Source organism: Enterococcus sp. DIV2371 (assembly GCF_050498525.1).
Lineage (GTDB): Bacteria > Bacillota > Bacilli > Lactobacillales > Enterococcaceae > Enterococcus_B > Enterococcus_B mangumiae.
On sequence record NZ_JBIPAJ010000001.1, the window covers coordinates 3,013,161 to 3,128,503 of the forward strand.

Genomic DNA, 115,343 nt, shown 5'->3' on the forward strand with positions numbered 1-115,343 from the left:
TCAGGAAAAGTTTCTAACGGAACCACATACGTTGGCATCCCATACTGCATCTTCAAAACAAATCCCTCTGGTATATTTTTTTCTATGACCTTAGCTAATTCAAAATAGGCCTGCTGCCATTTACTTTCAATACTTTGGCTGTATTCTTCAAGTTCATCCATACGATTCTCCTTATCTAACTATTTTTTTGCTAGTCAGTTGGAACACTTTCTTATATTAAATCCAAATAAATAGCGGAAACAAAAGAGCCTCTTTAGAAAAAAGCTGGTAGCCACAAAAATCGGAAACCTAATTTCGTGGATACCAGCTTTAAAATCGAGGCTACATACTTCTATCTTGCCCCTGCTTGATTGTTTTAGTGAAACTTTGACTTACTCAAATACAAACTGATTATGATACAACTCCGCATAGAAGCCCTCTTCGGCTAATAATTGATGGTGGTTGCCTTCTTCGATCACTTTACCGTCTCGTAAAACAACGATACGATCGGCGTTCAGGATCGTCTTCAAGCGATGGGCGATCACAAAGCTTGTACGCCCTTTGATGGCTTCATCCATTGCTTTTTGGATTCTTGCCTCAGTCACTGTGTCCACGTTACTTGTTGCTTCATCTAAGATCAATAAGTCTGGATTCGTGATGATCGTGCGCGCAATACTGATCAATTGTTTTTGCCCTGTACTGAACAAGTTGTTTTCCTCTGAGACATGTGTTTCGTAGCCTTGTTCTAATGTTTGGATAAAGTCATGGATATTTGCTTGTTTGGCTGCATTGATGACTTCCTCGTCGGTCGCATCTGGTTTACCAAACACAATATTGTCTCGGATCGTACCTGAGAAGAGAACCGATTCTTGTAGCACGATGCCAACATGTCGACGCAATTCGTCCAAGTCATACTCACGAATATCTGTCCCATCAATGCTCACAGAACCACCGTTCACATCGTAGAAACGATTCAATAAGTTCATGATCGTCGTTTTACCTGAACCAGTTGGTCCAACTAAGGCAACCATCTCACCTTTATTGACGTCGATAGAGACATCATTTAACACTAGTTTTTCTGGACTATAACCAAAGTCAACGTTCGTCAATGATAAGCCTTTTTCAATACCTGTGAAGTTTTTACCATTCTGCGGTTTCACTTCATCTTTTTCATCAAACATTTCATTCAATCTTCGTGCTCCAGTGATCGCTAATTGGATCATGCTGTAACCTGAAGAAATCTGCATCAATGGTTGATAATATTGTTGTGAATATTGAACGAATGTAACCACTAGCCCTAATGCGACAGAACGTTCCAAGTCGCCGTTCAAGGCTAACCAACCACCAAAGAAAATCACGATGGCTGTGTTGACTAAAGACATGCCTTGCATCATTGGAAAGAGCAAGCCTGAATACGCTTGTCCTTTAAACGTTGCTTCACGAACGGTTTTATTGTGCGCTAAGAAACCTTCGATCGTTTCGTCTTGAAGTCCGTTTGTGATGATCACACGTTGCCCACTGATTTTTTCATCCATATAACCATTCAATTTACCGACTTCATCTTGTTGGATGTCGACATATTTACGGGCTTTTTGGATAACAAGTACAGCAATCAAAATCGCTACTGGTGTCGAAGCAATCGTTGCCCAAGCGAGTTGGACATTTTGTCTGAACATCATGATCAAGATCCCCACTAATAAAACAGCATTTGTGATCACTTGAAGAAGTGCTTGGTTCAAACTGTTTTGGATATTATCCAAGTCACTCGTAAAACGGCTAAGAATCTCACCATCTTGATGCGAATCAAAAAAGCGGATCGTTAATTTTTCTAGTTTATTGAATAATCCAACACGCATACGGTTCGTCGATTTTCCGACGACTTGTGTAAATAAGATACTATAAATAAAGTTCGCTGCACTGGCTAAGACATAGAACATCAAGAGTTTCCAAATAATTGAAAGGAAACTACTTTTATCATCTACGCCTTGCATCAAGGCACCGATGTAATTCGCTAATTCCTGGAAGGCTTCCCCAATATATTGAGGTGCTTTCACTTGTAAGTACGTTGCTGCAATCACCGTAAGAAAGATAAAGAAGAAGGAAACCTTGTACCGCTTCAAATAATGATAGAAAAACTTACTTGCTTTGATCAAATCAGTCATGGCTACTCCTCCGTTCCTTTTTGTGTTTCAAAAATCTCTTGATATACTTGATTGTTGGCAACGAGTTCTTCGTGTGTTCCTTCACCCACTAATTTTCCTTCATCTAAGACTAAGATGCGGTCTGCTTTGACAACAGAAGCAATTTTTTGGGCGATAACAATCGTTGTCGTTTCTTTCAACTCACGATCAAGCGCTTCTCGAACTAGTTTTTCAGAACGAGCATCCAATGCACTGGTACTGTCATCAAGAATCAAAATCTTAGGCTGCCCAATGACACCACGTGTAATCGATAAACGTTGTTTTTGTCCACCAGAAAAGTTGCTGCTTCGCTCTTCGACTGGTGCTTCATAACGATCTGCTAACTTTTCGATAAACTCTTTCGCTTGCGCAATCGAAGAAGCATTCTCCATATCTTTTTCTGTCGCATTCTTATTGCCTTGTCGTAAATTCTGCGCAATCGTTCCTGAGAAAAGAATGGCTTTTTGTAAAACAAACGAAACAGTTTTTCTTAAACTATGTTCGTTCACTTGGCGTAGATCGACACCACCAACTTCTACTTTCCCTTCCGTTGGATCGAACAATCGTGGAATCAATTGTGCTAAGGTTGATTTTCCAGCACCTGTGGCACCAACGATACCAACCATTTCACCAGGTTCGATCGAAAAAGTGATATTTTTGAGTGTATCTGCATCATCTCCAGGGTAACGGAAAGATACATTTTCAAAACGAACAGAACCAGTTAATTCTTGTTCAGGTACATCTAAATAAGTTAAGTCGGGTTCAGTATCTAAGATCTCTTTGATCCGTTTTAATGAAACCGCAGCTCTGGAAGTCATCATCATCATCATTCCACCAATGATGATCGCCATCATGATCTGCATCAAATAGTTCATAAATGAAGCAATACCGCCAATCAAAGTCGGATCATCTTTTGCAAGATCACTCACGAAAAAGATTGCCCCTACTACCGCTAAGTTCGCGGCTAACATGAAAGATGGAATCATTACTGAAAATAATGTACCAACAATGATGTTATGCTTCGTTAAATCTTCACTGACTTTGCTAAATTCTTTTAATTGATTTTCTTCTTGGACAAACGATTTGACGACACGAATGCCCATTAGGTTTTCTTTTGCGATGCTATTTACTTTATCGATCAATTTTTGGATGATCATAAAGTGCTTGCCCATACGTGTAAAGGATAGCGCTGTGATCAACAAGACCGCAACGATCAAAAGAACGATGATCCACCACAATTGAGGCATCGTTGTCATCGCAAGAATAAATGCGCCAATAAACAGAAATGGGATACGGAACAATGATTGTAAGGAAATCATGACTAAGTTTTGGATCTGAGTAATATCATTCGTCAAACGTACTACTAGATTTCCAGCAGAAAACTGTTCGATATTCCCAAACGAAAATGTTTGGATCTTACGGAATGCTTCCTCTCTGATATCTGCACTGACACCTTGAGCGACCTTAGCAGAAAATATCGTATTCGTGACCCCAGCTGCTAAACCTAGGAGTGCTAAACTAATCAAAGAAATGCCGATTGATCGCATTTCGTCGCTGTCTTCGGTGATGATTGCTTCTAGTACTTGTTGTAACAACTTAGGTTGCCATAATGCGGCTGTCACCATCAGTGCGACAGAAAGCAAAGAAACAAAAACAGCCAATCGATAGTTTTTTGCATGTTTTAAAATAAGCTTCATATTTGTGACTTACACCTCTCTTTTATTAGAATAAACCGACCTATTTTATAATGAGTAAAAATTAGACCGACTAACAATTTACCATGTTTAAAAAAAGAAATCAACCTGTAATTTTAAAACGCTGGAACTACTTTTATGATAGACAGAAAGTTTGAAGCACCTGTTTTTAAATCTCCTTTACTCCCTTCCTGATTTTTCTCTCTGACACCATAAAAGGTACGTTATCGAATTTCTCTTTATTATCCATATGTCCAATAAATTTAGCACCAATTTTGCTCGAATCCACAAAAAAAGAAGTGACCATTTTTGGTCACTTCGATAATCTTTTTCCTATTCTTTATTGAACAACCATGCGAGTGCTCGTTGAATCCATTGATCCCAGAAAATCCAATCGTGGTCACCGGGCCCATGTTCGAATGTCACATCGATGTTGTTTTCTTTTAATGTCTCGGCCATCTCTTGATTCGCTTGATAAAGAAAATCTGATTCTCCACAAGCGAGATAGATGCGTGGCGCTTCTTTGCCGCTACTTGCTAATGTTTCGACAAGATAGGTTGGATCATTGACTGAACCTTGAATACGATCTAATGGTCCAAAGATCCCTTCCCAGAATTTCGCTTGACGGATCATTAGTAGATCTTCCATTCGATTGCCTACCGACACAGCACCAGATAGAGAAATGATCGCTGCAAACTGTTCCGCTTTCGCTAAACCGAGTTTCAATGCGCCGTAGCCACCCATAGAAAGCCCAGCTGCATATGTTTTTTCGCGCTTCGTCGTTAACTGCGGGAATAACTCATGACAGATCTCTGGTAGTTCTTCTGAAATGAAGGTCCAGTAGTTCATGTCGTAAGTCGTGTCCGTGTACCAGCCTAAATCAGTCGATGGCATGATGACAGCCAATCCATAATCTGCCGCATATCGCTCAATCGAAGTTCGACGTTCCCATACGCTATGGTTGCCCCCCATCCCATGTAACAAATAAAGCACAGGAACGTCTGTCGTATTTGCTAACGAGCTTGTTCCAATCACTTTTTTCGTTGTCTGAGGTAAGATCACATTTAGATTTACTTCCATCTCTAACACATTTGAATAAACATTTGCTTGGATAAATGCCATATGAATGTCGCCTTCTTTACTTTATTCAGATCATTTTTCTGATTACGATCTGTCAATTTACTTGTATTCTCTTATTGTAGCATTTTTTTGTCGGATTAAAAATGTCAAGCCTAGCGCAAGAACGACTAACAGTAAGCCCACTAGATAGACTTGGTGTAGCCCATGATACAAAATCTCTCGTAATGGCGTTAATATTTCTGTATCGATCAATTTTGCTGTTTGCGGATTGACTAGTTTGTTCATGATATCCGGATCGTCGGTCAATTGGCTGGCAGCTAGTTCGGCTTGTGTGACTCGATTGATCAACAACCCAAAAACAGCAACCATCACTGTTTGACCGATCGTACGCACTAGCGTATTGAATGAGGTAGCGACTCCTAGTTGTTCTGAAGGCACACTGTTTTGCGCACTGACAGTAGATGTCGTCATCGTAATCCCTAATCCAACACCAATAACGGTTGAAATCAAGAAAAACCATAAGAAGTTACTTTGAAAAGGCATCAACCAAAGTCCTGCGCCGCCGATGATCGTAATGAGCAACCCGATGCGTAATACTTTGTAAGTCGTCATCTGAGTCATCCACTTACTTGCTAAGAATGAACCGACCATCCACACCAGTGAAAGTGGTGCTAAGACTAACCCACCGATTGCCGCATTTAGCCCTAATACCCCTTGCATCCACATTGGGATATAAACATCGATCCCCATTAAAAAGCCACTAGCTAAAGCAGCCGCTGCATTCACGACGACAAATAGCGGATTTCGGAATAGATCGAGCATAATGACCGGATCTTTTGCCTTTTTCTCCACAGATAAGAATAGGAAAAAGCAAAGAACACTACCAACTAATAACGCCAACACAAATGGAGTCAGCCCCTGATCACCGAGTAATTGAAACCCTAATAAAAGTAACACCAACATGAACATCAAGCTAAAGCTGCCTTTCAGATCCATTGGTTTTGCTTCACGCGTTGTTTTTGGTTCATTGAGGTAGAACCAGATCAACGCCATTAGTAACAAACCAATCGGCACATTGATAAAGAAAATCCAATGCCAGCTCAACGCTTCAACAATAAAGCCACCAGCTAAAGGACCAAACACGCTGGCAATGCCCCATGCTGAACTATTTAGCCCTAATACTTTTGCCCTTTTTTCAATCGTATAAAGATCGCCAATGATCGTCAATGCGACTGGCATCATTGCGCCTGCGCCCATTCCTTGGATTGCACGGGAAATGATCAAACCGATCATCGATTGGGAAAGTCCACAAAAGAGCGAACCAATAATAAATAATAGCGTACCAAAAATAAAAATTGGTTTTCTGCCAACTTTATCTGCAAGTTTCCCATAGATCGGTGTCAACATCGCATTCGTTAATAGATAAATCGAGAATACCCAGTTCATCATTTCCATTCCGTGCAGTGATCCAACGATCGTTGGCATCGCAGTCGTTACGATCGTTCCTTCAATGGCGGTCATAAACGTAGCGATAAACACACAGATCGTTACGACTGTCACGTTTGTTTTTCTTTCCATTTTTACGCTCACTCCCTTTTAGTCCCTAAAATCATTCAAAACGTAGCATCCGCCTCGAAAGCTTCGGCTCGAATAAAAAAGCCAACATATCCTGAAAGTAGCATCAGCTACTTTCGAATATCCCGGCTTACTGGTCTACATTTGATGCTTCTCACACTCAGCGAGTGCGTTCAATTCAAATATAAATTATTTAGCTAAACTAGCTTTTAGTGCATCTACTTTATCTGTTTTTTCCCATGGTAAGTCAACATCTGTACGACCAAAGTGTCCATATGCAGCTGTTTGCTTGTAGATTGGACGACGCAAATCGAGCATTTCAATGATGCCCGCAGGACGTAGATCGAAGTTTTCTCTTACCGCAGCAATCAATGCTTCTTCTGGCACTTCTGAAGTTCCAAATGTATTGATCGAGATGGAAACAGGTTGCGCCACACCGATAGCATAGGCTAATTGGACTTCTACTTTGCGAGCAAGTCCTGCTGCTACGATATTTTTTGCAATGTAGCGTGCCGCATAACTTGCTGAACGGTCCACTTTTGTTGCATCCTTACCAGAAAACGCACCGCCACCATGACGAGCATAGCCGCCATATGTGTCAACGATGATTTTTCGTCCAGTCAATCCAGCATCCCCTTGAGGTCCGCCGATCACAAAACGTCCAGTAGGATTGATATAATATTTTGTTTGCTCATCAAGAAGCTCTGAAGGAATAACTTCTTTGATCACTTTTTCAATGACGTCCTGACGAATCGTATCGTTATCAACCGCATCATCATGCTGTGTCGAAATGACGATCGTATCAACTCGTTCTGGTTCCCCTTGATTGTTGTATTCAACTGTTACTTGTGACTTCGCATCTGGACGTAAATAAGTTAACTCTTTTGATTTACGCAGTTCAGCTAAACGACGTACTAAACGATGACTTAATGCAATTGGTAAAGGCATTAATTCCGGTGTTTCGTCTACCGCAAAACCAAACATCAAACCTTGGTCACCCGCACCGATCTCATCGAGTAAATCTCTTTCTTTTTCGTCACGAATCTCAAGTGCTTCATCGACTCCTTGAGCGATATCTGGTGACTGCTCGTCAATTGCTGCCAATACTGCCACAGTATCACCGTCAAAGCCAAATTTTGCACGAGTATAGCCGATTTCTTTTACTGTTTCACGTACTACTTTTTGGATATCTACGTAAGCTGTCGTAGAGATTTCTCCAAATACTAAGACAAGTCCTGTCGTTACAGAAGTCTCGCAAGCTACTCTTGCATTTGGATCTTGTTCTAAAATCGCATCTAAAATCGCATCACTGATTTGATCAGCGACCTTATCCGGATGTCCTTCTGAAACAGATTCTGATGTAAATAAATGTCTTTCTACCATAATATGATTCCCCCTAGTTAAATTCGGTTACAAGGCATCTCCGTTCGTACGGATCCTCTCGGGAACTTGCAACGAGTCAAGTATAGCAGATAAACCGATTTTACGCTCGTTTTTTTGTTACTTTTTAGAAAAAAGAGAAAGTTTTGTATATGTAAAAAATAAGCGATCGCCTACTTCAGAAACAGGAAGCATAAGAAGTGCTTACCTTTGATTTTCTATTGTCTTTTCAGTTCATAGACTGCTGGCTTTCTCGCTAAATCTTTGCTGATTACTTGTGCATGCTGTTTGACATGAGCAAGCACCGAAGAGAGTTTATTTTTTTGTGATGAACAAACCGCTAGTTGTTCAGAATTAGCTGGAAGTGGGTGCGCGGTTTGCGTACTCCTGTGATGATAAGAAAATGGAACCCATTGTTGATTGATCTGAGTTGATTTCTCAGAAAATATATCAAGCTGTTTCTTTTTATCGCGGTACTTGATTTCCTCCTGGATGTCCTTTCTTTTTTCTTGGAGACCTATAATCAAAGAACTTGTGATCTTTTCAGCTATCGGGATCTGGATGTATGCTTTTCGCTCTCTTGTCAATTGTATTTCTTGTCTGATTCTTTCATGCGCATCATGTAAATCTGCTAACTCAACTTGTCTTAGCTTCCCTTGATATAATTGCCCTAGCGGATCAACTACTTCTAAAATCACCTCTTTAATATGCGAATTTAACACACTCGGAATATATCCGCCATTGTTCAGGATCACCTTGATATACGGGTCATTTGCATGTAATAGATAGACATTTTGGTACCATTCATCTTTTTGGTTAGCGAAAACCTCATGTTTGATTTTGCTATAGGAATATTTCCTATATAGATAAAAGCTCAAAACATAATCATACTGTTGATTCCAGTCGGGATTATCACCTTTGAGTGCATGAACAAACATTCTCTTCATCTCTAACGTTGGATACGGGTGCTGACTATTCCATTTTGGTGTGATTTTAGGTCGATGGGGCAATTCAAACAGCGAGTGATTGCAATTGAACAGGATGATTCTTAAAGTCGTTTCGATTTGACTGACCACATGATTATCAGACATTGGTCGTGCTAATTGGATCGCAGGGATCTTTTGGAACGGATGAGAAAGAGCTTCGATTTTTATGAGTGTCTCATATGGACGAAAATTAAGTAAATCTCGTGTCGAAAAGAGTACATTACTTAACTCTTCTACTTTCATTGCTGAGAGCTGAACATAAGACACAGAACCAGCACCAATCACTTTTTCTTTGTCCACTTGCATCACGACAAATTGCCCGCCTCTTTTATAGACCGTTAGACCACAGACGTACCCAAGTTCATCAGGATCTGGGAAAAAATAACTCGTCGGAAAAAGCAGAAAATCTGTTGGATCATTATTTCTCAGATTCTCTAAAACAAACTTTAAATCATTCGGCTGATCCAAACGATACAAGTCAATTGTCCGCTCCAAAGAACGAATGATTTTCGCTTGTCTTTTTTTATCGATGAAAAAGCTATCTTGGTCATTTTTGATCATTTTGATATAAGTTGAAACCAACAGTTCGTAATTTTCTGGTGACACACAAAAGTTGTTAGATGATTTTAGTGATAAAGCCAAAGCTAACATGTCGATTCTTCTTGCAAACTCAACGATTTGGTTTTCTTCAATCTGCACTGGTTGTAAAAAATGAGCGTTGCTTGTCGGTAACCACTGCTCTGTAAATTGAGCGAATCCTTTCGCTTCATGTGAGATTTTAAATTCATTCTTTCTTACCTCAGCACGTCTTTTTAATTCGTCGAAGTTTTCTTCAAAACGGTCTTCCAGTCCTGAAAGTAGCCACTGATTCATTTTTTTTGCCACTGGGATCTCAGTTAGAACTAATCGCTCTTCGATAATCGAAAGCAAACAGCCATCAAATTTAAGCATCCGTATCAGTTCCTCCTCATCCACATCTTCAAGCGCCACCTGATACAATTCACTTAATGGTTCAACTGCCTTTTCGAGTTTTTTTACTAATTCTGTTTCATCTAAAATCGGCGGATTTCCATTACTATTCTGCAGTTCGTTGATATACGGGTCCATTTCAAAAACTGTCTGAATGAGGTTATACCACTGATAGGTCGATCGATTGATATGTAAGAGTGAGTTTTGTGTAGAATGCCCTTTTCGGTATAAATAATAATCGAAGATATAATCAAACTGGACATTCCATTCTGGATTCGCTACTTTGAGTACTTCCAAAAATCTTAGACGCATTTCTAACGTCGAATCGGCATGGAACAAGTTCCATTTTGGTATCACTACTTCATCTACTTCAAACGAGAATAAATCTACTTTACAGTTGAACAAGGCGACTTTCAAAGCTGCTTCGATTTCGCTAACTACACAGTTACCTATCATTTGTCCTTTCATTTCGATCATCGGAAGACGTTGAAATTCTCCAGCAATCGTTTCGATTTTTTTCAGTACACTAAAAGCACCAGATTCGATACGATCCCGGGAAAAAAGGAGGAGTTCACTTAATAGCTCCATGTTCGTCATAGGTATCTCCACATAAGAAACAGTAGATTCTTTAAAGTATTTTTCTTTATCGACATGAATCATAAGCAAATGATCATTTTTTTTGTAGAAAATCAAAGTAGCTAAATGACGAGGCGGTCGTTCCTCTTCATTCACACAAAAACAAACGGGGAAAAGAAGAAAATCTGTTGGTTCGTCCGCCTTCAAATCGATGAATAATTCTTGTATTTCCTCGGCTTTATCCAGTTGATAGATTTGCTCCGAGCGCTCTAATGATGCAACAATATCCGGTTGCCGTTTACTATCAATAAAAAAATCATCTTGATCATTTTGGATCATTTTTTTAAACAGCGAAAAAATCAATTCAAAGTCTGCATGGTTGATTTCACGATCATTTGCTTTTAAGGATAGGATCATAGAAAGTATGTCTAGTCTTTGTTTGAAATCATTCTCCCCTGTGGTGCTTTCTTCTGAATTTTCTTCGTTAACCATGTTTCCCTCCAAAATAGCTATTTTATAATCATAAATGAACTTTCTATTGCGCTTACTTTACAAGACAATCCTTTTTATTTAATCTTACATTGTTTTCTGCATCTTGCCTTTCAGATGCAGCTAATCGTTTCACCCGCTCACACGCTAAAGAAAAATGACTTTTCGCTCCCTCTCTTGCTGGCTTCTGTATGTTCTCTTTAGCTAGTGATTGATTGTGTAGTTGCTGACTAGATCTCTTTTGTTCGAGGTTGATACGTCGACGGATCTCACTTTCGATTTCAACATTCTTTGCTTTTATGCAAGCCATATAATAATCTCCAATTGCGATTGCGATAGGGATTTTGAGATACGGATGTCTCGCTTGTAACAATTCCACTTCAAGTGTATTAGCAGCCAATACTCGATACAATTCAAATAACTCGACTGTACTGATTTCTCTGTTCAACAAGATACCTGTTGGTCCTATTAGTTTGTTGATTTTTTCTTTTAAACGCTGATCAAACTCAGCTGGAATCTTTCCACCATTATTCCATATTTCTAAAATGTAAAAATCGTTACGAAACAAATGACGTATGTTTGTATACCAAGGATTTTTGTTTATCAGCGCTTCTGCTTCTCCCCAGTGTCTCGATTTTTGTTTTCGAAGAAGATAATAAGCAAACACATGATCAAGATTTTTATTCCAATCTTGGTTTGGCCCTTTCATTGCAGCAAGGAATCGTTTCTTCATCTCTAACGCTGCTATTTCCTGCATCCTCATATTCCATTTAGGCGTAACTATTTCAGAGGGGTCCAAACGAAAGATATCTTGCTTACAATTGAATAGGATCATCTTCAAAGTACTTTCGATTTCAATAATCGTACAATTACCAGTTGTTTGACGCGCTAGTTTTATTGAGGGAATTGCTTTGAAGTTATGAGAAATTGCTTCGATATTTTTTAATATGCCATATGGCTTTAAATCATAATAATTTTTTTTAGAGAGCAGTATTTGACTCAGATCCTTGATTTTTCTCTCTAGGACCTTTACATAAGAGACCGCACCACGACCAAAAAACTGCTCTTTATCTACTTGTAGAACAACAAACTCATTATCTCTTTTATAAACTACCAAACCAATCGCATGACCACTTTTTTTGGGGTCTAATAGTTGAAATCTAGTTGGTAAAAGCACAAAGTCTGTAGGATCATTATTGCGCAGTTTTTCAAACATGTTTTGTAAATATTTTACCTTCTTTAGTTCGTAAACCTCTGTCGTCCGTTTTAATGATTGAACAATATTTGATTTTCTTTTTTTATCAATAAAAAAACTATCTTGATCATTTTCTAGCATTTTAATATAGGTCGGAATCAATAATTTATACATTCCCGGAAAAAAATGACCATTATTATTTGGTTTGAGCGACAAAACTAAAGCCAACATATCTAGCCTTTTTTTTAAATCATATATTTCACTTTGATTTATACTCTCTTTTTTGAAGAGTTTATTGATACTTGTTGGCGCAATATTCGATACCCGCTTCATTAGCCAATGACTATTACTTCCCAGATTAATTTTTTTTCTTTCACGGAAGACACGTTGCTTTATCTCTCTATTTACCTCTTGGTACCGTTCTTCCAATCGTAAAAGGCTTCGTTGATTCATTTCTTTTACTTGAGGATTCTTGATCATCGCCAAGCGATCTTCATACATTGTGATCAATATCCCATCAAGATAGAGGCTATCTTTCAGTTCATGACTATCAACTTGTTTAAGCTTTTTTCCATACAGTACTTCCATTGGCTTGACAGCCCACTCAACCGTTTTTTGGAGTTGCTCTTCATCCATCGCATTGATTTGTCCATTACTACTCTCCAATACATGAATGTAAGGATCATTTGCGAAAGCATGCTGAATCGTCCTGTCCCACCATTCACGATTACTAAGATCAGGTAAAAATTCATTGATTTTACTCTTTCCTGTACGATATAAATAGAAGTCAAAAATGTAATCAAACGGTTCATTCCACACTTTATTCTCACTTTTCACAGCTTCAAGAAACCTCTTACGCATTTCTATAAATGCATCAGTAACTTTATTGTTCCATAAAGGTATGATCTTTTCATTAGTATCTAACGAAAACATATCTGAACCACAGTGGAATAATGCCACCTTTAAAGCATCCTCTACTGCACTGATTTTACCATCTATCCCTTGCATCGGCATATTCAAAGGAGGAATTCCTTTAAATCCAGTTGACATCAATTCGATATCTTTGAATAGAGAGAATGCGCCCGGATTTAATACATTCCACTCATGAGAAATCAACTTGCTTAAGTCTGCTATTTTTGTTTCCGGAATCCTAGCATAAGATACCTGTCCTATCTCAAACTGATCTTTACGATCTACGTAGACCACAAATAAATCATTTTCTTTTTTATAGAGAAGCAATCCACAATAGTAAGGTGACATTTCCCCCTGTTGATCTAGCCTGTTCAAATTTGGGATAAGCATGAAATCTGTTGGGTCATTATTTGTCATTTTATCAAAAGCTTTCTGTAAAAAGGTTGAATCATTGGTGTTATAAAAAGCCATCGATCGTTTGAGCGACTCAATCACTTTTCCTTGCTTTTCTTTGGCAATAAAGAACTGGTCTTTATCATTCTCAAACATTTTTATATAAGTTGAATACAATGCCTTATAAAACTCTGGCGAAGCAACCCGTTGGTTACTTTCTTTTAGCGAGAGTGCTAAAGTTAATATCTCCAGTTTTTGGTTAAATTCATTTTTACTATTATCTTTCAGCGTTTCTTCTATCTCCATTATTTTTCTCCTATAATCAATATTTTTACTATTCTCAAAGCCACATATGCATATGATCCAACACCTAAATTGGAAAGATGATTGTTAGCTTTGCCGGGCTACGCTCGGTCAAAACGTCTATTTCTAGTATAGTGATTACTACCATAAAACTTACCCATTTATTTTGAAATCACGAAAAAATTACTCATTTATAACATTAAAAATAGGGATAGTAAAAATTTACAGTAGAGAAATAAGGGAAAGAGATTCAATAGAAAAACAAAATAAAAAATTCCCTGCTTGAAAAAATATGATGGGAACGTAACTTCCGCATTTCAAGTTTATGTTTACTGAAATATTCTGATAGAAAAACAAAAAATTCCTTCTAGCTAAGTGTTTTATTTAGTTTTATATATCCGCTGATTTGGAAAAGCTAAAAAAGCATACATCTAAGAACTGCCTTAGCTGTATGCTTTGTGAACATGTCTTTGCAATTTTTAGCACAAAAAAAAGATACTTACTTGAAGTATCTTCGATGACCCGTACGGGATTCGAACCCGTGTTACCGCCGTGAAAGGGCGGTGTCTTAACCGCTTGACCAACGGGCCAGTGAATAATATGAAACTAATGGGCCTAAATGGACTCGAACCATCGACCTCACGCTTATCAGGCGTGCGCTCTAACCAGCTGAGCTATAGGCCCCTAAAAACTAAAGCGGGTGACGAGAATCGAACTCGCGACAACAGCTTGGAAGGCTGTGGTTTTACCACTAAACTACACCCGCAGTATGGCGCGGGACAGAATCGAACTGCCGACACATGGAGCTTCAATCCATTGCTCTACCAACTGAGCTACCGAGCCAAACGGTTCCGACGGGAATCGAACCCGCGATCTCCTGCGTGACAGGCAGGCATGTTAACCCCTACACCACGGAACCAATGTTTTTAGTTTTTAATTGCGGGAGCAGGATTTGAACCTACGACCTTCGGGTTATGAGCCCGACGAGCTACCAGACTGCTCCATCCCGCGATAATATGAAAAAGGAGGATAAGGGATTCGAACCCTTGCACGGTTTTACCCGCCTGACGGTTTTCAAGACCGTTCCCTTCAGCCGGACTTGGGTAATCCTCCAATATAAAGCTAATGACCCGTACGGGATTCGAACCCGTGTTACCGCCGTGAAAGGGCGGTGTCTTAACCGCTTGACCAACGGGCCAGATAAAAATGAAACGGAGAAGGAGGGATTTGAACCCTCGCGCCGGTTTCCCGACCTACACCCTTAGCAGGGGCGCCTCTTCAGCCACTTGAGTACTTCCCCAAAACCATTAAGATTTTGAATAAATGGGCCTAAATGGACTCGAACCATCGACCTCACGCTTATCAGGCGTGCGCTCTAACCAGCTGAGCTATAGGCCCATAAAAACTAAAAGCGGGTGACGAGAATCGAACTCGCGACAACAGCTTGGAAGGCTGTGGTTTTACCACTAAACTACACCCGCGTGGCGGTCCCGACGGGAATCGAACCCGCGATCTCCTGCGTGACAGGCAGGCATGTTAACCCCTACACCACGGAACCAATGTTTTTAGTTTTTAATTGCGGGAGCAGGATTTGAACCTACGACCTTCGGGTTATGAGCCCGACGAGCTACCAGACTGCTCCATCCCGCGATAATATGAAAAAGGAGGATAAGGGATTCGAACCCTTGCACGGTTTTACCCGCCTGACGGTTTTCAAGACCGTTCCCTTCAGCCGGACTTGGGTAATCCTCCAGTATGAAAATACAACGTCGCTATGGACCTTGTAGGACTCGAACCTACGACCGGACGGTTATGAGCCGTCTGCTCTAACCAACTGAGCTAAAGGTCCAGGCTCTTAAATAATCGCGGCGGAGGGGATCGAACCCCCGACCTCCCGGGTATGAACCGGACGCTCTAGCCAGCTGAGCTACACCGCGAAGAAAAAGTATTCATTATTTAAATGAAATGGAGCCTAGCGGGATCGAACCGCTGACCTCCTGCGTGCAAAGCAGGCGCTCTCCCAGCTGAGCTAAGGCCCCTTAAAACTATTTACTAATCGGGAAGACAGGATTCGAACCTGCGACCCCTTGGTCCCAAACCAAGTGCTCTACCAAGCTGAGCTACTTCCCGTAAAACTAACGCGCCCAAGAGGAGTCGAACCCCTAACCTTTTGATCCGTAGTCAAACACTCTATCCAATTGAGCTATGGGCGCATATTTGTAATGCCGAGGACCGGAATCGAACCGGTACGGTGATCACTCACCGCAGGATTTTAAGTCCTGTGCGTCTGCCAGTTCCGCCACCCCGGCGCGTAGTACGTAGTACTTTGGCAAAGCGGAAAACGGGGTTCGAACCCGCGACCCCCACCTTGGCAAGGTGGTGCTCTACCACTGAGCTATTTCCGCGTATTTACGATGCCGGCTAAAGGACTTGAACCCTCGACCCTCTGATTACAAATCAGATGCTCTACCAACTGAGCTAAGCCGGCGTAAAAAAATAGAAACAATCATATAATGCGGGTGAAGGGACTTGAACCCCCACGCCGTAAGGCGCTAGATCCTAAATCTAGTGCGTCTGCCAATTCCGCCACACCCGCAAAAATATGAGCCGTACAGGGCTCGAACCTGTGACCCTCTGATTAAAAGTCAGATGCTCTACCAACTGAGCTAACGGCTCATATGGAGGTTAACGGGATCGAACCGCTGACCCTCTGCTTGTAAGGCAGATGCTCTCCCAGCTGAGCTAAACCTCCAAAGATAACAAAGCGCGGCGGCGTCCTACTCTCACAAGGGGCAACCCCTCACTACAATCGGCGCTAAGAAGCTTAACTTCTGTGTTCGGCATGGTTACAGGTGTATCCTTCTCGCCATCGCCACCACACTTGGTGTTATCTATTTCTGAGTAAATCTTGTTCACTCAAAACTGGATTTGAAGTATTTGTAAGAAACTCTCCGAGTTTTTAATTTTATTTGGTTAAGTCCTCGATCGATTAGTATCAGTCCGCTCCATACATCACTGTACTTCCACTTCTGACCTATCTACCTGATCATCTCTCAGGGATCTTACTTTCTTAAAGAAATGGGAAATCTCATCTTGAGGTGGGCTTCACACTTAGATGCTTTCAGCGTTTATCCCTTCCCTACATAGCTACCCAGCAATGCTCTTGGCAGAACAACTGGTACACCAGCGGTAAGTCCATCCCGGTCCTCTCGTACTAAGGACAGCTCCTCTCAAATTTCCAACGCCCGCGACGGATAGGGACCGAACTGTCTCACGACGTTCTGAACCCAGCTCGCGTGCCGCTTTAATGGGCGAACAGCCCAACCCTTGGGACCGACTACAGCCCCAGGATGCGACGAGCCGACATCGAGGTGCCAAACCTCCCCGTCGATGTGGACTCTTGGGGGAGATAAGCCTGTTATCCCCAGGGTAGCTTTTATCCGTTGAGCGATGGCCCTTCCATGCGGAACCACCGGATCACTAAGCCCGACTTTCGTCCCTGCTCGACTTGTAGGTCTCGCAGTCAAGCTCCCTTCTGCCTTTACACTCTTCGAATGATTTCCAACCATTCTGAGGGAACCTTTGGGCGCCTCCGTTACTCTTTAGGAGGCGACCGCCCCAGTCAAACTGCCCATCTGACACTGTCTCCCACCACGATCAGTGGTGCGGGTTAGAGTGGCCATAACGCAGGGGTAGTATCCCACCAGCGCCTCCATCGAAACTAGCGTTCCGATTTCTACGGCTCCTACCTATCCTGTACATGCGGTACAGACACTCAATATCAAACTACAGTAAAGCTCCATGGGGTCTTTCCGTCCTGTCGCGGGTAACCTGCATCTTCACAGGTACTAAAATTTCACCGAGTCTCTCGTTGAGACAGTGCCCAAATCGTTACGCCTTTCGTGCGGGTCGGAACTTACCCGACAAGGAATTTCGCTACCTTAGGACCGTTATAGTTACGGCCGCCGTTTACTGGGGCTTCAATTCGTACCTTCGCTTACGCTAAGCACTCCTCTTAACCTTCCAGCACCGGGCAGGCGTCAGCCCCTATACTTCATCTTACGATTTTGCAGAGACCTGTGTTTTTGATAAACAGTCGCTTGGGCCTATTCACTGCGGCTGATCTGACGATCAGCACCCCTTCTCCCGAAGTTACGGGGTCATTTTGCCGAGTTCCTTAACGAGAGTTCTCTCGCTCACCTTAGGATTCTCTCCTCGACTACCTGTGTCGGTTTGCGGTACGGGTCATTGTTTTCTCACTAGAAGCTTTTCTCGGCAGTGTGACGTCAGGAACTTCGGTACTATTATTTCCCTCCCCATCACAGCTTGTCCTTAAAGTTAGAAGCATTTGACTCCTATCAAGACTTACTGCTTGGACAGACATTTCCGATCGTCTGCATTCCTTAGCCTCCTGCGTCCCTCCATTGCTCAAACAAAAACAACGAGTACAGGAATATCAACCTGTTGTCCATCGCCTACGCCTGTCGGCCTCGGCTTAGGTCCCGACTAACCCTGGGCGGACGAGCCTTCCCCAGGAAACCTTAGTCATTCGGTGGACAGGATTCTCACCTGTCTTTCGCTACTCATACCGGCATTCTCACTTCTAAGCGCTCCAGCAGTCCTCACGATCTACCTTCAACGCCCTTAGAACGCTCTCCTACCAATACACCTAAAGGTGTACTCCACAGCTTCGGTAATATGTTTAGCCCCGGTACATTTTCGGCGCAGGGTCACTCGACTAGTGAGCTATTACGCACTCTTTAAATGGTGGCTGCTTCTAAGCCAACATCCTAGTTGTCTGTGCAACCCCACATCCTTTTCCACTTAACATATATTTTGGGACCTTAGCTGGTGGTCTGGGCTGTTTCCCTTTCGACTATGGATCTTATCACTCACAGTCTGACTCCCGGATATGAATGAATGGCATTCGGAGTTTATCTGAATTCGGTAACCCGAGATGGGCCCCTAGTCCAAACAGTGCTCTACCTCCATCATTCTCAATTCCGAGGCTAGCCCTAAAGCTATTTCGGAGAGAACCAGCTATCTCCAAGTTCGTTTGGAATTTCTCCGCTACCCACACCTCATCCCCGCACTTTTCAACGTACGTGGGTTCGGTCCTCCAGTGCGTTTTACCGCACCTTCAACCTGGACATGGGTAGATCACATGGTTTCGGGTCTACGACTACATACTCAAACGCCCTATTCAGACTCGCTTTCGCTGCGGCTCCGTCTCTTCAACTTAACCTCGCATGCAATCGTAACTCGCCGGTTCATTCTACAAAAGGCACGCCATCACCCATTAACGGGCTTTGACTTGTTGTAGGCACACGGTTTCAGGTTCTATTTCACTCCCCTTCCGGGGTGCTTTTCACCTTTCCCTCACGGTACTGGTTCACTATCGGTCACTAGGGAGTATTTAGCCTTGGGAGATGGTCCTCCCGGATTCCGACGGAATTCCTCGTGTTCCGCCGTACTCAGGATCCTCCTAGGTGCCTTCCAAATTTCGTCTACGGGGCTTTCACCCTCTTTGACTGACTTTTCCAAGTCATTCGACTATCTGAAAGAACTACCAGATCGGAGTCCTACAACCCCAATGAGCAAGCTCATTGGTTTGGGCTTTTCCCGTTTCGCTCGCCGCTACTCAGGGAATCGAATTTTCTTTCTCTTCCTGCAGGTACTTAGATGTTTCAGTTCTCTGCGTCTACCTCGTATACGCTATGTATTCACGTATACGTAACATCCTATAAAAGATGCTGGGTTCCCCCATTCGGAAATCTCTGGATCATAGCTTACGTACAGCTCCCCAAAGCATATCGGTGTTAGTCCCGTCCTTCATCGGCTCCTAGTGCCAAGGCATCCACCGTGCGCCCTTATTCACTTAACCTTATCAACCTTACGGTTGGGTTTTGATCTTTCTTCTAGCGATAGAAGTCCAATCAAGAAAAATAAGCAATTGAACTTATTAAAAAACTCATTCAACGCGGTGTTCTCGGTTTGTATTGCTTACATTTTTACTTCAATATCCAGTTTTCAATGAACAAAAGTTTTGAGAGTAGACCTCTCAAAACTGAACAAAGTATCGACAAACGTGTGTAGTCTCCGTAATATTCCTTAGAAAGGAGGTGATCCAGCCGCACCTTCCGATACGGCTACCTTGTTACGACTTCACCCCAATCATCTATCCCACCTTAGGCGGCTGGCTCCAAAAGGTTACCTCACCGACTTCGGGTGTTACAAACTCTCGTGGTGTGACGGGCGGTGTGTACAAGGCCCGGGAACGTATTCACCGCGGCGTGCTGATCCGCGATTACTAGCGATTCCGGCTTCATGTAGGCGAGTTGCAGCCTACAATCCGAACTGAGAGAAGCTTTAAGAGATTAGCTTAGCCTCGCGACTTCGCGACTCGTTGTACTTCCCATTGTAGCACGTGTGTAGCCCAGGTCATAAGGGGCATGATGATTTGACGTCATCCCCACCTTCCTCCGGTTTGTCACCGGCAGTCTTGCTAGAGTGCCCAACTAAATGATGGCAACTAACAATAAGGGTTGCGCTCGTTGCGGGACTTAACCCAACATCTCACGACACGAGCTGACGACAACCATGCACCACCTGTCACTTTGCCCCCGAAGGGGAAGCTCTATCTCTAGAGTGGTCAAAGGATGTCAAGACCTGGTAAGGTTCTTCGCGTTGCTTCGAATTAAACCACATGCTCCACCGCTTGTGCGGGCCCCCGTCAATTCCTTTGAGTTTCAACCTTGCGGTCGTACTCCCCAGGCGGAGTGCTTAATGCGTTAGCTGCAGCACTGAAGGGCGGAAACCCTCCAACACTTAGCACTCATCGTTTACGGCGTGGACTACCAGGGTATCTAATCCTGTTTGCTCCCCACGCTTTCGAGCCTCAGCGTCAGTTACAGACCAGAGAGCCGCCTTCGCCACTGGTGTTCCTCCATATATCTACGCATTTCACCGCTACACATGGAATTCCACTCTCCTCTTCTGCACTCAAGTCTCCCAGTTTCCAATGACCCTCCCCGGTTGAGCCGGGGGCTTTCACATCAGACTTAAGAAACCGCCTGCGCTCGCTTTACGCCCAATAAATCCGGACAACGCTTGCCACCTACGTATTACCGCGGCTGCTGGCACGTAGTTAGCCGTGGCTTTCTGGTTAGATACCGTCAAGGGGTGAACAGTTACTCTCACCCTTGTTCTTCTCTAACAACAGAGTTTTACGATCCGAAAACCTTCTTCACTCACGCGGCGTTGCTCGGTCAGACTTTCGTCCATTGCCGAAGATTCCCTACTGCTGCCTCCCGTAGGAGTTTGGGCCGTGTCTCAGTCCCAATGTGGCCGATCACCCTCTCAGGTCGGCTATGCATCGTGGCCTTGGTGAGCCGTTACCTCACCAACTAGCTAATGCACCGCGGGTCCATCCATCAGCGGCACCGTAAAGCGCCTTTCAAACCGAAACCATGCGGTTTCGATTGTTATACGGTATTAGCACCTGTTTCCAAGTGTTATCCCCTTCTGATGGGCAGGTTACCCACGTGTTACTCACCCGTTCGCCACTCCTCTTTTTCCGGTGGAGCAAGCTCCGGTGGAAAAAGAAGCGTTCGACTTGCATGTATTAGGCACGCCGCCAGCGTTCGTCCTGAGCCAGGATCAAACTCTCATAATAAAAGTTAGAACAATCTTTCGATTGTTAAGCTCAATTTGTTTGCTAGCATATTGCTTGCTTGTTAAAAATGTTTGTTGTCTTGAATTGATCAAGACGCCCTACACATTTGGTTTGTCTTACTTTGTTCAGTTTTCAAAGGTCTACATGATAAATGAAACACAACTGTTTCGTTTATCGTTTGTGATTGCCGTAGCAACTTTTATATCTTAGCAAACTCTCGATTGATTGTCAACTATTTTTTAAAAGTTTTTCGCACTCGTTATCCACGAGACCGTTTCAGCAACTCACTTATCATAACTTATCGTTTGTTATTTGTCAACAACTTTTTTTGTTTTTTCCTTTATGAAATCAACGTTTAGCTATTGCCGTTCACAAGCGACTCGGTTATCTTATCATGTGTTGAACCACACGTCAAGAACTTTTTTATGATCATTCAGAAGTTAATCAACTTAACTTTTGAACAAATAATAATATACCAACTAAAATCTTATTGGTCAACGAATTTTTTTGTGTTTTTCTAAGTTTTTTCGTTATACGATTGTTGTGCTTGTTCACGCTAATCATCGTTCGCTTTTACAGCATTCAAAAGATGATATAGACCTCAATCTCCTTCGATCATTCGGCATTGTAATTCTGTTAGCTTATTGCAAATAGATTCCATTTCCCCATGGTGACGTTTTTTTTATTTTAAAGACATCATACGTTCAATACGAAACAATATTTTTCATTCTATTTACGACAACTTCCCCATCGAAAAATCTACTTTCTTTAGCCTTAAAAAAAATAAACCGGTGCTATCCAGAAATAAAATCATTTCTAAATAGCACCGGTTTGATTTTTTGAATTTGATATTCCTTAGCCTAGTTACAGATTTAACGCATAGTTGGGAATAACAATACGTCACGAATCGATTGCGCATCCGTCAACAACATTACTAGACGGTCAATTCCGATACCTAGTCCGCCGGTTGGTGGCATACCGTATTCTAATGCTTCTAAGAAGTCTTCATCTAATCCATGTGCTTCATCATTTCCAAGCTCACGTTCTTTTTCTTGTGCTTCAAAACGTTCTCTTTGGTCGATTGGATCATTCAACTCAGTAAAGGCATTCGCAAATTCTTTTCCTGTGATGAATAATTCGAAACGATCTGTAAAACGTGGGTCTTCTGGATTTTTCTTTGCTAACGGAGAAACTTCTACTGGATGTCCATAGACAAACGTAGGTTGCACTAATGTCTCTTCGACAAACGCTTCAAAGAACTCATTGATGACGTGACCGACACCCATTGCTTCCGTCACTTCAACTTGATGTTCTTTTGCAATTGCTAGTGCTTCTTCTAATGTCATTTCTTTCCAGAAATCAACACCAGTATGTTCTTTGATCGCATCGACCATATGCACACGTTTGAAATCACTCTCTAAGTCAACCGCTTGACCTGCGTAAGTGATTTTAGCTGTTCCTAGTACTTTTTCAGCGGCATTGCGAATGATCCCTTCTGTCAAGTTCATCACATCTTGGAAATCAGTATAGGCAGTATATGCTTCAAGCATCGTAAATTCAGGGTTGTGCGTCGTATCGATTCCTTCATTACGGAAGACGCGGCCGATTTCATAAACTTTTTCCATACCACCTACGATCAGACGTTTTAAATGAAGCTCTAATGCAATACGTAGATATAGATCCATGTCTAACGCATTATGATGCGTGATAAACGGACGTGCTGCTGCGCCACCAGCTTCATTGTGTAAGACTGGTGTTTCGACTTCGATATAGCCATTACCGTCTAAATAACGACGGATCTCGCTGATGATTTGACTACGTTTCATGAAGCGGTCAAAACTTTCTCTGTTACTTACTAAATCAAGGTAACGTTGTCTGTATCGTTGTTCAATGTTCGTCAAGCCATGATATTTATCTGGTAACGGACGAAGTGCTTTTGATAAGATGACGATTTCAGAGGCTTTGATCGATACCTCACCTGTATCAGTTTTCATGATTTCACCAGTTACACCGAAGAAATCTCCTAAGTCGGCGTGCTTGAATACTTCATAAGCTTCGTCACCCACTCGGTCTTTACGGACGTAGATTTGGATTTGGCCTTCTCTGTCTTGGAGATGAGCAAAGCCAGCTTTTCCTTTTCCACGGCGTGTCATCATACGACCAGCAACGCTAGCTGTCAATGCCATTTCCGCTAATTCTTCTTTTGTACGTGGATCAAATAGTTCGTGCAATTCTTGTGAGTTATGCGTACGTTCAAATCGCTTACCAAATGGATCGATCCCATTCTCTCTCAATTGCTCCATTTTTTCACGACGAACAATCATTTGATCGTTTAAATCTTCTAATTGATTTTGTTGTTCCTCAGTCACAAAAGTTCCTCCATTCTCATCTTATTCTCTTCCTTATAATGCCAATGAAACGAAAAAAAAGCAAGCCGAACTTGACGTTTCGGCTTGAATTTCACAAAAAACTTAGAATGACTTCCTATGATTGAAGTGATAATTTTTCGCTTTTTTCAACTAATTGATCCAGCAGTCCATTGATTTCATGCTGTTTTTCTGTCTTGTTGATCGCTAATTTGATTTTCGCTGCACGCGAGACACCTTTTAGATAGTAAGAAGCATGTGTACGAAATTCACGACAGGCGATCGTTTCTCCTTTTAGATCAACTAAACGTTCTAGATGTAGTTTCGCCGTGGCGATCTTTTCACGTGCTGTTGGCTCAGGAATCAGTTCTCCAGTTTCTAGGTAATGTTGTGTGCGGTGGATCATCCACGGATTCCCTAACGCCGCTCGTCCGATCATCACACCATCTGCACCTACATACTCCAACATGCGTTTCGCATCCTCTGGCGTTTTCACATCACCATTCCCCATAAATGGGATCGTTAATTGCTTTTTGACTTCTTTCAATACTTCCCAATTGGCTTTCCCCTCATACATTTGTACGCGAGTACGTCCGTGCATGGCTACTGCACCGGCACCTGCGGCTTGAGCAGCTAATGCGTTCTCAACAGCGAAGACATGCTCCTCGTCCCAGCCAATACGCATTTTTACAGTAACTGGTACATCGACTGCTGAAGCAACCGCATGGACCATTTCATAGACTTTATCAGGATCTAATAACCACTTCGCACCTGCTTCTGCTTTAATGATTTTATTGACTGGACATCCCATGTTGATATCAATGATGTCTGCTGTAGTATGCTTCTCAACAAATTGTGCTGCTTCTACCAACGTGTCTTTATTCCCACCAAATATTTGTAGACTTAACGGATGTTCTGTCTCGTCGATATGGAGCATTTCCAATGTTTTTTTGTTGCGGAAATGGATGCCTTGGTCACTGATCATCTCACAAACCACCATACCTGCCCCAAATTCTTTGACGGTTACACGAAAAGCAGCGTTCGTGATTCCTGCCATAGGAGCGACAACGACACGGTTTGGGATTTCAACATTACCGATTTTCCATGTGTGATCCACTTAGATTCCTCCTAAGGCTTCTGCCTTCAATGATGCTAGTTCTTGTTCTGAGTAGGTATATTTATTATTACAAAATGAGCAAACTGCTTCTGCACCATGATCTTCATCGATCATTGATTGGATTTCCGTTGCCCCTAATGCGATGATTGCTTCGCTAAATTTTTCTTTGGAGCAATCACATTTGAACTGCACAGGCATTTTTTCTAACACTTGCAGCTCGTCTGTCCCTAACAACCCTTGCAAGATTTCTTCAGGCGTCAAACCTTCATCTAAAAGGGTAGAGATACGTGGCGTTGTTTTTAATTGTTCCTCGATTTTCGCAATCGTTTCTTCGTCTGCCCCTGGCATGATCTGGATCATAAACCCGCCGGCTGTTTTGATGCTATCGTCTGTATTGACCAATACACTCAATCCTACTGCTGATGGGATTTGTTCTGAAATTGCTAAATAGTACGTAAAATCTTCGGCTAGTTCCCCAGAAACAATCGGTGTTTGACCTGAGAAAGGTTCTTTCAATCCTAAATCTTTCGTTACACTGAACATCCCTTGTGTTCCCACTGCCCCACGTACGTCGATTTTTCCTTCTGCATTTAGCGGTAAACTTAGATGCGGATTGTTGATATAGCCTTTGACATCCCCTTTACCATTCGCATCAACAACGATTCCATTCGCTGGGCCGTCTCCTTGGATACGCACGGTCAACTTATCTTCTCCTTTAACGGTAGCTCCTAGAAGCAGACTGCCGACTAATGCACGACCTAATGCTGCTGATGATGTATGCCAAGTATCATGACGTTTTTGTGCCTCTGAAACAGTATTGGTTGCACGAACGGCATATGCGCGAACAAAGCCATCACTGGCTAACGCCTTTACTAAATAATCTTCCATTTGTATGTACCTCATTTCCCGATTTTAAAACTCATAGTGAATCATACTAGTAAGTTCCAAATTTTTCAACTTATGAATTTGTAAAATATTTCTTAATCGTTTGTTTCAGACACAAAAAAAGGAGCTATAACTTTCGTCATAGCTCCTTTCGTTAATACTAGCGATCTTCTGGATGATTTTGTTCGTCTGTTGAAGTTGATTGATTTTCATCATTCAACTCTTTTTCAGATTCCTCAAAATCATGTTTTTCTTCTGCTTGTTTTTCTGCATCTTTTTCTTCCAAGGCACGTTTCGCTTCTTCAAACGTTTGTGCTTCTTTTTCACTTGGGAAGTCTGCTGATTCTGCTCCTTCAGGCATAACACCTTTTTCAAAGAGAGATTTGATTGCTTTAGCATCCAATGTTTCAAATTCAAGCAGTTTTTCTGCAATCAATTTGTGTTGTGCACGATGCGCTTCGATGATTTCATGCGCTTTTTGATGTGCTTCCATCAAGATCTTACGAACTTCTTGATCGATCTCAAAAGCAACTTGTTCTGAGTATGCTTTTGTTTGACCGTAATCACGACCTACGAATACTTGGTGGTTTCCTTCATATTGAACAGGTCCTAAACGATCACTCATACCGTATTCTGTGACCATGCTTCTTGCTAATGCAGTTGCTTGCTCAAAGTCATTTGATGCTCCGGTAGATTGTACGTTGAAGATGATTTCTTCTGCCGTACGTCCGCCTAGCAACCCAACGATTTGTTCAAACATGTCTTCTTTGGTCATTAAGAATTGATCTTCTTTTGGCAAGGCGATCATATATCCGCCGGCACGTCCACGTGGGATGATCGTTACTTTATGAACGACACGGGCACGACTCAAGACAAGCCCAACGATCGTATGACCTGCTTCATGGTAAGCAACCATTTCGCGTTCGCGTTTGCTGATGACACGGTCTTTCTTCGCAGGACCTGCAATTACGCGATCTTCTGCTTCATCGATATCAGAAGCATCGATTTTCTTCTTGTTTCGACGAGCAGCAACTAATGCCGCTTCGTTCAAGACGTTTTCTAAATCAGCACCAGCAAAACCTGGTGTTTGTTGTGCGACAACTTTCAAATCAACATCGTCAGCAATTGGTTTGTTTCTTGCGTGAACTCGTAGAATCGCTTCACGGCCTTTCACGTCTGGACGACCAACTAAAATTTGACGGTCAAAACGTCCTGGACGAAGCAAGGCTGGATCTAATACGTCGGAACGGTTTGTCGCCGCGATCACGATCACGCCTTCGTTTCCGTCAAATCCATCCATTTCAACTAGCAATTGGTTCAATGTTTGTTCACGTTCATCGTGTCCGCCACCCATACCAGCGCCACGTTGACGTCCGACAGCATCGATTTCATCAATAAAGATGATAGCTGGAGCATTCTTTTTCGCAGTTTCAAATAAGTCACGCACTCGGCTTGCACCGACCCCAACAAACATCTCAACAAAGTCTGAACCAGAGATTGAGTAGAACGGTACGCCAGCTTCACCGGCAACAGCTTTTGCTAACAATGTTTTACCTGTTCCTGGAGGTCCTTCTAAAAGAACTCCGGCTGGGATACGCGCGCCTAATTCAATGAAGCGTCTTGGATCTTTTAGGAATTCAACGACTTCGACAAGTTCTTGTTTCTCTTCTTCCGCGCCTGCTACGTCAGAGAAACGAACGCGGTTGGCTTTTTTGTCCGCTTCTTTCGCTTTGGATTTTCCAAAGTTCATGACACGGCCTCCGCCGCCTCCGCCGCCACCTTGTTGTCCCATCATCATATAGAAGAAAAAGACGATGATGACGATCGGTAAGAAGCTTAATAGGAGTGATACCCATACGCCACTGCTTGATTCTTCTTTGATCGTAGTTGCGACATTGTTGTCTTTAGCCAACTCTGTGACTTGGCTCAATGTTGTATCATTTGGCAAAATGATCGTTGTGAAGTGAGTAGTCGATGTTTCGGTAGTACCTAGGATCGATAGCCCTCCACTATTTGCAACTGTCTGTTGCTCTTTGTATTCCCCTGAGATCTTGTACACACCATTTGCTGGTTGTACCTCAAAGTTTTTGATTTTGCCTTCTTGTAATTGTTCAGTGAATTTTGAGTACTCGATATCTGACGACCGTTGGCCATTGTTACCAAAAATAAAGTAGACGACCATTACCATCGCTAAGATTACGAGGACATAATACAAGGCATTTTTCATCATGCCATTGTTTTTTTTGTTCATAGTTGTCCTCCCTATGCGTTATTTTTACTTGATAAAACTTTTATCAATCCTGACCATACTATTGTACCATAATTTATTGGAGATAGATGATTAATTTGATTGATAAACGCTCGGTTTTAGTACACCGATATATGGAAGGTTTCGGTAAGCTTCTGCATAATCCAATCCGTAACCTACAACAAACTCATTCGGTACGTTGAACCCAATATAATCCGCTTCGATATCTACGACTCTTCCTTCAGGTTTGTCAAGGAGTGTCACAATTTTGACTGAGTTTGCTTTACGATATTTAAATAGATCGACTAAATAAGCCAGTGTTCTTCCGCTATCGATGATATCTTCGACGATCAATAGATCGCGGCCTTCCACATTCGTATCCAAGTCTTTCACGATTTTTACTTCACCTGATGAAACAGTTGCGTTCCCGTAACTTGAAACATCCATAAAATCCAATTCTAGGTAGGCATCGATTGAACGGATGATATCCGCCATAAATGGTACAGCACCTTTCAATACGCCAACAACCAACGGATTTTTATCTTGATAATTTTCAGTTAATTCTTTTCCTAGTTCTTTACAACGAACTTGTATCTCCTCTTGCGTGATCAATACTCTCTCGATATCTTTTTCTAACATCAGGTTCTCCTTCCAATTGCTTCTTTTTGATATTTGTAAAGAAGTATGTAGTGTATTTTATCAGTTTCTACACCAATACTCAAATAAGAATGGACAAAAGGGACTAGACTCCATAGATTTCTCCCTTTATCTATAATAACCCATGAATTCGCTCGTTGAGCAACAGATATTTTTTTATCGATAAAATATCTTGATACTTTCTTGTTCAACGTCTCCGTCAATTGGATCCGATCTCCAGGTTGTCGGCGATCGATCCAGAGTTCTTGTTCTGCTGGTAACCAGAGATCATGTGTGAACACTTCAACTGTTTCATCCAAACTTATGTCTGGAAGTTGATCTGGCGTATAGACCCCTAACCATTCTGATTCCCCTAATTGAATAGGGAGATTTGGTGTGATTCTCAGCGGGGTGTGTTCGCTGACATTTGGTTGTGCAACTTTTTTTTCATAAAGACGAAATACTTCATAAGATCGTTCAATCACCCAGCGTTTTCCCATATCGAACTGCCATTGCCCTGCGGATTGATCGCATTGTCGCAATAACGTATCGATCTGTTTTTCTTTGATCGTTACTTTCGTCGTCGGAAACACATAATCAAAAAATGTGTAAAAAAAGAAATAACGTTCAAACGATGCCAGACCATCGATCACCTGCCAAGGCATAGAAAAGCCATTCTCTTCATGCATCAAGTGTTGCGTAATTATCTGCTGCGTACTTTTACGGATAAACTGTTCTGCCCATTGGAGCTGTTGCGAAAATTTCCGAAAATGAGCCATGGTCTGTGTATTTTCTTTTTTCAATTGCGGAACGACTAAATGACGAAGACGATTGCGTTGCACGTTTAATTCTTGGTTTGTGTGATCCTCGAAAAAAGGTAGATCTTCCGCTTCCGCATACGCATACAATTCTTCTTTACTAAATGAAAGTAATGGTCGGATGAGTCGGCCATTGGAAAAAGATTGGCTTTCCTTGATTCCTGCATACGTACCGAGCTGTCCGCCACGGATAATTTTCATCAAGATCGTCTCCATTTGATCATCTCCATGGTGTGCAGTCATCAATGTATCGTAATGTTCTTGTCGCATGAGTTGCTTAAATGTTTGATATCGAAACGCTCTAGCTGCTGTTTCGATGCCTTGTTCAGCTGGCTGTTGCCATACTCCCAGGTGAAAAGAAAGATTTTTTTCTCGACAAAACGTTTCAAGAAATGCTGCTTCTTGGGCAGAAATAGCCCGCAACTGATGATCGATATGGACAACCCCTAAATGAAAACCCACTTCCTTTTGGACTGCTAACAAGCAATCAAGAAGCACCATGGAATCGACACCACCGGACACAGCAACTAAAATCCGTGCATCTTCAGACCAATATCCGCTACGTAATCCTTTTTGCATAAACGCTTGCTTGAATTGACGTACTTTTTTTGTTGCTTCGATTTCCATTGGTCTCACATCCTTTCACAAAATAAAAAGGGCGGACAAAAGTCTGTGACAATTGCCTGCCCTTCAATTTCGCTTGCTTAGCTACGGCGACCGCCACGGCCTCCGCGTTTTCCTTCTGTGTTGCGTTTTAAGGAAGTCAATCGATCATCGCTATCTTTTAAAAATGAGCTCATCAATGAATCGAAGTCTTCTTTTGTATTGGAAGGTTGGCTGCGAGAAAAAGATTTTTTCTGCGGTGCGCGTCCTCGATTATCTCGAGTTTCTTTTTGTGGATATCTCTTTTGACGATTTTCATCATTAGTTTCTACTGGTTGCTCTTGTGCTTTACGGATAGATAAACCGATTTTCCCATCATCATTGACTGTAATGACTTTGACTGTTACCTCATCACCAACGCTCAATACATCATGAATATCTTTGATATAACCGTTTGATACTTCACTGATATGAACTAACCCTGTTTTACCAGCTCCTAAATCAATAAATGCGCCAAAATTTGTGATTCCTGAAACTTTTCCTTGCAGTTTTGCTCCTACCTCGATTGACATAAAAAAAATGTTCCTCCTAATTATTTCCCTTTTTTTATATTACTGCTTATTGGGCAGTTGTTGAACTCGTTGTTTGTTCATCGTTATCTGCTGAATTATTGGTCGTAGATTCAAGGATCGGGTAAACTTGCTCTCCCTCTTTTGAATAGAAATATTTGCTTCTAGCAAGTTTCGCTACGTAATCTTCATCTTTAAGCAATTTGACGTCTTCTGTGAGTTGATCCACGTCTTTGTTGATTTGTCGTAACTCTGTATCCGCCTCGACTTTTAATTCGTTCAAATGATTCATTCGTTGCATATCATTGAAAATTTGGAAACCTATTACAGCGAAAATGACCAAAGCACCTAAAAAGATGGCTGCTAACCTGCGTCTACGAAAAATCAATTGGCGTTGTTGCTGTTGGAATTCGACATATTTTTTCTTTGCATACTCTGTGTCTAATGCAGCGATTTTATTGCTTTTGTTTGCCACCTGTATTCGCTCCAATCTTTTTTGCTTGTCATTCTTTATTATACCAACATCATGAATGCTTGTCTAATCAATTTCGCTTGAGTTTTGTACTCGTGTTTCTGACAAGATTTCATACATTTTTTGTGCGTCTTCTTTTTTTGTTGACTCATGCAATTCTACTACTTTGATCTCCATCGTTTTGTTACCAAATTGGATTTCTAACTGGTCACCAACCTTGACATCACTGGAAGATTTCGCTAATTTCCCATTGATTTTGATTCTTCCTTTATCTGCCACTTCCTTAGCGACAGAACGGCGCTTAATGATTCGCGAGATTTTTAAAAATTTATCTAGTCGCATCTCATGTCCTCACTTTTTATTTTTATTTTTTTATTTTTTTCAAACGTAAGATTTTCTTACCAAATGGCAGTAATAACCATTCGCGGATCGTAAATAATTTTGTCCAGATCACCGCATACACAAATGTGACGACGCCGATCACCACGCCACCTAGACTGGCAAAAAGAGCGGTCGAGCGATGGCTGACTGGACCAAATAATAAGTTTAAGAAGCCATAATACAAAAACAACGCTAGAATCATACAGCCTAGACATTGGAGCAATTTTTTACCAAATTTTCGCTCCCGCCAAAAACTATTGATCGCTGCGGTTTCTGTATGGACAAAATACCATAAAGTCACTGCCAATCCAAGCAGTGTGGATAAGCTGGCACCGACTGTTCCTAAGTAACTCGTAAGAAGCGGTGTTGCTAACGCCTTAGCAAGCAATCCCCAACCTGCCCCCTTTAGTGAGGGGCGGAAAGAGTTTTTACTTTGAGCAATGCTTTGATACGATTGGATGATTGCAGTCAAGCCAATCGAAAAAACAAACAGCACTAGTGTTGTATTTCCAGCATAATCTTTAAACAACGCGTAATTGATATAAGGTAGTAGTACCGCTAAACCAACGGAAGCTGCTAACGCTAGCGCCGTCGTCAAACGCAAGTAAATTTTTGCAGTCGAGTAGAATTGACTTTTGACTGTACTCGTTAGATAGCGTGTCAGTGCAGGTAAGAACGTGGCACTTAAAGCCGTAGCAATGACTAAACCTAATTGAACTAATGGTTGCCCACGATCGTATACTCCTTTAGCTATTTTAGATGCTTGTTCGGATAAACCATAGATTTGTAAAGCATTCTTAACAAAAAAAGAATCAATCAATTGGAAAAAGATCAACAAACCACTATAAATGGATACTAATCCTCCTTCAATCAGGAAGCGACGAATAAGTGGCTTTGCTGGCTTTTTAAAAATTGGAAAATGACCAAAACTCAATGCACCACCATGAATTTTTTGCTCATAATAATACAATATACCATATGCGCATACACCGCCAAAAACTGCGCCACTCATCGCTGCTGTTCCTGTTTGGTAGACTGTCCAGCCGAAACGTTTAAAGGCGATCGCACTAAAAACGATGATTGCTACCCGAACCAGTTGTTCAACGACTTGCGAGACCGCCGTTGGCTCCATTAAAAACCGACCTTGGAAATTCCCACGGTAATATGATAGCCCTGGCATCAACAGGAATGTGAACGAAACGATCCGAATCAATGGCATCAATTGTTGGTCGCCCATCATGATGGCGATCCAATGGCTAAACGAAAAGACGAAGAGCCAGAGTAAAAAGCCTGACCAAAAAACAAGAGGATAAAGATTTTTCAATGCTTGTTTTTGTTCAAAAGGGTCTTTTTTTTCTGCGACATATTTAGAGATGAATTGAGGCAAGCCTGACAAAGCTAATGTCATCGCAATACCATAAATGGGATAGACTTGTTGATAGACATAAAACCCTTCATCGCCCACTAAGTTTTGCAATGGAATCCGATACAGTGCGCTGAGGACTTTTGCTATAAAGGAAGCAAGCGTCAACACAAAAGCACCATGCATCACTTGACGCATTTCTTTATGATCCAAAGGTCCAGCCCCTTCCTATGCAGTCGCATATTTCTGTTCGCGTAACGCCTTGACAAACTGTTGGATTTCTTGCAACCAAACAGCTGTCGTTGTTTGTGGTGGTAAAGTCAAACGAATCATCATTTGCTCTTTCTCCACGCCAAGTCCTGCTTTTAGTTTAGTCGCAGTCAACGCTTCGAATAATTGTTCAACCGTATAGCGTTTTGTCCCAACTTTACTCAACTTGAATACGATCGTTTGTTGTTGCTTACGGATCATCTCTAGCAAGGCACGATCTCCGTCCATCTTGATTTGTCCGATCGTCAATAAATGCGCGACTTCTTCTGGATATTCACCAAAACGATCGAGTAGATCTGCTTCTAGCTCGTCCAACATCTCTTGTGAATCTAGCTCGCGAATTCGTTTATAGATTTCGATTTTTTGTCGTTGATCTGAAACGTAGCTTTCTGGTAGATAGGCATCCACACCGAGATCGATCTCAACAGAAGTTTTTTCTGTTTGTTGGTTTTTCCCTTGTTTTCGAGCAACTTCTTCGCTCAACATTTGAGAATACATATCGAAACCAACCGCGTCGATAAAGCCATGTTGTTGCGCCCCTAGCAAGTTACCTGCACCACGGATCGATAAATCCCGCATCGCAATTTTAAAGCCTGAACCTAATTCCGTAAAGTCTTTGATCGCTTGTAGACGCTTCTCGCTGACTTCATTCAGGATTTTTTGCTGTTCATACATAAAATAAGCATAAGCGACACGATTGCTTCGTCCCACACGTCCTCGTAATTGATACAGTGTCGACAGACCCATATAATCGGCATTTTCGACAAAGAGTGTATTTGCATTTGGGATATCCACCCCAGTTTCGATGATTGTCGTCGTCACTAATACATCGTATTGTCCTTCGATGAAGTCGAACAAGGTGTTTTCTAGTTGGACTTCCGTCATCTGCCCATGGGCATAAGCGATTCTTGCTTCTGGAACTAATGCTTGGATTTCCTCTACTTTACGCTCGATCGTTTCGACACGGTTATATAGGTAGAAAACTTGTCCCCCTCGTCCCATTTCCCGTTGGATTGCTTCACGAATCGCCCCAGGATTTTTCTCCATCACATAGGTTTGGATCGGGTAGCGGTTCGCCGGTGGTGTTTCGATGACCGACAGATCGCGAACACCAAGCATCGACATATGAAGTGTTCGTGGAATCGGTGTCGCTGTCAAAGTCAGGACATCTACTTGCGCACGTAACTGTTTCAAACGTTCTTTATGTTTGACCCCAAAGCGTTGTTCTTCATCAACGATTAGTAGACCGAGATCACTGAATTCAATGTCTTTTGACAACACCCGGTGTGTACCGACAACGATGTCTAGTTGTCCAGTACGTAGTTGTTCGATCGTTTCTTTTTGTTGTTTCTTCGTTCGGAAACGGCTTAACAACCCAACATTGACAGGGAATCCTTCAAAACGTTCTAGCATTGTTTCATAATGTTGCTGTGCCAAGATCGTTGTCGGTACAAGAAAGGCTACTTGTTTGCTTTCTTTGACTGCTTTAAAAGCCGCCCGTAACGCCACTTCGGTTTTCCCGTAACCAACATCCCCCACTAGTAAGCGGTCCATTGGTTTTTCTTTTTCCATGTCTCGTTTGATTTCTGCTGCACTTCGTAATTGGTCGTCTGTTTCCGAATATGGAAAAGCATTCTCAAATTCTTTTTGGTAAGAGTCATCAGGACCATATGCGTATCCTTTCTCTGCTTCTCTGACCGCATACAGCTGGATCAAATCATCCGCGATATCCTCGATTTTTGAGGAGATTTTTCGTTTCGTTTTCGTCCATTCACTCCCACCAAGTTTATTGATTCGTGGTGTTTTGGATTCCGATGCCACATATTTTTGGATCAAATTCAGCTGAGTGACAGGGATGAAGAGCTTATCATCATTTTGGTAAATGATCGTCATATAGTCTTGGTGGACTCCATCGACTTCTAGCGTTTCCATGCCGATATATTTCCCGATCCCATGATTTGCATGGACGACATAGTCTCCAGCTTTTAGCTCATTGTAGCTTTTTAGGCGTTCTGCATTTGTCACTGTTTGACGGCGTGTCTGTTTTTTCGTCGTCTTTTGGAAGATTTCTTTCTCAGTGATCGTTACGATTTTTTCTTGTGGTAGTTCAAAACCTGTCATCAATGCGCCTTCAACTAACTGGACTTGCCCTTTGATCAGTTGATCCGCTTCTGTTTCTACGACCAGTATGTCTTCATCGCGCAACATTTGTTCTGCTTTGCGGATACGCTCTTTTGTCGGAATGAAAATAACGACTGTTTGCTCTTGTTTGCGCCAACGATCCATTTCTGTTTTCAGCAATGGCATCTGTCCAAAGAATTGTTGCATCGTGCGGTATTGGAACTGATAAAGTGCTTGGAATCTTAGATTTCCCATCCCTTTTTGGAACAAGGAGAAGAAAGTAGTCGCAAATTTTTCTTTTTGGATGATCCCATGCACATCTGCCACAAATTGTTGTTCAGAAAACACACGTAATTCACTGATTTTTTGCGTGTGCCATTCCGCTGCTTCTCTCTCCATCTCACGATTCGTTTCCATGATTCGTTGGTAATCGTCAACGATCAGCAAGCTGTCTTGCGGAAAGTAATCCAAAATCGACAAATGTTCCGGATACAGAAGATCCGCATAAAACTTCGCCTCATCTGTTGGGATATTTCGTTGCCATTCTGATATCAACTGTCCGAAATAATCGTGTAAAAATTGTCGTTCCGTAGCTTCTGATGTTGTTGCTAATTTCTTTTCTAATAAGTTCTCAATTTTATTGATACCATCAAGTAGATTTTCTTGAGAATAAACTTGCTCGCTCGTGGGTGGCAGCCATACTTCTTCGATCTTTTCAATTGATCGTTGCGTATCGGCTTCAAAATATCTCATAGAATCAATTTCGATATCAAATAGCTCCACACGAACTGGGTATTCAAATGTCAACGGATAAATATCGATGATGCTCCCGCGCATACTGAATTCTCCAGGTTTTGCAACCATTTCTGTCCGCTCATACCCCATCAAAACGAGTTGTTGTGGTAATGAATCCATAGCGATCTCATCACCAATTCGCCAATGTAATTGAGCATTTCTCCATGTTTCTTTGTCGGGCAGACGTTTGTGTAATGCTGCCACTGGGAGAAGGTAGATTCCTGGCTCGTTTTGTTGCAAACGATTCAATGTTGCCACACGTTCCGCCCGAGCCTCTGGAGAAGAAAAAGCCATTTCTGCGGACAGAACTTCATCTACTGGGAATTGGTGAATGCTTTCTGCCGGCAAGACATGTTGTAGATCCTCTGCCAATTGGTTGACATAATATAAATTAGGCATCAGGATAATCAAATTTTTGTTCAATTTTTTAAACGCATGTGCAAACAACAATGTTTTAGCTGATCCAGCTAAACCGGTGATCAGTTGTCTGGACATCCGCTGTTCAAGATTCATGGACCATTCAGCCACTTGGGTATCCTTGCCAATCAGTTGGATCATATCCATCTGTTCATTCTCCTTTCTTAATTAAATTTGTTCATTGTATCAATAAAGGAATGACCTTCTAATAAAAATTCAACAGCAGCGACAGATTGATCGATACTTTGTTCGATCAACGGCTGTGTTTCTTTACTGAAAGGACTAAGAACATGTTGGATCACTGTCTTTTTGCCTTCAGGTCTGCCAATGCCGACTTTTATTCGATCAAAGACCGTACTATTCAAATGAGAGATGATACTTTTGATCCCATTATGACCTCCCGCACTTCCTTTTTGTCGCAATCGAATTTTACCGATTGCTAAATCTAAATCATCATAGACGACCACCAGTTCTTCTGGGTAGATTCCAAAATAAGTCATCAACGGCCCCACTGCTCGGCCTGATTCATTCATAAACGTTTGAGGTTTAACTAATAAGATTTTTTCGCCTTCATGGAAAAATTCAGCTACTTCAGCTTCAAAGGTGTTTTTCTTAAAGGTAGCTTGATTTCTTCCAGCCAAACGATCCACCACCATAAAGCCTACATTATGTTTTGTTTGTTCATATTTTGTTCCCGGGTTTCCAAGCCCTACGATCATTTTCATTTTTACGCTCATCCAATCTTATAAACAGCACAAAAGGCTGGACTGCTCGTAGGCGGTCCAGTCTTTGACTCGATTTTTTTATTATTTTAGCTCTTATTAGTATAACACACAATCCTTTGTTACAGCTAAAAAGAGAAACTTAATGAATGAAAAAATGATTAAAATTATAATCTAAAACTAATGAAATCATTGGTTTTACTAAATAGTGAAATAACGCACATGTAAGCTATTACATATGATACAACCTTGTTATCTGTTATATTTTATAACCAAATAGCGTGACAGAGAGCTTTATACATGTTAGCATAGGCATGGGAAAAACAAATCAATGGAAGGATTGATACAAATGGTTGCAAATACAGAAAAAAAAGATCATCAAAAAGTTATTCTTGTCGGAGACGGTGCTGTAGGTTCTAGCTATGCTTTCGCTTTAGTGACACAAAACATCGCTCAAGAAGTAGGGATCATTGATATAAATACTGCAAAAACTGAAGGGGATGCCATTGACTTATCACATGCTTTAGCATTTACTTCACCTAAAAAAATCTATTCTGCATCTTATGCAGATGCACATGATGCAGATTTAGTCGTTATTACAGCTGGTGCACCACAAAAACCAGGTGAAACACGTTTAGATCTAGTAAATAAAAACTTAAAAATCAACCGCGAAGTTGTTACACAGATCGTTGACTCAGGCTTTAACGGTATCTTTTTAGTCGCTGCTAACCCAGTTGATATTTTAACTTACTCTACTTGGAAATTCTCAGGTTTCCCTAAAGAGCGCGTAATCGGTTCAGGAACTTCACTTGACTCTGCTCGTTTCCGTCAAGCACTTGCTGAATTAGTTGATGTGGATGCACGTAACGTCCATGCGTATATTTTAGGTGAACATGGTGATTCTGAATTCCCAGTATGGTCACATGCCAATGTTGCTGGTCTACAAATCTATGAATGGGTCAAAAATAATCCAGACGTTGATGAAGAAGCAATGGTTAACTTATTCTTTGGTGTACGTGATGCTGCGTATACGATCATCGAGAAAAAAGGTGCAACATTCTACGGTATCGCTGTTGCATTAGCACGTATCACTCGCGCGATCTTAGATGATGAAAATGCCGTTCTTCCATTATCTGTTTACATGAATGGCGAATACGGACTAAACGATATCTATATTGGCGCACCAGCAGTTATCAACCGTCAAGGTATCCAAAAAGTCATCGAAATTCCACTAAGCGATAGTGAACAAGATCGTATGGCTGCGTCAGCAAAACAATTAAAAGACATCTTAGATGAAGCTTTTGCTGCATTAGACGCAGAATAATCCAAAATAATTTGAACGTCCGTTGACTCATAAAACCGAATAAACGACGTTTTAACAACTGACCTTCGCAGGAGATTCTGAAAATTGACCTTCCATTTTCTAGGATCTCCTGTTTTTTTATACGATTTTCCATAGCAAAATTACATCTAACAAATGTTATTTTACCGTGCAGTATGTTAATTTTTGTATAAAGAGGGACATCATTTCGTCTTTTACTGTAAATTATGCTATGATAGAGTCGTTACACCCTATAACTATTATTATTAAGGAGTTGCAGATATGACAAGATCTTCTCATCGAAAAAAATCAATGCGTATTGGTTTGCTTTCTGTTCTCGGTGTGATTCTAGTATTAATCGGCTTTTACACCTATCGTAGTACATATTACACGAATCGTTTCCTTCCTAAAACGGAAGTCAATTCGATCAATGTAAGTAATTTGACCATCACTCAAGCAAATGACAAGCTCAGAGATGCTTATTCCAACAAAACCATTTCCATCAAAGAAAATGGAACTGTTTGGAAAGAAATTGCCAAATCAGATCTAGGCTACAAAAAAGATTTTTCGACTGAACTTGCTTCGATCTTGAAAACGCAAAATGCTTGGACTTGGGGGATGAATTATGTTTCTGCGTCCGAAAATCAAGAAATCGATCCGATCAGTACCGAAAGCGATCAATTGGAACAAACGATCGAAACATTATCTACAGAATTGAGTGAATTGAATAAAGACCGTACGCCTACTGCCGATGCAACGATTGAAAAATCTGGTGACTCATTTAAAATCAAACCTGAAGTGAAAGGTGACGCGGTTGATGTCGAAGCTGTCACAAAAGAATTGACCACTGCCGTGAACACTGGAAAAAATACCATCGATCTTACTGATTTCCAAAAAGAACCGACAGTGACATCTTCAGATAAGAAATTGACTGAACAACTATCAACAATGAACAACATTGCTAAAGTAAAAGGAACATACAGTATCAACGGTGAAACAGTCACGATCTCTTCTTCACTTATTGTTGAATGGTTGACTTACGAAGACGGAAAACCAGCTCTTGATCAAGAAAAAGTTCGGCAATATGTAAGTGACTTGGGCGAAAAATATAATACAAGTACAAATGATACGAAATTCAAGAGTACAAAACGTGGCGAAGTAACTGTTCCTGCTGGTACATTCAGCTGGACGATCCAAACAGATAGTGAAGTATCAGCTTTAACAGAAGCGATTTTAGCAGGACAAGATTTTACACGCTCTCCGATCGTTCAAGGTAGTACAACTGCCGATCATCAATTGATCGAAGATACGTATATCGAAGTTGATTTAGAGAATCAGCATATGTGGTTCTACAAAGATGGCAAAGTCGCTCTTGAAACAGCCATTGTTTCAGGAAAACCTTCTACTCCTACTCCTCCAGGTGTCTTCTATGTTTGGAATAAAGAAGAAAATGCCGTGTTAAGAGGAACAAATGATGACGGTACACCATACGAAAGTCCGGTAAGCTACTGGATGCCAGTTGATTGGACCGGTATCGGTATCCATGATTCCGATTGGCAACCTGAATATGGTGGTGACCTATGGAAAACACGTGGTTCTCACGGTTGTGTCAACACACCGCCGGGAGTCATGAAAGAATTGTTTGGAATGGTCGAAAAAGGTACACCTGTATTGATCTTTTAATCGTGTTCAATAGCAAAGAGCAGAGTTGCATGAAACGCAACTCTGCTCTTTTTTTATTTTCTCTTCTTGATAAATGTAAACAGGATACATAAAACGACAGCAGTCAACGCCCCCATCGAATCAAGCATGACATCTTGGAACATCGGTGAACGATCCCCTGTTACCATTTGATGAAACTCATCCAATCCCGCATAACCTGTCGCAGATAACCACGCAAGGACACCAGTCAACCACCAAATCTTCATTTTAGGATAGACACCTAGATATAGACTGCCACCCAATAGAAAATACGTACCGAAATGGGCACCTTTTCTTATAAAGAACTCAATGAATTTACTGTATCCTGAGTGTTCGATGCTGATCACACTCTCTCCATACGTAAACTGTATACCTGATAATGCGTCTTTAAATGGTTGGTTGGGAAACCATGCATCGATTCTTGACAGTTGTGATTGCTGTCCGTAGGTTTGCGAAGAACTATAGAATAAAATAGCAATGATCACTAAAGCAAACACTAAATAGAAATTCCCATTTTTTCTCTGTTTTCTTAAAAATTCCATAATCCACCTCTCCACTCTATGATAGCTTTTTTTTCATAAAACAACAATGATTTCTCCAAGACTTATCCTTTACTTAAATGCTATACTAGAGACAGTACCATAAATATGAGAGGGGTTTTTTGATGACTTATTCGCTTAACTGGGATTTGGATTCTATCTTTCCAGGAGGAAGTGCTTCAACCGAATTAAATGAACGTCTGGCACAACTAGACCGACAAATAGAAACGTATTATGAACAAATCAGTCAGTGGACATTTTCTTCTGAAGAGATCGATTCTCTTGTGACGATTTTAGCGCTTCAAGAAAAAGTAACAAATGGCTTTAGTCAATCTAACAGCTATATCAACGCTTTATTGTCTGCTGATGTCAAAGATTCAGCTGCCAAGATCCTGTCTGGAAAACTTTATGCTTTATTACCTCGTTGGCAAGCGGCAGATACGATTTTATCGAGTAAATTTGCAGAAATATCTGACAACGAATGGACAAACTTAGTTGCACAAGCCCCATTGACTTCGATTGCTTTTCGTATGAACGAAATCCGTCGTGATGGCGCACGCTTATTATCAGAAAATGAAGAACATATCATCAATACATTATCACTAGATGGTTTGAATGCTTGGAGTAGTCACTACGATACGATCGTTGCAAGTGTGACTGTCCCATTTGAACAAAACGGTGAAATCATTGAATTATCCGCTGGTCAAGCATTCAATAAAATGATGAGCGATCCTGACCCAGAAATACGTAAACAACTATTTACTGCTTGGGAAACTGCTTGGCAAGAAAAAGCACCTTTATTCACCGATACGTTGAATCATTTAGACGGGTTCCGCCTATCTACCTACAAACTACATGGCAAAACCGATTTCTTACAAGAACCACTGGAATATAACCGTTTGAAAAAAGAAACATTAGAGATCATGTGGGAAACGATCCAAAAAAATAAGCAGCCGCTTGTTGACTACTTAACAAGAAAAGCAAACCTTTTTGGTAAAGAAAAAATGGAATGGCAAGACCAAGATGCGCCGATCATTCTAGGTGAAATGGAAGAAAAAACGTTTACCTTTGATGAAGCAGCTGCATTTATCATCGATAATTTCAATAAATTCAGTCCTAAAATGGCAGAATTTGCTCAAGCTGCTTTTGATAAAAGTTGGATCGAAGCAGAAGATCGTCCGGGCAAACGCCCTGGTGGTTACTGTACCGAATTGCCTGAGACACAAGAATCTAGAATCTTTATGACTTACAGCAATTCAGTCAATGAAGTGGCTACATTAGCTCATGAGTTGGGTCATGCTTTCCATAGTAGTACGATGTGGGATCTGCCATCATTGAATCGTGAATATGCAATGAACGTCGCTGAAACAGCAAGTACCTTCGCCGAATTGATTGTTGCTGATGCTACACTGAAAGCAGCAAAAACAAAAGAAGAAAAAATCAATTTACTGGATACAAAATTACAAAATGCTCTGGCAATGTTCATGAATATCCATTCTCGCTTTATTTTTGAAAATCAATTTTACACGGCACGCCAAAAAGGCTTAGTTGCAGAGCAAGAAATCACTGATATGATGCTTGAAGCGCAAAAAGAAGGCTATGCCAATGCGTTGGCTACGTATCATCCTTATTTCTGGGCAGCAAAACTACATTTCTTTATTGATGATGTACCGTTTTACAATTTCCCTTATACCTTTGGTTACTTGTTTAGTTTAGGGATCTATGCTTATGCTAACCAAAAAGGTGCAAGTTTTGAACAAGAGTATATCGATTTATTACGCGACACTGCTTCAATGACAACCGAAGACTTGGCTCAAAAACACTTAGGTGTTGACTTGACGAAACCTGATTTTTGGCAAGCAGGAATCGATATGGTCTTAGAAGATATCCAAGAGTTTATGGATTTGACCGAAGAATTCATTTAAGCTGTCTTATAACAAACGCTACAAAGGATCGAACAAACAGTTTTCATCGCTGTTTGTTCGATCCTTTTTTATAAAAAAAAGAACCAACTCTTGATTGAGTTGGTTCTTGATCAATTACATACTTACAGCAAAGTCAGGTGCATACCATTGAACTGAGCCAATTTTAACACTTTCACCAGGTTGTGGTGCGTGGATGTATTGTCCGCCACCTAAAGAAATTGCTACGTGGTAAGTGCTACCAGCTGATCCCCAGAATAATAGGTCTCCAGCTTTTGCTTGAGAAACTGAGATTCTTGCTCCAGCTGATTCTTGAGGAACAGTCCAACCACCGATGTCACGGCCAGTTACTTGTAGGAACACATAACGTGTAAATCCAGAACAGTCAAATCCACTTGGATCTTTTCCACCCCATACATAAGGAGTTCCAATGTATTTCATCGCTTCAGCTACGATTGCTGCTCCATTAGTAGATGGAGTAGTTGGTGCTGGAGTTGATGGAATTGGTGTTGATGGTTCTGGCGTAGGCGCTGGTGTTGATGGCGCCGGTGTTGACGGTTCAGCAGGTGTTGCTGGTTCTGATGTTTCTGGAACAGATGGTGTAGTGTTAGATTCTTCTGTTGAAGATTCTGGTACACTGCTATCTTCAGTTGTTGAATCTTCTGTTGATGTAGATGATTCAGGAACTGATGATGATTCTGTTGAAGATTCAGCACTTGATGATGATTCTGAAGAGACTGATGATGATGATTCAGTTTCAGTAGAAGTTGCTGATTCTTCTGTTGAAGATGCTGCTTGTGATTGAGCTGTTGCAGCTGCTGCCGCAGCTTCAGCTTGTTCACGTGCTTCTCTTTCAGCTTGTTCTTGTGCTGCTTGTTGACGCGCTTGCTCTGCTAAACGAGCTTGTTCACGAATACGTGCTTGCTCTGCTTCAGCTTCAGCTTTTTGGCGGTTCAAGTCTTCTTTTTTATCTTCTGCTGTTGCTTGTTCAGCCGCTAAAGTAGTTTTTAATACATTTAAATCAGCTTGTTTTGATAGTAAATCGCCTTTTTGTGATTCTAACAAAGCTTGGTTTTCCGCTAACTCTTGTTGCTTCGCTTCATTTTCAGCTTTTTTATCTTCAACTGCTTGTTTGTCTTCTTTTTGTTGTTTCACTAAATCTTGGTTCGCACGTACGATTGATGACATTGCTTGAACGCGTCCGATTGCATCTGAGAATGACTCAGCGTTCAATACTGCATCGATGTAGTTAGAGCTTGTTCCACTCACTTGTGTTTCACGTGCTTGTTCTTGGATCGTAGCTTCACGTTTTTCGATACGTTCTTGTAGATCTGCAATTTCTTGTGTCAATTGAGAAGACTCTTGACGTAATGTTGCTTGATTAGCTAATAAAGTTTCAGCTTTTGTATTAATGTCAGCGACTTGACCTTCTAATGCCTCGATTTGAGATTGGGCACTTGCTTGTTGGTTTTGTAATTCCGCAATTTTTTGATCTTGTTGTTGTATTTGAGAATCAAAATCTTCCGCCGCGGCTGCGATCGGTGATGCTACGGCAGTCAAGGCCATTGAACTTACCATTACTGCTGATATTAAACTCTTTTTCACTCTTCATTCCTCCGACTGGCTTAATTTAATAAATATCTAAAAATATTTAAGTCTTTCTTAACGATAACAAAATTGTACCATAGCTGTATGTCAATGAGATAATAGTTATGTTACAAAAACATTTCAAAACAACTGATTATAATGACAGAAATGTAAGATGGATTGGTTATTTTCATAATAGATTTTCTGTAAATTAAATAATGTCTGTTTTAAATTAAATAAAAAAAGAAGCTATTCTTCTTTGAATAGCTTCTTCAATGGAAATACAAGTAGGGCAAACAGAATCATATTCAATAATAATGTTGGTCCTAAATATTTAGTAATGAAGTAAGTACTGTCGACAGTTGCTAGTTTGAAAACCATTTGTACGAGCAATGTAAATAACTCGTAGCCTGTAATGAAGATGATCAAACTAAAAAACTCAGTGAAGATACTTACGTGGATGACTGATTTCATCCCATACATGATAAATACTAATAAAGGTAAGGCAACTGCGTATATCCCGATTACGCCAATATAGTAAGAATCAAAGATAATACCTAAAACTAAAGTCGTGATCAATAAATATCTTTTGGAAAAACTCAAACTACAAAATAGTAAAGTCAATATCAAAAGATGCGCACTTGCCATGTAGTCACCGTTCGACAATCTGATCATCATTCGGGTAAAATGCCCATCGATCAACATGAGTAGAAACAATAAAATCGGCAAATAAATAGTCATTTTCTCTTTTTTTAGCATGGACTATTCCTCCACAAGACGTTTGATGATCGTTACCACTGGAAGATCATACATATCCGCGTAAGGTTTGACATAGACTTCACGATCTAGTCCATAACTATCTGGTTTTGTTTTGATCACTGTCCCGATCCGCAGATCTGCTGGTGAATTGCCCCCAAGCCCTGATGTTTGTACTACATCGCCTTCTTTGATCTCACTGTCACCTGTTAGCTGTGTGACAACTAGCGCTTGTAATTTTTCATCATAATTCTTGAGTAAACCGAAAGATTCTCCGTCTCCAGAAGATACTCGTACAGGGAAATGGTTGGAACTTACATTTGATGAAGTCAGTAATTCTACTTTAGAAGAAGTGGCATTGACTTCGATGACACGTCCGACTAAACCTTTTTGTGCCATGACTGCCATATTGACTTCGATTCCATCGTTTGAGCCTTTGTCGACGACTAAGAGATCTTGCCATGAGTCAGGTGAACGAGTGATCACGTTTGCCGTGACTCTTTCGTAGCTCGTCAAGGTTTGACTCAAATCGAGTTCGCTTTTTAGTGCGTCGATTTCTTTTTGCATGTTTTGGTTTTTTTGGGCCATCTCATCATAGCTATCGATTTTTCCTTTTAGCCGTTCATTTTCTGAATAAGTGGTAAACAAATGATGGACGGAATCCACACCATTTTGGACCCATTTGACCGGAGCAGAGATCGTCCGATCGACAAAAGAGACACTGTCGTTCACAATAGATTGGAAGAAATTAGGCTTTCCTTCATTCGCTCGCTGGGCAGCAGTCACACTTAGGACCGTTACTACGATAATAACGATAACTAAGGTAATAATGATATTTTTATTAGGATTGAACTTCTTCACAAAGACACCTCGAATTAAATTAGACTCTTAACTGTAATTCTATCATTAAATACGAGGAAACAAAAGGCTCGACCCTTCTTTTAAGCTTTTTTTAGCAATTAATTCAAACTGTCATTTTTTCCCTTTAAACCAATTGTCAGTTTCTGATGAACCGATCACTTAATCTTTACTTTGGATGACTGAAATGATCCCTTTCGAGAAGGCAAAAGATGCTTTATCTGTGACAAATTCATTGCTTGCATAAGATGTTGGACGAGGTACTTCCTCATTCGATAGTTCATATTTACTGTCAGTTAAGGTCAAATGACTCACAGGGGTCAAACAACAATAAGCCAAATACTTCATTTCAGGGATTTTTTTGATCTCGTAAGTTCCTGGCAGATAGTAAGTGATCACATTTTGTTTGTCTTGTATCTCGATTTGGCGAACAAAAGGCTGGAAGCGTGGTTCTAATACCAACCATAGATTGGCTAATAGATGATCCACTCGGCCACCGGTTGCCCCGATCAGCGTCACGTTTGCCTCTGGAAAGTGTTCGAATGTCTTTGCCAAACCGAGTTGTGTATCTGTATCGTCTTTTTCTGCTGGTGCTTGATGTATCTCGACCGCTTCTTCGGATACTCGTTGAAATTCCGCGGAAGACAATGAATCAAAATCACCGATTGCTAAATCCAAGGGGTAACCTTTTTCAAGCAGATAGAGTGCCCCACGGTCGATCCCCACGTAGCGATTAAATGCTCGCTGTGACAAATCTGGCCAATTTTCTGTTGAACCGCCTGCGACAAGTAATACTTCCATTAACTCAACGCCTTTTTCAATTGATCGATCTGAGTAGCTGGGTCTTCTGCACTGTAAACATAAGAGCCTGCCACAAATACATCTGCACCTGCTTCTTGACAGATTTTTGCTGTTTCTGGAACGATCCCGCCATCTACTTCGATTTGGTAGTTCCAATTATTCGCTGTGCGTAATTCTGCTAATTCAGCGATTTTATCCACCGTTTCTGTAATAAAACTCTGTCCGCCAAAGCCAGGATTGACAGTCATCACTAGCACTTGGTCGACTAAAGGCAAGACATGCTTGATCATTTCGATCGGTGTACCCGGATTAACAACGACACCTGCTTTGACATCTAAATCTTTGATCATCTGGATTGCACGATGGATATGCACCGTCGATTCCACATGAACAGTGATGATATCTGAACCCGCTTTTGCAAAATCGGCAATATAATTTTCAGGATTGATGATCATCAAATGAACGTCTAGCGGTAATTTTGTGACCGGACGGATTGCTTGTACGACGTTTGATCCAAATGTGATGTTAGGAACGAATTGTCCATCCATCACGTCCACATGGATATAGTCTGCGCCGCCTTTTTCTACTCGTTCGATGTCTGTTTGAAGATTTGCAAAATCTGCGCTTAAAATCGATGGTGCTATTTTCATAAAAATATCCTCCTATTTCCTTCTGCTTTGTTTTTTGTTATACATTGGTTTACGATTTTCAACTTCTTGCAAAAATTGCAAGTAATTGTCATAGCGGGTCTGGGCAATTTCTTTTGTTTCTACTCTTCGTTTGACTTCACAATCTGGTTCTTTTACGTGCATACACTCTCTGAAGCGACAGTCGTTCGAAGCTTCGACGAATTCAGGGAATTGTTTCGCTAACTCAACAGGCTCGATGACTAAAAAATCGATGGAGCTGAACCCTGGTGTATCAGCAACTAACCCGTCATAAAGCGGCAATAATTCGACATGTCTCGTCGTGTGACGTCCGCGTCCTAGAGAGTCGGAGATCTCGCCTGTCTCTAATTCAAGCTCTGGGGAGATTTGATTGAGCAAGGTTGATTTACCGGCGCCAGACTGTCCCATAAAAACGGTCAATCTTTCTGGGAAATAGCGTACCAGTTCTTCCGTATCTCCTTGTTCGTGAGGCACGATCACTGGATAGCCGATTTTTTCATAGGTGTCTTTGATTTCTTGGATTTTTGTTTGTTCGACAGCTAGATCCGTCTTCGTCAAATAAATGACTGGTTCGATCGATTCATATTCTAACATGACCAAAAAACGATCAAGAAGATTATAGGAGAATGTAGGTTCAATCAAACTAGTGACAACGACACCTAGATCGACATTTGCGACTGGCGGGCGTACTAACTGATTTTTACGTGGTAAAACTTCTAGCAAGTAGCCGTCTGTCTTATTTTCGCTTTCAAACACCACTTGATCTCCAACGAGTGGAGTGATCTTTCGATTACGGAAATTCCCACGTCCTCTTGTTTGATAGGTCTCTCCATCTTTATATACGTAATAAAATCCACTTATTGCTTTTCTGATTTGTCCTTTGATGAAGTCCACCTCCATTTTTTAATATATTTTACCACAGGACAGCAGAAGTTAGGAGGAATCGCAAAAAATAGACCTGAGAATTTCCTTAAACGTCTACTGCGTTTTGGAATCTCAGGTCTATTTTTAATGTTTGTTGCTACAGATTACTTATGCGGATCACTCAGTATCACTCGTAGATTCTGACGAACTGCTTTTCGTTTCTTCTTCTGAAGATGAACTGCTTGAGCTGCTAGATGAGTCTTTTTCAGAACTTGAAGAAGAAGTTTTGGCTGGGTCAGGTCCTTTTGAATAGATCACATTAATGACCGTTCCTGATGTGATCGAGGCACCTACCCCTGGGTCTGTACGGATCACTTTATCTTTTTCAACTGTATCTGAAAACTCATACGTTTCATGACCGATGTAGTCGGCACCAATACTAGATAAATAGCTTTGGGCATCACTTTTCGTGTAGCCAGAAATATCATTCAACGTCTTCGCATTCGGGCCTTGACTAACAACAAAACTAATAAATGTCGTGTCCATCAATGGTTCCCCAAAACTAGGGGACTGACTGATGATCGCACCTGCGGGAACCGTATCACTATAATCATTAGTTGCACTGATATTTGTGTAACCATTCGTTCTCAAAATACTATGGACCGTTTCATAATTTTGTCCTGTGTAATCGCTCATTGTTGGTTGTGTGCCTTTGCTAACAGTAAACGTGATTGTATCTGATGTCGGATCAACTTCTGTTCCTTCATCTTCTGATTGCGAGATGATGTTCCCGCTCATGATCGCCTCACTGAATTCTTCTTCTTTTTTGATTCGACTTGATGAAAATCCTAGATCAAGTAATTGCTTACGCGCTTCATCATACGACATATCAGTATAATCATCGAGTTGGACTTTTTTCTTACCTGTACTGATATAAAGCGTGACTTCGCGATTTTGTTTCACGGTTGTTCCAGAAGCTGGATCTGTTTTGACCACACTGCCTTCCTCAATCGTATCATCCGCGATTTCTTCGGTATTAGTTGCTACTTTCAATCGGGCTTGGGTCAATGTTTCTCTTGCTGAAGCTTCAGATTGCCCAGACACATCGGGGATCGTGACTTCTCCTCGCCCACCTGAAGCAAATAAAACAGCTGAGCCAATCCCTAATAAGGCAAGTAGAACGAGTAACAAGATCCACCATTTTTTCTTTCGTTTCGTCTTTACATCTGGCATTGTTTCTTCTGGATCTGGTACTTCTTCATTTGTTTTTTCTTCTGGCAAAGGCATCGACTTAAAGGAATCTGGCATTGGTGTTTCTGCCGTTATCGGGGTCAACACTTTCGTTTCGTTCCCCATTGCCTGTGGTTGCCATTTTTCTTCGTTTGCTCGCTCCAATGAAAGAACTGTTGCTAGATCATCGGCCATTTCTTCTGCCGTTTTATACCGATCAACAGGTTCTTTGGCGGTAGCTTTCAAGACGACATTTTCTAATGCTTGCGGCGCACCTGGATCAAGCGCCTTGATTGAAGGCAAGTCATCTTGGAAATGTTTCAATGCGATCGTAACGGCTGATTCTCCATCAAAAGGTACGCTGCCGGTCAACATCTCATATAAAATGATCCCCAACGCATAGATATCCGATTGTTTTGTTGCCATGCTGCCTCTTGCCTGTTCAGGCGAAAGGTAATGAACAGAACCAAGCATCGTATTCGTTTGTGTGATCGATGTTTCAGATAAGGCGATCGCAATCCCAAAATCGGTGATTTTCACGACTCCTTCATTATCGATCAAGACATTTTGTGGTTTTAGATCTCGGTGGATGATTTGATGGCTATGTGCTAAAGAAATCGCAGATAAGATTTGTTGCATGATATTGACTGCTGTTTCATAAGGGATAGGATAATGCGTTTGGATATAACGCTTCAGATCCATTCCTTTTACATATTCCATAACTAAGTACTGCATGTTATCTTCTTCACCGACGTCATAGACACTAACGATATTCGGATGGACAAGTTCGGTTGCTGCTAATGCTTCTCGTTGAAACCGGCGGATCGCCGTTTGGTCATTTTGGAAGTCAAAACGTAGTACTTTGATTGCAACATCGCGATCTAAAATCAAATCATGGGCTAAAAAGACATTTGCCATCCCGCCACTACCGATATTTCCGGTAATTTGATAACGGCCATTTAATTTTCTTCCTGGCTCAATCATGCAACATCCTCCTTATACTCAATAAGAAGAACGCTGATATTATCTGCTCCGCCAGCCTCATTTGCTTGATCAACTAATTGCGTCACTTTTTCTGATAATGATCCTTCTTGATTGATGATCGTACCGATCGTTTCTTCTGACAACATATTGGTCAATCCATCTGAACATAGAAGCAAACGATCTTTTAGCTGCCAAAGATAAGTTGCTACGTCTACTTCTAATGATCCTGGCATCCCCACAGATCGAGTCAAGATATTCTTACGTGGATGATTGACTGCCATTTCTTCGCTGATTTCGCCTGATTTGACCAATTCATTTACTAAAGAATGGTCTTCGGTCAAGCGGATGATGCGATTATCGCGAAGTAAATAAGCGCGACTATCACCAACATTGGCAATCGTGAAGCGTTCCTCGGATAAGGCGGCCGCTACGATCGTTGTTCCCATTCCACTATATTCAGGCTGTTCTTGTCCTAATTGATGAATCGCCCGATTTTCTTCTTGGATTGCTTGGATAAACCACTGCGCAATTTTCTCATCGTCAAGTAAAGCTTGTTCTTCCCAAGCTTCCCCTAAATTTGTTACGGCCATTTGACTCGCAATATCGCCTGCGCGGTGACCACCCATCCCATCGGCTAAAATTGCCAGTTTGATCCCGACTTGGTTTTTAAATACACTGACATAATCTTGGTTCGTATTACGTCTTCTTCCTACATCTGATTGATATTCAATCTGCATTTCTTCACCTCATTATTTTTTGCGCAAACAACAAATGAAAAAGCCATCTGTGTAAAATTGATGTGGATATAACGTCAACATCTTCTCCTTGATTGATGATTGTAGCACAGGATCAGTGGAAACATCAATAGTCTCAAAATCTGGATGGTTAGCTAAAAAGGCAGCAATGACCTCTTGGTTTTCTTCTTTTAAAACGGTACAAGTACTATAAGTCAATATACCTGAAGGTTTCAATGCTGTTGCTGCACTTTCTAATATAGCCAATTGGATGGCTGGAAGATTGGCTAATTCGTTCGCATTCTTTTTGTAACGAATATCTGGTTTTCGACGAAGCAACCCAAATCCAGAACATGGTGCATCTACGAGTATCCGATCAAACTGTGCAGGCGCAAACTCTTCCTTGATTTCTCGTGCATCCATTTTTTGTGCGTAAACTGCATTCGCTACGCCTAAACGTTGCGCATTTTCTTCGATCAATTTCACTTTATGTTCATGCACGTCTAAGGCGACGACTTCTCCTCCGCACGTTGGATCCAAAAATGTCGCAATATGCGTCGTTTTCCCGCCAGGGGCAGCACACGCATCTAAAACATGGAATTCCGGTTCGATCTGCATAGCTGGCGCAACTAGCATCGAGCTCTCATCTTGGATCGTCATCACGCCATCATGGAACAATGTGCTAGAAGCGAGACGTCCCTTTTCTGCAATGATCCCCTGAGGACTGATTGCACTTGCTTTGACATCGAGTCCTTCTTCTTGTAAGACTTGCAATGCCTCTTCTCGTGACATGCGTCGGGTATCGATCCGAGCGCTCACATGGCTTGGTCGATAGAGCGATAAGCCAAGCTTTTCTGTTTCTTCATAACCGATTTGGTCAACAAAACGTTGGGTCAACCACGTGGGCAAACTGATTGCCACTGCTAAACGCTCGATAGGATCAGTAATTGTTTCAAGTGTTGGTCTTTCTTGGCGCAAATAGTTTCTTAGTACGCCATTGACAAATTTCCCTGTCCCGGGATTTCCTTTGACTTTGCCGATTTCAACTGCTTCGTTCAAAATAGCATGATCTGGTACTTTGTCTAAATATTCCAATTGATAGATCGACAAATATAAGAGCGTTTTGACCCAATTGTCCACTTTTTTTGCTTTGACAATCAATGGGGCCAAATAAAATTCAAGCAGACGTTGACGACTGATCGTTCCATAGACGAGTTCCGTGAATAAGCCGACATCTTTTGGATTCAGCTCTCCTTGATTGATCATCTCGTTCAATAGCAAGTTTGAATAGGCACCGCCTTTATTGACACGCTCTAACGTCATCAAAGCCATAAAACGAACGGAGCGTTTCATTTTTTTAGGTATTTTAGCCATTATTCCACCCGCTGTCCAACAGCAACGTTTTGTCCGCTACCATTTAAAAACTCATGGATCAATTGTTTGCCTTTGCCTGCTGGCTGTAACTCATTGATTGCAAGAACGGTTTGATTGCCGCATGCGATCCAGAGTTGTTTTTTGTCTTTATGAATGATCGTACCTGGTGCTTCTTGGGTCGTTTCATCGGCCATTACTGCGACAGCCCATAACTTCCAACGTACAGAGCCATAGTTTGTAAAAGCAATCGGCCATGGACGCATCCCACGAACTTGGCAGTCGATTTCTTCTGCTGTTTTTTCCCAGTCGATAGCTTCTTGTTCACGAGTGATGTTTGGTGAAAACGTCGCTTGATCCTCGTCTTGAGGAACTGGAGTCAACTCGCCAGAAATGATTTTAGGTAAGGTTTCCAGCAATAATTCTTTTCCTAAAAGACTTAATTTTTCAAACATCGAACCAACATCGTCTTGTTTTGTGATCGGGAGACTTGCTTGGGAGAAAATCCCTCCCGCATCCATTTTTTTGATCATTTCCATGATCGTTACACCTGTTTCCTTTTCTCCATTGATAATGGAGTAGTGGACAGGTGCGCCGCCACGATATTTAGGTAATAAAGAGGCATGGACATTGATAGCCCCATGTGTTGGAGCTTGTAATAATTTTTCTGGCAAGAATTGACCAAAAGCAGCGGTTACCAACACATCTGGTTGCAATTCAATGATTGTTTGCATTTCTGGTGATCCAGTGATTTTTTCTGGCTGTAACACAAGAAGATCATGCTTCAACGCCGCAGCTTTCACTGGTGTTGGGGTAATGGTTTTTTTTCGCCCTACTGGTCGATCGGGTTGTGTCACTACTGCAACGATCTCATACCCCTGATCGATCAATCCTTCAAGTATAGGAACTGAAAATGCTGGGGTTCCCATAAATACGATTTTAGTCATCTAAATGTTCCTCCATATATTCTTCGAGTTTTTCTTCTGGGATTTGCTCGATCATTTTATCAATAAATAAAATCCCATCTAAGTGATCGATCTCATGTTGAAAGGCTCGTGCAAGATAACCAAAAGCAGTTACTTCGATTTCCTCTCCGTCACGATCATAGTAACGAACAGTCACTTCGTCTGCACGCTTCACTGTACCGTAGACATGCGGAATACTTAAACAACCTTCCACATCGATGCTTTCTCCTTTTGCTTCAATGATCTCAGGGTTGATCAGTTCAAATTTATCCCCTTCATCTACTTCGACGATAGCGATTCGCTGATTTTTACCAACTTGCGGTGCGGCGATACCGACTCCGTCATTTGCGACCATCGTTTCATATAAATTATCTAACAATACGATCGTTTCATCCGTGATCATATCGATTGGCTGAGCTTTTCGATTCAATTTTTTATTTGGGTGGATCATTATTGGATAACGCATAGTGTTTCCTTTCTTAAATAAAATGCAGCGGCTCGTTATCGATCGCAACAAATAGATTTTGTCGTTGTTCTTTTTGGCTTTGATCCAAGATTTCTTTCAGCGCATTAGCCAGTCCTGGCTCATGTTTATACTTGATGATCAACTGATAGTAGTAACGATTTTTCACGCGTAAAACGGAACTAGGTACTGGACCTAATAGTAGGCTGTTTGGTCCGAGTACTTGCTTTAACTGACTGGCGATCTGAAAGATTTTTTTCGCTGCGACTTGTTCTTCAGGATGGCTCGTCGTGATTTTCACCGTGAAGTAATAAGGTGGATAGCCGCCACGATGTCTTACATTCATCTCTTGTTGATAAAAGCGTTCGTAATTTTGTTCTTTTGCCAACGTCACAGCATAATGGTTCGGGTTGAATGTTTGGATAACGACCTCCCCTGCTTTTTCAGCTCTTCCGGCTCTTCCAGATACTTGTGTCAGCAATTGGAAGGTGTGTTCACTGGAACGAAAATCAGGTAAGTTTAACGAGGTGTCCGCATTTAGAACGCCGACTAGAGTCACATCAGGAAAATCCAATCCTTTTGCGATCATCTGCGTTCCTAATAAAATATCGGCTTCTTTATTACCAAATTTTTGTAAAATCCGTTCATGTGCCCCTTTTTTCCTTGTCGTATCCACATCCATCCGCAAAATTCTTGCTTGCGGATAAAGTGCTTGTAGTTCTTCTTCGACTTTTTGAGTGCCTGTGCCATAATAACGGATCTTGTTGCCGCCACAGTTTGGACAACGATGCGGGATTGCTTCTTCATGCCCACAGTAATGGCAACGCATCGAGCGTGAATCCATATGGAGAGTCAGTGAGATATCACAATTCGGGCAAGGCAAGACAAAGCCGCAATCACGACACATCACAAAGGAAGAATAGCCTCGTCGATTCAACAAAAGAACGGTTTGTTCTTTTTTTTCTAAGCGATCTTGGATCTTTTCTTGCAATAATCGTGAGAAGGTCGATGTTTGGTTTTTTTCGAACTCTTCGCGCATATCGACAACTTCGATCTCAGGTAATTGCGCACTCGTTTTTGCGCGTTGACTCAAATGTAACATGCGATAAACGCCTTTTTGCGCACGGGCTCTTGATTCAAGGGATGGGGTTGCACTCCCTAAAACGATTGGGCAGTGATGATATTTTCCACGCCATAACGCTAAATCTCTCGCATGGTAACGTGGCGTTTCATCTTGTTTGTAACTGGATTCATGCTCTTCATCGATGATGATCAACCCGATATTTTCTAGTGGCGCAAAGATCGCTGAGCGGGCGCCGACAACGACTTGCGCTTCATTACGCTCGATTTTACGCCATTCGTCATATTTTTCACCTTGAGATAAGCCACTATGTAACACTGCGACAGATTCTCCAAAGCGACCTTTAAAACGTTCGACCATTTGAGGGGTCAACGCAATTTCAGGAACCAGCATGATCGCTGTTTTCTTTTCTGCCAAGACATCGGCAATTGCTTGAAGGTAGACTTCTGTTTTCCCGCTACCAGTGATTCCTTCAAGTAAAAATGTCTCATTTTTTCCTTGGTGACACGCTTCAATGATCTGTTGGACAGCTGATTGTTGTTCTTCATTCAACTGTAACGCAGTCGTCCGTTCAAATACACGATCTTTATAAGGATCACGATAACTTTCAACTTCTTCGAAACGCAACCACCCTTTATCTCTGCCTTGATTCAAGATGACAGAGCTGACTCCTTTTTCTTTGAAGTAAGAAACAGGCATTGGTTTTTCCATTTCTGATAAATAAAGCAGTAATTCTTTTTGTTTTTTTGCGTTTTGTCTGAGCGTTCCCCACGCTTTATCCAGTTGTTCCTTTGATAAAAGGGAATGAACGACACGGATCGTTTTCACTTTGTTTTTTGTATGGACTTCATAACGAATATCCACTAGCTTGTTCTTACGCCAACGGATCAATTGCGGTAAAAGCCCAGTTTCTTCCGCCTCTTTCCAAGAAATCTCTTGTCTGCCTGCGAACAATGCCACGACCTCTGGTTCATCCGTGACCGGATAAATGAGTTTGTCGTATTCTGCTTTCATGACACTTGGTAGCATTGTTTGTAAACAAGTGATTTTGAAGGCATACGTGATCGTTTTCATATAATCGGCTAACAGCATCAGCTCTTGATTGACCACAGGTGCTAGATCAAGCAACTGACGGATCGGCTTCAATTCTTTTTCAAGAGGTTGCTCCTTTGCTGTCAACGCCATCACAAATCCTTGGACTTGGCGATTGCCGTTTCCAAATGGTACTGCCACTCGCATGCCCACTTGGATAGCCGCTTCCATCTCAGAAGGAACCAAATAGGTGAATGCTTGATCGGTTTGCATCGTTGGTACATCTACAATCACATCCGCAATAACGGTCATGGACTCCTTCTCCTTTCTTCATCTTGGTTTTTAAACACAAAATGGCTCTTGACCATTTTACTAGAGATTCCTTGTTTTGTCTTACTTTCTGCCGAATCCTAACAAAAAATTAACGCAGGAAAAAAAAGAGCCTAGGAACAATTCCCAAGCTCGTGGCTTTGTCTATTTTAAAGCGAATATCGTTGCGATCTTACAGTTTTTGCTCGTCGCGAATACGAGATTCTAATTCTTGTTGTGCACGGTCTTTTTGCGCTCTGCGTTCTTCATCTTCCATGCGTAGACGTTCACGTTTCAATTCAGGATGTGGATCGCTGATCACATTTCCTGCTTCGATTTCTTCTAAAGCTTGCCCAACACTTTTGACAGAATCAAATGAATCCATTGTTGGTTGTGCTTTTGCGTCCAATTCATGTGCACGTTTACTTGCTAAGATCACTAGAGAATACTTTGAATTCACGCGATCTAATAATGAGTCGATTGAAGGTTTTAACATCATAAGACTACATCTCCTTTAACATTTTGATATATTTTCCGATGACACGGTCGACACGGAAATGTTCACTTGCAATAATATCTTTGATTCGGTTGACTGCTAATGGCACTTCGTCGTTGACAACAGCGTAGTCATACAATGCCATCATTTCGATTTCTTCCTTAGCGACTTTCATTCGTTCTTCGATTACTTCATCTGCATCTGTTCCACGTCCAACGATTCGTGATTTTAACTCTGCTAAATCAGGGGGCGTTAGGAAAATAAATACGCCGTCAGGTACTTTTTCTTTCACTTGTTTTGCACCTTGGACTTCGATTTCAAGGAAAACATCTTTTCCTTCGTCTAAGGTTTTGTTGACATACGATAGTGGGGTACCGTAATAATTCCCAACATATTCTGCATATTCCAACATTTCGCCTTCAGCGATCATTTGTTCAAATTCTTCGCGGCTTCGGAAATAGTAGTCGACTCCTTCAACTTCTCCTTCACGCATCTTGCGTGTCGTCATCGAAATCGAATATTGGAAATCATTATCCTCACTCTCAAAAATTGCTTTTCGTACTGTGCCTTTTCCCACACCGGATGGACCAGACAACACGATTAATAATCCACGCTCTGACATGACGACGTCCTTTCAACTAGTCTTTTTTATACTATTGCTTATTTTGCACTTTTTTCTTGCAACTTTCAAGGCTATTTTTTATTATAGCTAGAAAACCTAGAAAAAGCTAGTCTACTTCCTGCTAAGGAGCCCGAGACAAAAGTAAAATTTACTTTTGTTGTATACCTAAAAAACGAATAAACGGCGGGAGCAGAAGTAACCTCTTCGGAAATAAGACGGAATCCACAAAAATTTGAAAAGCAATTTCCGTGGATTCCGTCTTATTTCTCGAGGCTGAACACTTCTGTCCCGACCTCATTTCATACACGAGCCTGCCTAACAGACAGTTCGTCAGTCAGTCAGGCTGGAAAATCACTCGATATTTTGGATTTGCTCACGGATTTTTTCTAAAATCGTTTTCGATTGGACGACCCGATTTTTGATCTCGATCGCACTTGTTTTTGAACCGATCGTATTGATTTCGCGATTCATTTCTTGGAGTAGAAAATCTAATTCCCTACCGATGGGATAGTCTGCATCAAGCAATTCTTCCAGTTTCTGCGTATGGATCACTAAGCGGTCGATTTCTTCATGGATATCGCCACGCTCCAAAAGAATCGCTATTTCGGTCAACAAACGTTCTTGCTCCACTTCTGCTCCTAGATATGCTTCGATTTTTTCTTGATATTTTTTTTGGAATTCTTGCTCGTAGATCTCTACAAAACTTGCCAATCCATCAATGACCTTTTTGAATTCTTTGGTTTGCTGAAGAAAAACTTTTGCTAACGCTTGACCTTCTTTACTCCGGCTTTCTTCGATGGAACAAAGCGCTGTTTCCATCGTTTCTTTCGCTAGTTGAGCAAGGATTTCTTGGTCTTCTTCCGTTGATTCTGCGATCGTCACAAACTCTTCATTCAGTGCAAAACGTTCGATCAGCGCACCGATCGATAAAGGATTTGATTCTCCATATCTTTCTTCAATACCTGTGGTCAATTGGGTATAAAGCGTATCGATCAATTGCCAATTGATCGTCACTTTCTTCTCTTGTTCACCCAGATAAGTGAGATTGATAAACACATCCACGCGTCCTCGGCTAAGTTTTGTTTTGATCAATTGTCTCAATTCATTTTCAACAAAACCTAATACTTTCGGACTACGAACTTGGATATCTAAAAAACGTTGGTTGACACTTTTGATCTCGATTTCAAGTTGATAATTCTTTTGCTCTCGGATGGCACTGCCAAAGCCAGTCATGCTTTTCATGCGACAGAGTCCTTTCTTTTACATATTTTTGATTGCTTTTTGCAACTCTTCAAACTCTTCATTCGTCAAGGTTAGCCCTTTACCCATTTTTTCATGGTCAGGTGCCCAATCGCGCAAGTCAAATTTCGGTGGTCTGCCATTCCAGCTCACCAAGTTCAATTCTTTACGCCACCCTTTATTGTTTTCAGATAAAACTGCAATTTCTTCTACGATCTCATATGAGAATTCTTGTGCCATGGTTGTTCCTCCTTTAGATAATAAAGATAGAGATACATCAAAGTTTCTATCGCATCTGTATTGAGTTGCCGTTGTATGCGATCATACTTTTTTTCTTTCACGTATTGGTGAAATCTCTTTTCCCTCGTTACGTGTATTTTAGCATTTCGTTCGAGTTTTCGAAACTTCAGCCATTCACTGGCGTTCAACTGCCCAATTGCTTTTAAAAATGCTTCGTCGATTTTATTTTCTTTGCAAATGGTCGGCAACATCTCTTCGACAGTATACACTTTGTTCGGTAAGATCAATTTGTGTTTCGCTAATAGCTCAAGCATTGCCAATCCGCATGTTTCAATGGCGACCCTGTCTTTATATACATTACGCAAGTCACGCCAAAATTTTCCTTTGTGAAAAAAGGATAGATCTAGCTTTAGCTCTTCGAATAAGAAACGCAAGAAACGCCGCCAATAGCGTTCAGCTGGTTGTGCCATGTCAAATGTATACCAATTTCCTTGATAGATTCCTAAACATTTCTTTGCTTCTAAATAACCTAGTTGGATATTCAATTGGTTTCTTTGACGCTCAAATACTAAGAAACCACCTAAAGACCAATTTGAACTACATTTCCATGTCACTAAAGCATCTGGTTGCTTGAATTTTTTTGCTACACCAGGACCTTGGACATCGACGATCAAGACTTCGGTCGCACCTTGCTTGATCGCAATATCGACCGGTACATTGTTTCGATACCCACCATCGACATACTTGGATTCGCCGATCTGCCGATAAGCCATAGCAGGGTAAAAAGAAGCAGAGGCAAGTATCCAATCCGCGATTTCTGTTGGTGCTAACGCTTGGATCCTTGTGACTGTTTCTTGAAATTCAGGAATTTTCGTTGTCACTGTATATAGTTGTGGTTGCTTGGTCTGTTTGATTTTTTCTGCATCAAGGTGTTGTTCGAGTAACGCTTCTAGTGGAGCAGTCGAGGCGCCGCCTTCGACTACTGCACTGCGTGTCATCAAGCTCGCCTCTTGGATATACCGTTGCCTTAAATCTTCTGATAAGGCCACTTCAGGCAATGCTAATACTTGATTGGTCGACAGCTCATGCCACAACTCGGTTGCTTGGGCTAATTGATCCTGAACGATCAATGCCCCATTCAGCGCACCTACAGAAGTACCAGTAATGAGTGAGATTTTTAAATCTGCTTCTTTCAGTGCTTTCCAGACCCCGATCTGGTACGCACCATGCGCGCCTCCTCCACCTAAGACAAGTCCCGTATGATAGGACAGCGCCTTTCCCAATGTACTCGTCCCCGAATAACCATTTCGTTGAAAGCGATCGATCATATTTGACGAGATAGGGTGATCAAAGTGGAAGCAAGCATATTTTTTGAAAAAATAACGGACAGTACTTTCTAGTAATACAAAAATTTCGGACCATTGCCAATACTCTTCTTCGATCAATATGTTTGTGTAGGTCAGTTTTTCATTCGTTATTTCTGCAGAAAAGTAAATGTTCATCTTCTGCGAGACGATTTTCCATGCCTGTTGTTTTTTTGCTTGTTGCCAAAAATGTTGACGGCTTTCTTGATGGGTAGTGAAAAAGGCAAAAGGTTGTTTCGCTTGTTGCACGCCACTCTGCTGATAACGTTCCGACCAATAGACTTTTTGGACTTTCATAGACACCTCTGCTTCTCTTTTTCCTTTATTATATCAGTAAACAGCCAAAAAGGGCGCGCGTGGACAGTAGCACGTTATCAACGTTATATATAGATTGCTTTTTACGCATTATCCATACTTTATCAATAAAATAATCGTTACTTTGTAATCGAATTTTAAAATAAAAGAAACAAGCTTTTTTTCAGTAAATGTTGTAAAATGAAAGGGAGGAGACAAAGGGGAGGAGGAGTATGATGAGTGATTCAGTATATGTACATATCGATACAACTAGTAACGCCGTTTTGACCAAAGGGCTGTCTATCAATGATTTTTCAAATAGCATCGTGCATTTCCCTCAAAATCTACTTTTGTTGGACCCTTCCGCATCTGCTGGAGAATATGAATCACACACTGGTTTGAAGGTCATTCGCGGCACTGAGAATATCCAAAAATTTTTCCAAACAGTGCGCAGCCGTAACAATAGCACGGATCTTAAATGGATTGATTTTACCGATTTGACGATGTTAAAAGAACTAAGTCCTCTGGAAATCTCAGAGTTGCTTTATTTTGGTCATATGAAAACTCATCTTCACTCACCTTTTTTCTATAAATTACAAAACAACTTTGTCTATTTCGATCTGAGTGATCATCTAGGGAGAACCTACTACCGTTATTTAGATGAATTTTATCGTATCTTTGCCAACAAATTGAGCAAGATCTTAGCAGGTAAAATCAATGAAAAAAAATCATTTTTCCGAAAAGAGATTCCCGTCGAAAAAATCAGCGTGGAAGTCTTGAAAAAAATGCGTAATTTGATGCAAGAAGGAATTATTTTTTCATTTGACCAAGCGGGTTTGATCGATGACAAATATGAGATCCCGATCTATGTCATCGAAGATTATATTTGGAAATTAAAAGGCACACGCTACCTAGAAGAAAAACCGGTAGCTGTTCTTGTCTATCACGTCGCACAACAACGTTGGCAACTAGAAGGCAATACTTCTGACTTTGTGTACAATACATTTGTGTGATCAAAGCAATCCAATTGAAAAAGCGTAAAGGTCGACTGTCCTTTACGCTTTTTTTTAGTTTTTACGAGTCTGTAAACGTTCCCCTTCAAATAAAGAAGGCATAGTCTGTTCGATCCCTAATAAGACGATTGCTGTCACAATCCCTGTCGCAATCCCACTTGCGCCATTCATGACTAAAGAGAATAACCATGGATTCATGCCCCATAATGCGAAACTTCCCCAAAAAGCCACACCAGCAACAAAATGCCAGAAATATCTTGCGGTCACACCAACGAATGTTGCTAAAATGATCGTTGAGGCCATTTTCTTACGATTCCCTTGCAGGTAGCTTTGTTGCATTCTTTGTGAAAAAATCCCTGCGACACCAGCAAACGTAAAAGCGATCGGATATTCGATCAAGACTTGGATCACACTCAAGTAGTACACTCTTCCTAGAGGAAAATGGAGTATTCCCCAGAGAAAAGCAGCCCCCATCCCAGCTTTCCAGCCTCTTCTTAAAGCAAATAAAGTCATAGGGATCTGTCCTAACGAGATCTCAAAACTACTACCTATTTGCAGAGGGATCATAGAAAGCACTAAAGATAACGCTGCGACGATTGTTCCCTCGATCCAGACACGATGATTCTTATTCATAAAAAAACTTCCTCCTTTATCATTGGACATCACAAAGGAGGAAGTAAGTTTGTATTTTAGCAGACAGCTTCGTGCATATTTACACTAGCAAAAGCTATTCATTCACAATTCCTACGCTCGCATAACCGAAACAGGTACGAAGGGTTTAGAATAATTCAGTCTCAGCCCAAAACGGACTCCCCTTTGTGATTGTAATTATTTAGTTTTGACCGACCTTTATCTTTTTGTTTCAAATAAAGGACTGACTGGTTTGTTTTCATGGATGCGTTTGATTGCGTCACCCATCAAGCCGCCAACGCTTACTTCGTCAATCTTATCAATTTTACCATCTTCTGGCAAATAGATTGAATCTGTTACGACTAAGCGTTCAATTGCAGAGTCTTCGATTCTTTGTAAAGCAGGTCCTGACAATACAGGGTGTGTACATGATGCATAAACGCTCACTGCTCCAGCTTCTTTCAACGCGTTAGCTGCCAATGTAATCGTTCCAGCTGTATCGATCATGTCATCGATCAAGACACATGTTTTGCCTTCTACTTGACCAATGATATTCATCACTTCTGCCACATTCGCTTTCGGACGGCGTTTATCGATGATCGCAATTGGTGCTTTCAAGAATTCAGCCAATTTACGCGCACGAGTAACACCACCATGGTCAGGTGATACCACAACGACATCATCGCCTTGAATCCCTTTTTCTAAGAAGTAATTCGCAATCAGTGGTGCGCCCATCAAATGGTCGACAGGAATATCAAAGAATCCTTGGATTTGGACTGCGTGCAAGTCAAGTGTCAACATTCTTGTTGCTCCAGCTTTTTGGATCATATTTGCCACTAATTTTGCAGTGATTGGTTCACGTGCGCGAGCTTTACGGTCTTGACGTGCGTAGCCATAATAAGGCATTACAACGTTGATAGTTTTAGCACTTGCACGCTTCAATGCATCAATCATGATCAATAATTCCATCAGGTTATCATTTACTGGACTACTTGTTGATTGAATAACATACACGTGTGAGCCACGGATACTTTCTTCGATATTGACTTGGATCTCACCATCACTGAATTGAGTGACTGATGATTTTCCTAGTTCAACCCCAACAGCTGCAGCGATTTTTTCTGCCAATGGACGATTTGAGTTTAATGCAAATATTTTTAATCTTGGATCAAAGTAATGTTTGGACATGAGGACCTCCGCTTTCTTTTTCACAACTCTACTACCTAATAAATACTAGTCATATTTGTCGAATAAATCAAGTGGTTTTACAAAAAGTATCAATTTGAATATGGGAGTTTCTTCGCGTAGCCTTCTTTATTGACTTGTCTAGCACGTGCAATTGCCATCGCATGCTCAGGTACATCGTTCGTAATCGTTGAACCAGCAGCGATACACGTGTTCTCTGCAACGTCTACTGGCGCCACAAGATTCGCATTTGAACCGATGAAACTATGGTCACCAACTGTTGTATGATGTTTTGCTTTTCCGTCATAATTGACAAAGACGACGCCGCAACCGACATTGATTTCTTCCCCTAATGTCGCATCGCCAACATACGTCAAGTGACCGACTTTTGTATTTTTGCCGATTTTCGCATTTTTCACTTCGACAAAATTACCGATATGGACACCTTCAGCAATTTCAGCTTTTGGACGTAAATGAGCATACGGTCCCACATCTGCTTTACTTTTGACCACGCTGTTTTCGATTACTGAGTTTTCGATCACTACTTGGTCACCGATCTTACTATCAACGATGCGAGAATGCGCTCCGATGAAGCAGTCTTCGCCAATCTCCGTGTGTCCTTGAAGTTGGACGCCCGCTTCAATCACCGTATCTGATCCGATCACTACATCCGCATCGATATACGTGGTTGCCGGATCGACAAAGCTCACCCCATTGACCATATGTTTTTTATTGATTCGTTGGCGCATCAATTCGCTTGCTTTTGCTAGTGCGATGCGATCGTTGACGCCCATACATTCATCAAAATCTTCGGTTTGATAGGCAGCAACTGGATTTCCAGCATCTTTTAGGATCTCAACGATGTCTGTTAAATAATACTCGCCTTGCGCATTATCTGTCCCTACTTTTTCCAATGCCTCAAACAACGCTTTGTTATCGAAACAGTAAGTTCCTGTATTGATTTCTTGAACTAATGCTTCTTCTGGAGAAGCATCTTTTTGCTCAACGATTTTTTCAACGATCCCTACATGGTCACGGATGATTCTTCCATATCCTGTTGGATCTTCTGCTTGTGCAGTCAAAATCGTAGCACTTGCATTTTTCCCTTGATGATATTCAAATAAGTTGTTCAACGTCTCGGTTGTCAATAAAGGGGTGTCGCCACTGATGACTAACGTTGTGCCTTCCTTACCTGCTAAAAATGAGGCAGCTTGTAGTACCGCATGACCCGTTCCAAGTTGTTCCGCTTGTAACGCATATTCGCTGCGTTCGCCCAACTGAGCTTTGACTTTCTCCGCACCGTGGCCAACGATCGTTACGATTTGGTCAGGATTTGTTTCGCTTACACGGTTGATGATATGTTCAACCATCGGTTTTCCAGAAACAGGGTGTAGTACCTTGTATAATTTTGATTTCATGCGAGTACCTTTACCCGCGGCTAATATGATTGCATAACGTGCATCCAAATGTGTCACTCCTAAATTACGATTTATTACTTTTAAGTTTAGCCCAGTCGCTCTTTTTTTTCAACTAATCGTTCATTCTTAGCCATTAGACCGCAAAAAAAGAAGAGACATCAACCAATATCTCTTCTTTTTCCATAACATTTCTGTTATTAAAATGCTTTATTCGTCGAAATAATTTCCTGGTACTACAGTGATATTTTTCGTTTTTGTGTCGACGTCTTTGACATACAGTAAAGAGGTGTAATCATTGATTGCACGATGACCATTGAATTTTGATTCCGCAAATACAGTGATTCCAACAAGCTCAGATTCAAATTCTTCGATCAAGCTCTTCATTCCGTTCACTGTTCCGCCGCCTTTCATAAAGTCATCGACGACAAGAACGCGAGAACCACGTTTCAAACTTCTTTTTGATAGTTCCATTTTTTCGATACGTTCCGATGAGCCTGAGACATAGTTTACACTCACTGTGGAACCTTCTGTGATCTTGGAATCACGACGGACGATCACGAACGGTGCGTTCAAGTAATAAGAAACTGCTTGAGCGATCGGCACTCCTTTTGTGGCAACCGTCATCACTGCATCGATTTTTTCTCCTAAATATTTTGAGGCGATGATTTTCCCTACTTGACGTAATAGCTCAGGTTCTCCTAATAGATCAGATAAGTAAACATAGCCTCCAGGAAGTAAACGGTCTTGTTCAGACAAACGTTCCGCAAGTGATTCAATGTATTTCTTTGCTTCCTCATAGGAGATTTCTGGGATGAATAGTACTCCTCCCGCTGCACCAGGAATGGTTTCAAGTGTTCCATACCCTCGTTCTTTAAATGTTTTTTTGATGATTCCCAAATCTTCACTGATGGAAGATTTCGCAGATTCATAACGTTCGGCAAAGCTTGTTAATGAAATCAATTCATGCGGATGATCTAATAAATACTGTGTCATATCGACAAGACGCTCACTGCGACGTACTTTCACATATTCCAGCTCCTTTTTCCAACAAATTTTATCGTGTTTCATTATATAAGTTTTTTCGGGAAAATTCGAGCATTTTATCTAAAATTAAGAAAATAGTTCGGCATTTGTAAAAAAACAGGTGTTTATCTAAGACATTTGTTTGTCTCAGATAGACACCTGTTTGGGTCTTATTATTTATTTTTTCTTCTGATCGTTAGTAAGATCCGTTTGCTCAAATTAACGAGTAAGAACAAAAGAATAAATACTAACGTAATCGTCGCTCCTGGAGGTGTGTCCAAATAAAAGGAACTAGTCAATCCAGAAAGCATCCCAATGAAACCAACGATGATACTGATAAATATCACTACATTGAAGCTTTTCCCTAAGCGCATCCCGATTGCTGCCGGTAACACCATAATAGCAGAAATCAATAATGCTCCTGCAATCGGGATCATTACAGCAATTGCTACCCCTGTGATGATATTGAACAGCATCGACATCCAACGAACGGGCAGCCCATCGACATGAGCGGTATCTTCATCAAAGGTCAACACATACATCGGGCGTTTGAATAGGAAAAACAAAAGACCGATCACTGCAAATAAAATACCTAAAAATAGCACTTGCTCCCAAGTGATCGTGACGATCGAGCCAAACAAGTACGATTGAATACTCGTAGCAGAATTTCCTCCACTCAGATTCATCAAAACTAGCGCAAGTGCCAGTCCGCCTGCCATAAGGATCGCAATCGAAATTTCTGAATACGTGCGATACATCGAACGTAGATATTCCAAAATGATGGCAGCGACAACGACGACCACCATTGTTGTCATCGTCGGATTGAGATTAAGGAAAAACCCTAAGGCTACTCCTGCTAAGGAAATATGAGACAAGGTATCTGCCATCAATGATTGACGACGGATCACTAAAAACACGCCTAGCATCGGTGCGATTCCTGCTATAAAGATTGCGGCAAGAAATGCCCGTCTCATGAATTCATATGAAAGCAACGCCATTGAGAATCCTCCTTTCGCACTAAACGGATTTGTCGATCCGCATATTGCTTGATATCTTCGTGGTCATGAGTGATCATCAACACGGCTTTGCCATGAACGTGCGCGCTATGGCGCAACAAACGATAAAATTCATTTCGTGATTCTTCATCCATCCCAGTCGTCGGCTCATCCAATACAAACAAATCCGGATCAGTAGCGAAAATACGCGCTAAGCTGATTCGTTGTTTTTGTCCGCCAGATAGTTCTCCGATCCGACGATGACGCATGTCCCACATGCCAACAGATTCCAAAGCACGTTTAACGTGCCCGTGGTCTTTTTCGCTCAATCGTTTGAACCAACGACCTCTGGGGTATCTGCCAGAACGTACTAATTCTAATACGGTACTAGGAAACCCCGCATTGAAGGAAGAAACTTGTTGAGGGATGTAGCCAATGCTCAATTTGTTTCCGTCCTGATTTTTACTTGCAATCTTTATAGTCCCTTTAGAGGGTTTCAATAGCCCTAAAGAAGCTTTGATCAATGTAGACTTTGCCGCTCCGTTTTCGCCAGTCAAGATCACAAATTCGCCGGCATCTACATGATAGGATACACCTTCCAAAACGGGTTCTTCATCATAATAGAAAGTGAGATCGGCTATTTCGATATAACGCACATAGAGGACTCCCTTCGTTTTACTTAATGCTCTCTTTTAATGCCTCTAGGTTTTTCTCCATGATAGATACGTAATTTTCACCAGCTTCGATTTGATCATTCGTCAAACTCTCTAGTGGATTAAGTACTTCCAGTTTTACACCTGTTTCCTTAGATAAGGTTTCTGCTACTTTAGATGACGCATTTTCTTCAAAATAGATGACTTCGACATTGTTCTGCTCAACAAAATCTTTTAATTCAGCCAATCGACTAGGCGTAGGCTCTTGATCCGGTGAAACACCAGAGATCGCTACTTGTTCTAGGTCATAGCGATTTGCTAAGTAAGCAAAGGCCGCATGTTGTGTCACAAACGTTCGATTCGTTGCACCTTTCAGTGCCTCTGTATAGGCTTGGTCCAATGCTTCTAATTTTTGGATATAAGACGCAGCATTGCTTTCAAATGTGTCTTTCTTATCTGGATATTTCTTGCCTAGCTCTGTAGCGATCGTTTGTACTTCTTGCATCGCTAATGTTGGATCCAACCAAACATGTGGGTCGTATTCATGCGCATGGTGATGTCCTTCTGATTCTTCATGCTCTTCTTCATGGTCTTCTTGGGATTCTAAACGCTCGATTCCCTTGGCTGCTTCGATCATCAACGTTTGATCAGTATCGATCGTATTTTTCAGTGAATCAACAAAAAATTCCATGTCTGAACTGTTATAAACAAAGACGTCTGCATCAGCAATCTTTGCACTTTGTTTCGCACTTGGTTCAAAATCATGAGGTTCCGTTCCTGCGGGAATCAATAACTCCACATTCCCAGCATCACCAACGACTTCTTTCGTAAATTCATACATTGGGTAAAACGTTGCAACAACATTCAACTCTTCTGGCTCAGACTCTTGTGCAGTCTGTCCACAAGCTGTAAATAGGAAAGCTCCTATAACTAAAGATGCGGCGAATAAATATTTCTTCATATATGCTCCTTTCAAAACAAATCGTAATATTACGATTTATCAACGAGGATTAATGTACCAAATTAAAAAAAAACAGTCAATAGATTAAACTGATTTTCTGATTTAAAATCAAACTTGTGCTTTAAATCGGAAAACACATGAACCTACCGTCATATCAACAATCAGCGCAAGCGTTTTCCTTCGTTCTTGATCGAAAATCAACAATAACTTGCTTCGTCTTTTGTTTTTGATGACCATGCTACTGGGACAATTCCTTTTTATTCCTAACCATGAAACAGAAGACCCACTACACGAAAGACCGTTCAATCATTTTTCTTTTGATTGAACGGTCTTATTTCTTTTATTCATCTATAGCGTTCTGACAAGATATACTTCTTCACAAAACCCTTTTAATCCATTATAGACTCTTTGGGCTCTGGAATAATGTTGACAAACAGCAAAAACCGTTGGCCCGCTGCCACTCATCAAAGCAGCATCTGCACCGTATTTGATCATTCGCTCTTTGATTTGGTGAATGATCGGATGACGTTTTCCTGTCACGTCTTCGAGGCTGTTACCCATTTTCGTTAACATTTTTTGATAATCTTGTTGACGAAGCGCATCAGCCAATCCAGCAATATCTTGGTGTTGGATTTTTTGCGTATCGATTTCTCGGAAAACAGTTCGCGTGGAAACACTCATTTTAGGCTTTACAAGAATGACCCAACAAGAAGGCATTGCCGGTAACAATTGGACGATTTCACCTTTTCCACCTACGTACGCTGTTTGACCGTAGACACAGTATGGAACATCTGTCCCTACTTCCAAACCGATCTCAGCCAATTCTTCCAAGCTACAGCCTAAGTTCCACAATCGATTGATGCCTCTCAATGCCGCTGCACAATCCGTACTTCCGCCGCCTAATCCAGCAGCGACAGGAATATTTTTCTTCACAACGATTTTTACGCCTTTTTTGATTTGATATTTCTTTTTTAACAACAATGCGGCTTGATACACATTGTTACGCTGATCTACCGGCAAAAATGCTTTATTCGTCTCAACAATGATTCGATCTTCCGATAGCTCTTCAAAGAACAAGTGATCAGCTAAATCTACACTTGACATCACCATTTCCAACTCATGATACCCGTCTGGTCTTTTATATAACACATCTAACCCTAAGTTTATCTTCGCTGGTGCTTTTTCAATCAATTCCATCCTCTCACCCATTCGAAAAGTCTAAGTCGAAAGTATTCTATCATAGGGAAAAATAAAAGTATAGCTTTCACCAATAGACGTAAACACTTTCATCACAGCTTTACAATCATTTTTACAATTCTGTCAGAACTTCTTCTGCTAAACTTGTTCCTTTTTCTTTTCCTTTACCGATCAATAAGAATAGTTGCAACGTGGCTAAGGTAAAACTACTTCCTTTCATATACGCAAAATAACGCCCTTCCCAATGTGTGACATATCGTTGTTTTTCCTCGTAGGCTAATTGGAAAGAATAAAAGAAATTACCATAATTATAGATGATCCGCATCACTTTTTCTTGCAAGAATGAAAAGTCTGTCTCTCCGACATTTGCCAGTGGCGCAAGCCCAAGATTCGCTTCTACGTAGCCTTTTTGACGATAGACAGCCAATAAATTGGCAAGCAAGTAATCGCCTAGACTATTCGGCTGATTCGGTAGATACCGTAGCAGATCATACCCTGCTTGACGCCCATTGATCGGTTGTGAAGTAATAAAGCCAACGATTTGCTGTTCTTTGCGAACAACACCGATTCCGCTCATCAAGAGATATTCTTTATCGAAATAGCCTACTGAGAAATGTTTCTCACGAGAACCGTCCAACCATTTTTGCGACACTTCATGGATTGGTTCGAATAATTCTTCAGGTAATTCGTCATACCAAGTAAAATGATAGCCTTCATTCGTCAAACGTTGCAATTCGATTTGCTTTGTTCGCCATTGAAGCGCATCAGAAGAAAGATCAGTGACGGCGGCTTCGCCAACTTTCGTAAAGTGAAATCCCGCTTCGTGAAGCATAACGACATAGCTTTCTGAAACTTTATAAAATGCCAACTGATAACCAAAACAATCAGCTTTCTTTAAAAATTCATGCGTAGCTTTACGTATTTTAGCTGGATCACCAATTGGATCACCCAGAACAAAACATTTGTTTCCCTTGATTTGATACCCAAACACTACTTGGTCTTGATCCTCTTCCTGATAATAAAAATAAGTGTATCCAGGTAAATGCAAGTAATGACTAGCTGCGGTCCCGCCATAGGTCGTTAAAAGGCGATCTAAACGAGTTTGATCTAAAGATTCACCAAATCCTGTGTCTGCGGCCAAGTACTGATACAAAGCAACTAACGCCAGTAAAGAGATCCCTAAGCCAATCAATCCAGAAAACCAGACGTCTTCAGAAGGGAAGAGAATGAAGCGATTGGCAGTTAAGTCACCTACCCAAAAACTACCACGATGATAGCCTGCGATGGCATAAACAACAAATAAAAAGCCAAATAAACACGCATCAAATAAAATAGCTCCCCATGAATAAACAAACTTTTTACGATAAAACTCTTTGCGAGAGAACCAGACCGCGAGTAATATCAGAAGATAGACAACGATCAATTGCCACGACAACGTTCGCATCACTGTATTGATGATACCAAAAGCAAGTAAAGCAATTGTCGGAATAAATGCTTTTTTGACCTTCATCGCTAAAGCTCTAGCTAAACCTAACAATAAGAAACCGATCAACAGATTCAACATCTGATCTAAAAAATCAAATGAGAAAGGCAAAAGTATTTGAAATAAACGACTGACCGTCGAAAGATTGGTGATCGTCGAAAGCAAGACCATCATGATCCCCGCAAAATAAACAGCACACACTAAAACAAAATGAGCAATCTTTTGAAAAAACAATCGAGGAATGTTATCTAAAAATCGATTGATCTTAACTCCTGTGTGTGTCAAAAATAAAATGACGCCAGATAGAAATGGGAGTACATAGTAGAACAAGCGATAATAAAGCAGCCACACAAGCGCAATATCTTGCCGCACACCTAGTTGACTCATCCCTAAGATCATCAACACGTCAAACGTCCCCACACCGCCGGGTACCATCGTCAACATGCCAATCAATGTGGCAATGATAAACATCGGGTACAATGACCATAAAGAAATATCTACCGCCATCAAGCGCCCAATCAATAAGAAAACTACTAATGCTCCAGTCCATTGTCCAAAGGAAGCTGCGAACAAACCCACCAAACCTTTAGGATAAAATTCTGCAAATAATGTTTTTCGTTTCAGATAGGCAAACAAGAAGATGATTGGCGCTAAAAAGCTACCCCCAAATAACCAAATCCAATACCCGCGAAAAACACTATCAGATTGAAGAAAGAAAACATTGATAAACGTTAATAATGACCAGATAGAAAGCCCAGTCAACAGGAATAAAGCAACTTTCGAGACTGTTGCAAGCACCATTTTACGATTGGTGTGCTTGCCATAAAAGCTAGCTCGTAAGCTTGCTCCGACGATTCCGCCAAATCCTGCCAAATTGTTGATCGTATTCGTGATCCAAGCCGATAACAAAAAGTCTTTGCGACTCATTTTAGGTTTCCCTTGTTTTTCCAATACTCGGATCGTGACCCAATCGTAAAGCAACATCGGGGCAACGCCGATCAATCCTGCTAAAATCATCCATGCAAGCGTGCTATGACGCTGTTGTTCCATCGTGTGCCAGACATCTTGCCAACTCATCCCTTGGGCAATATTGGCGACCTGATTCGCCACAAAAACAAGGATCGATCCAAAGAATATCAGTTTTAAAATCAACTGATGTGATTTCACCCACTGGATCATGATCTGTAATTTATTTTTCACCGGCACTCATCCTCACCTGTAGACTTTCTAAAACGTATACATTCATGTTATCTTATTTAGATTGATTTTTCCACTTTGGACGTTAGGTTGTGAGAAAGCCGTTCAGCTCCAAGTAGTAAGACGAAACGTGGGAAAATAGCTTCTCATATTTTTTCACGTTTTGACTTACTATTGAAGGAGCTGGCTTTCGAACACCGTTTATCTAGGTTGTGAAAGAAGCGCTTTGACCTGAACAGTAAGATGAGAAATCAGAAAATAGCTCCTCATATTTTTTGATTTCTCAGCTTAGTGTTGAAGGTCAGCTTCTTGAACACCGTTTATCAGAGGTTGTGAAAGAAGCGGTCAGCACTGAGTAATAAGACAGAAAAATCGAAAATGGCTTTTTCATTTTTGATTTTTTTGGCTTATTATTGAAGTGCTGCTTCTTGAACACCGTTTATACGAATTTTAGTGATACTAAAACACTCGTTTCATCTTCGTTTTCTACCCACCACTTTCTCCCCAATCCATTCACAGATGGGGTCATCTCTTGACTTGCAGATTGTAAGAAAGAAAGCTATGCTAAAACAAAAGGAGAGGATTACATGAAAATCGGATTTATCGGTACAGGAAATATGGCTCAAGCAATTATTCACGGGATCTTAGCAAATGATCTTGTGGCTAAAGAAGAGATTTTTGTCTCAAGTGGACATTATGAAAATGCACAACGTTTTGCTGGTAAAGTAGGCGTCACTGCTTGTCAGAGCAATCAAGAAGTTGCTGACAAAGCAGAGATCATCATCCTAGCAGTAAAACCAAAAATCATCGAATCGGTATTGCATGACTTGCGTGACCACCGTAAACAACAGTTATTCATTTCCATCGCTTCAGGAAAATCACTTGCAACATTAGAACAAGCGCTTGATCCAGAAGCAGCCATCGTTCGTGTGATGCCTAATGTCAATGTGAGTGTCGGTGCTGGCGTTTCGGCAATCTGTAAAAACCAAGCAGCAACAAATGATCAGCTGGCACAAGCGACAAAGATCTTTGAAGCGATCGGCAGCGTTTATCCTTTAGCCGAAGATGATTTTAGTACATTTATCGGCTTAGCGGGAAGCTCACCTGCTTTTATTTATATGTTGATCGATGCAATGGGGCGTACTGGTGTCTTGCATGGACTACCGAAAAAAACAGCAACCGAGATCGCAGCCAAAGCAATTTTAGGTTCTTGTCAAAAATTCCTCGCAAGCGATGAAAATCCTTGGGAATTAGTTGACCAAGTTTCTTCCCCTGGTGGTACAACAGTTGCAGGTGTCGTTGCATTGGAAGAAGCTGGGTTTATCCCCGCAATTATTAAAGGGATCACTAAAACGATCGAAAAAGATTTAGAGATGTTGTAGCATTTTGCAAACTTTTGACATTCATCGTCCATCTTTATCATCTACTTTTTTAACATCTAAAGAAATGCGCCTAAATCTCAATAAACGTTGAAAACAGAAGTAACCTCTCTGGTATATAAGACTTCACATTTTTGTACATGCCGTCTTATTTACCAGAGAGGTTCTTATTTAGTTAATACTAGTAGTGAAGTTATACTATCTCTTGCCTCTATACGTAGTACTGCCCGCTTTCTTTAGCTATTCTCCTTTATTTACCATTCATTTTATAGACTGACCTGTTTTCCCTGTAGGATCGTCTGTTGGTAAGTGATTGTCGTGTTCGTCTCTTTACTAACCTTTTTGCCACGCTTGATGATTTTTGAAAAACTAGTCGCTCCATCCCCTTTTTTAGCAGTTGCTCCTGTCGACATTTTTGGTCGTTCTTCTTTCCTTTCTAAACTTTTATCTTGTTCTATAACTGAAAAACCACCTCTTTGCATTAGATCTGAAAAACGAAACAGCTTGCCATCGCTCGATTCTTCTTTAATTTCTCTTTTGAGGCGTGGTTGATTTTTGGGGTTCTTTTTATTGTCAATACCTCTCATGATCCTGTCAAAATCCGCTGCCGTATCCCTTTTCTTGGCAGGTGCTTCTGTTGGAGTTTTTGGTCGTTCTTGTTTCTTTTCTGAACTTTTCTCTTGTTCAGTGCCCGAAAAAATCCCGCTAGATTGCTGATCAGTTACCGTCGCCTTCGTTTCTTTATTCATTTTTTTGTTATTACTCATACCCCCTGAAAAATCAGCCGTTTCACCCCTTGTTTGAGTAGGTACTGCCGTCGTCATTTTAGGTAATTCTTGCTCTTTCTCTAAATTTTTAGCTAGTTCTAAAACAAAAAAATCACCTGTTTGCATCATCGCGAAAGCAGTCAGCAACTTTCCATCGCCCAAGCCTTCTTCCTTTGCTTCCCTTTTGACACGCGGTTGTTTGTGGAACTCATTTTGATTTGCGAAATCTCTCATGATCGTTGCTAGTAATTGCGCATCCGTCAATTTAAAGTTGGTAAATAATATAGGGTCCGTTTCAAACGCTTTGATGACCGCTTTTTTAGATAAGTGAGGGGCATTTTGCTGTTTTGCTACTGCTGTAACAAATTGATCAAAATTCGGATGTTCAAAAAACTTCTTATATCGTGCTAGAAAATCAGTTTTCACATTTTCCCCACTCGGTAAAAAGCCAGTAGTCGTTAGCCCATATCTCACAACATCATACGTTCCCGAAACAACATGTGTGGTTTCATGCGTGATCGTTAATCCTAGAGGCGCTGCCATCTGGATTCCTGGTAAAATTTCTGGTCTTTTATGAAAAGCATCCGCATTAATAATAATGCGACACTCCGCATCTTCTCTCAATACAAATGCATAGGCTTTCGGACTATCATTACTATTGGAGTAATAGGCATGTGTCTTCTCATCTAGAACATAATCAGTCGAAACGACCCAAACATTTTCAAATCCCCAGTCTGCTGATTGTCGTAGAAATTGCTCGCCTTTTGTGGCGATCGAAAGTAGTCTCTTTACTGTTTCCTGCAAAACTCTCTCTTGCTGATAAGTATATTTCAAGTCAAGGAAGTTTATTAAGTATTGCCCTTCAGCTGTTTCTGCGATTTTATCTACTTTTAACAATTCTAAACACACGTCTTTGACGATCCCGAAATTCTCGATTGCGTTCTCAAGCTCTTGTGGAAGTTTCTCCATAAACGGTCGAAGTGGTTCCGGTACCTTACTTATATCTAAACCGAAAAAAACGCGAAACTTGTCCCCTGGTTTCAAAGACAATACTTTGACAATCTCATCAGAAATCGCTTTTTGGGCGCGAGCCTCGTCAATTTCGACAATTCTTTGTGGCTCTGGGACAAAATTCTCCAATGGTTTTATCTGAACTAATTCATCTTCCCGCCTTGAAATTCTGTGCATCACTGAATACTCGATTGCATTTAGCATGCTGTACCATCCCCACCATCTATTTGGAGATTCTGGAAGAGTATTATACGGCGGATACAATGGATTCTCCCTCCTCTGAGCAACTGCCCCTCCACTAGATGAAGCTACAGTCTCACCTTTTGAAGTGCCTGCTTGTGGAGAATTCGGTCTATTGTGTTGGATAGTCACTGGATATTTTTTACGTGATTTCTCTAAAGGCGTTTCAAAGCGAAAAGCACCACTAGTTGGATCCAATCGTAATACTGTCATCGGCGCAAGCATATTTTTTTTCACTAAATGATAACGATTCGTTTCTTTATCCAACAAAACTAGAGGAATATATTGTTTTTTGATTCTGATATAAGAACGCCCGGCAGAATTCCACATCAAACCATTTTCATCCGGCGGGGACAGCGTAGTAGGAGTTTGTAAGGACTCATACTGATTTAGTTCCTTCCCTATTTTTTCACGTACTGTTTGCGAGATCGTTGGACTCGTTTCTTTTTCAAAATACCACTCTATCCCATTAAAGTTTACTGGATATACCACTCCTCTATCATATACATCATAACGGATACCATGCTTCTCAATTGCGGTGATTCTGACAGGAACCAGTTTCTTATCCATTTCAATGAATGTTTGGCGAAAATCTCCTGCTCCAGTGATAGTTAGAGTCGTTCCTTCCCCGTAAGCGTTAGGATTTAAATTTACCTCTTCGACAGCTAGATCTCTGTTAGGAATCTTACTTGAAATTTGGTGAATCAAATTTTTTTGTCTGCGTAAAAAAAATGCTGGTCCCTCAAACAATCTTAGCTTTGTCCCTCGCAAGGTAAAACGTTGCCCATAAACATCCCCCTTTTTTAAGTCCGATACTGGAACATATAAATGGTTATGCACACGTTTCACGAAGATTTCTGGACCATTATTTGGTAAAGCCGCTTGCGTATAACTTTTAGTCAAATCGTCCTTTTCTATTACAAATTTTTCAAGTTTTGTCGCTACTTCCTTGAGTTCCTTTCTAATAAACACTTGGTTTTTCAAACGTATCAAGCCCTTGAATAAGACTTGTGAACTACTAGTCAACAATTCTACTCCTGGATCAACATAACGTATCGCGCTCACCGCAAGCGATCGAAGTTCTGATGTTTTTGGAAGATAGCGCGCACCATGACGTACAGCACCTGTAACACCTTGTTTCATGATCATTCTTGCCATACCAAATGCAAATCGCGTATTAAGTGAAGTGACTTGCCCTAATACAGGAATCAAAGAAACGACATCCAGCATACAACTGGGAACTGCCTCACCAACATCTTTATTAATAATACCGACTACACAATCGTAAAAAGGAATGAGATGTTTGAAAACATCCCGAACTTTTTCAGCTGTTGTTGTCTCTTTCCCTGAATCAAATAGTTGTTGATAGACTGTATCCCTGTGTTTCCCGCCAATATAATCGATTAGTCTCTCCTGCGTATTAACTTGCGATAAGGGTTTACTGCGATTAAATTCTAATTTAAGCGTGTATGGCTTATCTCTGATCAGAACTTTATCGTCGTATTTTCGAAATTCATTTTTCCAAAGATCTTGTCGGTCAAAAAGCCCATACCGAAGATATACCATCGCATCTTTATCCACACGATAAAGCTTGTAACCGCCATCTTGTTCCAGTCTTTTTAACGCATAGAACCTTTCTTCACTGCCACGAGTAACGACAAATAAATCTGTCTCAGCCAATTTAAGAACCGTCTCTACTTCCACCTCTTTTGCTAAAAAGACGGGTGGGAAACCGGATGAACCTGGCCCGCTTGCCGGGTGACTTGCTTTATGACTCAATACTGCTTTCGCATTGTAAATACGACTTTCCGATGAAAAGATAAAATTCAAATCCTCTTTGTGAAATGAATCCACTGCAAGTCGTATCAGAAAATGATCCAGCGAGTAAAATGATTCAGATACAGCTTTAGTCAATCGCTTATACCATTCATTGACATCTGGTGGAACCCACGGACCCGGACAGGGATTTCCGCCAGAGAGATAAATTTGATCCGCCACAAGACTAACCTCTATACCAAGTCGCTCGCACTCTTCCAGTACTTCATCCACAAGTGCTGATTGTCGACGCCAGTTAATCACTGCTGTTTGATACGATACGACAAGATCATTGACAATTCCTTGCTTTTTTACTAATTCAAAATAGCCTTGTTGTAAATAATTGATAAAAGTACTTAACACTGCTTGTTTATAGTCTCCCTTTGCCAAGGCTTCTCTTAAAATATCTGGGCTCAACTGAGCGGTAGCCAGTGTCGCTGGAACTAAAAGATGTGAAATTTCTTCGACAGTCGAAATTCCTTTTTCGATAATGCTTTCAAAAAAAAGTTCACCTACTGATTTGATTTCTGTCTGATTGAATTTATTAAGACAACCTAGATCCTCTAGTATTCTAGAACCTGTCATCTGCATTAAAGAATCATAATCAGAAATCAATTTATCGTCGCCCAACTCACTGGATTTAAGAAAATAGTTAGGTAATGCACGGTTCATAAAAGAGACCCATAGTTTAGTTATGTTCTCTTGTATTCCCGTTTTTTGGTCTACTTGTTGCGTTGCAGATTTCGATGGAATATTGATTAGACCTGCCTTTTTCAATTCTTCGACTGAAAATGACTTTCTAAGTTGGCCGATCGTAAAAGTAGATGGGTTAGATGAATCAATGATTTTTTTTGCTGCATAGCCTTCAATTGTAGTACCTAAGACATTTTCAATCGACCATTTCATTACGGTCATCTCAGCATTCTTATCTGAGATGACTTCCTCCGACTGCCCACCATATAGTTTTAACTCCTTCAGGATGACTTTTGCTACCTCTTGGATTTTTTCAGATTTGATGACACCATCCACTCCAGTTTGACTAAACCATCCCCCCATAGCTGCTAAAACATCTTCTTTGGTGGCTTGGGTAGCGGACAACATGCCTTTTTGACGGAAAAATGACTCAACTTGTGTCATGACTTTCTTATCCAACCACTTATTGATTATTGCTGCTGATCGAGATGCTTCTTTTGCATGCCCCATTCCAGAGGGAGGTGTTGTTTCCAAAACCAAATTATTGATCTCAATCATGTCCCACAGCCACTTAGTGAACGTGATCTCTGCGCCTTTATTTGAAATGACACCATCTACTTCTTCGCCAAGAATGACTTGAGCAACTTGTTTCATTTTAACCATGTCTATCACTTCTTGGTTTGCGCCTTCCAACAATACCCAATTTGAGACGACTGTCGCAAAAACATTGATATCCGAAGTATCACAGTCTACGCCTTTTTCAGTTAAAAAGTTCGCTACTCTTTGTTTTGCTTTCTCTACCTCTATGCGATCTACAGTAGTGTGTAACTCTTTTTCCGGCTGACTAGTTATTTGTGGCGTAGAATCAAAATCATTTGCCTCAAAAAAACGTTCAATCTTTTTTTTCACTTCTTCTTCTTGTTCCTGTTCTTGCTTTTTTTTGATTTTTTCAATATCAATTCCAGGACGATCGCCTTGCCCTTTCTCATACTTATAGCCAATCTGTGCATTATTGTTTTCCCACTGCAATACAATCGCTCGTGCCTCACTATCCGTCAAGGGTACTGCTGCCCCACCGTAAGCCCTCAAAATCATATTCGCCGCTATGTTCTGCCTTTTGCTGATCTCATCATACTGTGCGCCTTCAAAGATCCATTTTTGCAACAACAAAACCAGTTGGCGTGGCGTCGCCGTTGTTAAATACATTTGTTCTTTATAAAGGAAATCTCCGACTACCTCATTTGCCTTTGGCGTATTCTCTCGCAGATCAAAAATCTGTTCATGGTAATAAATCGGCACGATTGGTGTTTGCTTAGGAATACTCTCCGGTCGACCAAGGATAAAGTCTCTATAGATTTGGTTGTTTTCTTTTAAATGTTTTTGTACTTGAAGAATCGTGGCAGGCTCTTTTGGTGATAAATCATACTGAATGGTTTGTCTCGTCTTTTCTTTATAGCGATATCCCGCTAGCAACGTGTTGGTTTTCCATTGCTTATAAATTGCTTGCAATTGTATATTGGATAAGAAATCTCCTAGTCTGCTATTTTCAATCCCGTAACCTTTTTGGATAACATGAGCTAAATACTGCGCTCGCTCTGACTGTATAGTTTGGTCATTATTCCAATTCCTACCTGCCCAACTTTGAACAATAGGAATCAACTCCAAGTCAGTGTCTATCTGTCGAACAACTCCTGTACCGATGAAAAATGACTTAAGCATCCGATTCACATCAGTTGTCTTATTTTTTTCTTGAAACATTTGTTCATCAAAGTTAAAAACTGGCAATAATTCTGACTGATCAAAGGGTTGGATATCTTGAGAGATGGCTTCAGTGATACGAAGGACCTTTCCGTAGTCAGAAGCACTGACTGGATCGAATAAATAATTCGTTCGATTATTTTCTGCAATCGTTTCATTCTGTGTTTGCATTGGATTTACATCAATATTCTTAATTTCAGTAAAAGTACATGATTTGAACACATTATTTGTTTCCCATTGAAAAAAAATATTGATTGCTCGAATTGCGGATACTTGCACGGCTGAAAGGCCATAAGCACTAAGAATGATCTTAGCCAGCTGTTGTCTCTTCTCAAGAAGTTCATGATTTGATCCTCCTCTGTTTGCCCAACTTTGAAGAGCGAGAAAAAAATCATTGAGTGGTTGCTCTTTAACCGCGCATAATTCACTATACTTTTCACAAACAGCCTGCCTGATTTTTTCATTTGCTCTATCTGTTTCACTGCGCTGTCCAAAGACTTCTTGATCATACCAGAACGGTGTAAATGGTTCGTTGATTGGGACGGGGGACGGTTTATTTTCCATATAGGCTAACATGACTTTATCGATTTTTTCATGCATTTCTTCAGAAAGTATTTGTGAGGATTTCAGTCCGATAAGCGTTGGATTTGTGGCTAATTCAGCTAAAAGTGTCGGAACCGTCGGCTGTGTAGGAATAGGTGCTGCTTCCGCGCCAACTCCTATTTTGAAATCATAACGTTTAACAAAACGATCGAACGCTTCTGAGAAATCTCGGGCTAAACTAACCAGTTTTTCAGCGATGCTTACGTCTGTTCTCTGAGGTGCTCGCCTTTTTGTGTCATTTGTCAGAAGTTGCTGCTTTATAATATGCTCTCGCTCATATTTTCTATTATCTTTACCTAACGGATCAGAAGTTCCAGAATCGCTCGAAAAAGTTTGTATTAATAAATCTGTGAACTGTCCTAGAATATTGTCGTTTGCCTCTGTCTGATTCCTTGAATCAATTATCTGCTCTTGCTGATGAAAGAAGGAGCTGAACGTTTCAGTGAGTCCATCCCAAAAAGAATGGATACTAGAAGTTACATTTTCTGGTATTGGCACATCTGTCGTTGTTTCATTTGGATAGTTTTTCTCAAAATTCGTTTGTAATACATTTTTTACCCTTTCAGCAGCATTCGTTGCATTAAAATGCTGTGGATCATTTACATCCGTGCTTTTTTTTTATGAGAACTGCTGTGGGGAAACGATTTTGTTGCTTCGCGTTTCATTCAATGTTTGTGATTCAGCGATTGCATTTCGACAAACTGTCTTAAAGTGGATGTGTGTATGATTTTTGTTTTCCCACAAGCCGTGCTCTTTTTTATGATAAGCTTGTTGGGTCGTCGTACAATCAATAAGCTCCGTGATCCCATGAGCAAATTTATGTACTTTTATACTAAACTGATGAGCCGCACTTGCAAAATCAAGCGGCGGAGAGACAACTTCTGGTTTATTTTGTTGGATTTGGGTGGTATTGGTGGGTACTGGTGGGGTGATTCTTTGGGGGTAAAAAGTCGAGCTAGACTTAAGATTAGGCATCCGTACTTGATTTCCAACCTGTTGTATTTCAACATGAGTATCTACTTTTAAAACAGCACCTGAATCTTGGACAGCTCGTTGCTGCGTAGGCAGGTCCTCTGGCATCCTTAGCCCTGCTAAAATATTCCACATAAAGAGGAATCCTACAGGGGTTAGGAGGTCTGTAGGAGTCTGTCCTGACCTATTTACAAGGTCCTTCACCATATCATCTCGCTCTTTTGGATTATCCTTCTTATTAAAATCGTTGTAAAATTCACCGATTTTCATATTAAAATCTACTCCTGGCATTGTTTTCACTCCTTCATTAAAAGATGTACAGCTACTGAATAAGGCGTTACATTTTACTCGTTCTACTTGCTTTTTTTCTAAATCGATTCTCCCCTTCACTTTCATCATACAAGGCGATTAAAAATTTATGTGCCTTTTATTCAAGTATTTTAGAAAAAAATGGTCAATTAGATGGCATTGAACACTCAAAAATAAATTACCTGTTTTTGCACACGTTTGTCGGATAACTAGTGCATCACATCTTTCCATATTTTTTTCCGAATGCGTGTACTCATCAATCAAATAGACTAGAAGAATGATTTTCATATGTTCTTATCAAATAAAAGTATTTTTTTGCCTAGACAAAAAGGGCTTCATTTAGGTAAATCTTTCACACGAAAAAGCGACAGAAATGCCCCCTTTCTGTCGCTTTTTTGACTTATACATCAAATCTTTTCTTATTATTCTGTTTTAACTTTTTTTTTTGATTTAAATTTAGCTACTGACAATCCGATTACATTATAAAATATAAAACTATAAATACCACTAGGTCTAAAATCACGATTTACGATATATTCAACAGTAATCCAGAAAGCACTTCCAAATAAGCCTGAATAAATGACGATTAGATAAGGATGATCGTCAGCAAATTGTTTTATTTTCATCATTGGGATTCTTTAACTCCTGATATTGTATTTATTCCAATTATCAGTATAGCGTTAAGTGGCGATCTATTTTTATATCAGTCCTGAAAGAGCATTTTAACGTCATAATCGTTGGCAATGTCTGGTATAAACTAAAATCCGTAAAAAAATGACCTGACAGATTAATCTGTCAGGTCACCCTATTTTTAACTATTTTTTTATTTCGCATAATCGGTTGCACGAGTTTCACGTATCACGATCACTTTGATATGACCTGGGTAATCTAGGTCATCTTCGATTCGTTTACGGATATCGCGTACTAAGCGCACGGCATCTAAATCAGAGATTTCTTCTGGTTTGACCATGACGCGTACTTCACGACCGGCTTGGACAGCAAAACTTGATTCAACACCTGCAAAGCTGTTTGAGATCGTCTCTAGACTTCTCAAACGACGGATGTAGTTTTCTAATGATTCGCTTCTTGCGCCTGGACGAGCCGCTGATAATGCGTCTGCAGCAGCCACTAACACAGAAATAACAGAAGTTGCTTCCACATCGCCATGGTGAGAAGCGATTGCATTGATCACGACTGGATTCTCTTTGTATTTCGCTGCTAATTCTGCACCGATCTCAACGTGTGAACCTTCGATTTCGTGGTCTAATGCTTTCCCGATATCATGAAGCAATCCTGCACGTTTGGCTAGTTGGATATCTTCGCCTAATTCTGCTGCTAAGATTCCTGATAATTTTGCTACTTCGACCGAGTGTTTCAACACGTTTTGACCATAACTTGTTCGGAAATGCAAACGACCCATGATTTTGATCAAGTCTGGATGAAGGGTATGTGCGCCGACTTCAAAGGCTGCTTCTTCTCCATACTCACGAATGCGTTCGTCCATTTCTTTACGTGATTTTTCAACCATTTCTTCAATACGCGCTGGATGGATCCGGCCATCTTGAATCAGTTTTTCTAATGTCATCCGTGCGATTTCTCGACGAATTGGATCGAATCCTGAAAGCACGACTGCTTCTGGTGTATCATCAATGATCAAGTCGATTCCTGTAAGTGTTTCAAGTGTTCGGATGTTTCGTCCCTCACGTCCGATGATACGACCTTTCATTTCGTCATTTGGTAATGTCACGACTGACACTGTCGTCTCAGAAACCTGATCTGCTGCACAACGTTGGATAGCCAATGATAGCAAGTTTTTCGCTTTGCGATCTGCTTCTTCTTTTGCACGTTGTTCTGATTCTTTTACCATCAAGGTCAACTCATGATTCAACTCTTCTTCAGTTGACTTCATGATTACTTCTCTTGCATCTTCTTTCGATAAACCAGCAATTTTTTCTAATTCTTTTTGTTGATCTTCAATCAATTTTTCAACGTCTTTTTCTCGCTCTTCAATTAATTGCTGTTTTGAACTAAGTGCCTCTTCTTTACTTTCAAGTGAGTTTTCTCGTTTTTCTAACGAGTCATCTTTACGATCTAACGTTTGTTCGCGTTGGATCAATCGATTTTCTTGAGATTTCAGTTCTAATTTACTTTCTCTCAGCTCACTTTCAACTTCAGAACGATATTTCTGATTTTCTTCCTTAGCTTCCAACAATGCTTCTTTTTTTAGAGTTTCTGCTTCTTTTTTCGCACCTTCAAGAATACTTGCAGCTGATGTTTTGGCACCAGCGATCTCTTTTTCATGACGTGACTTCGCAACCATAAACCCTAAACCAAGACCGACAATTAAACCGATGATAGCGAGGAGAATGTTGAGTCCCATAAAATCCACCTCCATACTATCTTTTCCATTTTTATCATCTACCAATTTCTATGATAAATTAATCTAAACTATAAATATGCTGTTGCATATGCGCACAAAAACATGCACAAGTTTATTCTAATGTTTGTTTCCAGTAGTGTCAACTTTAAATGCGAAAGAAACGGCTTCCTTAATTTTCGTAAAAGGGTGGTTTTAAACATAAAAACAATCGTTCTTTTTGCTCTTGTTTTAGACAAAAATAAAAAAACATCCGGTAGTTATTCCACTACCGGATGTTGCTTACTTCTTTATTCATCTAAAGGTAATTCTTCTTGTGTTTCTTCTGGTACTTCGATCGGTTCGCCGATTCCGTAAGCTGCACGCACTAATGCAGATACTTCAGCCATCATTTCTGGATGGTTAGCCATGTAGATCTTCGCATTCTCACGACCTTGGCCGATACGATCTTCTTTATAAGAATACCATGCGCCACTCTTGTCGACGATATCTTTTTCAACAGCCATATCCAATAGTTCGCCTTCTTGTGAGATACCTAAACCGTACATCACATCTACTTCAGCGATTTTGAATGGTGGAGCTACTTTATTTTTAACGACTTTGATTTTTGTGCGGTTACCGACAATATCTGTTCCTTGTTTCAATTGTTCAGCACGACGTACTTCTAAACGGATCGTTGCGTAGAACTTCAACGCACGTCCCCCTGGAGTGATTTCTGGATTACCGAACATCACACCAACTTTTTCACGAATTTGGTTGATGAAGATTGCGATCGTTTTTGTTTTGTTGATCGATCCTGATAGTTTACGTAAGGCTTGAGACATCAAACGAGCTTGTAACCCTACGTGTGAATCACCCATTTCACCATCGATCTCTGCACGTGGTACTAAAGCTGCTACTGAGTCGACAACAACGATATCTACTGCACCACTTGATACCAAGGCATCAGCGATCTCTAATCCTTGTTCACCAGTATCCGGTTGAGAAAGGAGTAATTCATCGATATTTACCCCTAATTTTTGGGCATATTGTGGATCTAAGGCATGCTCCGCATCGATAAATGCTGCAGTACCACCATTTTTTTGTACTTCAGCGATTGCATGAAGTGCAACTGTTGTTTTACCTGAACTTTCTGGGCCATAGACTTCAATGATCCGGCCACGAGGATAGCCACCTATCCCTAAAGCGACATCTAATGCAAGCGAACCACTAGGGATCGTCGAAATTTGTTGGTCGATCTTTTCGCCCAATTTCATGATTGAGCCTTTCCCATAGTTCTTTTCAATTTTTTTCAATGCAGCATCTAAGGCTGCTTTACGATCATCTGCCAATACGATAATCCTCCTTATTTTTACGACTCAAAGTAACATTTCATTACGTTTATAATATCTTTTTTATTTACAAAAAGCAAGCAAAAACCGAACAAATATTCGCATTTATTTTTTTCTTAATAGTTGCTTCCTTAGCAGATCAAATCCTTGCATCATTGCACTATTTCTGATTGCCGAACGGTCTTTTGTAAAGTGATATTCCTTCGCTTCCACCCCTTCTTTTGAAGCAATAGCAAGCCAAACTGTGCCAGCAGGATGTCCTTCTAATGTATCTGGTCCTGCCACACCAGTTAATGCTACTGCATAGTCTGCACCGACGAGTTGTCGGGCATGTAGCGCCATTTGTTCCGCGCACTCTTGGCTGACTGTGCCAAACTGTTCTAATAGGCCTGGATCGATGCCTAAGAGCTTTGCTTTCGTGTCTGCTGAGTAAGTCACAAATCCACCTGAAAAGACTTGTGAGACCCCTGGGATCGCGCCTAGTGCTGATTGAAAGGCACCAGCTGTCAAACTCTCAGCAACCGTCACTGTTTTTCCTTGCTCTTTTAGTAAATCGACGACTGCTTGCGGTAAAGAATAATCATCGCCATATCCATAAAAGTATTCACCGACGCGCGCTTGGATCTTTTCTTCCAATGCGTGCAACGCTTGATTCCCTGCGTGGATGTCTGATGTTTTGACGGTCAATCGCAATGTGACTTCATTTGGCTTCGCATAAGGGGCGATCGTAGGATTGATTTGTGTAGCGATCAAGTCTTTTAGATCTGTCACTAATTGTGATTCACCGATTCCATAAAAGCGCAATACTTTTGAGATCAGCTTTTCTTCTGAAGGAAAGTGTTGTTCTAACAGTGGACGCACTTGTTCCATAAACATCGGCTTCAGTTCACTTGGTGGGCCAGGTAGTAAAAGATACGCATTTTTTTCTGTTTGGTAAAACGTGCCTAAAGCTAGACCCGTTCGATTTGGTAATGGGGTGCCACCTTCAATGATTTGGGATTGCTGTAAGTTATTCTCTGTCATTTTTCTTTTTCTGGTTTCGAAAAATGCCAGTAATTTCTTATATCCTTCTGTATTTTGGATCAGTTCTCTACCAAGGTGTTGTGCGACAACTTCTTTGGTCAAGTCATCTTCTGTTGGCCCTAATCCACCACATAAAATGATCAGCTCGCTTCTTGATTCAGCTAGTTGGAGTAAATCATTCAAACGAGTGGGATTATCCCCGACAACGGTATGATAATAGACGTCGATCCCTAGATCCGCGAGTTGTTCGGATAAAAATGTCGCATTCGTATTCACGACTTGTCCCAGGAGTAATTCTGTTCCTACTGCTATGATTTCAGATTTCATGTTCGATCGCTTCCTTTAGTTGGGTTGGTTCTGCACCACCCCTATTTATCTGTAAAATAGTCTTTATTGACTAATTGTCTCTACTCAATAGTATACGCTATTTGATGATAGAATCATTTCTCCTTGCTCATTTTTTTCTTATTGTCTCGTCTTTTTTCCAAAAAAAACAGACCGGAACAACCGATCTGTTTCTGATAATAACTAAGTGATTATATGATTTTACATTGACCCTTTGAACACGCCACGATTTTTGATGAAGTAATCGACACCTGAATAGATCGTAAAAATCAGACAAGCATATAACATGATTTGATCAAGAGGTACATTGATCAAGTTGAATGGGATATTGTTGATAAATAATAAAATGATCGCAATCATTTGAGTAGCTGTTTTTACTTTCCCAGGCCAAGCAGCTGCCATAACTTCCCCATCTTCAACAAGCAATAATCGTAAGCCTGTTACAGCTAACTCACGGCAAACGATGATCGCGATCACCCAAGCTGGTGCTTTGCCTTGACCGACTAACATGATGAAAGCTGTCATGACCAACATTTTGTCTGCTAATGGATCAGCAAATTTCCCGAAGTTAGTGACTAGCCCACGTGAACGAGCAATTTTCCCATCGAGCCAATCCGTCACACTTGCTAACGCAAAAATGATTGCACCTACTAATTGTGTGATAGCTAGTGACGTTGTTCCCACCGTTAATTGCCCCCAATCTAACGGAAGGCCGACGACTAAAATAAACACTGGAATCATGCAGATTCTAAGTACAGTTAATTGATTTGGTAAATTCACAAGAACGACTCCTTTCTTTCCTATTTTACGTCAGTCCAGCAAAAGTTTCCACCAATAGTCTCTCAATTGCTAAACAAACTTTTCCTCACTTTATTCACTAACACTCAAACAATAAAAGAGAGCCAAGGGCGAGATTCCGGCTCTCTTTTACATAATTGATTCTTAAACTGGTTACTCTGCATACTGCAAGGAAAGCGAGATATTCTTAAGGCTCGTATTATTTGGTCCTGCGTTGATCGGAAGTTCTTCGCCATTTAATTTGACCGTCGCGTTACTCGCTGCGCCAAGTGTGATCATTGCATTTGTTGTATTTTCTGGAAGCTCAGTTGTTTTTGTATCATTGGCAACCAAGGTTTCTTGGTAGTGATAGTCAAACGTATTGTTCAATTGGACACCGATCCAGACACGCTCATTCGCTGTGAATTCCAACGTGATCGGTTTTTTCGCATCCTTTACCTCGATCGAAATCGCGCTTCCTGTATCTTGACCAGGCGTGATGGTCATTTTTTTCTCTTCTTCTGTTGATTCTGTGGTCGATTCCACTGTTGATTCAACCGTCGATTCACTTGTCTCGGTTTCCTCTTCTGTGATCGAACCAACGACAGATACCGTTGAAGCTGTTCCACCAATGATTGGTTCAGATTGACGATCTTGCCATGACATATATGCGACCACTGTGATGATCGCTACAGCCACTAGTCCCAATAAAATCACTGGCAGACTTGTCCAAAATTTCGTCAGGTTCTTTTCTTCTTCATGCATGGCTTTTCTTGAGCCACTCACAGTTTCTGGTTCTGGTCGTTTTTGGATGGTTTCATCTGCAAAAGATTTTTTCCCATCAAAAACATCCACTAAATAATCCCCATCTTCACCAACCGCTTCTGCATATTGGCGAATAAATGCACGAACATAAAATTTACCTGGTAGTTGATCAAAGTCGTTTTGATCGATCGATTCCAAGTAACGTTTTTGAATTTTCGTCATTTGTTGTAATTCATCTAAAGATATTTTTTTGTTTAAACGGGCTTGCCGTAATTTTTCCCCGATGGTTTCAAAAGCCACTCGTTCATCTTCTCCAGTCTGTGTATTCTAGTCAGGAGGTTGTCTCTCTGTTGAAGATCGACCATTTTCTGACTGCTTCTCATTGAATTTTTGCTTTTTTCATGCTCAATGGATAGTGTTACCTCTATATTGATCAATCTTGCGCTCAATCTACTTAAGAATACCACAAAGCGAACTTACTTTGGATAACATTTCATCTGTTTTAAACTGAAATTTAAAACTTTCTTTTATTCTTACGAACGGCATGACAAATCAGCGACGATGTCCAAGAGAACCGGAAATTATTACTGTTTTACTTTTTTGGTTGCATATAAAATTCGCTAAGCACTTCTTCATTGATAAATGAGCGTCCGACCTGAAGGAGGTCCGTCATTTGGATCGATTCAATGATTTCTGGTAGATCGAACAATGTTTGGTCACCGAATAGACTTTGGGTAAATTGATTGGCAATGTACTCGATCGAATTCAATGATTGGAAATACTGACCCAACATTTTCTTTTTCAATAATTTCAAGTTTTCTTCTGTAATGCCTTCATCCTGTTCAAAGTTCAAAAGGATCTCTTTTATTTTTTCAACTGCCAGCTTAGGTTGATCCGAATCGCCACTGAAGTCAGCAAAATGGAATTCACGATCTAAACTGAATTCAAAGCCAAAACTGTCATCAATGATCCCTTCGTTGTAGAGCGTCAAATAGTTTTGTGAAGTTGGTCCTAAAAGTAATTGTAGTAACAAACGAATCGCTGTTTTGTATCTTAGCAGTTCTCTGCCGTTTTCAGGTAAATCATCGATTCCTTTGATCCCTAAAACGAATTTCTCGCGTGTGATGGCTGCTTCCAAAGTACTCATTGGCAGAATATCCGCACTATTTTCAGGAAAGAAGCGTTCGATTTTTTGGGCTGGCGGAAATTCTTTCGCCGCTTGATTGCGGCGGATTTGTTCCATCAGTTGTTCTGGCTCCAGATTGCCGACGACAAATAGTACCATATTGCTTGGCTGATAAAAGGTTTGATAGCACGTATATAAATCTGCTGCTGTGATGTCAGCGATGCTTTCCACGGTTCCTGCGATATCGATGTGCAGGGGATGGTTCGGGTATAAATTATTTAAAATACCGAAGAATAGACGCCAATTCGGATCATCTTCGTACATTTGGATCTCTTGACCAATGATCCCTTTTTCTTTATTCACTGTTTCTTCAGTAAAATAAGGCGCTTGAACAAAATCAAGCAGCGTCAACAGATTCTTTTCTACTTGGTCTGTCGTTGAGAACAAATAGCTTGTTTTCGTGAAGCTCGTGAACGCATTCGCTGATGCCCCTTGTTGACCGAACAACTGAAAAACATCGCCTTCTTCTTTTTCAAATAATTTATGTTCTAAAAAATGTGCGATGCCATCAGGGACCTTTACTTTTTCAGTTGCACCATAAGGAATAAATTCATTATCGATCGATCCGTAGTTCGTACTGAATAGACCGTATGTTTTGTGATAATCATTTTTTGGCAACAGATAGACCGTCAAACCATTCGGTAAGACCTCGTGATAGAGTGTTTCATTGATTTGCTCATATTCGGCTTTATGCATTCTCTTCACCTCCAGCTAAAAAGAAAATTGCTTGTAATTCAATTTGGTTTGCGACTTCTTGGATGTCCTTGATCGTCACACGCTCCATACGTGCTAACCATTCTTCATCTGTTAGTTCGGTATCAGGAAGCCAATGCGCTAAATAGGCCGATTCAATCGCCGCTTGCGGAGAATCTAACGATAATAGATAGTGGTTACGTAACATGGCTTTCGTTTGGTCAAGCTCTAATTCAGTGATTTCACCATTGCGCAAACTTGCCAGTTGTTCATGGATCAAGTGCAATACTTGATTGCGATTCTTAGTCTCAATCCCTGTTTGCACAGTCAGTAACCCACGGAAAGTATCAACGTTACTAGATGCGTAATACGCTAAACTTTCTTTTTCTCGCACATTCATAAACAATTTCGAATGCGGGAAACCTCCGAATAAGCCATTGAACACCATCAATGAAAAGCGTTCCGGCTGATCATAGTAAACATTGGTTTGATAGGCTAGATTCAGTTTTGCTTGCACAACTGGTTCTTGGATTTGTTGTTCCTTGATCACATTGTCTTGTGTTTGCTCATAAAAGATTTCAGGTCGTACTACTTTTCGTGCAGTAAAAGGAAGCTCTTTTAACGCATCGATTGCCAGCGTTTCTTCGATATCACCTACGACAAAGATATCCACTTGATCTTCCTCGATCATCTGGGCATAGTATGCTGCTAAAGAACCGGAAGTGATTTTTTCTAGTTCCTCTACAGAACCCATACTTGGGATTTTTTGTGCGTCTGATTGTTCAAAGTATAATTCTTGTAAGGCTAACGAAGCCATTGTTTGCTTGTCTTCATTCAAACTTTCCAAGTATTGCTTTAAATTATTTTTCTCTAAATCAAACGTTGCTTGGTCAAATGCTTGCTCTTTGATATTAGGAAAGAACAACACTTCTTTTAAAAAAGAGACGGCATCTATTAGGATCGTGTCATCGTTGACATATGCGCCATTAACGAAACTGATTCCCGCATTCATCCAGTGCAAGTTTCCTTTTTTTCGTACAGAAAAACCGAAGCCGGCACCATACAAATCAGCTAATTTCGCACTTAATCGTGTTTGGTCTGGATAGTTCAAGCTATTCGTTTCTAATAAGCTACTCAATAGGGAGCGCTTGGTAACGATCTCTTTTTCTAAAGCTGTAGTGAACCGTACAAAAATACGGATCGTTTTAAATTGTTTGGTTGGAAGCACATGAAGGTTCACACCTTCTGTCAATTGATATGTCATAAATAACTACTCCTTTTTGTCATGATCCTTGGTCTCTCAGCGATGATCACTGTTGTTTCATCGACATACGAGCTCGCTTTTTTTGTCCGATTTTTTTTCAAGAGTCACTTTCTAGTATAGCATACAAGTCATTGAACGAACGTATGGGGATATTATTAAGCGTGTTGTTTTTACATTTTTTTATTCTTCGATATACTAGGATTAACAAGAAAGGAGAAAAACAATGATCAAAGAATTTAAAGAATTTATCATGCGTGGCGACGTATTAGACTTAGCCGTTGGTGTGGTGATTGGTAGTGCCTTTACTGGGATCGTGAATCAAATCGTTCAAGGCGTGATCACTCCATTAGTTGGTTGGGTCGTGGCTATGATCACAGGTACCTCTGACTTAGATGGCGCATTGTCTGTTCTTGATTGGTCCCCTGCTAAAGGAGTTACTTTTGCTTTTGGGAATGTTATTAGTGCAATTATTACATTTGTCATTACTGGTTTTGTTCTATTCCTAGTTGTCAAAGCAGCCAATCATGCGAAAAACTTACGACCAAAAGAAGAAGAAGTCGTGGAAGATAAACCAACTGCGGAAGATTATCTTAGTGATATCCGCGATCTATTAGCACAACAAACAGCTGAAAACAATGCACGCCCAACTGCTCAAGCAACGATTGAGAACACAGATAAGGAAGCGTGATATAAAAAAACAGAAGGATCTCCTTCTGTTTTTTTATGGTTGTTTTCGCATATCTAAATGTGGGATCCCGTCTTCTAAGTACACTTCTGAGATAGCCTCGAAGCCAAACGATTCATAAAACGATTGTAAGTACTCTTGCGCCCCGATCACGATTGGACGTCCAGGTGCATTCGCTTCAATTGCAGCTAATGTGTGCTGTACGATCTTTTGCCCTAAACCGGATTTTCGATGCGCTTGGTTCACCAATACTCGTCCAAAATGAACAGCATCATCTTCTACATAAATACGTGTATACGCTAAAATCGTACCTTCTTCATCTTTAAAATAAGTATGCCATGCGATTTCATCGATCTCATCGACTTCTTGGTAAGGACAATTTTGTTCAACAACAAATACAGCGATGCGCTCTTTCACGATTGCATAAAATTCTGCTGTCGTTAATTCTGCAAATTTTTTTACATAATGCTTCATCCCCAGGACCTCCATTCTTTCTTGCTAATAGCATAACGAGTTATACACAAAAAAGCAAACGAACCTCATATATAATCTAGGTCCGCCTGCTTTTTAAACTGCTTCAGTTAAAAATTCGATCTCAACTGTTCGAGTAAGTACATCCGAATAACTGTAAGATACTCGTTCAAAAGAATTTTCTTCAGGATCTAAGTCTACGACAAATACTGAAGGATAGGTTTCTGTTAAAACGCCTCGGCGTTCCGTTTGACGCTTTCTTCCAGTCTGTGCAACCAACATGATTTGGCTGCCGATACGACCTTCTAAATCTTTTTTGATTGTAGCTAAAGTTAGTGGCATACAATTCACCTCAATATCTATCATACCACATATAGCAAAATTTTTTCAAGTTTACCATAATAAAAAAAGAAATGCAATAGAAATAAGTAAGAAAAACATTAGTAATGCTATAAAAAATCACTCATTATAATCTTTCAAATGTTTTTTTATCTTGTATTTCACTCGTCCGTAAGCGCTTTTTATTTGTTTTAGATCCATTGCTAGTTCTCTTTCCATCTCGGTAAAATCATTTCCTTGCATATACTGTTGAAAAATTTTTGCCTCTTTTGATGAGAATTTGATGTCGCACTCTTCGAAAGCTTCTTTTAATAGTAATTGTTGCATTGCCACAGGCTCTTGGATCGTGATCTCAGCTAAGAAATCCGGTCCTTCTGTAGCTATTTTTTGTTCAATGGATATTTCATTCTTTTGGTCTCGGCGTTTTAGTGCATTTTGTTTTCGTAGTAAAGAGTAGATTTGATTACTGATAATGCTTTTGTAATAGCTCCCAAAACTAACCCCCTTATTGTTTTCGTACGTTTTGAGTGCTTGATATAGTGCGATCCTTGCTTCTTGTTCCCAATCTTCACTGACATAATTCCTTAAATAATAAATATTCTTCAACCGTAACAATAACGGGAAATATTTTTGATACAGTAGGGCAAAAGCCTCTTCATCTCCATTACGGGCGGCGCACAATAACTCCTCGGACATAAAATAATTCCTCCATAACTTTCGATTATGGAGGAATCTTACCATCAATTCATTGAATAACTAATCGTATCTAGCTGTTATTTTTCTTTTCTCATTAAATCGTCCAATTTTTGGGACAATTTTTCTAATTGTTCTTCATTCCAAGGAGAATTTCGTCGAAAATCGATAAAACGCATATTTATATTATCTTGGGTAATATTTTTTTCTGTTTTTTTAATTGTTTTATATAATTCATACGCTGAGGTCCGTAAAGCACCTTGCGAGAAAATTACCCATTGTTCGGCTAAATCACTCGTTGCTACTGTTACTTGTGTCAACCGAGTATTCAGCTCCCCAGCAATGCGCTCGATATACGTATCTGCCGTCTCATCTTCTTTTGTAAAAACGACTTCTAACTGATATTTCCGATAGTTTTGTTGGATACCTGGAACTAATTGCGCATCAAAAACAACGATGACTTCGATCCCTTCATATTTTGCATAATTTGATAAACGATGCAATAATGCTTCTCTGGCATCTGCCATTTTGTCTTGATTTTTCAATGTAACTAACTCTGGCCAAGAACCAATCATGTTATAGCCATCGACGATCAGCAGCTGCTTCTTCATGACTTATTCCCCCTGACGCTGAGAAAAAGCCTGATACATCAGAAGACCGGCAGCCACACTTGCATTCAAGCTTTGGACATGCCCAACCATAGGGATCGTCAAGAGCTCGTCCATTTCTTTCTTCAAGCCTGCGCTCATGCCGCGGCCTTCATTACCGATCACTAACGCAATCGCGCCTTTGGCATTCCATGATTGGAAATTGGTCCCTTCCATGTCCGTGCCGAATACCCAGAATTGCTGCTCTTTTAGTTGCTGGACGGTTTGGACCAAATTCGTCACACGAGCGACTGGCACGTATTCAACGGCACCTGTTGACGTTTTTGTCACGATTGGTGTGATTCCGACTGCACGATGTTTCGGAATGATGACGCCATCTACCCCACTAGCATCTGCTGTTCGTAAGATCGACCCAAAATTATGTGGATCTTCAATACTATCCAAAATCAAGAAAAATGGTGTCTCCGTTTTATTTTTCGCTTGTTCCAATAATTGATCCAATGTCAAATATTCGTAAGGTGTGATCGCTAATACCACGCCTTGGTGAACGCCGCGATCGCTAAGTAGATCTAATTTTTGTTTAGGTACCCATTTGACTGGTACCGCTTGTTCACGGGCAATCGTTTTTAATTCTTCGACCTTTTCGCCGCGGGAATCTTCTTGAAGAAACAATTTATTTCCTCGCCCTTGTTGTAAGGCTTCGACCGTTGCATGATGACCAAATACAAAGTTGTCTTCACTCGTTGTGTCCTCTTGGCCGACATAGGCTGTTTCTTTTTTTCCACTACGTTTGTCATTGCCTTTGGTAAAACGTGGAGAATCTTTTTTGTTTCGTTTTTGGTAATTACGTTCTTTATTTTCTTTCCTCATGGGTTTCACCTACTTTCTCAATGCACCATGTGATCAATTCTTCCATCCGTTCCGTTTGTTTTGTTAGATGTAAGTAGCCCATCAAGGCTTCAAACCCCGTTGCCACACGATAGGTTGTGATGTCTGCATTTTTGGCACTTGTATGACTTTTGGCATTTCTACCTCTGCGATAGTACAACTCTTCGTCTTCTGTTAACAGCTTTTCTTGTAACATTTGTTGGATCAAAAAGGCTTGTGCCTTTGCTGAAACATAATGCGTCGCTGCTCGATGCAGTTTATTGGGCTTTGTTTCGCCTTTTTCAATCAAATAATCGCGAATATAAATCTCATAAATGGCATCTCCGACATAAGCAAGCGCTAAGCCGTTCAATTGTGTATGGTCTCTCATGCTTCTCTTCTCCAACGAGTACCTTGTGGTGTGTCATCCAACAAGATCCCCTGCTCTTTTAATTGATCCCGAATTTCATCACTACGAGCGAAATCGCGGTTTTTTCTAGCTTGTGTCCGTTCTTCGATCAATTGCTCGATCTCTTCATCCAACATTTCTGCTGTCGTAAATAAGATACCAAAAATCGATAGCCATTGGGTAAATAGTGCCTCACTTTTTGATAGGATCGTTTTGGAAACTGTCGGTTGTTCCAAATACGTATTGATCCATTTTGCTAATTCATAGACAACCGTGATTCCGTTCGCTGCATTGAAATCATCGTCCATTTCTTTGATGAAGCGGACTTCTAATTGTTCTAGTTCAGTCATCTGTCTTTCATCTTCCGAGTGGTCTTCTACTGCATTTTCAAAGCGGAAGTTTAGATTATCAAACGTATTTTTCAATCGTTGTAAATTGGTTGCAGCTTCTTTCATCGTTGCTTCACTGTAGCGGATCGGACGACGATATTGGGTCGTTGCCATAAAGAAGCGTAATACTTGCGGATCAACCTCTTGGATCATTTCATGGACGGTGATGAAGTTTCCTAAAGACTTACTCATTTTTTGGTCATCTTCACCAATCGTTACATAGCCATTGTGCATCCAATAGTTCGCGAATTTTTTACCTGTTTTCGCTTCACTTTGGGCGATTTCGTTTTCGTGATGAGGGAACTCCAAGTCTTGTCCACCACCATGGATGTCAATGGTTTCACCTAAATGTTTCGTTGCCATCACCGAGCATTCGATATGCCAGCCAGGACGACCTTCCCCCCATGGCGATGCCCATGAGATCTCTCCTGATTTTGCTTTTTTCCATAAGGCAAAATCTAACGGATCTTCTTTTTGTTGTTGTTCTGCGCCAGTACGCTGACTTGCCCCGATCTCTAACTCATCGATCGATTGATCACTCAATTGTCCGTACTCGGTGAATTTTCTCGTACGGTAATACACATCACCATTTGATTCGTACGCAAATCCTTTGTCGATCAACGCTTGGATGAACACACGGATGTCTTCCATGTGGTCCATTACTCTTGGATGAAGCGTTGCTGGTTGGACATTCAACGCTTTCGTATCTTCTTCAAAAGCATGGATAAAACGATCAGCGACTTCTGGTGCGGTGATTCCAAGCTGATTAGCAGCCTTGATGATTTTATCGTCCACATCTGTAAAATTAGAGACATAGTTCACTTGATACCCACGATATTCCAAATAACGTCGAATCGTGTCAAATGCGATCGTACTGCGTGCATTCCCGATATGGATGTAGTTATAAACTGTCGGTCCGCAAACATACATCGCGACCTGGCCTTCTTTCAAAGGAACAAATGTCTCTTTTTCTCTTGTTAATGTATTATAGATTTTTATCATTCTGATCCCCTTACTTTCTCCCCGTTGATTCGGACAACTTTCGCTGGTACTCCAACTGCTGTTGCCTCTTCAGGTATGTCTTTTAATACGACTGCGCCTGCGCCGATTTTTGCATTTCTTCCGATCGTGATCGGCCCTAAGATCTGGGCATTGGCGGATAACATCGCACCTTGTTTGATCGTCGGATGTCTTTTCCCTGTTTCCTTGCCAGTACCACCTAGAGTCACGCCATGAAACAAAATCACATCATCTTCGATTTCTGCCGTTTCTCCAATGACGATCCCCATCCCATGATCAATGAATACACCCTTTCCGATCTTCGCTCCTGGATGTATCTCGATTCCCGTGATAAATCGCCAAAATTGGGCATTCATTTTGGCAATCAAATAGAGACGATGGCGATATAAATAATGGGAGAAACGATGCCAAAATAATGCATGTAACCCAGGGTAAGTCAAAATGACTTCCGCTGTGGTACGCGCTGCTGGATCATTTTTCTTCACTGCAATGACCGCTCGTTTGAACCATCCCATCGACTTCCTCTCCTTTCCTTTTTTGAAGGTATGTAAGAACAACAAAAGATACAATACTAAAAAAAGCGTCTTTTAAATAAGTTTCCTTATTAAAAGACGCTATGAGGCGTGGTTCCACTTTTCTTCATAATCATGTGATTATCTCTGGCAGGTAACGTCTGCTACTCGTTCTTCGCTACTTGCAACTGTTGACTATTGGTCAACAATCACTGATTCGCCAAGACCACTCCCAGAGGCATTTCGAAAAAGAATAGTTGCCAACTTACACCACCCGTTGACTCTCTTGAAACGATTCTTTTTTTACTTCATTCTGTTCATCGTGTTTCATTCAATACTTGATTTAAATGTGCTAATGATTTTTCTCTTCCTAACAATTCGATTGTTTCTGGTAGTTCAGGTCCATGCATTTGTCCTGAAACAGCCACACGGATCGGCATAAATAGATTTTTCCCTTTGACCCCAGTTTCTTTTTGAACTGCTTTGATTGCTGCTTTGACAGTTGGTCCATCAACGACGTCCATTTTTGTCAATTGCTCTTTGAAAGCTTCCAAGACAGTCGGAACAGTTTCACCTGCTAATACTTCTTTGGCCGCTTCATCCAATTCAGGATGTTCGTTAAAGAATAACGTTGATACTTCAACGATTTCTTCTGCATAACTCATTTGTGGTTGATAGAGACGAACGATCTTTTTCACCCATTCAAGTGTTTGTGCATCTGGATTCTCTGGCACACGTCCATCGGCGATCAAATAAGGTAAACACATTTCTGTCAATGTGTCTAGATCCATTTCTTTGATGTAATGGTTGTTGATCCATTGTAGTTTTTTCGCATCAAATGCTGCAGGCGATTTGCTTAAACGTTGTGGATCGAACATCTTGATCAATTCTTCTTGACTGAATAACTCGTCTTCTCCTACAGGCGACCAACCTAACAATGCAATAAAATTGAACATTGCTTCTGGTAAATAACCTAATTCACGATATTGTTCGATAAATTGTAAGATCGATTCATCACGTTTACTTAACTTTTTACCTGTTTCAGAATTGATGATCAAAGTCATGTGGCCAAACGTTGGTGCTGTCCATCCAAATGCTTCATAGATCATCAACTGTTTCGGTGTATTTGCAATATGATCATCGCCACGTAAAACATGAGTGATCTTCATCAAGTGATCATCCACCGCTACAGCGAAGTTGTATGTTGGCATGCCATCACGTTTTTGGATGACGTAATCGCCACCGATATTGTCTGATTCAAAGGTGATATCTCCTTTGACCATGTCGTTGAACGCATATTCCGTATTACGAGGTACGCGGAAACGAATCACTGGCACAATGCCTTCTGCTTCTTTCTTCGCTTGTTCTTCTGGTGACAAGTTCGCACAAGTTCCAGCATAGTGAGGCATTTCTCCGCGTGCGCGTTGCGCTTCACGTTCTGCTTCTAGTTCCTCTTCTGAACAATAGCATTTGTAAGCACGGTTGCTTGCTAACAGCTGATCGATCCATGGTTGATAGATTTCTTTTCTTTCAGATTGACGGTAAGGACCGTATTCACCTGGATTTTCAGGTGATTCATCCCATTCCATCCCTAACCAAGCAAGATTCTCTAATTGGCTTTTTTCGCCATCTTCAATATTTCGTTTTTGGTCAGTGTCCTCAATGCGGATAATGAAATCTCCATCATTGTGACGGGCAAATAAATAATTGAATAATGCAGTTCGGGCATTTCCAATATGCAAGTGCCCTGTTGGACTTGGTGCATAACGTACGCGTACTTTCGTCATTTTCTTCCTCTTCTTTCAAACTAGACTTTGAGCCACCCAAAACAGCTGAAAATACAGCATTTGAACAGACTGTTTTGGGGTAGTGCCCCTTTAGCAATAAATGTTAGAATTTAAAGCCACTCAGCACAAATTTTACCTTTTATACGGTAAATAGTAAAGAGATTATGAAAAAGTCATTGAAATCTACGGTATAAAATCAGGGTCGGAAAATAGTTTTTTCTATTTTCCGACCCTCGACTAACGAAGAAAGTAGCAGCTCCTCTAGAAATCACTTTGAAATGCCTAGCTACTCCTTGCTTACACCGTTATGATTTTACTTCGCCTTTTTCTCGTTCTCACGTTTATTATCGATTCCTCTACCCGCATGAGCAGGTTTTGCAAAGATCATTCGTCCAGCTGCTGTTTGTAGCGCACTAGTTACCACGACTTCGATTCGCTCGTTCATGTAGTGTTGCCCGTCTTCCACAACGACCATTGTGCCGTCATCTAAATAGGCAACTCCTTGTTGACGTTCTGTACCAGCTTTGACTACCAATACATTCATGTTCTCACCAGGGATAACGACTGGCTTCACTGCGTTGGCAAGCGCGTTGATGTTGAGAACAGGTACATTTTGAAACTCCGAAACTTTGTTAAGGTTATAGTCATTCGTCACGATGACGCCATCCAATAATTTCGCTAATTTGATCAGCTTACTATCGACTTCACTGATGTCTTCAAAGTCACCGTCATACATCTCAACTGAAATGCCTTCTTCTTTTTGTAACGCGTTCAAAATATCTAATCCGCGACGTCCACGCACACGTTTCAAGCTGTCACCTGAATCAGCGATATATTGTAATTCATATAAAACAAAATTGGGGATCATCAATGTTCCCTCTAAAAATCCTGTTTTTGTGATGTCGTAAATACGCCCATCGATGATCACACTTGTATCCAATATTTTATACTTGTGGAAATGGTCGTCTAACTTACGTTCCAATAGTTGGCTTTCCACTTGGCTAGGTGTTTCTTGTTCAACCTTTTTGCTTCTAGGTCCAAATATTTTCTTCCATTCCTCGATGCGGGTCGTCCCCATTCGTAATCCTAGATACCCAAGGATCACCATCAATAGGATCGGTAAGACACTATTTACGAAAGGCATCTCAATGTTATAAAGAGGTGTAGAGATCACGACTCCTAATGTCAGACCAATGATTGCTCCGATTGCCCCAAATAAGAGATACGTCAAGCTGACCTCACTTAATTTTTCTTCAATTTGCTTGATGACTGCTGTAATATGTTTTGCCAATAGCAAAGATAATAAAAAGAAAATAAGTGCACCTAACAAGCTATTGGTAAAGGTGTTATTCAGCCATCCATTTGTCTGTTGACCGATCGCTTGCCAAGCTGTAGGTAAAAAAGAAATACCTAAGCTGGCACCAACGATGATCATCAGTAAGGTGATGACACGTTTTTGCATCCTGCTTCCTCCATTTCATTTTGATTTTAGCGAAATACTCTTCTAAGGGTCTCATCCAGTGTTGCAACACCTACGACTTCGATCCCCTCTGGAACATTCCAACCACCTAAATTATTTTTAGGCAGATATACTTTTGTAAATCCTAATTTTTGTACTTCTTTGACTCGTTGTTCAATCTGATTGACTCTTCTGATTTCTCCAGTCAAGCCGATTTCTCCAATAAAACATTCTGTTGGCTGTGTTCCTTTTTCTTTGTAGCTAGATGCGATACTGATCGCAATCGCTAAGTCGATCGCGGGTTCATTTAATTTTACCCCACCAGCTGCTTTTAGGTAAGCATCTTGATTTTGTAACAATAATCCAGCACGTTTTTCTAACACTGCCATGATCAAAGACACACGATTAAAGTCTAAGCCAGTCGTTGTTCGTTTGGCATTTCCAAACATCGTCGGAGTCACTAAGGCTTGGATCTCCACTAGGATCGGACGTGTTCCTTCCATTGCAACAACGATCGCTGAACCTGTCGCACCATCTAAGCGTTCTTCCAGAAAGATCTGTGAAGGATTTGCTACTTCTTCTAACCCATGAGCATGCATCTCAAAAATGCCGATCTCATTGGTGGACCCAAAACGGTTTTTTACGGCACGTAAAATACGAAAACTATGATGTTGTTCACCCTCGAAATACAAGACCGTATCGACCATATGCTCTAACATTCTCGGCCCTGCAATCGATCCTTCTTTCGTGACATGTCCAACGATAAAGATTGCGATTCCGTTTGTTTTGGCAATTTTTAGTAACTCTGCAGTTGTTTCTCGTACTTGGCTGACACTACCAGCTACACTTGTTATATCGGGTTGGGTCATCGTTTGGATCGAGTCGATGATCACATAGTCAGGAGAAATTTGTTCGATCGCTCGACTGATTTCATTCATGTCTGTTTCTGCATATAAATAAAATTCTGTATCGATCGAACCCAAACGTTCGGCACGCAGTTTGATTTGATCCGCACTCTCTTCTCCTGATACGTAAAGCACTTTGCCACCGATCGCCGCTAATTGTTGCGATACTTGCAGTAGTAAAGTGGACTTCCCGATACCAGGATCGCCTCCGATCAAAATCATCGAACCAGGAACGACACCCCCGCCTAAGACTCGGTTCAACTCTGCTAACTTCGTCTTGACCCGCGGTTCTTTTTTGGGGATCACTTCTGCGATTTTTGTTGGTTTGGCTTTTTCACCAGTTAAGCTCGTACGTACTCTACGATCTGTTGTGTCTTGTTCGATCTCTTCAACCATGGTGTTCCATTTGCCACAATTAGGACAACGTCCTAAAAACTTAGGCGACACATAGCCACAGTTTTGACAAACAAATTGAACTTTTGCTTTTTTGGCCATTGTCGTGTACCACCTATCTTTCACTTTACTTGACTCGGATTAAAAATAGCTTAACCCACTTTTATTTATTCATTAGATGAGCCAAATCCGCCTTGGCGGGCTTTAGCTGTTTGATCTTGATCCGCTTTTAGGAACGGCAAGAAAATGCCTTGACCAATTCGTTCCCCTTTTTTGATCACTACATCTTTGAAGCCGAAATTCGTGAATTGGAACATGATGTGTCCTTCATTTGCTTCATTATTATAATAATCACTGTCGATCACGCCGATACCATTCGTCAAAATCAAAAAACGTTTTAATGGATTGCTTGAGCGATTGGCTAGTTGTAAGAACTCATCTTCACCCATATACGCTTTGATTCCTGTAGGTACTAAGACCGGTTTGATCTTCTTTTCCTCTGCTGACATATCAGGCATAAGCGCATCTGAGACCGCTGTAAGTCCTTGCTTAAATCCAGCTTTCCAAACACTTGGAATCACCACATCTTCTGCTGCTTCAAAGTCATAACCGGCCGCATGGTGGGTCGCTCTTTGTGGCAATTGGATCTGTTGATCCTGATAACGTGTAATTACTTCAAAACCTCTTTTATTCACCAAATCCCTCCCAGAGTAAACTAGTTCTATTTTAACATACCAAACGACTGAATACCCAAAGTTAACGAATTCTTCATGAAATCCACTTCTCTTCTAAGAAACAAATTTATTGATTTTTTGAAAAAAAGTTTATTAAAACATGACTTTATGATTGAAAACAAGTAGAATAAAACAAAATCATTTCTGTGTAAAGAGAATTAATTGAGGTGCTCCATGCGAAAAGAAGTAAAAGAAGCAAAACGAATCATCATCAAAGTAGGAACAAGTACATTGATCTATCCGAATGGCAACATCAATTTGGCAGCGATCGACCAATTAGCTTTTGTTCTTTCTGATCTTCATAACCAAGGCAAAGAAATCGTATTAGTCTCTTCTGGTGCAGTCGGCGTCGGTATGCACAAAATGAACCTAGCCAAACGCCCAGCTACGATCCCAGAGCAACAGGCGATTGCCGCGATCGGACAAGCTGAATTGATGAACATCTATAATCAACGATTCAGTGTCTATAGCCAACAAACTGCGCAAATACTAGTCACTCGAGATGTCATTGATTATCCTGAAAGCCGAAAAAATGTTGTCAATACGTTAGAACAGCTATTAGCGATGGGAACCATTCCTATCGTCAATGAAAATGACACTGTCGCAGTCGATGAATTAGATCATTCTACCAAATTTGGTGACAACGATCAGCTATCTGCGATCGTTACTAAGCTGATCGCCGCCGACCTCCTCATTGTTCTTTCGGATATCGACGGTTTCTATTCAGATAATCCATCCATCAATCCTCAGGCTGAAATGTATCAAACAGTCACTGCGATTGACGATGAGTTGATGGCACAAGCAGGTGGCGCCGGCAGTACGTATGGCACTGGCGGTATGGCAAGTAAATTAAAAGCTGCTTTAAGGATCTTTGAAGCAAATAGCACAATGATCTTAGCAAATGGAAAAAATCCGGCAATCATCTTTGATATTTTAGCTGGAAAAGAAATTGGCACATTATTTAAGGAGGGCTATCATGACTGATCTTATCCAACTTGGTGAACAGGCAAAAAATGGCGCACGAGTTCTGGCGTTGATGCCTACAAAACAAAAAAATGACTTATTATTGCAAATGGCGCAAATGATCAAGAGAAATCAACTTGCCATTCTTGAAGCAAATCAAAAAGACTTAGATCAAGCAACAGAAAATAATATCAGCGAAACGATGCAAGATCGCTTACGATTGACACCAGAACGTATCCATACTATGGCTGAAGAAATCATTAAAGTTGCACAATTAGACGATCCCATCGGAAAAGTCGATCATATGTGGCAAAACGAGGACGGTTTATTGATTGGCAAGAAACGTGTCCCTTTAGGTGTCATCGGTATGATCTACGAATCACGCCCGAATGTGACAACGGATGCTGCTAGTTTGGCATTCAAATCAGGGAATGCCGTGATTTTACGCGGAGGAAAAGAAGCTTTCCATTCCAATCAATTGTTGGTTGAATTGCTTCAAGAAACATTGACGAATGCTGGAGTATCGCCTTATGCGATCCAATTTGTGGATGATACCTCGCACGAAACCGCTGCGGAATTGATGCGTCTAACTGATTATTTAGATGTTTTGATCCCACGAGGCGGCGCTTCGTTGATCAAACATGTGAAAGAACAAGCGACCGTACCGATCATTGAAACAGGAACAGGCAACAACCATATCTATATCGATAAAGAAGCACAATTAGCCATGGCTGTCGATATCATCGTGAACGCAAAAACATCTCGACCTTCTGTCTGTAATGCTGCTGAGACTTTACTGATCCACTCAGAGATCGCGCCGTTCTTCTTGCCATCGATCGAGCAAGCACTGGTTGAACATGGTGTTTCACTCCATGCAGATGCGCGTGCATTGGATTATTTAGAAACAGCCACGTTAGCAGACGAAACCGATTGGGATACAGAATACTTGGATTATATTTTAGCAGTCAAGATCGTTGATTCATTAGATGAGGCAATCGATCACATCAATCAACACAATACCAAGCATTCAGAAGCCATCGTCACAGACAGTTACTCTGCAAGTCAACGCTTTTTAAATGAAGTCGACGCAGCAGCTGTTTACGTCAATGCTTCGACTCGTTTTACAGATGGTTCAGTCTTTGGGTTCGGTGCAGAAATCGGCATTTCCACCCAAAAACTCCATGCTAGAGGCCCAATGGGTTTGAATGAATTAACGACGACAAAATATATCATCTACGGAGACGGACAAATTCGTGAATAATGTTTCACGGGAAACATTTTGGCTGTGAGTTGTCTTTCAATAATAAGTTACGCAAATGCCAGATGATTCTTCGAAAAATAAGGCGACATACACGAAACTTGGATGCAAGTTTTCATGTATGTCGCCTTATTTCTCAAAATTGAAGACTACTAACGTATTCTCTCTTTACAGGATTATTCCTCTGTTAACTGATCAAACAAAGAAAAGCCATCAAACGTTTCGCCATCATAATAACGCAATAATTGTTCACTCGTCAGATTTGTAGTAGTTTCTTTCTCCTCTTCTGATTCAAGAAGCAGTTGTTCACGATAAATCTGATAAGTCTCTGCTAGTTGTTGTTGCATTTGCGCTCTTGAAGGAGCTTCCGCATTGATTGTCGGCAACTCTTTGATCAATCCACGATAAACCAATCGTTCATCGACCCATTCAACAGGTAGTTCTACCATGGTCAAGCCGACTTCTTTAAAATATTCTTCGATCATCTCTAAGCCTCGCATTTATGTCTTGCTTGCATTTTAGCTTATCTACTCAAAAGTTGCTAGAGACAACAGAGAGACTTCTTCAATTATTTTTGGATCGTCGCCAAAACAGTTCGTGAGATAGGTCCGACAAACAATAATTGTAACGGCAAAGCCATGATCAAGTTCATCTTCCAAGCTGTAAGATATACGGAAAGAAATTGTTCTGGAATCCCTTGTTCAATCACGATACCGAACAATGACATACACGTCACCATACCTAAAACCATCAGACAAGAAATCGTAAGGATCATTTGCATTTTATTTTGCTTATTGATAGGTAGATTAAACGCAATCTTTTTCGCTATAACACCTACAATAAAAACATCTAAGATAAACGCCACAATAAATCCTGGGATAAGTCCTATGAATAGATTTGATAGATGCAATGCATTATGTAGCCAGAGGTTATAAATACTCATTCCTAAAACCATCAAAAAACACATCAGCGTTGTAAATATAATTCCTTCTTTTTTATTTGTTGGCACTTCAATCACTCCTTTTCATGAAAAACAGCATAGCATAAATGAAAATTTTTCGTAAGTTTTATTTTAATTTTTATATTAAGCTATATTTCTTGACAAAACTTAGAAAATATATTGGAAAATAATTAAATTTACGATAGAATACTATTAGCAACACTAAAACAAAAATAACATTTTCTTATGAATTAAATAAAGAAAAGATTATAATAGGAGGATATTTGATGAAAGTAAGTATTTTGCTTGCATCGATAATGTTATTAAACGCATCATTGTCGCCATGTATTGCTTTAGCAGAAACAGTAACAACCAATAATCAACAGATCGAAACCACCTCAAGTTCAATCACCGACGAAAAAACAACGAACGTAATATCTCCAACTACCATTTCAAGCACAAATGAAGAAATACCCCTGACCAGCACTGACAACCCAACAATAATAGGAACTCCTCAATTAATAGGTGAAAGCTATAAGGATGGTATTAGCAAACCTAAAAGAATCAACTTATCAGCGACTGAAGCCACGAAACAAGCATTTATTGAAGATGAGGAAAACAAAAAAACGACACATAGCTACATTGGTGGAAACACAATCTATGAAATCAATTCCACGGATGTTCAAGTCCCTACTCCCCCAACTACTGATTCATCTACGATCCAGTTAGCTGTCTACACTAGAGATGTCTCACAAACCAAACAAACTTTAGCTTATTATCTTGCACAACAGTTTAAAACCTATCAACTCTCACTCGAGAATCTCAAAGATATTCTTTCAATTGATCCAGCTTTAGCAATGGAGGAAGATAGTTTATCTACCTTGATTCAAGAGTACTACCCGCAAGTCTCAGAAAAAATTACTATTCAAGAAATAGAGGATTTAACTGATCAATATGGGAGTGTACAAGAAACACCAATATTCCCAACTTTGTCTCGTCAAGAGAATAGCGAAATGCTTACAGGAAGAGTTATTTTGACCCAAAAAACAGTATTATCTAACCATACTACTTGGTTTTTTGCTAAAAATGCTGACCAATACGGTTGGATAGCTGCAGAAGCTGCAACAAGCCATACCTCTCACTCAATGAGTGAAAATGAAAAAAAAGGAACATTGACTTCCAATGCGAGCCTTTACTCTACTTTGACCAATGCCTGGCTTGACGTTCCCGATGAATCGATTGATACATCTACTGTTTACGATGCAAAAAATAGTATAGAAATTGAACAAAGCACTTTTTATGAACTATCAGTAGATGGAATAATCGCTGGATATGTCCAAAAAGAAAACTTTCAATTAAACGATGATAGCAACGTAATCGATGGTACATCTAAGAGAGAATCTTCTTCCAAAATCACTAGCAATGTTCTAAATGATACTCCTGAACTTTATGCAGAAAACCATCAAGATAGCTCTATTACAGAAAGGACTACTCAACAGCCAATACTGACTTATGGCACACATATACGAAATATCGGATGGCTTCCTGAGGTAACAAACGGTGAACTTTCAGGCACAACCGGTAGAGTCCTTCCAGTTGAAGCACTCAGGTTAAACTTAAACTCCTCTTTGCAAGGAGCAATCGAGTACACTTCCTATGTCGAGCAGAACGGGTGGCAAAACTGGGTGACACAAGGAAATATTTCAGGAACTGTAGGTCAAGCAAAACAAATAGAAGGGATCAAACTGCGACTGACAGGTCAGTTATCCAATCAATTTAATATCTTCTACCGAGTCCATGTTAAGAACATGGGTTGGCTGCCGTGGGCAAATAACGGAAACCCAGCAGGATCAATTGGATATAAATTTCATATTGAAGCAATAGAAATACGTCTAGTTGACCAATCGCAAACCGGACCATCTGTTGGAGATTCTTATCTCGAGAAAGATCCCTCAATTCTAGCACGTAGTCATGTAACTAATCGTGGATGGCTAGATGAAAAAGATGCCGCCACTTTTGTAGGGACTACTGGACAAAATTTAAGTTTACAAGCAATTCAACTAAGGTTAACAGAAAACACAATTGGTGGTGGTATTAACTACCAAGCCCATGTGGCAAATCAGGGCTGGGAATCAAGTTGGCGTTCTAACGGTTCCACTTCAGGAACTACTGGATTAAACCTGCCAATTGAGGCTATAAGAATCAATTTAACTGGAGTAATCAGTACGCGCTATGATATTTATTATCGAATCCACGCACAGAATTTTGGTTGGTTAGATTGGGCAAAAAATGGAGAAAATGCGGGAACTCAAGGTTATGCCACACAGTCAGAAGCCATACAAATCAAATTAGTACCAAAAGGTGGCGCAGCACCAGGAGCCACATCTCGAGCGTTTCGTCTCGCACCTCCTAGGGTTAATTTACAAGGGCATCTATCCACAAACGGTTGGATTAGCCGTACAGGATTGACTACAATGATCAATTTCGCAAACCAAAGTCGCCAATTCGAAGCAATTCGGGCAACCTTGGCAAATTCCAGCTACTCCGGCACAATAAGTTATGATTCACATCTTACTAATATTGGTTGGACAAAAGCTGTTTCAAATGGAACAATATCTGGAACAACCGGTCAAAACCGTCCCCTTCAAGCTTTTTCTTTTAACTTAACAGAAGAATTAGCTGAACACTATGACATTTACTATCGCTCGTTTGTCCGTTCCCGGGGATGGCTAGGTTGGGCTTCGAATGGCCAAAAGGCTGGATCAGTTGGAATGAATCTACCTATCGAAGCAATTGAAGTCACAATTGTAGAAAATGATCGCAAACCTTCCGGTTATAAAGCGAATCAGCTAACCATTTTAGGACAGATTGATACCTCCACAGCAGAAGGAAGATTTGTCAATTCTATTACACAAAGTGCAAATCGAGTGGCCCCAGCATATGGATTGTACACTTCTGTCATGCTTGCTCAAGCAATTTTAGAGACCGGTTATGGCACTAGTTTCTTAGCACGTAATGCGAACAATTTCTTTGGTATGAAATTTAAAGATGGAGAAGATGAAGGAAAGTATAATTTCATATGGCATGTTTCAAATGAAGTTATCAATGGAGCAACTGTACCTGTTAACTCCAAATTCAGGGTTTATCAAAGTACAGATGAATCTTTTAAAGATAATGCTGTAAAATTAAAATATGGAGTACCATGGGACCCCGTTCGCTATCGTGGAACTTGGAAAGTTAATACACGTTCTTATCGAGATGCCACACGAGCACTGACCGGAACATATGCAACTGATCCAGACTACGGAACAAAGTTGAACAACATAATTGAGCGTTGGCGTTTGGATCAGTTTGATTGATTTTATCTAAAAAAATATCTACCTGACATGGTTAGACCAAGTCAGGCAGATATTTTTTTATTTATTAATTCGCATAAAAGCCAATTCCTTCATATCTCCAACCTAATGGAGTTAAAGAATCTCTTTCTACTGAACTTAATGTATAATGATGTGTTCCGATAGTTTCATTTGGATTAAACAATCGGTAAATTGGTTTAGAACCTCCAGAATAAAAGCTCAATCCTTCATATCTCCAACCTAATGGAGTAAGGGAATTGATTTCTGACTGAGCCATTGTATAGTGATGATCTCCATTATTCGGGTTGTACAGACGATACACCGGCTGACCATTATTTGGTGCTTGCCACGCAATACCTTCATATTTCCAACCAACTGTTGATAAGTAATTCTTTTCATTCGCATTCAATGTATACAAATGCTGTCCTGTACTTTTATTATATAAGCGGTACATCGGTGAAGTACTAGAATTTGGCGTGTCATACTGTGTCAGATTATAGGTTTCAATGATATTATTCAAAGTTGAACCATAGTTTGGTGCTGTCGCATAACGCCCCGTTAACCATGCAGTAGCATCTTTATATGAAGAGGTGTTACTTTTCCATGCACCTGAATAATAATACACTCCTGACTGGAACGAAGTTGTTTTAAGGACCGTCACATTATCTTGTAAAGACTCGGCATAAGAAGGGTATTTACGAAACGCAGCGTTTACAGTAATCCATTGTCCGTTAACAAATTCAGAAGTTGGCATCGTTACTGACTGTCCATTGTAACTTCCTTTTATTCCGAATAAATTATAGTTTGGTGCAGAAGCTAGGGTACTTTTCCCCCAGCCACTTTCAACAATCGCTTGAGCGATCATTACAGATGCGTATAAATCATTTGCGTTAGCTAATGTTTGTGCACTTGCAGCAATACTATCGATGAACGCTTGTTGATCGTTTGAAGAGGAACGTGCTGAGAACGCTGTTATTCCTGGATTTTCAAATTGCGATAAATCCGCTTGATGAGTATGAGTCAATTCTTCACCATTAGTTAATGGATTTGTGATAGACTCAGTTCTTTCCACGTTTTCAGTAGACTGTTCTGTTACTTCCTCTGTTTGGGTCGAGATAGTTGTTTCCGAAAAAGTGGCTGTTCCTTCTTCTGCAAACACAGTAAGATTAGTAGTTGCTATACTACTAAGTACGATTGCACTCAATAATAAATTTTTTGCTTTCATTTGATCTCCTTTATTCTTAATAAATAATTTAATATGTTGCATATGATAACAAAAAAGGGTTCCTTAAACATCATACACTTTTTAATTATACATACATTTCAACATTTTTCAGCATATAAATTCTTAAGATTTAAAGGGGTATTTATCAAATAATTTGGTGTGGAATTAGTATTTTATTCCACCAAAAACTAGCGTGTATCTAAGTTATCAAGGAGAATATCTCCAAATAAAGAGTAAACTTATGTCTTAGAAAAGCAATAAGTAACTTGAATTAAAACATTATATTCGAGAATTAATTGCTTAATAAAAATCCATATAAAAACTTATAGCCCCAGATTAAATACCTAACTCCTTCAATCCATCTTCTAATGAAGTCAATTCACGTCCTAATACTTTTTCAAAATCATCAGAAATCACATCTAATTGATTATTCCGAATATCATTTTGAATAGCAGCCGTCATTTCTGCACCACCTTGAGAAAATCCCGCATCTGTAAGCTTACCTATAAATCCATCTGTATCCAGTGAGAGAATTTCTATCGACTTGCCACTTACTTTAGCAACTTTTTCTGCCAACATTTGATACGTGATTGGTTTTCCAGATAATTCTAAGACTTCCGGATAATCCGTTCCTGCTAATACTTTTGCGGCTACTTCTGCGTATTCTCTCTTTAATGCCCAACCTGTTTTTCCTTCTCCAGCTGCATAAACAAATTGACCAGTTTTCAATGCCAGATCAATCAAAGGCATCTCATTTTCTAGATACCAGTTATTTCTTAAAAAGGTATGCTTGATACCAGATTCTTTAATGATTTTTTCTGTAAACTGATGGTCTGGCGCCAAGATACTAGTCGAATGGTCTGCATCCGCAAAACTCGTATAGGCAATAAAAGAAACACCGGCTTCTTTTGCCGCTTCCACGACATGCTGATGCTCAGCTTGTCTGTTCCCCGGCACTCCTGAAACAAATAGTAAACGATCAATACCCTTTAAGGCCTGCACCATTGTTTCGGGATCAGCATAATCGCCGATACGCACTTCGATACCTTCTTCTATTAATTGTTCTGCTTTTTCTTTACTACGTGCAAGAACATAGATTTCCTCCAAAGGAACTAGTTTCTTTAATTCATTTAAAGCATAGTGCCCAAATCCTCCGGTTGCTCCTGTTACTAAATATGTCATATTCCCACTCCTTTTTTATAATTAGCTATTTTCTCGATCACAAAGCTGTACATTTATAAAATACACCTTTATCATAAAGAGTATGCTAAGATAAGTCAAGAAATCAATTTGAAAGGATGGATTTTAATGAAATACTCTCTGCAACTAAGTGATGCGATCCATATTTTAGCTTACATCCATATCTTCCAAGGGACAGATCTGCTTTCCAGTGACATGATCGCACGTAGTATTGAAACGAATCCAACAAATGTCCGAAAAATCATGAGTCAATTAAAAAAGGCCGACTTGATTCATACGACAAGCGGAAAACCAGCACCTGTACTTGCAAAAGCGCCAGAAAATATCAACTTATTGGAAATTTATCGAAGCATCGAAGGAAACACAAGTTTGATTCAAGTCGATCCTAAAACAAATCCAAATTGTGTCGTCGGTGCCAATATACAAGAAGTCTTGACTGCAACATATTCTCAATTGCAGGAAAAAGTGGAAGAAGAAATGACGATGATCACATTGGATGGACTCATTCAACAAATCGCTCGATTAGAAAAAGAGAAACGCCCAGAAAATCAATCGATCGTGGAAAAATTTATTTAGCATCCAAGAAAACCATCCACTTGTAGTTATTTAAAGATAAAATAACATTTTTATATTATTATTACTTTTATATAAGATTAAATAATCTATGTACTGAAAAAAAAGTTGCTGTTTTCTTTTTATTTATTCGGTAAAATTAAAGTATAAAGATAACTACAGGAGGAAATATTATGAAAAATTGGCAAAGCGTTTTCGAGGAACCTGATTTAGATAATGGCTATACTTTATTTATCGAAAAGCATGTTCACGAATTTTTATTTACACAAGAACAGATCACCGCAAAAGTAACTGAAGAAAACAACGAGTATGACATATTGATCCAATTAACAACCCACGAACACTTCTATCGTGTAGCTTGCACTTGCTCACACGAAGGCAATGACCATTGTGCACATATCGCGGCTGTCTTATTCAAATACGAACAAGAGGATAAACATGAAAAAACACCGGATCTTATCAAGCTGATTTCCTATGCAAATGAACAAGATATCCATGACTTCCTATTAAGTATTTTAAGGGGTAATCAAAAACTTACACAACGTTTTCAAGAACATATTGCAATCAAAAATATTAGCGATTACGATAAAATGGTTGTTATTTTAGAAAAACACACTCAATATTCAACCAATAATACGAACGACCGTACAATACAAAAAATCAATAATGAACTGTCTGGATTTTTAACCAAGCTTGTTGATACTGCTGTCGAAAAAAATCAAATTCTTCATGCCTTTGAACTGATGAATCGAGTGGTCGAACACCTTGACTTAGCAAAGATACATAATGTAGAAAATGATGTAAGTCTTATCATGCATCAATGTTATTCACTATGGAAAAAGTTACTGAAACATGCCTCTGAACAAGAAAAACAACGCATGTTTTCTAAATTATCAGCCAAAGTAAACAGCACCACCGCAAGCCAGTCTTGCTTTTATATCCAACAAGTTTTACATGAAGAGTTCCCCCAACAGTTCTCAGATCATGAGCAGCAAGCCCTTGACCAAACAACTGAAAATAACGGGTTCTTCAATTATAAAAATAAACGACTTCTATCGATTCGCCAGATGGAGAACTTGAATTATTCAGATAACCAAATTCGGCAACGTGCACGAGAAAGCTGGCAATCACCCACAATACGTTCGCAGTATATCGACTACTTGATGCAAAAAAAAGCGTATGAAGAGGCCATTGTTGTTTTGAAGGAAAGTATTGTATTAGACAAGCATTCTTCCGATATGATCACTTTACATCGCTATGCGTTAAAAAATCTCTATCATAAATTAGGGAACAAGGAGCTTTATGCGGAACAAATTTTCCATCTACTATTAGAGGGAGAAACCGTTGATATGAATTTAATCCATCAATTGAAAAAATCCTATTCGATCGATCAGTGGGAAGAAGTACGTGAACAATTATTTGAGCAATTAAAAAATCGAACTGATGTTGGTTTATTCTATTCAAAAGAAAGACGGTATGATCTACTATTGGATTACATCCTGAAATCACCTGGACTAGAAGAAGCCAGTCGCTATTTTTCTTTCTTAAGAAAGCAATTCCCGGAAGCACTCCTTCAAAAATATGAATATGAACTACGTCGAATGGCCGCTGAAACAACGACACGCTCTCGGTATCATAAAATGGCTTTGCTGATTGCCGAAATGGCCACTCTTCCAAGCAGCACCATCTCTGTTCAATTATTGATCAAAGAACTAAAAGAAAAGTATCCACGTAGAAAAGCAATGTTAGAAGAATTGAAAAAGTTGGAGAAAAATTATAAATGATGTAACAACAGCGATTCTGTGGTACAGCCACTACTACGAAAAACCGAATCAACAAGCAACACCGTTGATTCGGCTTTTCGTATAGCTGGTCACTGATTTATTACTTTCCTATAATTTCCTAAAAAAGAAAAAGCATTTCAAGCACTTTAAAATAACAAGACGCACCTGCTATCAATCAAAGCCGATTGACACAGATTGATCTGGTTTACTTGCGGCTTCTTTCACATCAGCCTCCCACTTACCGTAGATATCTAAAAATCTCACTTCTTCTTCATCACTATACCCTTCAAACACAACTTTATCGATATTTTCATGATCAAAAAAAATCGTTGTTTCAGGATTTAAACCAGATGGATAAAGCACTGCCATATAATCTGCAAATGTATCTTTCCCCGTATGTTGATCTGTATATATCGCTCCTCTTCCAACGATAACTAATTTTTGTAAACCTTCCTCAAGCAAAACGATACTTCCTAATGGTAATAACTTTTTGACTTCACTCATTATGTATTTCCTCCTTGTCAGTTCCTTTGATATGCTTATTAAAATATTTCTCTCCGTACCATTCTAATTGTGTTTGCCCTTCCAGATTGCGGTATTCTTCTGAATATTTGTGTTTATAGTAACCATGTAATAGATATGGGAAGAATAGATAGGCTTCGGCGACCATCACTGCAATATTAAACGCTATCCACATAGCAAAAATGTTAATAAAACCGATCATATCGGTACGAGGTGTATCCCCACTAGGGAAAATAAATTTCCAAATCATGACTATTATGACCACTATCCAGCCGTAACTCATCACAATTTTTATGATTTTTTCTATAAAATCATCGAGCTTATTTTTTTCTTTGTTTTTTATATTAAGCATTTTTATATTTAAGGAATTATATTTACTTCTAATAACGATATAACCTACTATAGTTAATAAAAGCAAAACGATTATCATGCCAATAGAAGTTAATACATTAAGCGATAAAGTAATGAAAAATAAATTTATTGTCAGTATTAACCAAATAAGATAATTATTACAAGTGTTCATTGTAATGAAAATCTTTGTACTAGCATTATTCTTATTTTTATATCTTGTATATAAC

General features: G+C 40.4%; 86 protein-coding genes, 25 tRNA genes, 3 rRNA genes, 2 riboswitches and 1 other annotated feature (2 of these 117 cut by a window edge). Of the genes, 11 read left to right on the top strand and 103 right to left on the bottom strand.

Features of this window, described 5'->3' with window-relative positions:
- The 48 genes from IGL24_RS14105 to pth form a co-directional block, all read right to left on the bottom strand.
- A protein-coding gene (locus IGL24_RS14105; RefSeq protein WP_207699340.1) for a DUF1801 domain-containing protein crosses the window boundary here: on the bottom strand, positions 1-161 show its beginning. Its footprint begins 295 nt before the window's first position; only the first 161 of its 456 coding nucleotides appear in the window; its start codon is at positions 159-161; its stop codon lies off the left edge, out of view.
- Between the two features lie 210 nt (positions 162-371).
- Positions 372-2,141, bottom strand: a complete 1,770-nt coding sequence (locus tag IGL24_RS14110) for an ABC transporter ATP-binding protein (RefSeq protein WP_207699341.1) — start codon at positions 2,139-2,141, stop codon at positions 372-374.
- A 2-nt stretch (positions 2,142-2,143) separates the two neighbouring features.
- Positions 2,144-3,856 carry an ABC transporter ATP-binding protein gene (locus IGL24_RS14115; protein ID WP_206853782.1) on the bottom strand — a complete coding sequence of 571 codons (1,713 nt, stop codon included), beginning with the start codon at positions 3,854-3,856 and terminating at the stop codon, positions 2,144-2,146.
- 330 nt (positions 3,857-4,186) lie between these two features.
- A complete protein-coding gene (locus tag IGL24_RS14120) occupies positions 4,187-4,975 on the bottom strand; it encodes an alpha/beta hydrolase (protein ID WP_207699342.1) in 789 nt (262 codons plus the stop codon).
- 57 nt (positions 4,976-5,032) lie between these two features.
- Entirely contained in the window at positions 5,033-6,511 is a 1,479-nt protein-coding gene (locus IGL24_RS14125; RefSeq protein ID WP_207699343.1) for an MDR family MFS transporter, read from the bottom strand.
- A 186-nt stretch (positions 6,512-6,697) separates the two neighbouring features.
- Positions 6,698-7,891: a methionine adenosyltransferase gene (metK, locus tag IGL24_RS14130; RefSeq protein WP_207699344.1), complete on the bottom strand. Its 1,194-nt coding sequence runs from the start codon at positions 7,889-7,891 to the stop codon at positions 6,698-6,700.
- Positions 7,889-7,968, bottom strand: a riboswitch (SMK box riboswitch). Its footprint overlaps the gene before it by 3 nt.
- A gap of 138 nt (positions 7,969-8,106) precedes the next feature.
- On the bottom strand, positions 8,107-10,911 hold the full coding sequence (locus IGL24_RS14135; RefSeq protein WP_207699345.1) for a hypothetical protein: 2,805 nt from the start codon (positions 10,909-10,911) through the stop codon (positions 8,107-8,109).
- 52 nt (positions 10,912-10,963) lie between these two features.
- Positions 10,964-13,714, bottom strand: coding sequence for a hypothetical protein (locus IGL24_RS14140; RefSeq protein WP_207699346.1), 2,751 nt, complete (start codon positions 13,712-13,714; stop codon positions 10,964-10,966).
- A gap of 515 nt (positions 13,715-14,229) precedes the next feature.
- A tRNA-Glu gene (locus IGL24_RS14145) sits at positions 14,230-14,301 on the bottom strand.
- 20 nt (positions 14,302-14,321) lie between these two features.
- Positions 14,322-14,395 (bottom strand) — tRNA-Ile (locus tag IGL24_RS14150).
- Positions 14,396-14,406: 11 nt separating this feature from the next.
- Positions 14,407-14,477: transfer RNA gene (locus tag IGL24_RS14155), tRNA-Gly, on the bottom strand.
- Between the two features lie 4 nt (positions 14,478-14,481).
- Positions 14,482-14,554: transfer RNA gene (locus IGL24_RS14160), tRNA-Phe, on the bottom strand.
- Between the two features lie 3 nt (positions 14,555-14,557).
- Positions 14,558-14,630: transfer RNA gene (locus IGL24_RS14165), tRNA-Asp, on the bottom strand.
- 18 nt (positions 14,631-14,648) lie between these two features.
- A tRNA-Met gene (locus IGL24_RS14170) sits at positions 14,649-14,722 on the bottom strand.
- Positions 14,723-14,734: 12 nt separating this feature from the next.
- Positions 14,735-14,824: transfer RNA gene (locus IGL24_RS14175), tRNA-Ser, on the bottom strand.
- 13 nt (positions 14,825-14,837) lie between these two features.
- Positions 14,838-14,909, bottom strand: a tRNA-Glu gene (locus IGL24_RS14180).
- A 14-nt stretch (positions 14,910-14,923) separates the two neighbouring features.
- Positions 14,924-15,011: transfer RNA gene (locus IGL24_RS14185), tRNA-Ser, on the bottom strand.
- Positions 15,012-15,035: 24 nt separating this feature from the next.
- Positions 15,036-15,109, bottom strand: a tRNA-Ile gene (locus IGL24_RS14190).
- A gap of 12 nt (positions 15,110-15,121) precedes the next feature.
- Positions 15,122-15,192: transfer RNA gene (locus tag IGL24_RS14195), tRNA-Gly, on the bottom strand.
- Position 15,193: 1 nt separating this feature from the next.
- A tRNA-Asp gene (locus tag IGL24_RS14200) sits at positions 15,194-15,269 on the bottom strand.
- An 18-nt stretch (positions 15,270-15,287) separates the two neighbouring features.
- Positions 15,288-15,361, bottom strand: a tRNA-Met gene (locus tag IGL24_RS14205).
- A 12-nt stretch (positions 15,362-15,373) separates the two neighbouring features.
- Positions 15,374-15,463, bottom strand: a tRNA-Ser gene (locus IGL24_RS14210).
- Positions 15,464-15,486: 23 nt separating this feature from the next.
- Positions 15,487-15,560, bottom strand: a tRNA-Ile gene (locus IGL24_RS14215).
- Between the two features lie 14 nt (positions 15,561-15,574).
- A tRNA-Met gene (locus IGL24_RS14220) sits at positions 15,575-15,648 on the bottom strand.
- A 29-nt stretch (positions 15,649-15,677) separates the two neighbouring features.
- A tRNA-Ala gene (locus tag IGL24_RS14225) sits at positions 15,678-15,750 on the bottom strand.
- Between the two features lie 17 nt (positions 15,751-15,767).
- Positions 15,768-15,841, bottom strand: a tRNA-Pro gene (locus tag IGL24_RS14230).
- Positions 15,842-15,850: 9 nt separating this feature from the next.
- Positions 15,851-15,924, bottom strand: a tRNA-Arg gene (locus IGL24_RS14235).
- A gap of 10 nt (positions 15,925-15,934) precedes the next feature.
- Positions 15,935-16,020 (bottom strand) — tRNA-Leu (locus IGL24_RS14240).
- Positions 16,021-16,044: 24 nt separating this feature from the next.
- Positions 16,045-16,116, bottom strand: a tRNA-Gly gene (locus IGL24_RS14245).
- Positions 16,117-16,126: 10 nt separating this feature from the next.
- Positions 16,127-16,199, bottom strand: a tRNA-Thr gene (locus IGL24_RS14250).
- Positions 16,200-16,225: 26 nt separating this feature from the next.
- Positions 16,226-16,307 (bottom strand) — tRNA-Leu (locus tag IGL24_RS14255).
- Positions 16,308-16,314: 7 nt separating this feature from the next.
- Positions 16,315-16,387 (bottom strand) — tRNA-Lys (locus IGL24_RS14260).
- 3 nt (positions 16,388-16,390) lie between these two features.
- Positions 16,391-16,463 (bottom strand) — tRNA-Val (locus IGL24_RS14265).
- Positions 16,464-16,475: 12 nt separating this feature from the next.
- Positions 16,476-16,591: ribosomal RNA gene (rrf, locus tag IGL24_RS14270) — 5S ribosomal RNA — on the bottom strand.
- 89 nt (positions 16,592-16,680) lie between these two features.
- Positions 16,681-19,595: ribosomal RNA gene (locus tag IGL24_RS14275) — 23S ribosomal RNA — on the bottom strand.
- Positions 19,596-19,826: 231 nt separating this feature from the next.
- Positions 19,827-21,386: ribosomal RNA gene (locus IGL24_RS14280) — 16S ribosomal RNA — on the bottom strand.
- The 16S, 23S and 5S rRNA genes sit together here with 25 tRNA genes alongside, the layout of an rRNA operon.
- Positions 21,387-22,258: 872 nt before the next feature.
- Positions 22,259-23,755 (bottom strand): lysine--tRNA ligase, encoded by a 1,497-nt coding sequence (lysS, locus tag IGL24_RS14285; RefSeq protein ID WP_207699496.1) that lies wholly within the window; start codon positions 23,753-23,755, stop codon positions 22,259-22,261.
- A 115-nt stretch (positions 23,756-23,870) separates the two neighbouring features.
- Entirely contained in the window at positions 23,871-24,869 is a 999-nt protein-coding gene (gene dusB / locus IGL24_RS14290; RefSeq protein ID WP_207699495.1) for a tRNA dihydrouridine synthase DusB, read from the bottom strand.
- Complete coding sequence (hslO, locus tag IGL24_RS14295; protein ID WP_207699494.1) at positions 24,870-25,757, bottom strand: Hsp33 family molecular chaperone HslO; 888 nt, start codon at positions 25,755-25,757, stop codon at positions 24,870-24,872.
- A 157-nt stretch (positions 25,758-25,914) separates the two neighbouring features.
- A complete protein-coding gene (gene ftsH / locus IGL24_RS14300; RefSeq protein ID WP_207115576.1) occupies positions 25,915-28,005 on the bottom strand; it encodes an ATP-dependent zinc metalloprotease FtsH in 2,091 nt (696 codons plus the stop codon).
- A 90-nt stretch (positions 28,006-28,095) separates the two neighbouring features.
- Complete coding sequence (gene hpt / locus IGL24_RS14305; protein ID WP_010734122.1) at positions 28,096-28,641, bottom strand: hypoxanthine phosphoribosyltransferase; 546 nt, start codon at positions 28,639-28,641, stop codon at positions 28,096-28,098.
- Positions 28,641-30,083 (bottom strand): tRNA lysidine(34) synthetase TilS, encoded by a 1,443-nt coding sequence (gene tilS / locus IGL24_RS14310; protein WP_207699493.1) that lies wholly within the window; start codon positions 30,081-30,083, stop codon positions 28,641-28,643. The genes hpt and tilS overlap by 1 nt, the downstream gene beginning before the upstream one ends.
- 77 nt (positions 30,084-30,160) lie before the next feature.
- A complete protein-coding gene (locus tag IGL24_RS14315) occupies positions 30,161-30,631 on the bottom strand; it encodes a S1 domain-containing RNA-binding protein (protein WP_010734120.1) in 471 nt (156 codons plus the stop codon).
- Positions 30,632-30,677: 46 nt separating this feature from the next.
- Entirely contained in the window at positions 30,678-31,103 is a 426-nt protein-coding gene (locus IGL24_RS14320) for an FtsB family cell division protein (protein WP_207699492.1), read from the bottom strand.
- A 63-nt stretch (positions 31,104-31,166) separates the two neighbouring features.
- Entirely contained in the window at positions 31,167-31,442 is a 276-nt protein-coding gene (locus IGL24_RS14325) for an RNA-binding S4 domain-containing protein (RefSeq protein WP_207699491.1), read from the bottom strand.
- A 22-nt stretch (positions 31,443-31,464) separates the two neighbouring features.
- Complete coding sequence (locus IGL24_RS14330) at positions 31,465-33,057, bottom strand: putative polysaccharide biosynthesis protein (protein WP_207699490.1); 1,593 nt, start codon at positions 33,055-33,057, stop codon at positions 31,465-31,467.
- 15 nt (positions 33,058-33,072) lie between these two features.
- Positions 33,073-36,594: a transcription-repair coupling factor gene (mfd, locus tag IGL24_RS14335; RefSeq protein ID WP_207699489.1), complete on the bottom strand. Its 3,522-nt coding sequence runs from the start codon at positions 36,592-36,594 to the stop codon at positions 33,073-33,075.
- 17 nt (positions 36,595-36,611) lie between these two features.
- The gene (gene pth / locus IGL24_RS14340; RefSeq protein ID WP_207699488.1) at positions 36,612-37,172 is read right to left on the bottom strand and encodes an aminoacyl-tRNA hydrolase; all 561 of its coding nucleotides are present in this window, start codon (positions 37,170-37,172) and stop codon (positions 36,612-36,614) included.
- A gap of 346 nt (positions 37,173-37,518) precedes the next feature.
- Here pth and IGL24_RS14345 point away from each other — a divergent pair, with 346 nt between their 5' ends.
- Both IGL24_RS14345 and IGL24_RS14350 read left to right on the top strand, forming a co-directional pair.
- The gene (locus tag IGL24_RS14345) at positions 37,519-38,493 is read left to right on the top strand and encodes an L-lactate dehydrogenase (protein WP_206853280.1); all 975 of its coding nucleotides are present in this window, start codon (positions 37,519-37,521) and stop codon (positions 38,491-38,493) included.
- 279 nt (positions 38,494-38,772) lie between these two features.
- Positions 38,773-40,173 (top strand): L,D-transpeptidase family protein, encoded by a 1,401-nt coding sequence (locus IGL24_RS14350; protein WP_207699487.1) that lies wholly within the window; start codon positions 38,773-38,775, stop codon positions 40,171-40,173.
- A 53-nt stretch (positions 40,174-40,226) separates the two neighbouring features.
- On the opposite strand, the gene IGL24_RS14355 is transcribed toward IGL24_RS14350, so the two are convergent.
- Positions 40,227-40,733 carry a VanZ family protein gene (locus IGL24_RS14355; RefSeq protein WP_207699486.1) on the bottom strand — a complete coding sequence of 169 codons (507 nt, stop codon included), beginning with the start codon at positions 40,731-40,733 and terminating at the stop codon, positions 40,227-40,229.
- Positions 40,734-40,855: 122 nt separating this feature from the next.
- On the opposite strand from IGL24_RS14355, the gene IGL24_RS14360 reads away from it, so the two are divergent.
- Positions 40,856-42,655, top strand: a complete 1,800-nt coding sequence (locus IGL24_RS14360) for a M3 family oligoendopeptidase (RefSeq protein WP_207699485.1) — start codon at positions 40,856-40,858, stop codon at positions 42,653-42,655.
- A gap of 114 nt (positions 42,656-42,769) precedes the next feature.
- On the opposite strand, the gene IGL24_RS14365 is transcribed toward IGL24_RS14360, so the two are convergent.
- The 17 genes from IGL24_RS14365 to IGL24_RS14445 form a co-directional block, all read right to left on the bottom strand.
- Positions 42,770-44,257, bottom strand: coding sequence for a PcsB-like coiled-coil domain-containing protein (locus tag IGL24_RS14365; RefSeq protein ID WP_207699484.1), 1,488 nt, complete (start codon positions 44,255-44,257; stop codon positions 42,770-42,772).
- Positions 44,258-44,488: 231 nt separating this feature from the next.
- Positions 44,489-44,998: a rod shape-determining protein MreD gene (mreD, locus tag IGL24_RS14370; RefSeq protein ID WP_207699483.1), complete on the bottom strand. Its 510-nt coding sequence runs from the start codon at positions 44,996-44,998 to the stop codon at positions 44,489-44,491.
- A gap of 3 nt (positions 44,999-45,001) precedes the next feature.
- A complete protein-coding gene (gene mreC / locus IGL24_RS14375) occupies positions 45,002-45,856 on the bottom strand; it encodes a rod shape-determining protein MreC (protein WP_207699482.1) in 855 nt (284 codons plus the stop codon).
- Between the two features lie 159 nt (positions 45,857-46,015).
- Positions 46,016-46,654 carry a thiamine diphosphokinase gene (locus IGL24_RS14380; protein ID WP_207699481.1) on the bottom strand — a complete coding sequence of 213 codons (639 nt, stop codon included), beginning with the start codon at positions 46,652-46,654 and terminating at the stop codon, positions 46,016-46,018.
- Positions 46,654-47,304 carry a ribulose-phosphate 3-epimerase gene (rpe, locus tag IGL24_RS14385; RefSeq protein ID WP_207699480.1) on the bottom strand — a complete coding sequence of 217 codons (651 nt, stop codon included), beginning with the start codon at positions 47,302-47,304 and terminating at the stop codon, positions 46,654-46,656. Before rpe ends, IGL24_RS14380 begins: the two co-directional genes overlap by 1 nt.
- Before the next feature lie 12 nt (positions 47,305-47,316).
- The gene (rsgA, locus tag IGL24_RS14390; protein ID WP_207699479.1) at positions 47,317-48,216 is read right to left on the bottom strand and encodes a ribosome small subunit-dependent GTPase A; all 900 of its coding nucleotides are present in this window, start codon (positions 48,214-48,216) and stop codon (positions 47,317-47,319) included.
- Between the two features lie 147 nt (positions 48,217-48,363).
- A complete protein-coding gene (gene pknB / locus IGL24_RS14395; RefSeq protein ID WP_207699478.1) occupies positions 48,364-50,400 on the bottom strand; it encodes a Stk1 family PASTA domain-containing Ser/Thr kinase in 2,037 nt (678 codons plus the stop codon).
- Complete coding sequence (locus tag IGL24_RS14400) at positions 50,397-51,137, bottom strand: Stp1/IreP family PP2C-type Ser/Thr phosphatase (RefSeq protein WP_207699477.1); 741 nt, start codon at positions 51,135-51,137, stop codon at positions 50,397-50,399. The genes pknB and IGL24_RS14400 overlap by 4 nt, the downstream gene beginning before the upstream one ends.
- A 12-nt stretch (positions 51,138-51,149) precedes the next feature.
- Positions 51,150-52,508 (bottom strand): 16S rRNA (cytosine(967)-C(5))-methyltransferase RsmB, encoded by a 1,359-nt coding sequence (gene rsmB, locus IGL24_RS14405; protein ID WP_207699476.1) that lies wholly within the window; start codon positions 52,506-52,508, stop codon positions 51,150-51,152.
- Positions 52,508-53,452: a methionyl-tRNA formyltransferase gene (gene fmt / locus IGL24_RS14410; RefSeq protein WP_207699475.1), complete on the bottom strand. Its 945-nt coding sequence runs from the start codon at positions 53,450-53,452 to the stop codon at positions 52,508-52,510. Before fmt ends, rsmB begins: the two co-directional genes overlap by 1 nt.
- Complete coding sequence (def, locus tag IGL24_RS14415; protein WP_019722350.1) at positions 53,445-53,936, bottom strand: peptide deformylase; 492 nt, start codon at positions 53,934-53,936, stop codon at positions 53,445-53,447. Before def ends, fmt begins: the two co-directional genes overlap by 8 nt.
- Positions 53,937-53,949: 13 nt before the next feature.
- Positions 53,950-56,358, bottom strand: a complete 2,409-nt coding sequence (gene priA / locus IGL24_RS14420) for a primosomal protein N' (RefSeq protein ID WP_207699474.1) — start codon at positions 56,356-56,358, stop codon at positions 53,950-53,952.
- Positions 56,359-56,548: 190 nt separating this feature from the next.
- Entirely contained in the window at positions 56,549-56,854 is a 306-nt protein-coding gene (gene rpoZ, locus IGL24_RS14425; protein WP_010734097.1) for a DNA-directed RNA polymerase subunit omega, read from the bottom strand.
- A gap of 4 nt (positions 56,855-56,858) precedes the next feature.
- Positions 56,859-57,473 (bottom strand): guanylate kinase, encoded by a 615-nt coding sequence (gene gmk / locus IGL24_RS14430; RefSeq protein ID WP_206853206.1) that lies wholly within the window; start codon positions 57,471-57,473, stop codon positions 56,859-56,861.
- A 351-nt stretch (positions 57,474-57,824) separates the two neighbouring features.
- Positions 57,825-58,715 (bottom strand): YicC/YloC family endoribonuclease, encoded by an 891-nt coding sequence (locus IGL24_RS14435; protein ID WP_207699473.1) that lies wholly within the window; start codon positions 58,713-58,715, stop codon positions 57,825-57,827.
- A gap of 18 nt (positions 58,716-58,733) precedes the next feature.
- Positions 58,734-58,952, bottom strand: coding sequence for a YdbC family protein (locus tag IGL24_RS14440; protein ID WP_019722353.1), 219 nt, complete (start codon positions 58,950-58,952; stop codon positions 58,734-58,736).
- Entirely contained in the window at positions 58,922-60,613 is a 1,692-nt protein-coding gene (locus IGL24_RS14445) for a patatin-like phospholipase family protein (protein ID WP_207699472.1), read from the bottom strand. Before IGL24_RS14445 ends, IGL24_RS14440 begins: the two co-directional genes overlap by 31 nt.
- A gap of 233 nt (positions 60,614-60,846) precedes the next feature.
- Between IGL24_RS14445 and IGL24_RS14450 the strand changes: the two genes are divergently transcribed.
- Positions 60,847-61,623, top strand: a complete 777-nt coding sequence (locus IGL24_RS14450; protein WP_206853199.1) for a hypothetical protein — start codon at positions 60,847-60,849, stop codon at positions 61,621-61,623.
- A gap of 54 nt (positions 61,624-61,677) precedes the next feature.
- Here the strand turns inward: IGL24_RS14450 and thiT are convergent, their stop codons facing one another.
- From thiT to mprF, 9 genes are all read right to left on the bottom strand, one after another.
- Positions 61,678-62,256, bottom strand: a complete 579-nt coding sequence (thiT, locus tag IGL24_RS14455; RefSeq protein WP_206853198.1) for an energy-coupled thiamine transporter ThiT — start codon at positions 62,254-62,256, stop codon at positions 61,678-61,680.
- Between the two features lie 91 nt (positions 62,257-62,347).
- A riboswitch (TPP riboswitch) is annotated at positions 62,348-62,449 on the bottom strand.
- Between the two features lie 23 nt (positions 62,450-62,472).
- Positions 62,473-63,441 carry a ribose-phosphate diphosphokinase gene (locus IGL24_RS14460; RefSeq protein WP_206853194.1) on the bottom strand — a complete coding sequence of 323 codons (969 nt, stop codon included), beginning with the start codon at positions 63,439-63,441 and terminating at the stop codon, positions 62,473-62,475.
- 89 nt (positions 63,442-63,530) lie between these two features.
- A complete protein-coding gene (glmU, locus tag IGL24_RS14465; RefSeq protein ID WP_207699471.1) occupies positions 63,531-64,904 on the bottom strand; it encodes a bifunctional UDP-N-acetylglucosamine diphosphorylase/glucosamine-1-phosphate N-acetyltransferase GlmU in 1,374 nt (457 codons plus the stop codon).
- Between the two features lie 159 nt (positions 64,905-65,063).
- The gene (purR, locus tag IGL24_RS14470) at positions 65,064-65,882 is read right to left on the bottom strand and encodes a pur operon repressor (protein ID WP_206853190.1); all 819 of its coding nucleotides are present in this window, start codon (positions 65,880-65,882) and stop codon (positions 65,064-65,066) included.
- A 170-nt stretch (positions 65,883-66,052) separates the two neighbouring features.
- Positions 66,053-66,877: a metal ABC transporter permease gene (locus tag IGL24_RS14475; protein ID WP_207699470.1), complete on the bottom strand. Its 825-nt coding sequence runs from the start codon at positions 66,875-66,877 to the stop codon at positions 66,053-66,055.
- Positions 66,850-67,530 (bottom strand): ATP-binding cassette domain-containing protein, encoded by a 681-nt coding sequence (locus tag IGL24_RS14480; RefSeq protein ID WP_206853186.1) that lies wholly within the window; start codon positions 67,528-67,530, stop codon positions 66,850-66,852. The genes IGL24_RS14475 and IGL24_RS14480 overlap by 28 nt, the downstream gene beginning before the upstream one ends.
- A gap of 19 nt (positions 67,531-67,549) precedes the next feature.
- The gene (locus IGL24_RS14485; protein ID WP_207699469.1) at positions 67,550-68,488 is read right to left on the bottom strand and encodes a metal ABC transporter substrate-binding protein; all 939 of its coding nucleotides are present in this window, start codon (positions 68,486-68,488) and stop codon (positions 67,550-67,552) included.
- A gap of 348 nt (positions 68,489-68,836) precedes the next feature.
- Positions 68,837-69,685 (bottom strand): 4-(cytidine 5'-diphospho)-2-C-methyl-D-erythritol kinase, encoded by an 849-nt coding sequence (gene ispE, locus IGL24_RS14490; RefSeq protein ID WP_206853183.1) that lies wholly within the window; start codon positions 69,683-69,685, stop codon positions 68,837-68,839.
- 112 nt (positions 69,686-69,797) lie between these two features.
- The gene (gene mprF, locus IGL24_RS14495) at positions 69,798-72,368 is read right to left on the bottom strand and encodes a bifunctional lysylphosphatidylglycerol flippase/synthetase MprF (protein ID WP_207115559.1); all 2,571 of its coding nucleotides are present in this window, start codon (positions 72,366-72,368) and stop codon (positions 69,798-69,800) included.
- A 584-nt stretch (positions 72,369-72,952) separates the two neighbouring features.
- Between mprF and proC the strand changes: the two genes are divergently transcribed.
- Positions 72,953-73,747 carry a pyrroline-5-carboxylate reductase gene (gene proC, locus IGL24_RS14500; protein ID WP_207115558.1) on the top strand — a complete coding sequence of 265 codons (795 nt, stop codon included), beginning with the start codon at positions 72,953-72,955 and terminating at the stop codon, positions 73,745-73,747.
- Between the two features lie 263 nt (positions 73,748-74,010).
- Here proC and IGL24_RS14505 read toward each other — a convergent pair whose 3' ends face one another.
- The 10 genes from IGL24_RS14505 to yfmF all read right to left on the bottom strand — a co-directional run bounded on the left by IGL24_RS14505 (position 74,011) and on the right by yfmF (position 91,673).
- Entirely contained in the window at positions 74,011-81,129 is a 7,119-nt protein-coding gene (locus tag IGL24_RS14505) for a QWxxN domain (RefSeq protein WP_429968503.1), read from the bottom strand.
- Between the two features lie 120 nt (positions 81,130-81,249).
- Positions 81,250-81,894 (bottom strand): hypothetical protein, encoded by a 645-nt coding sequence (locus IGL24_RS14510; protein WP_207699466.1) that lies wholly within the window; start codon positions 81,892-81,894, stop codon positions 81,250-81,252.
- Positions 81,895-82,334: 440 nt separating this feature from the next.
- On the bottom strand, positions 82,335-82,541 hold the full coding sequence (locus IGL24_RS14515) for a hypothetical protein (protein ID WP_207115555.1): 207 nt from the start codon (positions 82,539-82,541) through the stop codon (positions 82,335-82,337).
- Between the two features lie 194 nt (positions 82,542-82,735).
- Positions 82,736-84,292: a ribonuclease Y gene (gene rny, locus IGL24_RS14520; protein ID WP_206853170.1), complete on the bottom strand. Its 1,557-nt coding sequence runs from the start codon at positions 84,290-84,292 to the stop codon at positions 82,736-82,738.
- A gap of 287 nt (positions 84,293-84,579) precedes the next feature.
- The gene (recA, locus tag IGL24_RS14525) at positions 84,580-85,620 is read right to left on the bottom strand and encodes a recombinase RecA (protein ID WP_206853168.1); all 1,041 of its coding nucleotides are present in this window, start codon (positions 85,618-85,620) and stop codon (positions 84,580-84,582) included.
- A 105-nt stretch (positions 85,621-85,725) separates the two neighbouring features.
- The gene (locus IGL24_RS14530; protein ID WP_207699464.1) at positions 85,726-86,970 is read right to left on the bottom strand and encodes a competence/damage-inducible protein A; all 1,245 of its coding nucleotides are present in this window, start codon (positions 86,968-86,970) and stop codon (positions 85,726-85,728) included.
- 219 nt (positions 86,971-87,189) lie between these two features.
- Positions 87,190-87,768 carry a CDP-diacylglycerol--glycerol-3-phosphate 3-phosphatidyltransferase gene (gene pgsA / locus IGL24_RS14535; RefSeq protein WP_019723896.1) on the bottom strand — a complete coding sequence of 193 codons (579 nt, stop codon included), beginning with the start codon at positions 87,766-87,768 and terminating at the stop codon, positions 87,190-87,192.
- A 171-nt stretch (positions 87,769-87,939) separates the two neighbouring features.
- Positions 87,940-88,830: a helix-turn-helix domain-containing protein gene (locus IGL24_RS14540; protein WP_207699463.1), complete on the bottom strand. Its 891-nt coding sequence runs from the start codon at positions 88,828-88,830 to the stop codon at positions 87,940-87,942.
- A 292-nt stretch (positions 88,831-89,122) separates the two neighbouring features.
- Positions 89,123-90,412, bottom strand: coding sequence for an EF-P 5-aminopentanol modification-associated protein YfmH (yfmH, locus tag IGL24_RS14545; RefSeq protein WP_207699462.1), 1,290 nt, complete (start codon positions 90,410-90,412; stop codon positions 89,123-89,125).
- Positions 90,405-91,673, bottom strand: a complete 1,269-nt coding sequence (gene yfmF / locus IGL24_RS14550; protein WP_207699461.1) for an EF-P 5-aminopentanol modification-associated protein YfmF — start codon at positions 91,671-91,673, stop codon at positions 90,405-90,407. Before yfmF ends, yfmH begins: the two co-directional genes overlap by 8 nt.
- 223 nt (positions 91,674-91,896) lie before the next feature.
- On the opposite strand from yfmF, the gene mscL reads away from it, so the two are divergent.
- Positions 91,897-92,361: a large conductance mechanosensitive channel protein MscL gene (mscL, locus tag IGL24_RS14555; protein WP_206853158.1), complete on the top strand. Its 465-nt coding sequence runs from the start codon at positions 91,897-91,899 to the stop codon at positions 92,359-92,361.
- 33 nt (positions 92,362-92,394) lie between these two features.
- Here mscL and IGL24_RS14560 read toward each other — a convergent pair whose 3' ends face one another.
- The 12 genes from IGL24_RS14560 to IGL24_RS14615 all read right to left on the bottom strand — a co-directional run bounded on the left by IGL24_RS14560 (position 92,395) and on the right by IGL24_RS14615 (position 102,905).
- The gene (locus IGL24_RS14560; RefSeq protein ID WP_207115430.1) at positions 92,395-92,832 is read right to left on the bottom strand and encodes a GNAT family N-acetyltransferase; all 438 of its coding nucleotides are present in this window, start codon (positions 92,830-92,832) and stop codon (positions 92,395-92,397) included.
- 93 nt (positions 92,833-92,925) lie between these two features.
- On the bottom strand, positions 92,926-93,171 hold the full coding sequence (locus tag IGL24_RS14565; RefSeq protein ID WP_010734068.1) for a Veg family protein: 246 nt from the start codon (positions 93,169-93,171) through the stop codon (positions 92,926-92,928).
- Positions 93,172-93,288: 117 nt separating this feature from the next.
- Complete coding sequence (locus IGL24_RS14570; RefSeq protein ID WP_206853153.1) at positions 93,289-93,864, bottom strand: sigma-70 family RNA polymerase sigma factor; 576 nt, start codon at positions 93,862-93,864, stop codon at positions 93,289-93,291.
- A 77-nt stretch (positions 93,865-93,941) separates the two neighbouring features.
- Complete coding sequence (locus tag IGL24_RS14575) at positions 93,942-94,472, bottom strand: NYN domain-containing protein (protein WP_206853151.1); 531 nt, start codon at positions 94,470-94,472, stop codon at positions 93,942-93,944.
- A 3-nt stretch (positions 94,473-94,475) separates the two neighbouring features.
- A complete protein-coding gene (rlmB, locus tag IGL24_RS14580; RefSeq protein WP_207115431.1) occupies positions 94,476-95,339 on the bottom strand; it encodes a 23S rRNA (guanosine(2251)-2'-O)-methyltransferase RlmB in 864 nt (287 codons plus the stop codon).
- Positions 95,323-95,727, bottom strand: coding sequence for a Mini-ribonuclease 3 (locus IGL24_RS14585; protein ID WP_206853147.1), 405 nt, complete (start codon positions 95,725-95,727; stop codon positions 95,323-95,325). Before IGL24_RS14585 ends, rlmB begins: the two co-directional genes overlap by 17 nt.
- A complete protein-coding gene (gene cysS, locus IGL24_RS14590; RefSeq protein WP_207115432.1) occupies positions 95,724-97,136 on the bottom strand; it encodes a cysteine--tRNA ligase in 1,413 nt (470 codons plus the stop codon). Before cysS ends, IGL24_RS14585 begins: the two co-directional genes overlap by 4 nt.
- The gene (epsC, locus tag IGL24_RS14595) at positions 97,133-97,669 is read right to left on the bottom strand and encodes a serine O-acetyltransferase EpsC (protein ID WP_206853143.1); all 537 of its coding nucleotides are present in this window, start codon (positions 97,667-97,669) and stop codon (positions 97,133-97,135) included. The genes cysS and epsC overlap by 4 nt, the downstream gene beginning before the upstream one ends.
- An 89-nt stretch (positions 97,670-97,758) precedes the next feature.
- Positions 97,759-97,996, bottom strand: a binding site (T-box leader).
- Positions 97,984-99,453 (bottom strand): glutamate--tRNA ligase, encoded by a 1,470-nt coding sequence (gene gltX, locus IGL24_RS14600; RefSeq protein WP_207115433.1) that lies wholly within the window; start codon positions 99,451-99,453, stop codon positions 97,984-97,986. It overlaps the preceding feature by 13 nt.
- Before the next feature lie 313 nt (positions 99,454-99,766).
- Positions 99,767-100,915: a PIN/TRAM domain-containing protein gene (locus IGL24_RS14605; RefSeq protein WP_206853137.1), complete on the bottom strand. Its 1,149-nt coding sequence runs from the start codon at positions 100,913-100,915 to the stop codon at positions 99,767-99,769.
- A 26-nt stretch (positions 100,916-100,941) separates the two neighbouring features.
- Positions 100,942-102,312, bottom strand: a complete 1,371-nt coding sequence (gene radA, locus IGL24_RS14610; protein ID WP_206853134.1) for a DNA repair protein RadA — start codon at positions 102,310-102,312, stop codon at positions 100,942-100,944.
- A 65-nt stretch (positions 102,313-102,377) separates the two neighbouring features.
- A complete protein-coding gene (locus IGL24_RS14615) occupies positions 102,378-102,905 on the bottom strand; it encodes a dUTP diphosphatase (protein WP_206853131.1) in 528 nt (175 codons plus the stop codon).
- A 213-nt stretch (positions 102,906-103,118) separates the two neighbouring features.
- Here IGL24_RS14615 and proB point away from each other — a divergent pair, with 213 nt between their 5' ends.
- Positions 103,119-103,928, top strand: a complete 810-nt coding sequence (proB, locus tag IGL24_RS14620; RefSeq protein ID WP_206853128.1) for a glutamate 5-kinase — start codon at positions 103,119-103,121, stop codon at positions 103,926-103,928.
- Positions 103,921-105,168 (top strand): glutamate-5-semialdehyde dehydrogenase, encoded by a 1,248-nt coding sequence (locus tag IGL24_RS14625; protein ID WP_207115435.1) that lies wholly within the window; start codon positions 103,921-103,923, stop codon positions 105,166-105,168. The genes proB and IGL24_RS14625 overlap by 8 nt, the downstream gene beginning before the upstream one ends.
- 173 nt (positions 105,169-105,341) lie before the next feature.
- On the opposite strand, the gene IGL24_RS14630 is transcribed toward IGL24_RS14625, so the two are convergent.
- Positions 105,342-105,650, bottom strand: coding sequence for a hypothetical protein (locus IGL24_RS14630; protein ID WP_206853122.1), 309 nt, complete (start codon positions 105,648-105,650; stop codon positions 105,342-105,344).
- A gap of 83 nt (positions 105,651-105,733) precedes the next feature.
- On the bottom strand, positions 105,734-106,174 hold the full coding sequence (locus IGL24_RS14635; protein ID WP_206853118.1) for a DUF2798 domain-containing protein: 441 nt from the start codon (positions 106,172-106,174) through the stop codon (positions 105,734-105,736).
- A gap of 218 nt (positions 106,175-106,392) precedes the next feature.
- Between IGL24_RS14635 and IGL24_RS14640 the strand changes: the two genes are divergently transcribed.
- Positions 106,393-109,464 (top strand): glucosaminidase domain-containing protein, encoded by a 3,072-nt coding sequence (locus IGL24_RS14640; protein ID WP_207115436.1) that lies wholly within the window; start codon positions 106,393-106,395, stop codon positions 109,462-109,464.
- A 64-nt stretch (positions 109,465-109,528) separates the two neighbouring features.
- Here IGL24_RS14640 and IGL24_RS14645 read toward each other — a convergent pair whose 3' ends face one another.
- Together IGL24_RS14645 and IGL24_RS14650 are read right to left on the bottom strand one after the other, a co-directional pair.
- Positions 109,529-110,686 (bottom strand): glycoside hydrolase family 73 protein, encoded by a 1,158-nt coding sequence (locus tag IGL24_RS14645; RefSeq protein WP_207115437.1) that lies wholly within the window; start codon positions 110,684-110,686, stop codon positions 109,529-109,531.
- Positions 110,687-111,022: 336 nt separating this feature from the next.
- Entirely contained in the window at positions 111,023-111,868 is an 846-nt protein-coding gene (locus IGL24_RS14650; RefSeq protein WP_207115438.1) for an SDR family oxidoreductase, read from the bottom strand.
- A gap of 126 nt (positions 111,869-111,994) precedes the next feature.
- Here IGL24_RS14650 and IGL24_RS14655 point away from each other — a divergent pair, with 126 nt between their 5' ends.
- Together IGL24_RS14655 and IGL24_RS14660 are read left to right on the top strand one after the other, a co-directional pair.
- Positions 111,995-112,462, top strand: coding sequence for an Rrf2 family transcriptional regulator (locus tag IGL24_RS14655; protein ID WP_207115439.1), 468 nt, complete (start codon positions 111,995-111,997; stop codon positions 112,460-112,462).
- Positions 112,463-112,632: 170 nt separating this feature from the next.
- Entirely contained in the window at positions 112,633-114,243 is a 1,611-nt protein-coding gene (locus tag IGL24_RS14660; protein WP_207115440.1) for an SWIM zinc finger family protein, read from the top strand.
- A 171-nt stretch (positions 114,244-114,414) separates the two neighbouring features.
- On the opposite strand, the gene IGL24_RS14665 is transcribed toward IGL24_RS14660, so the two are convergent.
- Together IGL24_RS14665 and IGL24_RS14670 are read right to left on the bottom strand one after the other, a co-directional pair.
- Positions 114,415-114,747: a DUF4176 domain-containing protein gene (locus IGL24_RS14665; protein WP_206853107.1), complete on the bottom strand. Its 333-nt coding sequence runs from the start codon at positions 114,745-114,747 to the stop codon at positions 114,415-114,417.
- On the bottom strand, positions 114,740-115,343 hold the 3' portion of the coding sequence (locus tag IGL24_RS14670) for a DUF4176 domain-containing protein (protein ID WP_429966345.1). Its footprint extends 290 nt past the window's final position; 604 of the gene's 894 nt are visible here — the last part of the coding sequence; the start codon falls outside the window, past its right edge; the stop codon is at positions 114,740-114,742. Before IGL24_RS14670 ends, IGL24_RS14665 begins: the two co-directional genes overlap by 8 nt.

What these genes read in the sequence shown, in the direction of transcription:
- IGL24_RS14110 (WP_207699341.1), bottom strand. Translation starts at nt 2,141, where the DNA reads ATGACTGATTTGATCAAAGCAAGTAAGTTTTTCTATCATTATTTGAAG.
- IGL24_RS14115 (WP_206853782.1), bottom strand. Translation starts at nt 3,856, where the DNA reads ATGAAGCTTATTTTAAAACATGCAAAAAACTATCGATTGGCTGTTTTT.
- IGL24_RS14120 (WP_207699342.1), bottom strand. Translation starts at nt 4,975, where the DNA reads ATGGCATTTATCCAAGCAAATGTTTATTCAAATGTGTTAGAGATGGAA.
- IGL24_RS14125 (WP_207699343.1), bottom strand. Translation starts at nt 6,511, where the DNA reads ATGGAAAGAAAAACAAACGTGACAGTCGTAACGATCTGTGTGTTTATC.
- metK (WP_207699344.1), bottom strand. Translation starts at nt 7,891, where the DNA reads ATGGTAGAAAGACATTTATTTACATCAGAATCTGTTTCAGAAGGACAT.
- IGL24_RS14135 (WP_207699345.1), bottom strand. Translation starts at nt 10,911, where the DNA reads ATGGTTAACGAAGAAAATTCAGAAGAAAGCACCACAGGGGAGAATGAT.
- IGL24_RS14140 (WP_207699346.1), bottom strand. Translation starts at nt 13,714, where the DNA reads ATGGAGATAGAAGAAACGCTGAAAGATAATAGTAAAAATGAATTTAAC.
- hslO (WP_207699494.1), bottom strand. Translation starts at nt 25,757, where the DNA reads ATGGAAGATTATTTAGTAAAGGCGTTAGCCAGTGATGGCTTTGTTCGC.
- ftsH (WP_207115576.1), bottom strand. Translation starts at nt 28,005, where the DNA reads ATGAACAAAAAAAACAATGGCATGATGAAAAATGCCTTGTATTATGTC.
- hpt (WP_010734122.1), bottom strand. Translation starts at nt 28,641, where the DNA reads ATGTTAGAAAAAGATATCGAGAGAGTATTGATCACGCAAGAGGAGATA.
- tilS (WP_207699493.1), bottom strand. Translation starts at nt 30,083, where the DNA reads ATGGAAATCGAAGCAACAAAAAAAGTACGTCAATTCAAGCAAGCGTTT.
- IGL24_RS14315 (WP_010734120.1), bottom strand. Translation starts at nt 30,631, where the DNA reads ATGTCAATCGAGGTAGGAGCAAAACTGCAAGGAAAAGTTTCAGGAATC.
- IGL24_RS14325 (WP_207699491.1), bottom strand. Translation starts at nt 31,442, where the DNA reads ATGCGACTAGATAAATTTTTAAAAATCTCGCGAATCATTAAGCGCCGT.
- mfd (WP_207699489.1), bottom strand. Translation starts at nt 36,594, where the DNA reads ATGGATATGATCCAACTGATTGGCAAGGATACCCAAGTGGCTGAATGG.
- pth (WP_207699488.1), bottom strand. Translation starts at nt 37,172, where the DNA reads ATGAAAATGATCGTAGGGCTTGGAAACCCGGGAACAAAATATGAACAA.
- IGL24_RS14345 (WP_206853280.1), top strand. Translation starts at nt 37,519, where the DNA reads ATGGTTGCAAATACAGAAAAAAAAGATCATCAAAAAGTTATTCTTGTC.
- IGL24_RS14350 (WP_207699487.1), top strand. Translation starts at nt 38,773, where the DNA reads ATGACAAGATCTTCTCATCGAAAAAAATCAATGCGTATTGGTTTGCTT.
- IGL24_RS14355 (WP_207699486.1), bottom strand. Translation starts at nt 40,733, where the DNA reads ATGGAATTTTTAAGAAAACAGAGAAAAAATGGGAATTTCTATTTAGTG.
- IGL24_RS14360 (WP_207699485.1), top strand. Translation starts at nt 40,856, where the DNA reads ATGACTTATTCGCTTAACTGGGATTTGGATTCTATCTTTCCAGGAGGA.
- mreD (WP_207699483.1), bottom strand. Translation starts at nt 44,998, where the DNA reads ATGCTAAAAAAAGAGAAAATGACTATTTATTTGCCGATTTTATTGTTT.
- IGL24_RS14380 (WP_207699481.1), bottom strand. Translation starts at nt 46,654, where the DNA reads ATGGAAGTATTACTTGTCGCAGGCGGTTCAACAGAAAATTGGCCAGAT.
- rpe (WP_207699480.1), bottom strand. Translation starts at nt 47,304, where the DNA reads ATGAAAATAGCACCATCGATTTTAAGCGCAGATTTTGCAAATCTTCAA.
- pknB (WP_207699478.1), bottom strand. Translation starts at nt 50,400, where the DNA reads ATGATTGAGCCAGGAAGAAAATTAAATGGCCGTTATCAAATTACCGGA.
- IGL24_RS14400 (WP_207699477.1), bottom strand. Translation starts at nt 51,137, where the DNA reads ATGCAGATTGAATATCAATCAGATGTAGGAAGAAGACGTAATACGAAC.
- rsmB (WP_207699476.1), bottom strand. Translation starts at nt 52,508, where the DNA reads ATGGCTAAAATACCTAAAAAAATGAAACGCTCCGTTCGTTTTATGGCT.
- fmt (WP_207699475.1), bottom strand. Translation starts at nt 53,452, where the DNA reads ATGACTAAAATCGTATTTATGGGAACCCCAGCATTTTCAGTTCCTATA.
- def (WP_019722350.1), bottom strand. Translation starts at nt 53,936, where the DNA reads ATGCGTTATCCAATAATGATCCACCCAAATAAAAAATTGAATCGAAAA.
- priA (WP_207699474.1), bottom strand. Translation starts at nt 56,358, where the DNA reads ATGACCGTTATTGCGGATGTGATTGTAGATGTACCAACGATGCAAACC.
- rpoZ (WP_010734097.1), bottom strand. Translation starts at nt 56,854, where the DNA reads ATGATGTTAAAACCTTCAATCGACTCATTATTAGATCGCGTGAATTCA.
- gmk (WP_206853206.1), bottom strand. Translation starts at nt 57,473, where the DNA reads ATGTCAGAGCGTGGATTATTAATCGTGTTGTCTGGTCCATCCGGTGTG.
- IGL24_RS14435 (WP_207699473.1), bottom strand. Translation starts at nt 58,715, where the DNA reads ATGAAAAGCATGACTGGCTTTGGCAGTGCCATCCGAGAGCAAAAGAAT.
- IGL24_RS14440 (WP_019722353.1), bottom strand. Translation starts at nt 58,952, where the DNA reads ATGGCACAAGAATTCTCATATGAGATCGTAGAAGAAATTGCAGTTTTA.
- IGL24_RS14445 (WP_207699472.1), bottom strand. Translation starts at nt 60,613, where the DNA reads ATGAAAGTCCAAAAAGTCTATTGGTCGGAACGTTATCAGCAGAGTGGC.
- IGL24_RS14450 (WP_206853199.1), top strand. Translation starts at nt 60,847, where the DNA reads ATGAGTGATTCAGTATATGTACATATCGATACAACTAGTAACGCCGTT.
- thiT (WP_206853198.1), bottom strand. Translation starts at nt 62,256, where the DNA reads ATGAATAAGAATCATCGTGTCTGGATCGAGGGAACAATCGTCGCAGCG.
- IGL24_RS14460 (WP_206853194.1), bottom strand. Translation starts at nt 63,441, where the DNA reads ATGTCCAAACATTACTTTGATCCAAGATTAAAAATATTTGCATTAAAC.
- IGL24_RS14475 (WP_207699470.1), bottom strand. Translation starts at nt 66,877, where the DNA reads ATGGCGTTGCTTTCATATGAATTCATGAGACGGGCATTTCTTGCCGCA.
- IGL24_RS14485 (WP_207699469.1), bottom strand. Translation starts at nt 68,488, where the DNA reads ATGAAGAAATATTTATTCGCCGCATCTTTAGTTATAGGAGCTTTCCTA.
- ispE (WP_206853183.1), bottom strand. Translation starts at nt 69,685, where the DNA reads ATGGAATTGATTGAAAAAGCACCAGCGAAGATAAACTTAGGGTTAGAT.
- proC (WP_207115558.1), top strand. Translation starts at nt 72,953, where the DNA reads ATGAAAATCGGATTTATCGGTACAGGAAATATGGCTCAAGCAATTATT.
- IGL24_RS14510 (WP_207699466.1), bottom strand. Translation starts at nt 81,894, where the DNA reads ATGCCAGGAGTAGATTTTAATATGAAAATCGGTGAATTTTACAACGAT.
- IGL24_RS14515 (WP_207115555.1), bottom strand. Translation starts at nt 82,541, where the DNA reads ATGATGAAAATAAAACAATTTGCTGACGATCATCCTTATCTAATCGTC.
- rny (WP_206853170.1), bottom strand. Translation starts at nt 84,292, where the DNA reads ATGGGACTCAACATTCTCCTCGCTATCATCGGTTTAATTGTCGGTCTT.
- IGL24_RS14530 (WP_207699464.1), bottom strand. Translation starts at nt 86,970, where the DNA reads ATGAAATCTGAAATCATAGCAGTAGGAACAGAATTACTCCTGGGACAA.
- yfmH (WP_207699462.1), bottom strand. Translation starts at nt 90,412, where the DNA reads ATGCATAAAGCCGAATATGAGCAAATCAATGAAACACTCTATCACGAG.
- yfmF (WP_207699461.1), bottom strand. Translation starts at nt 91,673, where the DNA reads ATGACATATCAATTGACAGAAGGTGTGAACCTTCATGTGCTTCCAACC.
- mscL (WP_206853158.1), top strand. Translation starts at nt 91,897, where the DNA reads ATGATCAAAGAATTTAAAGAATTTATCATGCGTGGCGACGTATTAGAC.
- IGL24_RS14560 (WP_207115430.1), bottom strand. Translation starts at nt 92,832, where the DNA reads ATGAAGCATTATGTAAAAAAATTTGCAGAATTAACGACAGCAGAATTT.
- IGL24_RS14565 (WP_010734068.1), bottom strand. Translation starts at nt 93,171, where the DNA reads ATGCCACTAACTTTAGCTACAATCAAAAAAGATTTAGAAGGTCGTATC.
- IGL24_RS14570 (WP_206853153.1), bottom strand. Translation starts at nt 93,864, where the DNA reads ATGTCCGAGGAGTTATTGTGCGCCGCCCGTAATGGAGATGAAGAGGCT.
- IGL24_RS14575 (WP_206853151.1), bottom strand. Translation starts at nt 94,472, where the DNA reads ATGAAGAAGCAGCTGCTGATCGTCGATGGCTATAACATGATTGGTTCT.
- rlmB (WP_207115431.1), bottom strand. Translation starts at nt 95,339, where the DNA reads ATGAGGAAAGAAAATAAAGAACGTAATTACCAAAAACGAAACAAAAAA.
- IGL24_RS14585 (WP_206853147.1), bottom strand. Translation starts at nt 95,727, where the DNA reads ATGAGAGACCATACACAATTGAACGGCTTAGCGCTTGCTTATGTCGGA.
- cysS (WP_207115432.1), bottom strand. Translation starts at nt 97,136, where the DNA reads ATGATAAAAATCTATAATACATTAACAAGAGAAAAAGAGACATTTGTT.
- epsC (WP_206853143.1), bottom strand. Translation starts at nt 97,669, where the DNA reads ATGGGATGGTTCAAACGAGCGGTCATTGCAGTGAAGAAAAATGATCCA.
- gltX (WP_207115433.1), bottom strand. Translation starts at nt 99,453, where the DNA reads ATGACGAAAGTACGCGTACGTTATGCACCAAGTCCAACAGGGCACTTG.
- IGL24_RS14605 (WP_206853137.1), bottom strand. Translation starts at nt 100,915, where the DNA reads ATGCAAAAACGTGTCATCACCTTACTGATGATCATCGTTGGTGCCAGC.
- radA (WP_206853134.1), bottom strand. Translation starts at nt 102,312, where the DNA reads ATGGCCAAAAAAGCAAAAGTTCAATTTGTTTGTCAAAACTGTGGCTAT.
- proB (WP_206853128.1), top strand. Translation starts at nt 103,119, where the DNA reads ATGCGAAAAGAAGTAAAAGAAGCAAAACGAATCATCATCAAAGTAGGA.
- IGL24_RS14625 (WP_207115435.1), top strand. Translation starts at nt 103,921, where the DNA reads ATGACTGATCTTATCCAACTTGGTGAACAGGCAAAAAATGGCGCACGA.
- IGL24_RS14630 (WP_206853122.1), bottom strand. Translation starts at nt 105,650, where the DNA reads ATGATCGAAGAATATTTTAAAGAAGTCGGCTTGACCATGGTAGAACTA.
- IGL24_RS14640 (WP_207115436.1), top strand. Translation starts at nt 106,393, where the DNA reads ATGAAAGTAAGTATTTTGCTTGCATCGATAATGTTATTAAACGCATCA.
- IGL24_RS14645 (WP_207115437.1), bottom strand. Translation starts at nt 110,686, where the DNA reads ATGAAAGCAAAAAATTTATTATTGAGTGCAATCGTACTTAGTAGTATA.
- IGL24_RS14650 (WP_207115438.1), bottom strand. Translation starts at nt 111,868, where the DNA reads ATGACATATTTAGTAACAGGAGCAACCGGAGGATTTGGGCACTATGCT.
- IGL24_RS14655 (WP_207115439.1), top strand. Translation starts at nt 111,995, where the DNA reads ATGAAATACTCTCTGCAACTAAGTGATGCGATCCATATTTTAGCTTAC.
- IGL24_RS14660 (WP_207115440.1), top strand. Translation starts at nt 112,633, where the DNA reads ATGAAAAATTGGCAAAGCGTTTTCGAGGAACCTGATTTAGATAATGGC.
- IGL24_RS14665 (WP_206853107.1), bottom strand. Translation starts at nt 114,747, where the DNA reads ATGAGTGAAGTCAAAAAGTTATTACCATTAGGAAGTATCGTTTTGCTT.